At 59.2% G+C, this 114,998-nt stretch carries 110 protein-coding genes, 3 tRNA genes and 1 riboswitch (2 of these 114 running past the window's edge); of the genes, 38 read left to right on the top strand and 75 right to left on the bottom strand.

All coding sequences use genetic code 11. The features are described 5' to 3' along the window. From pseB to gmhA, 11 genes are all read right to left on the bottom strand, one after another. Positions 1–978, bottom strand: the 5' portion of a protein-coding gene (pseB, locus tag OU694_RS05905) for a UDP-N-acetylglucosamine 4,6-dehydratase (inverting) (protein WP_308910055.1). It extends 60 nt beyond the left edge of the window; 978 of the gene's 1,038 nt are visible here — the first part of the coding sequence; it begins with the start codon at positions 976–978; its stop codon lies off the left edge, out of view. A 44-nt stretch (positions 979–1,022) separates the two neighbouring features. Beyond that, positions 1,023–1,799, bottom strand: coding sequence for a class I SAM-dependent methyltransferase (locus OU694_RS05910; RefSeq protein ID WP_308910056.1), 777 nt, complete (start codon positions 1,797–1,799; stop codon positions 1,023–1,025). Between the two features lie 37 nt (positions 1,800–1,836). Then, entirely contained in the window at positions 1,837–2,880 is a 1,044-nt protein-coding gene (locus OU694_RS05915) for a hypothetical protein (protein ID WP_308910057.1), read from the bottom strand. A gap of 42 nt (positions 2,881–2,922) precedes the next feature. Then, positions 2,923–3,954 (bottom strand): GHMP family kinase ATP-binding protein, encoded by a 1,032-nt coding sequence (locus tag OU694_RS05920; RefSeq protein ID WP_308910058.1) that lies wholly within the window; start codon positions 3,952–3,954, stop codon positions 2,923–2,925. Positions 3,955–3,969: 15 nt separating this feature from the next. After that, positions 3,970–4,986: a GDP-mannose 4,6-dehydratase gene (locus OU694_RS05925; RefSeq protein ID WP_373460261.1), complete on the bottom strand. Its 1,017-nt coding sequence runs from the start codon at positions 4,984–4,986 to the stop codon at positions 3,970–3,972. Continuing rightward, complete coding sequence (locus tag OU694_RS05930) at positions 4,977–6,260, bottom strand: DegT/DnrJ/EryC1/StrS family aminotransferase (RefSeq protein ID WP_308910060.1); 1,284 nt, start codon at positions 6,258–6,260, stop codon at positions 4,977–4,979. The genes OU694_RS05925 and OU694_RS05930 overlap by 10 nt, the downstream gene beginning before the upstream one ends. A 15-nt stretch (positions 6,261–6,275) precedes the next feature. Further along, positions 6,276–7,322, bottom strand: a complete 1,047-nt coding sequence (locus OU694_RS05935; RefSeq protein ID WP_308910061.1) for an alpha-ketoacid dehydrogenase subunit beta — start codon at positions 7,320–7,322, stop codon at positions 6,276–6,278. Continuing rightward, positions 7,315–8,265 (bottom strand): thiamine pyrophosphate-dependent dehydrogenase E1 component subunit alpha, encoded by a 951-nt coding sequence (locus OU694_RS05940; protein ID WP_308910062.1) that lies wholly within the window; start codon positions 8,263–8,265, stop codon positions 7,315–7,317. The genes OU694_RS05935 and OU694_RS05940 overlap by 8 nt, the downstream gene beginning before the upstream one ends. A 64-nt stretch (positions 8,266–8,329) precedes the next feature. Next, positions 8,330–9,295 carry a GDP-L-fucose synthase family protein gene (locus OU694_RS05945; RefSeq protein WP_308910063.1) on the bottom strand — a complete coding sequence of 322 codons (966 nt, stop codon included), beginning with the start codon at positions 9,293–9,295 and terminating at the stop codon, positions 8,330–8,332. Beyond that, positions 9,295–10,479, bottom strand: coding sequence for an HAD-IIIA family hydrolase (locus OU694_RS05950; protein ID WP_308910064.1), 1,185 nt, complete (start codon positions 10,477–10,479; stop codon positions 9,295–9,297). The genes OU694_RS05945 and OU694_RS05950 overlap by 1 nt, the downstream gene beginning before the upstream one ends. Further along, positions 10,476–11,045 carry a D-sedoheptulose 7-phosphate isomerase gene (gmhA, locus tag OU694_RS05955; protein WP_308910065.1) on the bottom strand — a complete coding sequence of 190 codons (570 nt, stop codon included), beginning with the start codon at positions 11,043–11,045 and terminating at the stop codon, positions 10,476–10,478. Before gmhA ends, OU694_RS05950 begins: the two co-directional genes overlap by 4 nt. A 157-nt stretch (positions 11,046–11,202) precedes the next feature. Here gmhA and OU694_RS05960 point away from each other — a divergent pair, with 157 nt between their 5' ends. Beyond that, positions 11,203–12,885 (top strand): hypothetical protein, encoded by a 1,683-nt coding sequence (locus OU694_RS05960; protein ID WP_308910066.1) that lies wholly within the window; start codon positions 11,203–11,205, stop codon positions 12,883–12,885. 41 nt (positions 12,886–12,926) lie between these two features. Here OU694_RS05960 and OU694_RS05965 read toward each other — a convergent pair whose 3' ends face one another. From OU694_RS05965 to OU694_RS06010, 10 genes are all read right to left on the bottom strand, one after another. After that, on the bottom strand, positions 12,927–13,904 hold the full coding sequence (locus OU694_RS05965; protein WP_308910067.1) for an NAD-dependent epimerase/dehydratase family protein: 978 nt from the start codon (positions 13,902–13,904) through the stop codon (positions 12,927–12,929). 20 nt (positions 13,905–13,924) lie between these two features. After that, on the bottom strand, positions 13,925–15,292 hold the full coding sequence (locus OU694_RS05970) for a hypothetical protein (RefSeq protein WP_308910068.1): 1,368 nt from the start codon (positions 15,290–15,292) through the stop codon (positions 13,925–13,927). Beyond that, the gene (locus tag OU694_RS05975) at positions 15,282–16,628 is read right to left on the bottom strand and encodes a nucleotide sugar dehydrogenase (RefSeq protein ID WP_308910069.1); all 1,347 of its coding nucleotides are present in this window, start codon (positions 16,626–16,628) and stop codon (positions 15,282–15,284) included. Before OU694_RS05975 ends, OU694_RS05970 begins: the two co-directional genes overlap by 11 nt. A 132-nt stretch (positions 16,629–16,760) precedes the next feature. Next, positions 16,761–17,588, bottom strand: a complete 828-nt coding sequence (locus tag OU694_RS05980; RefSeq protein WP_308910070.1) for a cytidylyltransferase domain-containing protein — start codon at positions 17,586–17,588, stop codon at positions 16,761–16,763. Then, the gene (locus OU694_RS05985) at positions 17,585–18,721 is read right to left on the bottom strand and encodes a glycosyltransferase family 2 protein (RefSeq protein ID WP_308910071.1); all 1,137 of its coding nucleotides are present in this window, start codon (positions 18,719–18,721) and stop codon (positions 17,585–17,587) included. Before OU694_RS05985 ends, OU694_RS05980 begins: the two co-directional genes overlap by 4 nt. Further along, entirely contained in the window at positions 18,715–19,380 is a 666-nt protein-coding gene (locus tag OU694_RS05990; RefSeq protein ID WP_308910072.1) for an HAD family hydrolase, read from the bottom strand. The genes OU694_RS05985 and OU694_RS05990 overlap by 7 nt, the downstream gene beginning before the upstream one ends. Continuing rightward, positions 19,380–20,297: a hypothetical protein gene (locus tag OU694_RS05995; protein ID WP_308910073.1), complete on the bottom strand. Its 918-nt coding sequence runs from the start codon at positions 20,295–20,297 to the stop codon at positions 19,380–19,382. Before OU694_RS05995 ends, OU694_RS05990 begins: the two co-directional genes overlap by 1 nt. Continuing rightward, positions 20,297–21,250, bottom strand: coding sequence for an ATP-grasp domain-containing protein (locus OU694_RS06000; protein WP_308910074.1), 954 nt, complete (start codon positions 21,248–21,250; stop codon positions 20,297–20,299). The genes OU694_RS05995 and OU694_RS06000 overlap by 1 nt, the downstream gene beginning before the upstream one ends. Next, entirely contained in the window at positions 21,247–22,275 is a 1,029-nt protein-coding gene (gene pseI, locus OU694_RS06005; RefSeq protein WP_308910075.1) for a pseudaminic acid synthase, read from the bottom strand. Before pseI ends, OU694_RS06000 begins: the two co-directional genes overlap by 4 nt. A 39-nt stretch (positions 22,276–22,314) precedes the next feature. Further along, positions 22,315–24,036 carry a tetratricopeptide repeat protein gene (locus OU694_RS06010; protein ID WP_308910076.1) on the bottom strand — a complete coding sequence of 574 codons (1,722 nt, stop codon included), beginning with the start codon at positions 24,034–24,036 and terminating at the stop codon, positions 22,315–22,317. Between the two features lie 171 nt (positions 24,037–24,207). Here OU694_RS06010 and flbT point away from each other — a divergent pair, with 171 nt between their 5' ends. The 8 genes from flbT (at position 24,208) to OU694_RS06050 (ending at position 31,132) form a co-directional block, all read left to right on the top strand. After that, positions 24,208–24,612 (top strand): flagellar biosynthesis repressor FlbT, encoded by a 405-nt coding sequence (gene flbT / locus OU694_RS06015; protein ID WP_308910077.1) that lies wholly within the window; start codon positions 24,208–24,210, stop codon positions 24,610–24,612. An 18-nt stretch (positions 24,613–24,630) separates the two neighbouring features. Beyond that, a complete protein-coding gene (gene flaF / locus OU694_RS06020) occupies positions 24,631–25,041 on the top strand; it encodes a flagellar biosynthesis regulator FlaF (RefSeq protein WP_308910078.1) in 411 nt (136 codons plus the stop codon). Between the two features lie 300 nt (positions 25,042–25,341). Next, on the top strand, positions 25,342–26,169 hold the full coding sequence (locus OU694_RS06025; RefSeq protein WP_308910079.1) for a flagellin: 828 nt from the start codon (positions 25,342–25,344) through the stop codon (positions 26,167–26,169). 248 nt (positions 26,170–26,417) lie between these two features. Next, on the top strand, positions 26,418–27,257 hold the full coding sequence (locus tag OU694_RS06030; protein WP_373460263.1) for a flagellin: 840 nt from the start codon (positions 26,418–26,420) through the stop codon (positions 27,255–27,257). A 269-nt stretch (positions 27,258–27,526) separates the two neighbouring features. Next, complete coding sequence (locus tag OU694_RS06035) at positions 27,527–28,354, top strand: flagellin (protein ID WP_308910081.1); 828 nt, start codon at positions 27,527–27,529, stop codon at positions 28,352–28,354. Between the two features lie 100 nt (positions 28,355–28,454). Next, on the top strand, positions 28,455–28,883 hold the full coding sequence (locus OU694_RS06040) for a flagellar protein FlaG (RefSeq protein ID WP_308910082.1): 429 nt from the start codon (positions 28,455–28,457) through the stop codon (positions 28,881–28,883). 212 nt (positions 28,884–29,095) lie between these two features. Then, positions 29,096–29,947 (top strand): AAA family ATPase, encoded by an 852-nt coding sequence (locus OU694_RS06045; RefSeq protein ID WP_308910083.1) that lies wholly within the window; start codon positions 29,096–29,098, stop codon positions 29,945–29,947. Positions 29,948–29,956: 9 nt separating this feature from the next. Further along, positions 29,957–31,132, top strand: coding sequence for a vWA domain-containing protein (locus OU694_RS06050; RefSeq protein ID WP_308910084.1), 1,176 nt, complete (start codon positions 29,957–29,959; stop codon positions 31,130–31,132). A gap of 2 nt (positions 31,133–31,134) precedes the next feature. Here OU694_RS06050 and OU694_RS06055 read toward each other — a convergent pair whose 3' ends face one another. The 4 genes from OU694_RS06055 to OU694_RS06070 all read right to left on the bottom strand — a co-directional run bounded on the left by OU694_RS06055 (position 31,135) and on the right by OU694_RS06070 (position 35,393). Further along, the gene (locus OU694_RS06055) at positions 31,135–32,319 is read right to left on the bottom strand and encodes a glycosyltransferase family protein (protein WP_308910085.1); all 1,185 of its coding nucleotides are present in this window, start codon (positions 32,317–32,319) and stop codon (positions 31,135–31,137) included. Between the two features lie 4 nt (positions 32,320–32,323). After that, positions 32,324–33,082, bottom strand: a complete 759-nt coding sequence (locus OU694_RS06060) for a glycosyltransferase family 2 protein (protein ID WP_308910086.1) — start codon at positions 33,080–33,082, stop codon at positions 32,324–32,326. 8 nt (positions 33,083–33,090) lie between these two features. Next, positions 33,091–34,749: a phosphotransferase gene (locus OU694_RS06065; protein ID WP_308910087.1), complete on the bottom strand. Its 1,659-nt coding sequence runs from the start codon at positions 34,747–34,749 to the stop codon at positions 33,091–33,093. A 149-nt stretch (positions 34,750–34,898) separates the two neighbouring features. Further along, positions 34,899–35,393 (bottom strand): energy transducer TonB, encoded by a 495-nt coding sequence (locus OU694_RS06070; RefSeq protein WP_308910088.1) that lies wholly within the window; start codon positions 35,391–35,393, stop codon positions 34,899–34,901. A 177-nt stretch (positions 35,394–35,570) separates the two neighbouring features. Here OU694_RS06070 and OU694_RS06075 point away from each other — a divergent pair, with 177 nt between their 5' ends. After that, positions 35,571–37,034: an alkaline phosphatase family protein gene (locus OU694_RS06075; protein ID WP_308910089.1), complete on the top strand. Its 1,464-nt coding sequence runs from the start codon at positions 35,571–35,573 to the stop codon at positions 37,032–37,034. A 71-nt stretch (positions 37,035–37,105) separates the two neighbouring features. Here OU694_RS06075 and OU694_RS06080 read toward each other — a convergent pair whose 3' ends face one another. The 4 genes from OU694_RS06080 to OU694_RS06095 all read right to left on the bottom strand — a co-directional run bounded on the left by OU694_RS06080 (position 37,106) and on the right by OU694_RS06095 (position 38,895). Beyond that, a complete protein-coding gene (locus OU694_RS06080; protein ID WP_308910090.1) occupies positions 37,106–37,609 on the bottom strand; it encodes an Hpt domain-containing protein in 504 nt (167 codons plus the stop codon). Then, positions 37,602–38,156, bottom strand: a complete 555-nt coding sequence (locus tag OU694_RS06085) for a response regulator (protein WP_289502592.1) — start codon at positions 38,154–38,156, stop codon at positions 37,602–37,604. The genes OU694_RS06080 and OU694_RS06085 overlap by 8 nt, the downstream gene beginning before the upstream one ends. Positions 38,157–38,260: 104 nt before the next feature. Beyond that, positions 38,261–38,617, bottom strand: a complete 357-nt coding sequence (locus OU694_RS06090; protein WP_308910091.1) for an Hpt domain-containing protein — start codon at positions 38,615–38,617, stop codon at positions 38,261–38,263. Further along, positions 38,614–38,895, bottom strand: coding sequence for a hypothetical protein (locus OU694_RS06095; protein ID WP_308910092.1), 282 nt, complete (start codon positions 38,893–38,895; stop codon positions 38,614–38,616). Before OU694_RS06095 ends, OU694_RS06090 begins: the two co-directional genes overlap by 4 nt. A gap of 166 nt (positions 38,896–39,061) precedes the next feature. Between OU694_RS06095 and OU694_RS06100 the strand changes: the two genes are divergently transcribed. The 4 genes from OU694_RS06100 to OU694_RS06115 are packed head-to-tail and all read left to right on the top strand — an operon-like array spanning position 39,062 to position 44,760. Further along, entirely contained in the window at positions 39,062–41,818 is a 2,757-nt protein-coding gene (locus OU694_RS06100) for a coiled-coil domain-containing protein (protein ID WP_308910093.1), read from the top strand. 5 nt (positions 41,819–41,823) lie between these two features. After that, positions 41,824–42,894 carry a TRAP transporter substrate-binding protein gene (locus tag OU694_RS06105; RefSeq protein WP_308910601.1) on the top strand — a complete coding sequence of 357 codons (1,071 nt, stop codon included), beginning with the start codon at positions 41,824–41,826 and terminating at the stop codon, positions 42,892–42,894. A gap of 7 nt (positions 42,895–42,901) precedes the next feature. Continuing rightward, the gene (locus OU694_RS06110) at positions 42,902–43,417 is read left to right on the top strand and encodes a TRAP transporter small permease subunit (protein ID WP_308910094.1); all 516 of its coding nucleotides are present in this window, start codon (positions 42,902–42,904) and stop codon (positions 43,415–43,417) included. Beyond that, a complete protein-coding gene (locus OU694_RS06115; RefSeq protein ID WP_308910095.1) occupies positions 43,417–44,760 on the top strand; it encodes a TRAP transporter large permease in 1,344 nt (447 codons plus the stop codon). Before OU694_RS06110 ends, OU694_RS06115 begins: the two co-directional genes overlap by 1 nt. 53 nt (positions 44,761–44,813) lie before the next feature. Here the strand turns inward: OU694_RS06115 and spbR are convergent, their stop codons facing one another. Beyond that, positions 44,814–45,941, bottom strand: a complete 1,128-nt coding sequence (gene spbR / locus OU694_RS06120; RefSeq protein WP_308910096.1) for a SpbR family protein — start codon at positions 45,939–45,941, stop codon at positions 44,814–44,816. 299 nt (positions 45,942–46,240) lie between these two features. Here spbR and OU694_RS06125 point away from each other — a divergent pair, with 299 nt between their 5' ends. From OU694_RS06125 to OU694_RS06135, 3 genes are all read left to right on the top strand, one after another. Then, on the top strand, positions 46,241–47,803 hold the full coding sequence (locus OU694_RS06125) for an alanine/glycine:cation symporter family protein (protein WP_308910097.1): 1,563 nt from the start codon (positions 46,241–46,243) through the stop codon (positions 47,801–47,803). Between the two features lie 179 nt (positions 47,804–47,982). Then, on the top strand, positions 47,983–48,372 hold the full coding sequence (locus tag OU694_RS06130; protein ID WP_308910098.1) for a c-type cytochrome: 390 nt from the start codon (positions 47,983–47,985) through the stop codon (positions 48,370–48,372). 61 nt (positions 48,373–48,433) lie between these two features. Beyond that, a complete protein-coding gene (locus OU694_RS06135) occupies positions 48,434–49,081 on the top strand; it encodes an MlaC/ttg2D family ABC transporter substrate-binding protein (protein ID WP_308910099.1) in 648 nt (215 codons plus the stop codon). 10 nt (positions 49,082–49,091) lie between these two features. On the opposite strand, the gene OU694_RS06140 is transcribed toward OU694_RS06135, so the two are convergent. Continuing rightward, a complete protein-coding gene (locus OU694_RS06140; RefSeq protein WP_308910100.1) occupies positions 49,092–49,670 on the bottom strand; it encodes a glycine cleavage system transcriptional repressor in 579 nt (192 codons plus the stop codon). Positions 49,671–49,765: 95 nt separating this feature from the next. On the opposite strand from OU694_RS06140, the gene OU694_RS06145 reads away from it, so the two are divergent. Continuing rightward, on the top strand, positions 49,766–49,987 hold the full coding sequence (locus OU694_RS06145) for a DUF4170 domain-containing protein (RefSeq protein ID WP_308910101.1): 222 nt from the start codon (positions 49,766–49,768) through the stop codon (positions 49,985–49,987). Between the two features lie 89 nt (positions 49,988–50,076). Here the strand turns inward: OU694_RS06145 and OU694_RS06150 are convergent, their stop codons facing one another. Continuing rightward, entirely contained in the window at positions 50,077–50,286 is a 210-nt protein-coding gene (locus OU694_RS06150) for a hypothetical protein (protein ID WP_308910102.1), read from the bottom strand. Between the two features lie 152 nt (positions 50,287–50,438). Here OU694_RS06150 and hspQ point away from each other — a divergent pair, with 152 nt between their 5' ends. Further along, the gene (gene hspQ / locus OU694_RS06155) at positions 50,439–50,783 is read left to right on the top strand and encodes a heat shock protein HspQ (RefSeq protein WP_289502605.1); all 345 of its coding nucleotides are present in this window, start codon (positions 50,439–50,441) and stop codon (positions 50,781–50,783) included. 58 nt (positions 50,784–50,841) lie between these two features. Here hspQ and OU694_RS06160 read toward each other — a convergent pair whose 3' ends face one another. The 8 genes from OU694_RS06160 to OU694_RS06195 all read right to left on the bottom strand — a co-directional run bounded on the left by OU694_RS06160 (position 50,842) and on the right by OU694_RS06195 (position 60,531). After that, the gene (locus OU694_RS06160) at positions 50,842–50,958 is read right to left on the bottom strand and encodes an aa3-type cytochrome c oxidase subunit IV (RefSeq protein ID WP_289502606.1); all 117 of its coding nucleotides are present in this window, start codon (positions 50,956–50,958) and stop codon (positions 50,842–50,844) included. 78 nt (positions 50,959–51,036) lie between these two features. After that, positions 51,037–52,023, bottom strand: coding sequence for a threonine ammonia-lyase (locus OU694_RS06165; RefSeq protein ID WP_308910103.1), 987 nt, complete (start codon positions 52,021–52,023; stop codon positions 51,037–51,039). A 4-nt stretch (positions 52,024–52,027) separates the two neighbouring features. Then, positions 52,028–52,273, bottom strand: coding sequence for a PGPGW domain-containing protein (locus OU694_RS06170; RefSeq protein ID WP_308910104.1), 246 nt, complete (start codon positions 52,271–52,273; stop codon positions 52,028–52,030). 15 nt (positions 52,274–52,288) lie between these two features. Next, the gene (gene aptA / locus OU694_RS06175; protein WP_308910105.1) at positions 52,289–53,617 is read right to left on the bottom strand and encodes an omega-aminotransferase AptA; all 1,329 of its coding nucleotides are present in this window, start codon (positions 53,615–53,617) and stop codon (positions 52,289–52,291) included. A gap of 104 nt (positions 53,618–53,721) precedes the next feature. Then, complete coding sequence (locus tag OU694_RS06180) at positions 53,722–56,085, bottom strand: TonB-dependent receptor (protein WP_308910106.1); 2,364 nt, start codon at positions 56,083–56,085, stop codon at positions 53,722–53,724. Between the two features lie 111 nt (positions 56,086–56,196). Continuing rightward, entirely contained in the window at positions 56,197–57,816 is a 1,620-nt protein-coding gene (locus OU694_RS06185; RefSeq protein WP_308910107.1) for a tetratricopeptide repeat-containing sulfotransferase family protein, read from the bottom strand. Between the two features lie 18 nt (positions 57,817–57,834). After that, entirely contained in the window at positions 57,835–59,151 is a 1,317-nt protein-coding gene (locus tag OU694_RS06190) for an NAD(P)/FAD-dependent oxidoreductase (RefSeq protein WP_373460265.1), read from the bottom strand. Positions 59,152–59,163: 12 nt separating this feature from the next. After that, positions 59,164–60,531, bottom strand: coding sequence for a glutamine synthetase family protein (locus OU694_RS06195; protein ID WP_308910109.1), 1,368 nt, complete (start codon positions 60,529–60,531; stop codon positions 59,164–59,166). Between the two features lie 349 nt (positions 60,532–60,880). Here OU694_RS06195 and OU694_RS06200 point away from each other — a divergent pair, with 349 nt between their 5' ends. The 6 genes from OU694_RS06200 to OU694_RS06225 all read left to right on the top strand — a co-directional run bounded on the left by OU694_RS06200 (position 60,881) and on the right by OU694_RS06225 (position 67,431). Beyond that, positions 60,881–62,170 (top strand): NAD(P)/FAD-dependent oxidoreductase, encoded by a 1,290-nt coding sequence (locus OU694_RS06200; RefSeq protein WP_308910110.1) that lies wholly within the window; start codon positions 60,881–60,883, stop codon positions 62,168–62,170. A 61-nt stretch (positions 62,171–62,231) separates the two neighbouring features. Next, positions 62,232–63,113, top strand: coding sequence for a hypothetical protein (locus OU694_RS06205; RefSeq protein ID WP_308910111.1), 882 nt, complete (start codon positions 62,232–62,234; stop codon positions 63,111–63,113). An 18-nt stretch (positions 63,114–63,131) separates the two neighbouring features. Continuing rightward, positions 63,132–63,893, top strand: a complete 762-nt coding sequence (locus tag OU694_RS06210) for a gamma-glutamyl-gamma-aminobutyrate hydrolase family protein (protein ID WP_308910112.1) — start codon at positions 63,132–63,134, stop codon at positions 63,891–63,893. A gap of 68 nt (positions 63,894–63,961) precedes the next feature. Then, a complete protein-coding gene (locus OU694_RS06215; protein WP_373460268.1) occupies positions 63,962–65,305 on the top strand; it encodes a glutamine synthetase family protein in 1,344 nt (447 codons plus the stop codon). Between the two features lie 143 nt (positions 65,306–65,448). After that, positions 65,449–66,201 (top strand): GntR family transcriptional regulator, encoded by a 753-nt coding sequence (locus tag OU694_RS06220; RefSeq protein WP_308910114.1) that lies wholly within the window; start codon positions 65,449–65,451, stop codon positions 66,199–66,201. Positions 66,202–66,312: 111 nt separating this feature from the next. Then, positions 66,313–67,431 (top strand): sensor histidine kinase, encoded by a 1,119-nt coding sequence (locus tag OU694_RS06225; protein WP_308910115.1) that lies wholly within the window; start codon positions 66,313–66,315, stop codon positions 67,429–67,431. A 45-nt stretch (positions 67,432–67,476) separates the two neighbouring features. Here the strand turns inward: OU694_RS06225 and OU694_RS06230 are convergent. From OU694_RS06230 to OU694_RS06250, 5 genes are all read right to left on the bottom strand, one after another. Continuing rightward, a tRNA-Glu gene (locus tag OU694_RS06230) sits at positions 67,477–67,552 on the bottom strand. A gap of 72 nt (positions 67,553–67,624) precedes the next feature. After that, the gene (recJ, locus tag OU694_RS06235; RefSeq protein ID WP_308910116.1) at positions 67,625–69,451 is read right to left on the bottom strand and encodes a single-stranded-DNA-specific exonuclease RecJ; all 1,827 of its coding nucleotides are present in this window, start codon (positions 69,449–69,451) and stop codon (positions 67,625–67,627) included. 20 nt (positions 69,452–69,471) lie between these two features. After that, positions 69,472–70,422: a class II fructose-bisphosphatase gene (glpX, locus tag OU694_RS06240; protein ID WP_308910117.1), complete on the bottom strand. Its 951-nt coding sequence runs from the start codon at positions 70,420–70,422 to the stop codon at positions 69,472–69,474. A gap of 39 nt (positions 70,423–70,461) precedes the next feature. Then, on the bottom strand, positions 70,462–71,763 hold the full coding sequence (locus OU694_RS06245; RefSeq protein WP_308910118.1) for a homoserine dehydrogenase: 1,302 nt from the start codon (positions 71,761–71,763) through the stop codon (positions 70,462–70,464). Positions 71,764–71,786: 23 nt separating this feature from the next. Continuing rightward, positions 71,787–73,013, bottom strand: a complete 1,227-nt coding sequence (locus OU694_RS06250) for an LL-diaminopimelate aminotransferase (RefSeq protein WP_308910119.1) — start codon at positions 73,011–73,013, stop codon at positions 71,787–71,789. A gap of 177 nt (positions 73,014–73,190) precedes the next feature. On the opposite strand from OU694_RS06250, the gene OU694_RS06255 reads away from it, so the two are divergent. Next, entirely contained in the window at positions 73,191–74,987 is a 1,797-nt protein-coding gene (locus OU694_RS06255; protein ID WP_308910120.1) for a PHA/PHB synthase family protein, read from the top strand. 53 nt (positions 74,988–75,040) lie between these two features. Here the strand turns inward: OU694_RS06255 and OU694_RS06260 are convergent, their stop codons facing one another. From OU694_RS06260 to yajC, 6 genes are all read right to left on the bottom strand, one after another. Beyond that, complete coding sequence (locus OU694_RS06260; protein WP_308910121.1) at positions 75,041–75,613, bottom strand: hypothetical protein; 573 nt, start codon at positions 75,611–75,613, stop codon at positions 75,041–75,043. Between the two features lie 130 nt (positions 75,614–75,743). After that, a complete protein-coding gene (locus OU694_RS06265; protein WP_308910122.1) occupies positions 75,744–76,760 on the bottom strand; it encodes a hypothetical protein in 1,017 nt (338 codons plus the stop codon). 123 nt (positions 76,761–76,883) lie between these two features. Further along, a complete protein-coding gene (locus OU694_RS06270; RefSeq protein WP_308910123.1) occupies positions 76,884–77,291 on the bottom strand; it encodes an Mth938-like domain-containing protein in 408 nt (135 codons plus the stop codon). Between the two features lie 10 nt (positions 77,292–77,301). Continuing rightward, positions 77,302–78,276 carry a protein translocase subunit SecF gene (gene secF, locus OU694_RS06275; RefSeq protein ID WP_308910124.1) on the bottom strand — a complete coding sequence of 325 codons (975 nt, stop codon included), beginning with the start codon at positions 78,274–78,276 and terminating at the stop codon, positions 77,302–77,304. A gap of 12 nt (positions 78,277–78,288) precedes the next feature. Continuing rightward, a complete protein-coding gene (secD, locus tag OU694_RS06280) occupies positions 78,289–79,890 on the bottom strand; it encodes a protein translocase subunit SecD (protein WP_308910125.1) in 1,602 nt (533 codons plus the stop codon). Positions 79,891–79,953: 63 nt separating this feature from the next. Next, complete coding sequence (gene yajC, locus OU694_RS06285; protein ID WP_308910126.1) at positions 79,954–80,289, bottom strand: preprotein translocase subunit YajC; 336 nt, start codon at positions 80,287–80,289, stop codon at positions 79,954–79,956. Between the two features lie 195 nt (positions 80,290–80,484). Here yajC and OU694_RS06290 point away from each other — a divergent pair, with 195 nt between their 5' ends. Next, positions 80,485–81,342: an ATP-binding protein gene (locus OU694_RS06290; RefSeq protein WP_308910127.1), complete on the top strand. Its 858-nt coding sequence runs from the start codon at positions 80,485–80,487 to the stop codon at positions 81,340–81,342. Positions 81,343–81,346: 4 nt separating this feature from the next. Here the strand turns inward: OU694_RS06290 and OU694_RS06295 are convergent, their stop codons facing one another. The 14 genes from OU694_RS06295 to OU694_RS06360 form a co-directional block, all read right to left on the bottom strand. Then, positions 81,347–82,465 carry a sensor histidine kinase gene (locus OU694_RS06295; protein ID WP_308910128.1) on the bottom strand — a complete coding sequence of 373 codons (1,119 nt, stop codon included), beginning with the start codon at positions 82,463–82,465 and terminating at the stop codon, positions 81,347–81,349. 60 nt (positions 82,466–82,525) lie between these two features. After that, positions 82,526–83,644 (bottom strand): peptidoglycan DD-metalloendopeptidase family protein, encoded by a 1,119-nt coding sequence (locus OU694_RS06300; protein ID WP_308910129.1) that lies wholly within the window; start codon positions 83,642–83,644, stop codon positions 82,526–82,528. Positions 83,645–83,692: 48 nt separating this feature from the next. Further along, entirely contained in the window at positions 83,693–84,475 is a 783-nt protein-coding gene (surE, locus tag OU694_RS06305) for a 5'/3'-nucleotidase SurE (protein WP_308910130.1), read from the bottom strand. After that, positions 84,472–85,746 (bottom strand): serine--tRNA ligase, encoded by a 1,275-nt coding sequence (gene serS, locus OU694_RS06310; RefSeq protein WP_308910131.1) that lies wholly within the window; start codon positions 85,744–85,746, stop codon positions 84,472–84,474. The genes surE and serS overlap by 4 nt, the downstream gene beginning before the upstream one ends. A 34-nt stretch (positions 85,747–85,780) precedes the next feature. Next, a complete protein-coding gene (gene tatC, locus OU694_RS06315) occupies positions 85,781–86,611 on the bottom strand; it encodes a twin-arginine translocase subunit TatC (RefSeq protein WP_308910132.1) in 831 nt (276 codons plus the stop codon). Then, positions 86,608–86,961, bottom strand: a complete 354-nt coding sequence (gene tatB, locus OU694_RS06320) for a Sec-independent protein translocase protein TatB (protein WP_308910133.1) — start codon at positions 86,959–86,961, stop codon at positions 86,608–86,610. The genes tatC and tatB overlap by 4 nt, the downstream gene beginning before the upstream one ends. A gap of 34 nt (positions 86,962–86,995) precedes the next feature. Then, positions 86,996–87,223, bottom strand: a complete 228-nt coding sequence (locus OU694_RS06325) for a twin-arginine translocase TatA/TatE family subunit (protein ID WP_308910134.1) — start codon at positions 87,221–87,223, stop codon at positions 86,996–86,998. A gap of 72 nt (positions 87,224–87,295) precedes the next feature. Beyond that, positions 87,296–88,015, bottom strand: a complete 720-nt coding sequence (gene scpB, locus OU694_RS06330; protein WP_308910135.1) for an SMC-Scp complex subunit ScpB — start codon at positions 88,013–88,015, stop codon at positions 87,296–87,298. 8 nt (positions 88,016–88,023) lie between these two features. After that, the gene (locus OU694_RS06335; RefSeq protein WP_308910136.1) at positions 88,024–88,842 is read right to left on the bottom strand and encodes a segregation and condensation protein A; all 819 of its coding nucleotides are present in this window, start codon (positions 88,840–88,842) and stop codon (positions 88,024–88,026) included. Beyond that, positions 88,839–89,489: a site-2 protease family protein gene (locus OU694_RS06340; protein ID WP_308910137.1), complete on the bottom strand. Its 651-nt coding sequence runs from the start codon at positions 89,487–89,489 to the stop codon at positions 88,839–88,841. Before OU694_RS06340 ends, OU694_RS06335 begins: the two co-directional genes overlap by 4 nt. A 5-nt stretch (positions 89,490–89,494) precedes the next feature. Continuing rightward, the gene (gene nagZ / locus OU694_RS06345) at positions 89,495–90,511 is read right to left on the bottom strand and encodes a beta-N-acetylhexosaminidase (RefSeq protein ID WP_308910138.1); all 1,017 of its coding nucleotides are present in this window, start codon (positions 90,509–90,511) and stop codon (positions 89,495–89,497) included. 10 nt (positions 90,512–90,521) lie between these two features. After that, on the bottom strand, positions 90,522–91,319 hold the full coding sequence (locus OU694_RS06350) for an SPOR domain-containing protein (protein WP_308910139.1): 798 nt from the start codon (positions 91,317–91,319) through the stop codon (positions 90,522–90,524). Position 91,320: 1 nt separating this feature from the next. Continuing rightward, positions 91,321–93,072, bottom strand: coding sequence for an arginine--tRNA ligase (argS, locus tag OU694_RS06355; protein ID WP_308910140.1), 1,752 nt, complete (start codon positions 93,070–93,072; stop codon positions 91,321–91,323). Then, entirely contained in the window at positions 93,069–94,280 is a 1,212-nt protein-coding gene (locus OU694_RS06360) for a deoxyguanosinetriphosphate triphosphohydrolase (protein WP_308910141.1), read from the bottom strand. Before OU694_RS06360 ends, argS begins: the two co-directional genes overlap by 4 nt. A 168-nt stretch (positions 94,281–94,448) precedes the next feature. Between OU694_RS06360 and OU694_RS06365 the strand changes: the two genes are divergently transcribed. From OU694_RS06365 to OU694_RS06380, 4 genes are all read left to right on the top strand, one after another. Further along, positions 94,449–94,985, top strand: coding sequence for a PAS domain-containing protein (locus tag OU694_RS06365; protein WP_308910142.1), 537 nt, complete (start codon positions 94,449–94,451; stop codon positions 94,983–94,985). Positions 94,986–95,065: 80 nt separating this feature from the next. Continuing rightward, positions 95,066–95,407, top strand: coding sequence for an iron-sulfur cluster insertion protein ErpA (gene erpA / locus OU694_RS06370; RefSeq protein WP_289502646.1), 342 nt, complete (start codon positions 95,066–95,068; stop codon positions 95,405–95,407). Between the two features lie 5 nt (positions 95,408–95,412). Then, positions 95,413–96,183, top strand: coding sequence for an exodeoxyribonuclease III (xth, locus tag OU694_RS06375; RefSeq protein WP_308910143.1), 771 nt, complete (start codon positions 95,413–95,415; stop codon positions 96,181–96,183). Positions 96,184–96,232: 49 nt separating this feature from the next. Further along, positions 96,233–96,414, top strand: a riboswitch (yybP-ykoY riboswitch). Positions 96,415–96,418: 4 nt separating this feature from the next. Then, positions 96,419–96,976: a TMEM165/GDT1 family protein gene (locus OU694_RS06380; protein ID WP_308910144.1), complete on the top strand. Its 558-nt coding sequence runs from the start codon at positions 96,419–96,421 to the stop codon at positions 96,974–96,976. A 6-nt stretch (positions 96,977–96,982) separates the two neighbouring features. Here OU694_RS06380 and panD read toward each other — a convergent pair whose 3' ends face one another. The 3 genes from panD to ilvD form a co-directional block, all read right to left on the bottom strand. Beyond that, on the bottom strand, positions 96,983–97,456 hold the full coding sequence (panD, locus tag OU694_RS06385; protein ID WP_289502649.1) for an aspartate 1-decarboxylase: 474 nt from the start codon (positions 97,454–97,456) through the stop codon (positions 96,983–96,985). Between the two features lie 84 nt (positions 97,457–97,540). Further along, on the bottom strand, positions 97,541–98,338 hold the full coding sequence (locus OU694_RS06390; RefSeq protein ID WP_308910145.1) for a hypothetical protein: 798 nt from the start codon (positions 98,336–98,338) through the stop codon (positions 97,541–97,543). Between the two features lie 66 nt (positions 98,339–98,404). Continuing rightward, positions 98,405–100,243 carry a dihydroxy-acid dehydratase gene (ilvD, locus tag OU694_RS06395; protein ID WP_308910146.1) on the bottom strand — a complete coding sequence of 613 codons (1,839 nt, stop codon included), beginning with the start codon at positions 100,241–100,243 and terminating at the stop codon, positions 98,405–98,407. A gap of 180 nt (positions 100,244–100,423) precedes the next feature. On the opposite strand from ilvD, the gene speB reads away from it, so the two are divergent. Beyond that, positions 100,424–101,329: an agmatinase gene (gene speB, locus OU694_RS06400; protein WP_308910147.1), complete on the top strand. Its 906-nt coding sequence runs from the start codon at positions 100,424–100,426 to the stop codon at positions 101,327–101,329. Here speB and OU694_RS06405 read toward each other — a convergent pair. The 6 genes from OU694_RS06405 to OU694_RS06430 all read right to left on the bottom strand — a co-directional run bounded on the left by OU694_RS06405 (position 101,315) and on the right by OU694_RS06430 (position 108,451). After that, positions 101,315–101,899 (bottom strand): PAS domain-containing protein, encoded by a 585-nt coding sequence (locus tag OU694_RS06405; protein ID WP_308910148.1) that lies wholly within the window; start codon positions 101,897–101,899, stop codon positions 101,315–101,317. The genes speB and OU694_RS06405 overlap by 15 nt on opposite strands. Positions 101,900–101,962: 63 nt before the next feature. Next, entirely contained in the window at positions 101,963–102,769 is an 807-nt protein-coding gene (locus OU694_RS06410) for a transporter substrate-binding domain-containing protein (protein ID WP_308910149.1), read from the bottom strand. A gap of 80 nt (positions 102,770–102,849) precedes the next feature. Next, on the bottom strand, positions 102,850–105,495 hold the full coding sequence (locus OU694_RS06415) for a valine--tRNA ligase (protein WP_308910150.1): 2,646 nt from the start codon (positions 105,493–105,495) through the stop codon (positions 102,850–102,852). A 110-nt stretch (positions 105,496–105,605) separates the two neighbouring features. Then, positions 105,606–106,133, bottom strand: a complete 528-nt coding sequence (locus OU694_RS06420) for a DUF2497 domain-containing protein (protein WP_308910151.1) — start codon at positions 106,131–106,133, stop codon at positions 105,606–105,608. 196 nt (positions 106,134–106,329) lie between these two features. Further along, positions 106,330–107,709, bottom strand: a complete 1,380-nt coding sequence (locus OU694_RS06425; RefSeq protein ID WP_308910152.1) for a TolC family outer membrane protein — start codon at positions 107,707–107,709, stop codon at positions 106,330–106,332. Positions 107,710–107,806: 97 nt separating this feature from the next. Then, on the bottom strand, positions 107,807–108,451 hold the full coding sequence (locus OU694_RS06430; protein ID WP_308910602.1) for a protein-L-isoaspartate O-methyltransferase family protein: 645 nt from the start codon (positions 108,449–108,451) through the stop codon (positions 107,807–107,809). A gap of 206 nt (positions 108,452–108,657) precedes the next feature. Here OU694_RS06430 and OU694_RS06435 point away from each other — a divergent pair. The 5 genes from OU694_RS06435 to OU694_RS06455 all read left to right on the top strand — a co-directional run bounded on the left by OU694_RS06435 (position 108,658) and on the right by OU694_RS06455 (position 113,818). Next, a tRNA-Cys gene (locus OU694_RS06435) sits at positions 108,658–108,731 on the top strand. Positions 108,732–108,955: 224 nt separating this feature from the next. Next, positions 108,956–109,030 (top strand) — tRNA-Asn (locus OU694_RS06440). A 226-nt stretch (positions 109,031–109,256) separates the two neighbouring features. Beyond that, positions 109,257–110,354: an OmpA family protein gene (locus OU694_RS06445; RefSeq protein WP_308910153.1), complete on the top strand. Its 1,098-nt coding sequence runs from the start codon at positions 109,257–109,259 to the stop codon at positions 110,352–110,354. Between the two features lie 211 nt (positions 110,355–110,565). Then, a complete protein-coding gene (locus OU694_RS06450) occupies positions 110,566–111,840 on the top strand; it encodes a hypothetical protein (protein ID WP_308910154.1) in 1,275 nt (424 codons plus the stop codon). A 1-nt stretch (position 111,841) separates the two neighbouring features. Beyond that, positions 111,842–113,818: a hypothetical protein gene (locus tag OU694_RS06455; RefSeq protein ID WP_308910155.1), complete on the top strand. Its 1,977-nt coding sequence runs from the start codon at positions 111,842–111,844 to the stop codon at positions 113,816–113,818. A gap of 1 nt (position 113,819) precedes the next feature. On the opposite strand, the gene OU694_RS06460 is transcribed toward OU694_RS06455, so the two are convergent. Beyond that, positions 113,820–114,335: a hypothetical protein gene (locus OU694_RS06460; protein ID WP_308910156.1), complete on the bottom strand. Its 516-nt coding sequence runs from the start codon at positions 114,333–114,335 to the stop codon at positions 113,820–113,822. A 200-nt stretch (positions 114,336–114,535) separates the two neighbouring features. On the opposite strand from OU694_RS06460, the gene OU694_RS06465 reads away from it, so the two are divergent. Continuing rightward, a protein-coding gene (locus OU694_RS06465; RefSeq protein ID WP_308910157.1) for a dicarboxylate/amino acid:cation symporter crosses the window boundary here: on the top strand, positions 114,536–114,998 show its 5' end (the start). The gene runs 848 nt beyond the window's last position; the window shows 463 of its 1,311 coding nt (coding positions 1–463); the start codon lies at positions 114,536–114,538; its stop codon lies off the right edge, out of view.

Raw genomic sequence — 114,998 nt, forward strand, 5'->3', positions numbered from 1 at the left:
GCGGTCGTTCTTGTCGCTCGCATATTCAAAATCGGGTGCAACCAGTGGCTGGCCTTCGGATGCGAAAGACTTGCGGTCCCAGAAGTTCCATTCCGGCTCGATCACGTAGCGGTCTTCAAGGTCGACCGTAGTGCGGGCATTATGCTCGGTGATCATCAGCTCGTGCAGCTTCTCGCCGGGGCGGATTCCCACGAGCTTCTTCTTGCAGCTCGGTGCCAATGCCTCGGCAAGATCGGTGATCCGCATTGAGGGGATTTTCGGCACGAAAATCTCGCCGCCCCGCATGATGGGCAAGCAGGAAAGCGTGAAAGCCACCGCCTGCTCGAGCGTGATCCAGAAGCGGGTCATATGGATGTCGGTGATCGGCAGTTCGGTGGCGCCGTCCGCCAGCAGTTTGCGGAAGAATGGGATAACACTGCCGCGCGAGCCCAGCACATTGCCGTAGCGCACCACAGCGAAGCGCGTACCCGTGCCTGCGGCGAGCGCGTTTGCCGCCACGAAAATCTTGTCCGACGCCAGCTTCGAGGCGCCGTAAAGGTTGATCGGGTTCACCGCCTTGTCGGTCGACAGCGCGATCACCTGCTTCACGTTCGAGCGGATCGCCGCCTGCACCACATTCTCGGCTCCGACCACGTTGGTGCGGATACATTCGAAGGGGTTGTATTCGGCAAGCGGTACCTGTTTCTGCGCGGCGGCATGAATGACCACATCCACCCCGCGAAACGCCATGATCAACCTGTCCACATCGCGGACATCACCGACGAAGAAACGAACCTTGCCCTGATCCCGCCTCGACAGGCTGTTCTGAAGCTCGAAATGGGCATTCTCGCCCCGCGCCAGAACGATCACCCGGCGCGGATTATGCTCGGCAAGAAGATGCCGCAGCATGGCCTTCCCGAACGACCCCGTACCCCCGGTGATCAGGATCGACTTGCCATTGACCTGTTCATTGAGGAGGCCTTTCATATCTGCAAGCATGCTTTTCAATCCCCTCACGTTACCAACAATCAGGCCGCAGTCATTTAAATCGGACGCGCCCTGACAAGTAGATGCCACCCCAACTGCCGTTCCAGCGCCCGAAACATTTCGTCAGGCATGCTCTCGAACCACGGCTGCCTGACATACTCATAGCGCTTATAGGGTTCAATTTGGTACGGGAAAATATGGTCTTGTCTGCAGTCAACGACATCAAACCCTGTCAGCAAGTCGCGCACTTCCTGTTCGGTGTAGGTATAAGCCACCGGACAACCGAACTGCGCTTCTGGCTGGTCCAGCCCTTCTTCAATCATCGCGGCCTTCCAGCTGTTGCGGGCATAGAGCATGATACGCAGCTCTCCGTCAGGCTTGATGAGCTTGCGAATTTCCGCAATGGCGCGCTCTGGCGAGGGGGTATGATGCAGAACCCCGAACGAGTAAACGAGATCGAACGTCTCTCCGCCGAGCAACTCACTCAACTGCTCTGCATTACCCTCCAGCAGGCGACCGTCCAGACCAAAGAGTTCAAAACGCTTCCGCGTTATATCCAGGCTTTCGGATGACAACTCAACAGCCGTATAATGTGCACCATTGCGGGCGAAGTTGACGGCATCGGTGCCAATTCCGCAGCCAATTTCCAGAACCCTCTTTCCTCTCCAGTCGGGAAAGCCGGCAAAGCCCGGGATATGAGGTTCGACGAAATATTTCCGCGCTTCGACCTGGTCAAAATACTCTTGTGTACCAACCTCGGCAGGCGAATGCCGGATATTGCATGGACGGCCATTCCAATACTGCCGAACTTCCTCAATTGTTACTTCCGTCATTCTTCACCCCCCAAAAAATCACACAAGTTCATACTATTCACAGTACTCTCTCGTCCAAAGACACATTGTTCAGACCCCAGCCCCGTCCGTTCAGGCAGACCTGCTTGCCACGCCAGTGCCAGTAAAGTGCAGGAACGACAAAGTTCCTCTCCATGGACGGGAAAACACCCGCCAGACCTTCAACCTTGCGCTGAGGCGCGTCTAGCAAGCCCCGAATGAGTGAATTCAGCTTCGCACTTTTCAGGGAACGATTGAGGTATCGCGCCAAGCTCATTCGCCACCCGGAAGTCAACAATGTCACTTTACGGCTTGTCATGCGATTATGTGCAATCTTGTACAGCCTGCAGTCATCAGGCATGAGAATTTCCCTTGCCCCACTTGCCACAGCGGCATGAAGCGCGAGACTGTCAATCTCTAGGCACGCAACGGAACAATTCTCCGGCACCCCTCGGATGCCATGCCAAATCTCGCGCCCCATAAGCATGAAATCGCCACAGGCATTGGTGTGCAAAGGCTTCAAGCCATAATATGCGGCCATTGCAGAGGAAAGCGTTCCGTGATGCTGCACAACCGCTGCAGCCAGCATTGCCTCCCGGTCCGCAGAGGTAGCTGCCGCAAGCCCAATGGTCTTCTCTGGATCAACATCGTATCGGTCCAGGCGATATACGGCGTCATCATTGAGTTCTTCCGTAGAAAGATATTGAAATACCCCATCACTCAAGAACACGTCGGAAGAGAGAGAGGTGATAAACCTGCCTCGCGCCCTCCTAAAACCTACATTCAAGGCGCGGCCAGGATGCATTTCCCTCTCAGCGGCCCCTCTGAAACCACGGTGGTTTGTTGAAGGCACAGTGATAATCCGCAAGCTAAAATTGGCACCAGAAGTGTAGCCTGCGAAGATTTCATGAAGCGCGGGCCTGTCAAACGGCGGGTTCCATTCTACCAAAATGTACTCAACGCATATACCAAACTTGCGAGCCTGCTCCTCGACCATTCCTACCGTGGAGCGCAAGCGATCTTCATAGCCTTCTACATAGCCATCGTTTCTTGCGAACCCAACAAAACTGATAAGAGGTGTCACTGGCACTATCCTATTTGGAGAGAGGGTAAAGGGTGGAAGTCACTATTCCTCATTCATCGCCCACACTCTTTCGTAATACTTCGCGTACTCTTGATCCTGATTTAGCAAAACCTTGGGCCCCTCCGCCTCAAATCGGACAGGTACCTGGACATGAGCAGAGAAATGCCGCGAAATTCTTTCCTTGTCGCCTTCCCTCAAAAACAGCATGAGAAAGCCACCACCACCCGCACCGAGGACCTTGCCACCGAGTGCGCCCTGATCGCGCGCTTCAGCGTACAAATCGTCGATCACCTTCAGACTCACTTTCTCGCTTAGCGATTTCTTGAGCTGCCAGTTTTGATGGAGCAACAGACCGAAATCATCAAGCGACCGGCCGTTGGCGAGAATTGAATGGGCCTCTCTTGTAAAATTTGTCATCTCGCGAAGGGCTGCTTCACGTGCCTTGAAGTTGGCAACCTGCGACTGGGCAATCATCGACGCCTCACGAGACTTGCCTGTGAAGATAAAAAGGAGCCGTTTCTCCAGCTCTTGCTTGCGGGCAGTCGTAAGGCTGACCTTGCTAATCGAAACAGACCCGTCCTGCGCTATACTGCCAAAGTTGAACCCGCCGAATGCCGCAGCAAACTGATCTTGGATACCAACAGTTTCGCCAAGGCGGTGCCGCTCAATCTCATACACCTCCTGAGCCAAGTCATACTGTGTGCTGTCATGCCCTGTCATGCAATTAAGAGCCGTCAGGAAAGCCACCCCGAACGTGGAACTGGACCCGAGACCTGCGCCATGGGGAAGATCGCCAAAATACACGACGTCGATGCCGGACCGAATATCACGTTTCTGCAACGCAGCTCGCACGAAAGGGTGCTTTATCTGCTCCAGAACGGACGTGTCTTCGAGTTCCCGCCAAACTATCCTGTACCGGAAACGGTCGGCCGAAGGTTTGCGACGCAGAACAATCGTAATGTGATGGTTGATTGTAGAGGACAGGAATACGCCGCCATTCTCCGAAAACCACTCCGGATAGTCGGTCCCCCCTCCGAAGAAGGAAACGCGATATGGTGCCCTTGCGACAATCATCTTGCGTTGCTCCCTCTAGCGGCTAAGAAACCCGTTCTCACTCGAAGCGACCCGAGATCGCCAGTATTCCAACAAATCCTGCATCGTTTTCTTGTACGGAATCTGCGGTTTCCAGCCGGTATGGGACGTGAACTTCCGGGTGTCAGGTACCTGAAGATCTGCATCGATCGGGCGCAGCCGTTCGGGGTCGATCTCAATCTGGATTTTATCTCTTTCCGGGGACATCGAGATAAGATCATCCAACAGCTCACCAATGGTGCAGGTGAAGGTGCCCCCAATGTTATAATATGCCCCGGCCACGGGCATCACCGTAACCAAAAGATAGTATGCGCGTACAGCGTCCCTGACATCGGCAATCGTCCGGAGGGACTGCAGGTTCCCGACTTTAACAACAGGCTCGATCAACCCCGCCTCGATCAGAGCGATCTGCTTTGCAAAGCTCGACTCGGCAAAAACATCCCCCCGCCGCGGCCCGGTATGGGTGAACATACGGGTGGTCATCACCGTCATCCCGTAGGCTTCCGCGTAATGCCGACCGATCATATCGGTTCCCGCCTTGGAAATGGCATAAGGGCTCGCTGGATGGAACGTGCACTCCTCGTTAATCGGCAACTTGTCCTGGGGAACGCGCCCGAATATCTCCGAAGACGCGCAAACATGGATAACGGCTTCCGGTGCGTGAAGTCTTAGAGCCTCAAGGACGCGAGAAGTGCCCTGAATATTGGTCTCGTAGGTATCAAGAGGTGAATCAAAGCTCGTTTTCGGATAGCTTTGCGCCGCAAGATGGAACACAAAATCAGGCTTCACCGCACGAATAACAGTGTCAATCGACTGGCTGTCCCTAAGGTCGCCATAGTGGCAAAAAAAGCGATCACGTCGATTGATGCGACCGATATGCCGTCCTAGGTTGTCAAGCGAACTGCGCCAGCGCAACATGCCATGAACTTCCCAGTCGGTATTATCAATGAGATAATCGGCCAAATGGGAGCCGACCATGCCGGTAACACCGGTAATGAGGGCTCTCATGACAATCTTCCCTTTTGCTGGCCCAAAATCCGGGAAAACTGTTCGAGCATATAATCGACCGCTTCGTCCGACAGACTTTGATGGCACGGGATCGCGAAGCCCCTATCCATGACAGCATCGGCACCTGTCAGCTTATCGGCTACCCGGTGGTCAAACTGTCTGGTACCCGGATGGCGCACCAGATTTCCCGCGATGACAGGCCGGGTCTCTACCCCCGCAGCATTTAGCTGCGCGCATAAATCATCACGTGTGATCGGCGCATTCGCATTCAGGAGAATCGGCATCCCGAACCAGCTGTGCTCGCCTCCGTCGGTCGTCTTTTGCGGCTGAAGAATGTCCATCCACCCAGAAAGACCCGCAATCAGCTTACGAGCCAGACGCTGACGCGCCTCGACAAAACCTTCCAGTTTTTTCAATTGTATCTGGCCCATCACCGCCTGCGGCTCTGTCAGGCGCATGTTATAGCCCTCACCGACAAAAATGAATCTCGGATCATATGTTGGCGCGGCCCTCTCCCACTTCTCCCGATCCTTCACTTGCCGGGTCCAGCCATGCGCTCTCAGAATTCGCATGATGTCCGCAATTTCAGGGTCGCCAGCGAGGCAAATCCCCCCCTCCAGCGTGGTCATGTGGTGTGAAAAGTAGAAACTAAAAGTTGAGATCAGGCCATCAGAGCCGACCGGGCGCCCCTTGTAACGCGCTCCCAGTGATTCGCAACAATCTTCCAGCAACAGCAATCCCTTGTCGCGGCAGATTGCCGAAATGGCATCCATGTCACACGGGTTCCCGTACACAGGAACGGCGAGAACTGCCCTCGTTTTTGCCCCGATAGCTGCTTCAACTGCAGCAGGATCCATATTCATCGTGACCGGATCACTGTCCACAAAAACGGGCTTCAATCCCCTTTGAATAATCGGCCAGAGAGACGTTGACCATGTCAGTGCTGGCAGAATAACCTCGTCTCCCGGCATGAGCCTCGCCTCAAAAAGCGGCGTTGTAACAGCTGACATCATCAACAGATTTGCGGAAGAACCCGAGTTATTGCTGACACCGTGCCCATATCCCAACCGTTGGCAGAACTCTTCCTCAAAACGCTCGACCTCACGCCCCATCGTGACCTGCGTACTCAGCATTTGGCGGGTAAAGGCTGTGATTTCCTCCGCCCCGAACGTCGGATGATGCAGGGCCACATGGGGAACCGCTGGATCAAACACCGGGCGCTCGTGCGCTTCCCAGTACTCGCTGATGGCATCCGCCACTTTTGCAAAGGTCTCTTCCATACACTTACACCAGTCCTAAAATGGCCCTTTGAACTCTTCAATTTCCCTAGCAACAGCCAATTCCCCGAGATCTGCGGGATCGCGACCACAGAGCTTCATGGCTTCCACAGCAACTGACCGTGGCGAAGGATAGAAAATGTCCTCTAGCGGGCGGGTGGTCGGACATGTGACAGGCGCATATCCCAACCTCTTTGCTCTCACATGCTCACCGAGCGGGCTCTCTTGCAGCCGAGCCAACAATTCGGCTCCCGCACCACATGTAACCCAACTGTTATCGACCACGACCAACCGCCCGGTTCGGGCAGCGGATTCAAGGACAGCGGCAGAGTCAAGCGGCGCAAGGGAAAGCAAATCAATCACCTCCGCATCAATTCCGCACGAGGCCAGCATACTTGCAGCCCGGAGGCAATCTACCACTGTGTAACTCACACCAACCAACGTTACGTGGCTGCCTTTGCGTAGAATTCGCGCCTTGCCAAACTCAATTTCAAATTCAGTGGCGGGCACAATACCCTGATTTCCATAGAGCAATCTATGTTCGACAATCAGCACGGGGGTATCGTCCCGAATGGCGGCGATCAGGCTCCCTTTCGCATCGTGCGGCGTGGTGGGTGCTAGCACCTTCAGGCCGGGCACATGCATAAAAAACGGATAGGGGGCCTGACTATGCTGCGGTCCTTGTCCCCAACTTCTGCCGATGCTGGCACGAACCACCATTGGGACAGAGACCTGCCCGGCGGACATGTAGGAATATTTTGCCGCCATATTCACGAGCTGGTTCATGCATAGCATCAAGAAATCCATCCGCTGGTGCACATGTACCGGACGCATACCAGCCAACGCAGCACCAACCGCGATGCCCGTCATAGCATCTTCGGCTATCGGCGTGTCGAAGTTGCGCGCCGCGCCAAACTTCTTGTGAAGCCCTAGCGTGCTACCATACTGACCTTTCTGATCGTCCACGCCCTGCCCCATCACGAAGACAGACTGGTCCCTCTCCATTTCCTGCTCAATGGCCTCGAGCAAAGCTGCGCCATAGCTAAGCATCCGTCCGTCAGACATAGTCGTGGCCCATTAACTCGTCACTCCCGGGAAATTCTCCAGTTTCGGCATATGCAATCGCGGCAGCCAGTTCTGCTTCGACCCTCTCATCAATCGCCATCACGTCGGCAGGGCTTAAAAGTGCAGCAAGCTTTACAACATCGTCACGGTTTCGGGCCCCGGTGCGTAACGCAATGTCGCGAAATCCTAAATCATGGTCGTCATCCGTTCCCACGTGATCGAACCAACGATATGTTGTCATTTCCAGCAGCTGCGGACCGTTGCCATTTCGGATCCCATCTGCGGCTTCGCTGACCAGTTTCCATACCTGCTGCGTGCCGGGACATTCATGGAAGCTCGCAGGGATGCCGAACCGCTCTGCCTTTTCCGAAATCGATCCCCCCGCCATTCTCTGGCGCTGTGTTGAGTAAATTGCGTATCCATTGTTCTCGCAGATGAAGAGAATGGGCAGCTTCTTCAACGCCGCAAAATTCAGGCTCTCCCAGAAAACCCCTTCGTCCGCCGCGCCATCTCCGTGAAAACAGACAACAATCCTCTCTTCGTTCCTCATCTTGCAGGCAAGGGCATAGCCGACAGCGTTGGGAATGGCGCTCGCCACGATCGCCGACGCAGGCATGAAGTTGACCTCCATATCCACAAGATGCATTGACCCGGCCTTGCCTCGAGCGTGACCGTTACTTTTGCCATACAGTTCTGCCCAGAAGGCCTTCAGGCTGCCGCCTCTGGCAAGATAATGAGCATGTCCGCGATAATTTGAAAACAGGACATCATTGTCATCAAGAGCCATGCAAGCGCCAACGGCGAGGTGCTCTTGTCCGATAGAAAGGTGTACCGGACTCTTGATGACGTCGAGACTGTAAATCTCGATGATCTTCTCTTCCGACCTGCGAATTGTCCGCAAAAGGTGATAGGCGCGTCTGATGTCAATTTCACCGCATTTCATGTATTCTGGCACCTATACCCACCTGTAAAGCTTCGACTTGCTTCTCTTCCGTCGCGCTGTCCGCTCACCGACCAAAGCGCTCGCAAAAATTTTCATAAGCATGTTTCAAGCCAGTCTCCAAACTATAGCGCCGCCGCCACCCCAAAGCGTCAAGGACGGTCGTGTCCAGTACCTTGCGTGGAGCACCGTCCGGCCGACTGTTGTCAAAGTGCCACCCACCTTCATAGCCGACAACTTCGGCCATCTTGAGGGAAAAATCCTTTATGCTGATCTCCTCACCAGAACCGATATTCACTGGTGCGTCGCCATGGTACCGTTCCGTCAGGAAAAGGATTGCGTCCGCCATGTCATCCACATGCATGAAATCGCGGGTCGGTTTGCCGGTGCCCCAGATTTCCACGGACCGGAAGCCCCGCATGCGAGCGTCATGGCATTTCAACATCAATGCCGCCGGCATATGAGCGCTCTCCAGATCGTAATTATCGTTTGGGCCGTATGCATTCGTCGGAATAACCGTAAAATAGTCAGCGCCGTGCTGCCGGTAATAGGATTGGCACAACTGCATTCCGGCCATCTTGGCGACTGCATATGCTTCATTCGTCGGCTCGAAAGCCCCGGAACATAGGGCTTCCTCTCGCATGGGCTGGATAGCATTTCGCGGGTACATGCAGGCGCTGCCAAGAAAACACAAGCGCTTGACCCCCGCGGCAAAACTGGCATGAATAACGTTTGCTGCTATCATCATGTTATCGTAGGCAAAATCGGCAGGGCTGGCCATATTGGCCGCAATACCACCGACCTTCGCGGCGGCGACTAGCACCACTTCCGGCCTAGTCTCGAATACCCATCGCTCAACATCGGCCTGCCGCGTCAGATCCAAATCAGATCGATTAACCGTCAACACAGTTGCTGCGCGTTCTTTGAGCCCCCTGACAAGCGCACTGCCGACCATTCCCTGATGCCCGGCAACCCAGACCCGACGTCCGGCAAGAGTGCCTCCACCCGGCGCCACCAAATCTCGCACAGTCATCACATCACCCGTTCACGCTCAAGAAACTCAAGCAGGTTCCCACCATCGAAACGCAACCCACGAATACCAAATGCCAAGCCGCACTCAACATCAGTCAATTTATCCCCAACGATCACGCTTCCTGCCAAATCCAAATCGAAAGCCGTGGACATTTGCTGCAGCATTCCTGTCCCCGGCTTTCTGCAATCACACGGCACGGCAAGGTGCGGAACTACTCCTTCCGGATGATGCGGGCAGAAGAAAAAGCCATCAATGTGCGCGCCTGCCTCATGCAATGCGGCCTGCATGGCAGCATGGAAACGATGCATGTCGTCCTGACGGTAGTGCCCTTTAGCAATCCCCGCCTGATTTGTGGCGACAAACACCCGCCTGTCGCCATCATTGATCTTGCGGATCGCGTCAACGGCTCCTGGAAGCCATTTCAGATCTTCGACCTTCCATGTGTAACCATGATCCTCGACCAGCGTATTATCGCGGTCAAAGATTACCGCCGGCTGCCGCAAACATCGATCAAGTTCCTCTCTCGCCCGCCTGAGCGTGTCCGGCAGGCCGATGTCTAGAAAATATCCGTCATAGCGAATACCTTTCACAAGACCGTCCTCGACCAAGCGTGGCAGGATATCGTTCTCAAGAGAGGCTGGCCCAGGAATCCGGGGGATGAGCAAGTCTCTTTCGCATGCGTATATGCCTGCATTGACGATCCCCTGCCCACTTTCCGTCTTTTCATCAAAGCGCTGGACCCAACCATTTTCAATCTGCACACGACCATATCGCCCGGCATCGGCAACATTTCGCAGCGCCATTGCGACAGCGACATGTCCGTCCAGTTCAGGAAACAGGCTGGCCAGATTGGACGCCAGTATTGAGTCACCATTCATGAGAAGAAATCTGGCATCAAGCCGGTCCGCAACCTGCCGCAAGCAGCCGCCGGTCCCTTGCGGCGTCTGCTCAACATGCAGGTCAATCCGCAGGGATGGACATGGGTTCACAAAATGATCGTCCACCCACGCAGCGTTGACCCCTCCCAACAGAAGAACTTCCCGAATGCCGATGGATTGCAATTGATGGAGCAACCTGTTGATGAAGGGCTCGCCATTGACGTCGACAAAGGGCTTCGGACGTCCTTCCGTCAGCTCACCAAGACGCGACCCTTGGCCACCGACTAGAATTACGGCTTGCCTCATTGCGAAAGTTCCTCAACCTGTGCACAAATCATGTGACCGATCATGATATGCAGCTCCTGGATATGGCTTGTTTCATCCGTAGGAGCTGAAATACATAGATCGGCAACCTCGGCCAACCGGCCACCGGCACTGCCGGTCATGCCAATCACCTTTAGCCCGACGTTCTTTGCGGCAAGAACACCTTCGATAATATTACGGCTATTTCCGCTGGTTGAAATCGCGATCAAAACGTCGCCGGCCCGTCCCAACGCTTCGATCTGTCGCGCAAAAACCCTGTCAAAGGAATAATCATTAGCCACTGCCGTCAAGATGGATGTATCGGTGGTTAACGCAATAGCAGGAAGAGCCTTACGCTCTGCCATGAACCGGCCAACCAGTTCGGCCGCCAGATGCTGCGCGTCTGCCGCAGATCCACCATTACCAATGAGCAAAATCTTCCCGGCTTCTTGAAAACAGTCAGAGACCATATGAATGGCGCGTTCAATGTGATCAAATTGCTCGGGCAATCGAGAAACTGCATCTTCCACACGCGAACAATATTTCTCCAGTTGCCCACGACATCCCATAGTCCGGCCCTCCCACACTTTCCATCAACAGATTCTGATGTTGCACAGCAATTTCAGAGCCAAATACCTGAAACCCCATCCGAACTGGCACAATTCTTGGAGCTTGAACAATGCCATGATGAGAGGCACAAGCATCAAATGCAATTGGAGAGTTGGAGTGAACCAGATGGCGCTGCCGGATCTTAATTCGTTGAAAAACATGGCGACCCTCGTCTTTCCAGAAAGATATCACCGGGTCAAGTTCACTGAGGCTTCAGCCGGTCGATTGGCAACCGCCGAAGCCAACAGATACTATCTTGATTTGGCGCACGCCATGACAAATTTATCTCGCGAGAATCTCGTGGGACCATGGACTCTTTCCGAGGAAAATGCTGACTCGGGTTCCCTGAATGCCGCTGCAAGCCTTCAAGCCCATCCCTCGTTGCCGCTATCAATTGTTACCATCACGCGCAATGATACCCATGTCGAACGGATGGAAGAACGTACCCAAGCGTTCATCGACGGTATACTTGATCTCGCTCAGTGCCTGGAACGCCCCACTGAGTTGATCATTGTTGAATGGAATCCACCGGATGACCGCCCACGGATGGCCCAGGCGTTCCGCTTTCCAAAGAAGCATGACTATGTGAGCATCCGGGTCGTGACCGTACCCTCAGACGTTCACCAGAAATTCAACATGGGAAGCACGCTCCCCTTGTATCAAATGATCGGCAAGAATGTCGGCATCCGGCGGGCCCGCGGTCGAATGATCGCCGTGACCAATATCGATGTTCTCTTCTCTAAGGCCCTCTTCAGCCAGATGTCAGACGAAACATTGGCCGCCGGATATCACTATCGGTCCGACCGTTGGGATGTTGACCGTAGTATCCTTGACCTCCAGTCGCCAGCTGAGCGAGCCGCTGCAGCCCCGGATCTCTGCCTGAATATCAACACGATACACGGGACGTTGCCCCCTTCAAAAGATGATCTGACGGCGCCCCAATTCCTTGAAGGGCCCTTCATTCCACTATTGCACATCATGGCCTGTGGCGACTTTCAGATGCTGCATCGAGATGACTGGGCAAGAGTACGCGGATACCCTGAACTTGATGCCTTTTCCATGCATCTGGACTCGCTGTTCGCGATCCAGTGCCATTACGCCGGCCTTATGGAACATATCTTCCCCAGGCACTTTTCTCATTATCACATTGATCACACTTTGGGCTCCCAGGTGAAGGATGGGTCCTATTTCACCCAAGAAAAACATGAGTTGAAGCATGTATCCCTGAACACCCTTGTAGCTGTTGCCGACAGTCTGCGAAACACCGAAAAAGCGATTGCCTTTAATGGCACTGACTGGGGAATGCCTTTCCGGGCGTTACAAGACGAGCGCCTGACGCTTGGCGCATGGGACTGTGATTCTTTGGCATACGCCGCACCTGCAAGCTCTGGAAATAGACTTAGTGCTTGCGCAATCGACCTGGTAAAACTCGAAGAATGGTCTGGCGCATACATAGCGCCAGCTACCAAGGATGTCCTGCAGATGGCAGCAACCTTCATAAGAACTGCCAGCGCTCAACGCCCTCTTTATATCTGGGGCGCCGGAGGACGGGGCCTCACCCTTGCCGCCTCGCTTTTTGAATGCAATGTTCAGGTGGTGGCTTTTGTGGACGGGGCGCAGGCTTCAGGCTTCACAGGAAGCCTGCATGGAATACCGGTTATTGCGGGCAGGGACTTTCTGAACAACATGTTGACGCCTGCGCCTTTCATTGTCATTGCATCCATGCATGCATTGCAGATAGAAGAAGGGCTACGGTCAGAAGGTCTGATTGAAGGCGAGGACTATATCATCGCGGTGTAAAAATTGACCACCCTGAGCTGGTGATAACTGTGCCTTAGTGCTCAAGTATTGCTAGAAGCGTTCCTTTTAAATTGCCGTTCTATCCATTCGTAGGTCTTGACGAGCCCTTGCTCCAGACGCGCTGACGGTGCCCAGCCAAGCTCGGCCTTGATTTTCCGATTATCAGAATTGCGGCCGCGCACCCCAAGTGGGCCCGGGATATGTTTCAGCGTCAGCTTCTTACCGGCTGCCTTCATGGCGATCTCCGCCAGCTGATTGATCGTCACCATCTCGTCGGAGCCGATATTGTAGGGCCCGGTCTTGTCGGACCGCGTCAGGCGGATCGTGCCCTCGACGCATTCATCGATATAAAGGAACGAGCGGGTCTGCAGGCCGTCGCCCCAGATTTCAATCTCGCCGCCATCGGGCGTTTCTGCGACCTTGCGGCAAATCGCCGCCGGCGCCTTTTCCTTACCACCCCGCCACGTGCCCTCGGGCCCGAAAATATTATGATACCGCGCGACCCGGCAATTCATGCCATAGTTCCGTGCATAGGCCAGATACAGCCGCTCACTGAAAAGCTTTTCCCATCCATATTCGCTATCCGGCGCAGCGGGATAGGCTGAGTCTTCCGCGCAATTAGGATTGTCCGGATCCTCCTGATTATAGGCCGGATACATGCAGGCCGAAGAACTGTAGAAAATGCGACTGATATTGCGTTTGTGGCAGCGGTCAAGGACGTTCAGGTTGATGGTCGCCGAGTTTTGCATAATGTCCGCATCATGCTCACCGGTGAAGATATAGCCGGCGCCCCCCATATCGGCTGCGAGCTGGTAAACTTCATCGAAACGGCGATCGATCACCTCGCGCACGACCTGCTGGTCGCGGAGGTCACCGATCAGGAAGTCATCGGCCTCGGTCGGCGCGAACTCCGGGAATTTGAGGTCCACTCCGCGCACCCAGAAGCCTTCACGCTTCAGACGCTTCACCAGATGACTGCCGATGAACCCACCGGCGCCGAGTACGAGTGCTGTCTTCATCGAACCCTTCCTTCTCAAAATCAGTACAGAATGTCACGCTCAGGCAGGAACCCCAACGCCTGATATTCCCGGCCAATTTCCGGCGCATGCATCGACGCCGCAATTATCAGATGCCGGCCTGGATTTGCGATTCCGCCAAACTCTTCAACACTGATGACCGGGACCTCTGGCGCCGTCGGTAGCCGTTTGCCTGCCGCACGGTCAACAAACATGTCCGGCGTTATTCCCCTGCGCTGCAGAAAATCAACAAGACGCATAGCAAGTCCACCAGTGCCCCTGATGCAAATCTCACGCCCTTGCCGCTTTGCCGCAATCAGCCTTTCGGCAAATCCCGCCATAACAAAATCCTGCAGCATTTCTGCCGCCTGAACTGGCGAGCCCTTGGAAAGCCCGGCAAACCCATCCCAGTCAAAAGCGTTTTTCCCATTGGCAGCCTCCAGGGACATGATCGGAAAATACCGCTCGACCCGCTCAAGAAGCGTATAGGCCGCATCGACCAGCGCCCGTTGTTCCATCCATGCCGAAGCTCCGGCGAGACGCACACAACCGGCAACAAATTCCCGTGCCGGGTCGCGTGCGCATTCCGTTGCCAGCCAGTCACGGGCTCCCAGATCCGCTACGATCAGTTCGCCATCCTTCAGGAGGTGCGTAACTGCCTCGTCAAGATTCATTGCTCGGCCATCCATCAGCTGCCTGTTGCGGACAGCATCATCGCCCTGAACCAGTTGATGCCAGCCGCCAACGGCATGATATCCGTGGATCGGGTGAAAAAGATTCATATCGGCTGACGCGTCGATCACATCCCCGCCGCTATCGCGCGCGCTCCAGACAAGCCAGTTGTCCCAGCCCATCCGGCCAACGGCAAAGGAGGGAATGTCGGTATAGATGTCTCGAGTGAACAGAAAAAGATCAACCGCGTTGCTGCGGTCCCAGCAACCATACTCCCGGTCAATTGCGCTCAAGTCAGCCCAGAAGTCTTTGCCTTCCTCACCAAGAGGCACGTCCAGAGGCAGATTGCGGCGACGAGCAGTAGCGAGACCACGCCACGCGTTATCCTCGTCACACAGGGCGCGAAAAGCTGCCAAGGCCCGCGCATCGAGAATGATATCGCCGTTGATATAGGCAAGATATGGCGCGGCGCTATGTTCCCGGGCCAGACCGAACATCGAGGACACCAGTGGCACACCTTTTTCACTACGTTCCACCACCGGCAAATGCCTGAACCCATAGGCTTCTGCCGCCGCCGCAACACCATCCTCGTCACCAAACAGGATTACATCCAGCCCAAGCGTCGCCCAACTCCGAAGCGCATTTTGCTGAAATGTAGCCGATTCACCTCGAAAGGGTTTGAAGGTCGAAAACAGGGTTAGCGGCAGATCAGATGGCATTTCGGTTCGTCCTGCCGCGCCCAAGCGAAACAAGGGTCACATTGTTCCCGAACTCGTTGCCGGAAAACATCCGCCAAGGGTCAACAATCGTCAGCCTCGATTGATCCGGCACCAAAGCAGGCAAGGTATTGAATACATCCCAAGGCGTAACAACAACAGCCAGATCGCACCCATTCAAGGCATCCGGCAATGTTTCCGCCCATGTCAGCCAGCCATCAACCGCCGCCCTCCCGTTTACAATGCCCGGATCGAAAGCCGTCACCTTGACGCCCTGGTCAACGAGCCGTTTTCCAAGCATCAAGCCTTGGCTGGCTTCTGTCACTGCTGTGAGGGGCTTGTAAGAGACACCAAGGATAGAAACCCGTGCACTATCGCCAACAAGGCCAAGGATGCAACGCTCAAGTCGCTCCACCTGATAGTCGTTCATGGCATCGGTCGCCCGGGCAAGGTCGCTACGCGCCCCCAGACTATCAGCAAGGGCTCCGAAGGCCCGATTGTCGCGCGGGAAACAGGGCCCGCCATAGCCTACCGCGCCCTTGAGATATTTCTTTCCGATCCTGCTGTCGGCCCCGACCGCGGTTGTCACGGTATCAACGTCGGCCCCGGGCAGCCGATCACAAATATCAGCAAGCATGTTTGCGTAGGTGATTTTGGTGGTGACAAAAGTGTTGACCGAAATCTTGCAGAGCTCAGCATTCACTGCGTTCATGCGCCTGAACACCGGCTCCTTGGCGCAGGTGTTCTTGTAGATTTCTTCAAGGCAGTCGCCGGACGCCGAGTCGCTCTCGCCGATCAGGATGAAATCGGGGTGCAGCATGTCGTGAATGACGCTGCCAAGTGCGATGAACTCGGGATTGTAACAAAGCCCGATTTCCTCACCGACCTTAAGACCAGTCGCCTTTTCCAGCCTCTGCCGGATCGGGCCGTCGGTTGCGCCCGGCATAACGGTGCTGGTGATCACGACCAGGTGTCTTGATTGCTTGGTTCGGATGGCGGGAGCCATTGATTCAATAGCGCTGAGAACATAGTCGAGCGAGAAAAAACCATCGGGCTTGCTCGGCGTCGGTACGATGATGAAGGAAACATCGCTGTTCGTGACGGCTGCCTCGATCTTTTCGGTCGCAGTTAGGCGCGCCCCAACCTCATCAATCATGTCCTGCAAGCCGGTCTCATTTACCGGCGCCACGCCCCGCTGAACAGCAGACACATAATCTCGATTGAGGTCGTAACCGATGACCTTGTAGCCACCGTTCGCCATGACAGCGGCGAGCGGAGCTCCCAGTTTGCCAAGACCTATGACAGATACACGGGGAAACTCAATGGCTTGTGAAGACATATCAACCTCAAACTCAAACTTGGGGTGGCTTGGCTCACGTCCAGCCTAGCACCGACCTATCGAAAATTCTTCAGGGAGAAAAGCAGCTCACCCGCACCGTCAAACATCAGTGCAAGAAGCATTCCATCCGAACTATCGCTGCCCATCAAAGCGCCACTCCACCGTTGCCTCACCAAAGCCACGCCCAACCTCGATGCCCTCGCTTCTGGCCCTGCTCATGATGGCTGCCGTGCTCTGCTTCCAGTCTTCGATCACGACCTTATTCTGCTGCAGCTTCGCGTGGTGCTGCAAGATAAACGCCTTCACTTCCAACCACGTCATGTCGTCAATTATGGGACCTGCAAGATTGAACAGAGTGTCGAAGAATGCGTGATCCTCTGGATAGTCGAGAACCAGCCTTATTTCTCCCTGCAGGGTGCGATACTCCTGCGGGCAAACGAGGTGCAACATCCTGTTTTCTTTTCTGTTCTTGATGCCAAGCGTTACGTGCTCGCGCTCCATACTCGATGATGTTTCCCTGAAAGCCCGCTTGAGTTCCGCCATCGTGAAGACCTCACAGTCAAGTCCATGAGGAAAGCCTGAAATGCCCCCAAATGCGTAACCTCCGTCCATCACCGCACCCAGAAGCTGACCGCACACATCGGGGTCTACAAGCGGGCAGTCGGAAGTAATGCGCATAACATAGTCTGCACCGGCTGCTTCCGCAGCGCTGTGATAGCGCGACAGAACATTCGCCTCATCGCCGCGGAATATGCTGGCGCCGACAGCGGTAGCTATATCAAACACGGGCTGCTCCTCATCTCGATCAACCCCGGCGCAAATGACCTCATCGATACCCGGGATGCGCAAGCAGCGCTTCAGACAGGATTCAAGCGCCGTTGTGTGGCCAATCGGTTTGAGTATCTTGTCTGGCAGCCGTGAGGAGCCACGCCGTGCCTGAACGATGCAAACAGCTTTCATGCCTCAGCACTTCCATAATCATGACGCGAAGCTTCGGCGCGGAGAGGCAAATACGTCCAGCGGGGCGACACACTATCGAGGTTATGCCGCGCATCCAGATATTCAGGCCAAAGTTTTAACGCCTCATTGAAATACCCGCTGCCGCTACGCCTGTTTTCCAAAGCAAGGACGCCAAGATTGTTCAGAACCTCGGGTCGCCTGGAAATCGTCAATGCGCTTTCTAGATATTCAGCAGCCTTGCCATGATTTCTTCGTCCATAGCTCGCTGTGCCGGCCATAAAATTCCAGAGAAATGCTCCGTCCGAACTCGCATCTACCCCCAAGCACTCGCCACAAAGCTGGTCCAACTCATGCCACTCTTCGAGACGGCAAAGCACGCAGGCCTTGATCCATGCAGCTTCGCTCTGCGGCAGCTTGCTTTTTTTGATAAAGGCGGTGAGCGCAGGAGCACCGACTGATTGAAGTGTTCTGCGAACACCTTGCAGCTGATTGTCGATGCGGCGCGACAGGCTTTCCGGATAACCATATTGCCGGTATGTCGTTTCTCTAGACAGGGCTATATTCATGTCCGCCAGCAGTGCCCGCATGAAGAAATGATAGTCCTCGGCATGCCGCATGGTTTCGTCATAATTCAGCACTTTTGCGACTTCAGTACGCGCCATGGGCCAGCCGATTGACGGGATATAGTTCCGCGCAAGCTGATGAGCCAGCCCGCCCGATGAGAACAGCTTCTCTGCGATCGGAAGATCACGTACATAGTTGCCGCTGAGGCCGTCATAGAGTTCCGCAGAATCGTACACAAGGTCAGCGCCTTGTCGCACATGGGCTAGCATGGATTCCGTACGCCCCGGCAAGGCCATATCGTCGGCATCCACTCCCATCAAAACCGGCAGGTTGCAGGCAGCAAGCGCAACGGTTCGCGCATGCCCCACCCCTTTATTCTCCGGCTGCTGTATCAGTGTCAGGTGCGGCAAATTCAGCGCCTCGACAACAGCTGCCGTATCATCCGTCGATCCGTCATCAACCACGATGATGCGACCAACCTGATCGGCCACCGAGCGGACCGCACGCTCGATAGTCCTCGCGGCATTATAGGCAGGGATCAGGGCGCATACGTCAGCTTGGGTTAGCATGCCTCTTGCTCCAGCATCGCCGTTATGGCAGTGACGTCGGCGATAGCCATGGCGGGCGATGCGGCACCCTTGAAACGGCCGGTTAGCACCCGCACGAACCGGCAGCCGAGCGCGCGGGCCGCCACTTCGTCATGGGCAGGATTGTCGCCAACGATCAGCGCATTTTCCGCAGACGCGCCGAGAAGAGCAAGCGCCTTAACATATCCTGCGGGATCGGGCTTTGGCGCACCCTCCTCCCAGCAATAGACAATAGTGTCGATCAACCCCTGCAGCCCCAGCGCCTGCACCTTGTTGCGCTGCATGAGCGGCAGGCCATCCGTGACGACGGCAACCGGATATCGCTCCCTCAATCGGCCCAGCATTGGAGCAACGCCAGGATAAAGGGTGATATCGGGCACATGCGCACGATATGCGGCCACGAGCCCGGATACTGTCACTTTTGTCGCAAGGGCAGGAAATGCTGTGAGCAACGCATCGAATGCGCCGTCCCTGCCCTGTGCTTCAAAACGACGAATGAGAAAAGCTGCAATCTCAGTGGGTGCAACACCCGCTTGCTCCGCATAGGTCGCACCCAGATGCCGGTAGCCGGAGCGGACATAATCCGCTTCTTCGTAGAGTGTATCGTCGAGATCAAGGAGGATGGCCCGATGCTGCTTCATCACACAGCCACCTCGGACGCCAATTCCATCAGCCGTTTTGCAACGCGCGCCGGCCCACCAGCAATGTGAGGACACTGGACCTTTGCAGCATGCCCCGCTGCAGCCGCGATGGCGGCGGCATTCAATTCCTGAAACACAGTCACGCCAAGCGCTTCCAGTGCCTTGATTTGCAACGCCTGATCCGCGGCCACCTTCACGGCAATCACCTTGCAGCCGCTAGCCAGGCCTTCGATAGCCATCTGACCTGCCCCGCATACAAGGATATCCGTACAGGCATAAAACCCTGCCATATCGTCGGGTGAAATCAGCTGGGTGATATCCGGACGCTCCGCCAGCAGATCTCGCATGGCTGGCACAAGCTTGCGTTGGCCAGCATCGAGCCACACTACGGCCCCCTTGAGGGCAGCAAGCACGGGCAGCGCCCAACTGCCGTCGTCCGCCCCGCCAAAGCAGACGGCAATGCGGTCTCGCTCGGTCTCACGAGCCACTTCAGCATAACGTGGGTCAATCAGGTTCCACTGCGGTCCTGCCAGCACTTCAGCGAAGGCGGCAGGATCATAGGTCAGTTCATGCCCATAAATGTTAGGATTGATGACAAGTCGGGCAGAACCCGCCTCAGGGTGACCCATGTCATCAATCAGCACCAGCTTCGATTTGACTGCGGCGAGCGCAGAAAGGTCCGCGGCCGCGAAATCCTTGCCGTCCAGAACTATCAGTGCAGCTGTCGCCACGGCATCAGCGAGCGAGCAAAAGCTGTCGTAAATCGCTGTAGCACTCGAGCGCACCGGGCTGTAACTCACGATCAAACTGACTGCTGCACCTTCCGCCTTTAGCGCAGTAGCGAGCACCCCCATGCGGCGCCAGTGGCCAAGGCCGTGGCGCGGGTCGTTCGTCACCAGAAAGGCAATGGGGCCCATCAGCCTGCTGCACCTTCGCGCACATAAAGGTCACTCATGAACCGGTAGGACGCGAGCCCCCAGCGGATCAGGCGAGGCTTCAGGGCCGCCGCATCACCTGCCGCCATCTGGATCAGCCGCTCGGGCGATGCGAGGCCTGCCTCGATGCTCAGCGACGAAACCCCACCGAAGCGGGGATTGACCTCAATGAAGGAAAAGTCCTCACCCTTTTTGTCATGCACAAAGGCTTGCACCACATTGTGCCCCTTAAGGCCAAGCCGGGCGCACAGGTCGAGCGACGCCTGCATCAGAGCAGGCAGCTCCACCGTACGGCTGTACGAGCTTTCCCCCGCCACAATCCGGCCGCGCACTCGGCTGACGGCCTGCAACGGCTCGCCATCCAGCGACATCAAAACGTCGATCGTATATTCGTCGTCAGCGCAGAAAGGCTGGACCAGCGCATCTGGATGATCGGCCATGAATGTTGCAAGCTCAGCCGCGTTATTGATCCGGGTTGCACTCCGGCTGCCTGCGCCAATCGATGCGCGTGCAAAAAGCGGGAAGCCGGCCCCCCTGCTCTCCACCACCGGCAGCACCGGAAACTTGTGCTCCGTGCAGAAGCGATAAAAGGCGCGTTTGTCGAGGCAGGTATCCAGTTCGGCAAGGGTTGGTAACGGCAGGATGACGCCGAGCTTGGCGAGCTCCGGCGCGAGCGCTGCCAGCACCTTCATCTCGCCGTCGCGGGTCGGGATCAGGAGCCGCACCCGTTCGCGCTTGCATTCTTCCAGGAGCTTCCTGCCAAAATCTGGGTCATCGCTCGCCGGCAGCGGGCAAAAGTCATCGGCTACAAAACGCGAAGCCACGTCATCCCGGATGTCGGCAGCGATCACCCGCCCGCCGCAGTCCATCAGCGCCTTCCGGAACGCCTTGACGAGCGGAACTTTATTCGCCGAACTGGTGATCAGGACATTCATTCCGTGCCGCCCTCGCCGCCTTTGACCATAGTCCAATCAAGCGGTGTTCCTGCCACAATATCGCGGGTCGCTGCCCGCCCCAAAATGCCTTCCAGATAGCGTGTGTGTAGCCCGCCTGAAGGGCGCACCGAGCGCAGGTTTCGGGCACTGAAGACCTCGCCCGCCTTCACATCCTCCGCGATATAAAGCGAGCGGCGGAAACGCAAACTGTCAGCTTCCGACGCCGTAGGGCCATAGTGCGGCGCGGTGCGGGCTTCGGCGACCTGACGGCAGGCTGTCACCATCGCTTTCATCTCGTCCGGCTCCAGCGAAAAGGCACTGTCAACGGCGCCGGCGGCCCGTGAATGACAGAAATGCTTCTCGATCACGGTCGCACCGAGTGCGGTTGCCGCAATCGGGATCGCGGTGCCGAGCGTGTGGTCGGAAATGCCGACGGGCAGACCAGTGCGCCTCGCAAGATCGGGAATGGTTTCCAGATGGCAATCGCTATAGGGCGTCGGATAACCGCTGATACAATGCAACAGCGTGATATCGCTCGCCCCCGCCCCCTTGGCTGTCTTCACGGCCTCATCGATTTCCGCAAGCGTTGCCATGCCCGTCGACATGATCATCGGCTTGCCGGTGGCGGCCACCCGCTCGATCAGCCCGATATCGACAAGCTCGCACGAGGCGATCTTGTAAAGCGGGCAGTCAAGGCTTTCGAGGAGGTCGACGGCGGTGAGGTCAAACGGCGCCGAAAAGGCAAGTATGCCGCGTTCGCGGGCGCGGGCGAAAAGGGCCGCATGCCACTCAAACGGCGTTTGCGCCTCTTCATAGAGATCATGCAGCCGACGGCCTTTCCACAGGCCTTCTTGCACCACGAAGGCGGGCGCATCGGAATCGAGGGTGATGGTGGCTGGCGAATAGGTCTGGAACTTGACGGCATTGGCTCCAGTTTCCGCCGCCAGATCAATCAGTTTCAGCGCCAGATCCAGCCGCCCCATGTGGTTGCCTGAAACTTCGGCGATGATGAAGGGGGAGTGCATAGAAAGCCTTGTCAATTTTGTCACTCGCCGCGCCCGCCCCTATTCTCCGTTTCGTAGCATATATAGAAACGGCTTGGCCGTCTCGATAACTCGCTCCCACGTTCTCGGAACCTCTATATCGTAACCGATGATCTTTCCCTTGGTACGATAAAATGGCGGTCGCCCATCTGCCGCGCCAAAAGACCACCAAGGCCGTCCGCCTACCAGCCAGATTGTTGGCACACCCGATGCCATAGCAAATTGCTGTGTCGCCGTGTTCGGCCCGATCACAGCATCCAGATTCGCCATCATCGCCAAATTGTCTTCGATACTTTCGCGCAGATTAACATCATCCCAGTGATGGATATTCAATCCGTTGACATTTTTGACAGCCTCAAGCTCTTGTGCAACGTCCCCGTATTGCAGGTTGATGAGATGAGTATCCGCATCGGCAAATGCGCTCAGCAAATCTGCTGTGAAATAACTGTGAGCCCGGGTAACTGCCATGTTGCCACTTCGCCACGAAACACCAATTTTTCGGCCGGGGCCAAGCGCTTCAAAACGCTCTTTCCACTTATGAACAAGGTCAGACCTTGGCACAAGAAGCGCCCCCTTCCTGTCAGGTATCTTCTCAACTGTAGGCCAGATGTACTGCAGCACAGATGCCGCCGGAACATAACAATCGACAGAGACCTCCCCGTTCCTGACCAGCTTCATCAACTCCGGGGATGAACGATAATGATAGCCCATCCTTAGCTCCGCTGAATAGTGAACGACCAGAGCGTCAGGGAAACTTCGTTTGTAAATGTCGATCAGTCGTCGATCACAGGAAACGATTACCTTTCCAGCCCTGCCAATTAGCTCCGGTAAAACTTGGGCAAACAGAATCTCGTCGCCAATCCCCTGCTCTGCTGCCACATAAATCGTTTTCCCCGCTAGCGGCTCACCTTTCCAGACAGGAAAATCATGCAAAAACACCACGCCTTGGCCGCCGCCGCGACTGGGCTTCAAACGATACTCATAATGCTTCCAACCCTGTTCAAGATTACCCATCATGAGATAATCGATAGCGAGACCCAGATGTGATTCAGTATACTCGGGGGAAGCTTTCAGCGCCTGCTGATAGGCATAGATGCGCTCCTCTGGGTGATCCTGTGCGTAACATGCCGCGAGGTTCGACCATGCCTTGGAGTTCGCGGGGTTAACGCGGACCGCTTCTTCATAGAAGGGAAGCGCCTCGCTCCCGCCCCTACTATACTGAACCGCTGTTCCGAGCACATTCCAAAGGCCGGATTCCGTTGGAAAAAGCGGTATGATTTCCTGGCAGAATTCGATCACTTCATCCAGTCGCTCCTGCGAATACATGGCTGAGGCCAGGTTCACATAGGAAATCGGCGCAGAGGGATCGAGCATGATGGCCTGCCGCCACACCTTTTCGGCGATATCGTGCATGCCCATATTGGTGGCGAGCGAACCCATCACTTGGCAAACGCCCACACTCGGCTTTGCCCGGGCGACGGTCTGTTCGAGCATTTTCAGCGCCAGATCGCGTGCACCGAGGCGCACCAGAACATCAGACACAACCGTCATCAGGTCGATATTGTCAGGGTCCGTGTCCAGGGCCTTGTTGAAAAGCTCAAGTGCCGTCGGCCAGTCTTCTCGCTCGTAGGCAGCCTTGCCTTCCTGCAGGAGCCGAAGATGCTGCCGACTGCCGGCAGCCGCACCCTTTTTCAACCCCTTGGTCTTGCCGACCTTCTGCCGCGCCACCTTCGACTTTGCCATCCCATACTCCGTTTCGAAACACACCGCCGGGCGAGCCACCGCCCACTTGGCACATTTATAGCAATAATCTTGCCAGCCATGCCAGCGCGCGACATCCTGATTTGCGCTCAACCCTTTTGATGCTAAAAGGAAAAGCGCATCAAACAAAGCACAAGCTGCGGGAGGAATATAATGGCGCTGAAATTGTCGCTGCGTCCTGAGGAAAAGCTGGTCATCAATGGCGCCGTCATCGCCAACGGTGACCGCCGCGCCAACCTCATCGTCCATAACAAGGCGTCGATCCTGCGTGAAAAGGACATCATGCAGCAGGAAGAGGCAAACACGCCCGCCCGCCGCATCTATTTCCCGATCATGCTGATGTATATGGATCCCGCCAGCTCGACCCAATATTATGACGAGTTCGTCCTCAGGATGACCGAATTCATGGGAGCGGTTTCGACCCCCGAGGTGCTCGATATGTGCGTCGAAGTTAGTAAAGCGGTAATGGATCGCAACTATTATAAGGCGCTCGTACAATGCAAAAAACTGCTGAAATTCGAAGCAGAACGGCTGAATCTAAGCTATAGTGACGAGTAGAAGGAACCCTAAGGCCAGATGTCATACCAGGCTTACCAGAAAACCCAGGCATCCGCCGAGAAGCCCAGCCAGACAGAATACCGCCTGTTTGCCGAGGTGACCCGGTCCCTTATGGATGTCAGGGAGCTGACGCCACCAGACACCAAGCTCGCGGCGGCCCTCGATTGGAACCGCCGTCTGTGGTCCGTTCTCGCCACCGATTGCGGCGCCGAAGGCAACCAGTTGCCGCAGCAACTGCGCGCCGCGATCATCTCCCTTTCCATCTGGGTTTCCAAACACTCGTCGCTCGTCATGCGCGGCCGTGAAAAAGTCGACGATCTGATCAATATCAATCGCACGATCATGGAAGGCCTGGCAGCCCAGGCGGCCCATGCCCCGACGCCTGCGACTCCCCCCGCACAACCGACGCCGACATCTCACAACGTTTGAGGCTTCTCCGGGCCGGCATTAGCCTATCCCGGCAAAATATTCCGCATTTTAATCAAAGTTGATCGGCATTTTCTGCCCAATAGGCATTTTCTGCCCATATTTTTGTTAACATTTTCACCGCCGGCGCGCCCTTCCAACAGCTCGTTATCTCCAATCTGACTGCCGGTTTGATGCCGCGCGAAAATGGTTAACAAACGCTCTGGCACGCGGATTGCTTAGGGTTATTCGAGCGCAGAAGTGCTCAGTGAGCAAAATGCTCACAGGTAAAAACCGAACTTATCTCAGAATGGAGATTGTAAAATGGCGTTTTCCGTCAATACCAATGCGGGCGCATTCGCCGCCCTGCAAAACCTCAATGTCACCACCAAAAAGCTGAACACCACGCAGACCCAGATCAACACGGGCCTGAAGGTCGGCTCTTCCAAAGACAATGCTGCTATCTTCGCTATCGCGCAGAAACTGCGTGGTAACGTGGCTGGCCTCAATGCCGTTAAGGGCTCGCTCGACCGCGCTCTCTCGACCCTTGACGTTGCCATATCGGCTGGTGAAGCCGTGTCTGACCTTCTCATCGAGATGAAAGAGAAGGCCGTGGCCGCCAAGGACCCGGGCCTCGACAGCTCCAGCCGGACGTCGCTCAATGACGACTTCGCCCAGCTGCGCGATCAGATCACCTCGATCGTCAACAACGCCACCTTCAACGGCACCAACGCCGTGAAAGCCGGCGGTGACGCAATTGTTGCTATCACCGATGAAACCGGTACCTCGGACAACCAGATCACCGTTGCAGCACAGGATCTGTCGCTGCAGGGCCTCGGTCTGGATTCGGATACGGTCATCAGTGGCACGACCGAAGCCAGCTCGGCCGTGGATCTGATTGAATCGGCTATTGATACCGTCAACACTTCCCTGTCGACCCTCGGTGCAGGCTCGAAGCGTCTGGAACTCCAGAAAGACTTCACGACCAAACTTTCGGACGCCATCGAGGTCGGTATCGGCAACCTTGTGGACGCGGATCTCGCCAAAACAAGTGCCCAGTTGCAGTCGTTGCAGGTCAAGCAGCAGCTCGGGCTGCAGGCATTGTCGATTGCCAACCAGGCTCCGTCGACCGTGCTGGGTCTCTTCCAGTAAGCGACTTCTCACCTGCAACAAGTTTCCAAAGGGGCCCTTCGAGGCCCCTTTTCGTTTGCCCCATGAAGCTCTCAAATCACGGCAACTTTCGCCCCGTCGACAGGCAATTCCTGCCGCGCCCCGGCGCCTGAATCCGAACACAATCCAAATATATCAATATTATCAATTGATTAGCACTGGCACGCCCATTGCTGACTGTCTCCTTCGAGCAAAAGGCTCTTATCAGCTTTCCAGAATGGAGAACGGCCATGACTTTCTCAGTCAACACGAATGAAGGTGCCCTGAAGGCGCTGCAGAACCTGAACAAGACGAACATGAAGCTTCAAACGGTGCAAACACAGATCAACACCGGCCTCAAGGTGGCTTCGACCAAGGACAATGCCGCAACGTGGGCAATCGCCCAGATCCTGCGCGCAGATGTCTCGGGTCTCAATGCCGCACGAGGATCGATCGATCGCGCCCTTTCCACGCTTGATGTTGCCGTTTCGGCGGGCGAAGCAGTGTCGGACCTGCTGATTGAAATGAAAGAGAAAGCGGTCGCGGCCAAAGACCCCGGCATTGACAGTGCCAGCCGTACGGCACTGAACAATGATTTCGTCCAACTGCGCGATCAAATCCAGGCGATCGTGCGGACGGCCGAATTCAACGGCATCAATGCGGTCGGGGGGCCGTCTCCAGCTGCCATCACAGCCATCACGGACTCGACTGGCTCTTCTGACAATCAGATCACCGTCGCCGCCCAGGACATGTCCCTTGGCGGCACGATCGTTACCGTAGCATCCGATGCCACCATGACCTCGGCAGCGGAAGCATCATCCACGTTGAACCTGATCGAGGCTTCCCTCGATAACGTCAACGCGGCCCTGTCGCGCCTCGGTGCCGGCGCCAAGCGTCTCGAACTCCAGAAGGCCTTTACGGCCAAACTGTCGGACGCGCTTGAAGTCGGCATCGGCAACCTGGTGGATGCCGACATGGCAAAAGCCAGTGCAACGCTACAGGCGGTACAGGTCAAACAGCAGCTTGGTCTTCAGGCATTGTCCATTGCCAACCAGGCGCCGGGCTCGATCATTTCGTTGTTCCAAGGCTAAAACGCCTGCCGGTCGGGCCGAGGCCCGACCGGCACAAATTGCCGATTGATGGGCATTTATGTCCTCAAATTCAGAAAGTCGGCAATTTTTGCCCATAGAAATGCCTTCCGAAGTAGTCGCGGTATTTCCACTTTTATCCATTGAAAACACCGGCTTAGGGCTTCCTTTGCCGGCGTATCCATTTGGCATATGACTTGCTTATATCTCAGCGGGATAAAATATCCCTGGGCAAGAAAGCCCAACAACAACTCCAAAATGGAGAAAGCAAAATGGCTTTTTCGGTAAACACCAATGGCGGCGCCTTCCTGGCTCTGCAAAACCTCAATAAGACTTCGTCGAGCCTTGAGACGACCCAGGGCCGCATCAACACCGGCCTCAAAGTAGGCTCTTCCAAAGACAATGCTGCCATCTTCTCTATCGCGCAGAAACTGCGTGGTAACGTGGCTGGCCTCAATGCCGTTAAGGGCTCGCTCGACCGCGCCCTTTCGACCCTTGACGTTGCCATCTCGGCTGGTGAAGCCGTGTCTGACCTTCTCATCGAGATGAAAGAGAAGGCCGTGGCCGCCAAGGACCCGGGTCTCGACGCTGACAGCCGGACGTCGCTCAACGACGACTTCGCCCAGCTCCGCGACCAGATCACCTCGATCGTCAACAACGCCGAGTTCAACGGCACCAACGCCGTGAAATCGGGTGGTGACAGCATCTCGGCGATCACCGACGAAACCGGTACCTCGGACAACCAGATCACCGTTGCCGCACAAGACCTGTCGCTGACCGGCCTTGGTCTGGCTTCCGACACCTCGATCAGTGCTGCCGCTGATGCAAGCTCGGCAGTAGACCTGATTGAATCGGCCATCGACACCGTGAACACCGCCCTGTCGACCCTCGGTGCGGGTTCGAAGCGTCTGGAACTCCAGAAAGACTTCACGACCAAACTGTCGGATGCGATCGAAGTCGGTATCGGTAACCTGGTGGATGCGGATCTCGCCAAAGAGTCGGCGAACTTGCAGGCCCTGCAGGTCAAGCAGCAGCTTGGTCTCCAGGCACTGTCGATCGCCAACCAGGCTCCGTCGACCGTACTGGGCCTCTTCCAGTAACAGGAACTCGGGCGAGCCGGTACGCCGGCTCGCCCCCTTCCTGGAGGCACAGATAATGGTTAAACGGAGAGGAGATCGATTGAGCGGTTGGAGCTAAACGATGACAACAATTGACAGCATCGTTGGCGGTAACCAAGGTCAGACCCTGCGAACCGCCGACAAAAAGGCAGGAGGATCTGAGGGCACCGAACGATTCGCCCCGCCCGTAAACTCGGGCGAGACGGACAGTGCAGTTTCCCAGTTCGTTCAGCGACTTGATACAAAGGAAGCCGAAAGCGCCGAAGAGGCTGAAAAGAAGGATCCCCTTCAGAAAGCCAGCAAAACGCTCGAAAGCTTCATTCCGGATGAGGAGTTCATTCCGAACACCCGCCTCCGGATCAACCGTGACGACACGACCGGTCTGTTTGTTTACCAGAGCGTAGACAATGATTCCGGTGAAGTGCGCCGGCAGTTTCCGGCAGAAGATATCCTTAAGTTCCTTTCCTACTATCGGGAACTTGAAGGACTGGCTGTCGACGATAAAGCCTGATTGCATTGCCGACTTTCCGGCAAGCCGTATTTCGGCGATGCAATCGAGCCTGATGTTCCGATTATCCTGGCCACCCGGACCTGATGGGGTGCTGCCGGGTTTTTGCGTTATTGGCCTTTTACCTATTCATATTTGACGGCTTGAATTCGTGCCTGCTGCAGCCTAATCCTTGTAGATAGGAAGGTACCCTAACAACAGGACGGACAAGACGCATGAAATTCACCGGCACCGATACCTATGTGGCGACGGACGACCTGAAGATCGCCGTCAACGCAGCCGCAACCCTGAAACGCCCCCTGCTGATCAAGGGCGAGCCCGGAACAGGCAAGACGGTGCTGGCAGAGGAAGTAGCACGGTCATTCGATACCGAACTGATCGAATGGCACATCAAATCCACCACCAAGGCGCAGCAGGGCCTCTATGAATATGATGCAGTTTCGCGCCTGCGCGACAGCCAGCTCGGCGACGAGCGGGTGAAGGATATCCGCAACTATATCAAGCGCGGCAAGCTTTGGGAGGCCTTCACGGCCGGCGGCACACCTGTTCTCCTCATCGACGAGATCGACAAGGCAGATATCGAGTTCCCGAACGACCTGCTCCTCGAGCTCGACCGGATGGAATTCCATGTCTATGAAACCGGCGAAACAGTGAAGGCGAAGGAACGCCCCATCGTCATCATCACCTCGAACAACGAGAAGGAATTGCCCGACGCTTTCCTGCGCCGTTGCTTCTTCCACTATATCAAATTCCCTGAACGCGAGACGATGCTTGATATCGTCGCTGTCCATTATCCGAATATCCAGAAAGACCTGGTGCGCGAGGCGCTGAATATCTTCTATGACATGCGTGAAGTGCCTGGCCTCAAGAAGAAGCCTTCGACAAGCGAGCTTCTGGACTGGCTGAAGCTCCTGATGGCGGAAGAACTGCCGCTCGAGGTGCTGCAGTCACGCGACCCGAACAAGCTGGTGCCGCCGCTGCATGGCGCGCTTTTGAAAAACGAACAGGACGTGCATCTGTTCGAGCGTCTCGCCTTCATGAACCGCAGGCAGCAGCAGAAAGGCTGACGAACGCCGATGTTCATCGATTTCTTCTATGCGCTGAGGGACGCCCGCCTGCCGGTCAGCATCAAGGAGTATCTGACCCTCCTTGAAGCGCTGAAAGCCGGCTGCGCGAGCTACAAGGTGGATGACTTCTACTATCTCTCGCGCGCCGCCTTCATCAAGGACGAGAAGAATCTGGACAAGTTCGATCGTGTCTTCGCCAAGGTCTTCGAAGGCATCGAATTCATCGCCGATGACCCGTCCGCCGACATCCCCGAGGAATGGCTTCGTAAAATGGCGGAGCTGTACCTGACGCCCGAGGAAATGGCAGAGATCGAAGCCCTTGGTGACTGGGACGAGATCATGGAGACGCTGAAAAAGCGGCTGGAGGAACAGAAGGAACGCCACGAAGGCGGCAACAAATGGATCGGCACGGGCGGGAAAAGCCCCTTCGGCGCCTATGGCTACAATCCGGCCGGTGTGCGGATCGGCCAGAAGGAAGGCCGCCACGGCCGCGCCATAAAGGTATGGGACAAGCGCGAATACCGGAACCTTGATGACAGCGTGGAGCTTGGCACCCGCAACATCAAGGTAGCCCTCAGGAAACTGCGCCAGTTCGCCCGCACGGGCGAGCCCGAAGTACTGGATATCGACAACACGATCCGCGCCACCGCCCATAAGGGTTATCTGGACCTGAAGATGATCCCCGAGCGGCACAATGCCGTCAAGGTCCTGATATTCTTCGATATCGGCGGCTCAATGGACAGCCACATCCGGGTCTGCGAGGAGCTATTCTCGGCCGCCCGCACCGAATTCAAGCATCTGGAATTCTTCTATTTCCACAATTGCCTCTACGAGCGTGTGTGGAAAGACAACCGCCGCCGCCACAACGAATATCTCTCGACCATGGACGTGCTGCATACCTACCCTCACGATTACAAGGTGATCTTCGTGGGCGATGCCTCGATGAGCCCCTATGAAATCCTCTACCCCGGCGGATCGGTGGAGCACTGGAACGAGGAATCGGGCGAGGTCTGGATGCGGCGGCTGCTGGACGTTTATTCCAAAGCCATCTGGCTCAATCCCATCCCGGAAACGCACTGGGGTTACAGTCAGTCGACCGAAATCATGAAAAACCTGATGGAAGGCCGCATGTTCCCTCTGACCATCGCCGGTATCGATGGCGCTATCAAGGAACTGAAGCGCTAGGGTTAGGCCCCGACCTTCATCCCTTCGGCAATCTTCAGGATTTCCTGCAAGCGGTTCTGCCAGCTGTTTTCGGCTTCGGTCTTCGCACGGCCTGCCGCAGCAATGGCATGCATCTTCTCAGGGCTCGCCAGCAATTCTTCCGCCTTCACCGCAACAGTATTCGTCGGCACCCATTCAAAAAGTGCGATATCGCTGCCATCCGTAAAGTGTGCCTGATACCAGCTTGATACGTCGGACAACACCGCGGCACCCGCCATCTGGGCCGCGAACACACGCTCGTGGGCGCCCGCCACGAAGTTGGTGTTGGTGTTCAGCACAATGCGGGTGCGCTTCAGGTTTTCAAGGGTTTCCTCAAACGTTCCCTCCCCGCCATAGGTGAAGCTTTTGAAACGGTAGAGATGCTTTTCCCATCCCTTGCCATAAAGATGCACCGGTGCCCCGGCCTTGGCGAGGGCGACAAGCGCCTCCCAGCGTCGTGTCGAATGAACTTGTGCCGACAGAAGGAAGGAAAAGGTCAGGAGCTTGTTGTAAACTTGGCGATCCACATCCCCATAGATCGAAATCATCGCCGCCTCGAGCGCACCTTCGACCGGCATCATATTATGCGCCATGGCGATATCGAAAGTGGCGTCCAGCAGCTTTCCGACCGGCGTGCCATTGTGCTGCGCCCAGCGCTTCGCCTTGTGATCGTGCCATGTACCGGTGAACAGCATAGGGATATCGCGGCGCGCCATGAATTCATCGGCACTTGCGTCAACCGGCGGTGGGGTCTTCACGTTGCCGCCGGGCGGGATCAGCGCCAATGCACCCGCCTTGCCAGGCATCATCATCTCAACCCACCTGACGTGACTGCCATCCAGGAAAGTCAGGATCTGATCCTTGGTTGCCGCCGCAACGCGCGGCTGCTGGGCCGCCGGATGATCGACAAACATCACACAGTGGGGGCAACCAGCCACCTCAGCCATCGACTTGCCCTCAAACCGCAGATCACCCCCGATGTTCTGGGTCAGAATCAACGCATTGTCACCGCCGAGCAGGCCCCAGAAACCCGCTTTCACGCCCTCGTCCGTCAGATCGAGCACCACCGGCTTATAGCCCAGCGCCGATGCTGCTTCCGCCGCCTGGTCGATATGCAGCCGCAGCGATCCATACTGGGATTGGCCCTTTAGGAAGATGATCTGTTTCATGGACTTAAGTTTTTCCCTTGATCTGCAGGTCCTGGATAACGGCGGGCGGCTCGCGCCCCGCTTCGAAGCTCACGTCGGCTGGCACGCCAAGGCACCGTACGGCATCAAGCGGCAAATCATCAATGAAGACATCGTGCCCCTGTGCGATCAGCCAGTTGTAAACGGGCGCCACATAGGTTTCGCCTTTCTCGGTTGCACCGCCCCCGTAAGTGCCGGCAACCGCAGCCTTGAACAGGTGGAAGGACGCAAAATAGTAAAGACCGATCGTTGCATGATCCGATATCCGGGTCTTTTCGCGCACTTCCAAAGCCTTGCCGGTGGCGTCCGCCTTCACAAAGCTCCAGCTTTCGCCAGCGGCTGGAAAACAGGGTATCCACCCCTGCCCGCGCACCCTTGACGGGTCAAGCGATGCGGGTTCGGTGAAGGTATCGATATTATAGATCAGGACAGGCTGGTCCGTCTCCTGATGCGGGGCGGTAAGAAGTGCACTGTCGGCCTGCCCCCTGGTTGGTGCATCAAGTTCCACAAGGATGGGCGCTGGCACACCAATCGCTGTTGCACGGGCCAAAATCCAGTCACCAGCACCGTCGGCTCGCCGCACGATAAAAACTGTGCGAGTGACATACGGAAAGAAGCGCGACAAGGAAACAAGCGACCAGTCGAACAGCGGCACGCCGTGCACCGGAATCTGGTATTTGGGCACATCATAGCCCGCATCGCGGAAGCGGTTGCCGAACCCGGCCATGGTGATGATGATCTGCATGCGCCCCCCTACTTGAAATATGGGGCAGCCAGAAGCAATCCCCGCGCCAGCAGGGCCTTCTGGGCTTCCGGCCGGTCGCCATGCAGCGGCAGCATGGAAAGGAACAGAAGGGCCTCAATGAGCCTCACCTGACGCATATAATCATCGGGGAACCGCGCCAGCCAGCCTGCGAACAGGTCTTTCACCACCTGCTGGCTGCGGCTGATCGCCGGCGTAAGGGTTATATCATCGCCTTCCTCGCTGAAACGATACAGTCCCGCGATGATATGGTCATAGTCGCCCTCGATACTGTGGCACAGCTTGGCGAGATCGTATCGAGGATCACCAGTCAATGACTGCTGCCCGAAGCTGCCACGGGGATCGATCAGCCGGACGATCCCGTGACGCGGGTCAAACAGGATGTTCGACAGGCAGAAATCACCGTGGATGATCGAGAAATAGGCGGCAATCAGCAGGTCGTTCGCTTCCACAACAGCGGCCAGTTCCCGCCGCACACGAGCAAGTCCCGGGCACGCCACACCATTGATTAGCACCCCCTCGCCGGCCATCGCGCCGAAGCGGGATAGATCGCCAAGCGCATCAAGCCGGTCGAGTGTCTTGGCGAGATACATGTCTGTCAGGTCATCAGCCATCTCGGCGTCGCTCAGGTCCGGGCGGCGCTTGCCCATCAGCACCAGCGTTTTATCAAGGGCATGGATCACGCGCTGCCAGAAGGCAGGCGCCACATCACCGAACAGGTAAAGGTCATTAAGCGCTGGGTAGCTGTAGTATTCCATCGCGACACTCGGCCGCGTGGCTTTCATGTCCGCTTCGAAAATCCGGGGTGCCAGAAACTGCAGGTCCGCCGGCAGGTCGCTGTACCAGGCGATTTCGCGGCGAAACTTTTCGGCGTTCGCGCTTGATTTCACCAAGATGCCGCGCGTTTCATCCAGCGCCACATCGTTAAACTCGCGCGCCCCGAAGCCCAGCCGTCGCCGCGTGGCATAATAGGTATCCAGATGCCCGAAATCATACCAGTCCTTCGGCTGCACCAGCGCACGGGATGATGCAGGCTGCCCGTTGAACCAGGCGATGAAGGCCCGGTAGAAGGGATCAAGCGCCTGCCCCGCCGGCAACCTGAGTTCGTCTGCCAGGTGCCTGAAGAAGCCATGCACGTCACCGATCCGGAAAACACCGCAAAAGGCAAGCGCGTCGCCGTGCCACGCGCTGTCCTCAAACTTCTCGGTCACCTTCACGATGCGGCCTTCGTCATCGGAAGCCAGCTGGGTCCAGCGGAAGGGATCAGCCACCCGGTCAACAAAGCAGATATTCGGCACTTCGGGATTGTCGGTCAGGAGCGTATCCGAGAAAGCGACAATCATGTCGCTCACATCGTCCGGCACCTGCTCCATCAGCACGGAGATCGTCTCGCCAAGGCTTGATGTTTCACCAACATCGACAAGGTCAACGCCGTCGTATCCCATCAGGTCGGCATAGGCCCTGATCCGCTCGCCCCCTTCATGGATGCCAACAAGCACCCGGTAGCCGCGATCCAGATACAGGCGGACGATATAATCGAAGGCGGGCCGTCCACCGACCGGCAACATGGCGGCAGGCATCGGGCCGAATTCGACCTGCAGCTCCAGCGGCGCAAGCTTCGCAGCCGGGATCAGCGCCACTTTCGTCACGCTGTTGTGCTCCGCTTTTCCTGAAAGATCATAGACTTGCCCCTGCGATCACCCGCTTTGGCAAGCTTAGCGCCCGCTTATCCCTGCGCCAAGGCCGAAAAGCAAAAGGGCCGCATCAAGCGGCCCTTTCCAAATGGATTGGAGTTTGATCAGCGGCCGACAGCCGTATCCAGGATCTGGATGCTGGCGCGCGCACCCGCCGGGGCAGCGTCTGCCAGTTCTTCGCCGGTCACCGTGCCCTGACGTTCACGCATACGGAGTTCGCCGTAAGACGAGACAAGCGCATATTCAAGCTTCAGGGCAAAGCTCATCTCGTCACCAGCGTAGCTCGCCGGAATCGCCGGAAAGTCGGCGCGTTTCGCCACCCGCTTTGCCGCTGCATTGAACACCGACTGGCGCGACTTCTTGATAAAGCCGGTATCCACCACCTCGCCGTCGCGGTTGATGGTGACCCGCATGACCGCCGCACCGCTCAGATTATCGCGGATCGCGCGGGCCGGGTAAACCATCACGTCATCGACTGCCTCGGCCGCACCGCCGGCCCAGCCTTTGAGAGCCGCCTTGTCGGTTGCCATGGCATTCGTGCCAAAGGCCCCGGACACGAGCGCTGCCGCGAGCGCCCCTTTGATGATCAGTTTATTCATTTCGTTTCTCCTCGCTTCTTGAAGCCGCCACTGCCGGGCGGTAGGGTCACGCTATCAAGCCAGGGCCGCATCCGACCATCGCAGGCGACGAACCGTTCATCGCCTGCGACTTGTCGCTAAACCTTCAATCGAAGGATTTATGCTGGGCGCCTGAATTTGTGGCAAAGGGAGAACAGAATGCCAAAATCGAGAAACTGGCTGGCCGGAGTCGCACTCCTTGCCATGAGCAGTGCTGCAGTAGCGGCAGACTCGCCAAAGGGCGACGGCACGGCCGAGGAATGGTTCAAGGCAGGCGCCGACGCGATTGCCGAACGCGCGGCAGCACCCGTCAACAAGGGCCGTGCCAAGAATGTGATCCTCTTTGTCGGCGACGGCATGGGCATTTCCACCATCACGGCAGGCCGTATCCTTGAAGGCCAGATGCGCGGCGAGCCGGGCGAGGAAAACAAGCTGAGCTTCGAAAAGTTTCCCTACACGGCGCTTGTGAAAACCTACAATGTGGACGCACAGGTGCCTGATTCCGCCGGCACTGCCTCGGCCCTCAACACCGGTATCAAGACCCGCATTGGTGCGATCAACACCCTGCCCGGCCAGGAAGTCGGTGTCTGCAAGGGCTCGCTTGACGGTGCGCCCAAAACGCTTGCCATGTATGCGGAAGAAGCTGGGCTTTCGACCGGTATTGTGACTACGACACGCCTCAGCCACGCCACACCGGCAGCCGTTTATGCCCATGCCGCCGAGCGCGACTGGGAAGCGGACGCAAACCTGCCTGATGAAGCCAAGGCCAACGGCTGCCCCGATATCGCCGTGCAGATGGTCGGTGACCTTGGCGGCGACGGGCTTGAAGTGGCCCTCGGCGGCGGGCGCCGCAATTATGTGCCTGAAGCCAAGGGTGGCAAGCGCCTCGATGGCCGGGATCTCACCGCGGAATGGGTGAAGGATCGTGCCGATGCCCGCTATGTGACAAGCCTTGAGGAACTGAAGTCCGTCGACCCGAAGAAAACCAAACATCTTCTTGGTTTCTTCAACGACAGCGACATGAATTTCGAGGCTGATCGCACAACGGAACCGAGCCTCGCTGACATGACCGAAGCAGCAATCCGTCAGCTTTCAACCAACAAGAAGGGCTATTATCTGATGGTGGAAGGTGCGCGGATCGACCATGCCCACCATGGCGGCAATGCCTACCGCGCCCTGCACGACGTGGTTGCCTTGTCGGCCGCTGTGAAGCGCGCGAGCGAACTGGTGGACCTGAAAGATACGCTGATCCTGGTGACCGCCGACCATAGCCATGTTTTCACCATGGCGGGCTATCCCTCGCGCGGTAACCCGATCTTCGGCCTCGCCCAGTTCCACGGCGAACCGGACCTTGACGAGGAAGGTCGTCCCTATACAACGCTTGGCTACCAGAACGGCCCGGGGGCAGTGAACGGCGACCGTCCGGTACTGACACAGGAACAGGTGCTGGACCCGAACTTCCGCCAGCAATCGCTGGTTCACACCAGAAGCGAAACCCACGGCGGCGAGGATGTTGCCCTGTTCGCCACCGGCCCGCGCGCCTATCTGGCGAGCGGCACGATGGAGCAGAATGCGGTCTTCCATCTGATGCGGCATGCGCTGGACCTGAAGGTCAAGCGCTGAACCCGCCTGAAACACAAAACCCCCGCCAGATTGTCCGGCGGGGGTTTTCGTTTGTCCGGGGCCGCGATGCCTCAGACCGAATATTTGGCAATGGCCTCGTTCAGGCCCTCGGTCAGGCTTTTGCCGATATCGCCGCCTGAACCGGCGACCCGGCCGCGGATCACGGCACGCATCGCATCGATATGGGCTTTCACCAGCTCCACGACCGCATCTTCAATATCGCCCTTGATCTGGGTGAAACCATAAAGCGAGTCCGAAAAGGCAGTGATCAGCGGATAGCCGAAGGTGCCGCCCTGCCCCTTCATATCGTGGGCGATACGGGCGATTTCCTCGAAACATTCCTTGCGGCTTTCGGGCGTATCAACGCAGCGCCCATGCTGTTCCTGCATCTTGCCGACAAGACCCGACACCCAGTCCGGATAGTCTTCCGACATTTTGGAAAGCGCCTTTTCGGCTTCCTCCATGGCTTCTGCCGAAAGCGTCACCTTGCCGGTAGGATTGAGACCAGCCGTCTTTTCCTTCAGCCGATTCTTGAAGCGGTAGAAACGCACAATAACGGGTTTGCCATTAGCCACGGATAATCTCCACGCCTTCACTCTTGTCGGTCAGTACCCGGCGGTCACGGCCGTCGGGCATCTGGATCGCCTGCCGACGCCTGTCCGGGCCGAAATAATCCTTCGTGTGCACGAACTGGCGGGGCCGTTCGATGATCGACACCAGCTTTTCGCCGACACTTTTCACTGTAAATGGCTTGGCGAGCATTTCAGTCACGCCCATTTCACGCGCCTGCATCACCCTGTCGGGCTCGGTATAGCTTGTGATCATCACAAACGGCACGAAACGATCCGGGCTATCCTTGTGGCGGCGCACCCAGCGCAGGAACATCATGCCGTCGATCGGATGCATATCCCAGTTGGAGACGATGATATCGATCTGCTGGCAGCCGACCTTCATCGGCTCGTTCTTCACCCGTTGCAGGAAAGTGATGGCGTCACCACCATGTTCCACCGCGTAAACATTGCCAACCCCAAGCACCTTGAGCGAATTGGCAATGAGCGAGCGAATGAAAGGACTGTCGTCCACCAGAAGCACGCTCACCCTGTCGAAATCGTAATTGCTCATGAATCCGCCCTGAAATTCAATCTTGTATGCTGCAGCATAATTTTAATGTCATCTAATCCTTAACCCTGTTCGTGGTCAATCGTCACGTCAGGGTCAAACCGGCATCAGGCCGCCACAACGGCGCGAATTTCGGCAAGCAGCGCATCAAGACGTGCGGCGAGTTCCGACAGGCAGGCGGCGCGGTCGGCATCGCTCCGCTCCGGCATCTCGGTTTCCGCGCGCTCTGCTTCCACCGCCAGCCGCCATGCACCGATACCCCGCGCTGCCCCTTTCAGCTTGTGGGCATGGGCTTTCCAGTCGGCCAGCGGGGCCGCCTTTAGCGTTTCGAGATAGTTTGGCGCGTTCGCGACGAAAATCCCGAGGATTTCGGCTTCAAGATCCTCATCTCCGCCGGTGAAGCCCGCGAGATGTGCCCTGTCCAGGATCACGCTTTCATCCCAATTGCTGCGCGCTGTCGTCACGTGCGGCTTTTCCTTCCCATATCCGACACGGCACGGCGGCCTGCATCGGTCAGCTTGCACACAAGCCAGTCCGGCTTGATCGGGTTCCTGTACCAGGGTTCGCACCAGCCTTCGCGCAGGCAGGCTTTAACAGTGGCATCTTTCACCCGCAGCCCGCCACCATCGAAAAGCGGCAGCTTGCCGCCCGGCTCACCAAGGCCGCGCTTCAGGTAAGCCGCCTGCACCGCTGTCGGGCGGCGGGAGATGGTTTCTGTTTCAGCCCCTTTTGTCAGCCCCACGGTCGTTCCCCAAAAGTCCTTTCCATGGAAGGCCATACTATAGCCACGGATATTCGCCATGCATAGGGTTCAGGCAATTGACCTCGCCCCGGAAATACGAAAGTCTAGGGGGAGTGGGGACAGCCCTGCCCACCAGGCACAAGGGCGTGACGATCAAGGCAAAGTGATGAAAGCCGAACTGGAACTCTCGAAATCCGCGAAAGAGCAAGAACCGGAAGGCGACCGGCGCGCTGAAAGGCGTCCGCTTTCGCGCCGTTACTGGCCGGTGGTCGGCGCCACGTTTGTCTCGCTACTGTGGATCGGGGCCTGCGCTTATCTCGGGGTATCCGGCCAGCTTGGCACATTCGACTCGCTGACTGTTGCGACCATCGCGTCCTACCTTGCCGGTGCCATCACGCCGCTCGCGCTGATCTGGCTCATTGCCCTCGCCTTCCAGCGTACCGACCCGCTCATTGAGCACCGGCTGGATATGTCCCGAACACTCGATCAGGCATTGGCCCCCGTTGAAATGGCGGAACGGCGACTGGTTGAACTGAACCAGAAGCTGAAGAAGGAACTTTCCAGCATCGATGCTGTCGCCGATCTGGCCGCCGACCGGCTGGGGCATCTTGAAGGCCGGTTCCAGGAGCAGATCGCAGCAATCTTTTCAGCGACTGCAGATGCCGAAGCCCGCACCGTTTCAATCCGCGATTCCCTGACCCGCGAACGCGCCGAGATCAACACACTGACTGCCGCCCTCGAAGACAGGCTCGCGGCCCTTGAAAGCCGCGTTTCGGACATGGGCACAAAGATCGGTGCGGCCACCGACGACACCCGCGCCGTCATCGCCGAAAGCGAGGCCTCGGTAACCCGCAGCCTTGGTGCCCTTGGCGGCGCTGGCGAAGCCTTTGAGGCACGCCTCGCCCGCGTGCAGCAGGATATCGAGACACAGGCCGACCGGATTGCAAACGATGCCGCCTCCATTGAAGGTCGGCTGGATGCCGTTACCGGCAATCTCGGCGATCATATGGTCCGGCTGGACGACACACTCGGCACCATCGAAGGTCGGGCAAACGATATCGGCGGCCGCATGTCCGATCAGGCAACCGCCCTGCGCGACCTTGCCTGCGAAGCCGCCTCCGAATCGGAACGAATCGAATCGACGCTCAAGGCGCATGTCGAGGAAGTGCAGCGCACCGCCGAAGCCGCCCTGGCCCGTACCAGCGAAATCGGTGCCGAATATTCAGCCCACGCCACATCCATGTCCGCGCATATCGTGGAGACCGTGGAACGTGCGCGTGGCATGCTTGATGAAGCGAACAAGGCGCTTGATGCCCACTGCCAGGAAGCGCTCGCCACCAGTGCCGAGCTTCATGCCCGCACCATGGCACAGACCGAAGCGACAAGCGAAGCCGTGCGCACCAGCAGTGCCGAGCTTGACCGGCTTCTGGATGAAGGCCTCGCCCGTGCCCGCGCAACACTTGAAGAAACCGCAGCCGGCATCACCGAACAAAGCCGCATGGCCGTGGCAGCCGCCGAGGAGACCGCCGCGCGCACGCTGCAGCATATCCGCCAGATGCGCGCGAACGTCGAGGACCAGATGGCCGAGCTTGCCTCCACGGGTGCTGCAGCAGGCCGGGCGCTTGGCGAAGTGGTGGAAGAGATCGGCGACCAGTCGAAAACACTTGTTGAAAACGCCCGAGCCACCGGCGAAAGCCTCTCGGAAGTGCATGCGGGCATGAGCGAACAGAGCGAGGCGCTTGCCGCCGCCCTCAATGACACCCGCCAGAAACTGGTGCGACTGGAGGCCGACCTGCTCGCACAGCGCGACACCCTCGCCACCGTATCCGACGAAGCCGCAGCGCGCGTGATCGACGCCACCGAACGCTTCGCCAGCCGCAGCGAAGCCCTGCGCGAAGCCGCCCAGGATATCCGCGCCGACCTTGTCGCGCAGGCCGATGACATGGGCAAGGCAACCGAGCATCTGGGCAGCCTTGGCACCGCCACGCACAACAAGCTGATGGAAGCCGCCGAAGCGCTCGGCACCGAGGCGAACAGCATCCGTAACGAACTGGCGCAGTCGAGCAAGGCGCTGGGCACTGCTGCAACCGCCTTCTCGGGTGAACGCGCCCGTATCCGCGAGGAAGTCGAGGGCATTGTCGCGCGCATCAACGATGCCTCCGGCCAGCTTGGCCGCGAGGCCGGACGTCTGGTTGAAGACACCGACGCCATGACAAGCCGGATCGAGGAAGCAGGCCAGACGCTGAAGGACGAAAGCGAAACCGCGCGCCTGCGCCTCCGCGATGCGGTTGAGGATACGAACCGCGAACTGACCGCCAGCATCGAGGAAATTGGCCGCCACGCCAGCGAAAAGATCACCTATCTGCAATCCGACATGCAGGCGACACTCGCCAAGGTGCTGGACGACTATCAGGCAACCGCCACGCAGGCCGAGAAGGAAAGCGCCCTTCTCGCCATGCGCATGGGCCGGGAAGCCGAGAAGATGGCGAAGATCGCCGCCGAATTCGGTGCCAAGACTGCCGAGATCGACAGCCGTATCGGCGAGGCCACCAAGAACGAATTCGCCCGAACCGCCCAGCTCCTTATCGAAAGCCTGCAGTCGCTGTCGATCGATATCCACAAGGCGCTGGCCCATGACGTGCCGGACGATGTTTGGGAGGCTTATCTGGGCGGCGACCGGTCCATCTTCATGCGCCGCACCATCAAGATGGGGGACCGCGCTGCGCGGAGCGCCATTGCCGACCGTTTCGCCAAGGACCGCGAGTTCAAGGAAGCCGTCTCGCGCTTCTGCCGCGATTTCGAAAGCCTGATGGAACGCGTGATGCCGGGCGACCGTGGCAGCGCCATGTCGGTGTCGCTGATCTCGTCCGAGATGGGCAGGCTTTATCTCCTCCTCGGCCAGTCGCTCAAGAAGTTCGGTTGACGCCCATGCGCCCTGCCCTTGCTGCTGCCCTGTCGCTCGCCCTGATGCTGCCTGCCTGCGGCAAAGCGCCCGAAACTGCAAAAACGGAAGAAGCCGCCCCGGCGCGCCAGATCAGCTGGCGCATGTCCAGCACTTATCCCTCAACGCTCCTCATCCTTGGCACCATGGGCAAAAGGATCACGAGCGAGGTGGCGGCTGTGTCCGGCGGCGCCATTGATATCCGCTTCTTCGAGCCCGGCGTGCTGGCCCCGCCGTTTGAAACCTTCGATGCCGTCAGCTACGGCGCCATTGAGGCCGGCTGGTCCACAAGCGGTTACTGGGCCGGAAAGGTGCCGGCGCTGCAGTTGTTCTCCTCCGTTCCCTTCGGGCCTTCGGCGCCTGAGTATCTTGCCTGGTTCGACTATGGCGGCGGGCGGCCCTTGTTCGAGAAAATTTACCACCAGCACAATATCCACGGCATCATCTGTGGCATGAGCCCGCCTGAAGCATCCGGCTGGTTCAAGGATGAAATCCGTACGCTGGATGATTTCAAGGGTAAGAAGATCCGCTTCTTCGGCCTTGGCGGCAAGGTGCTGGAGGAAGTCGGCGCGTCACCGCAACTGCTGGCGGGCGGCGAGATCTATCAGGCGCTGGAGCTTGGCACCATCGACGGCACCGAATATTCGGTGCCAGCCGTGGACGAGAAGATGGGCCTTCAGGAAATCGCCCAGCATTATTATTTCCCCGGCTGGCACCAGCAATCCACCTTCTTTGAACTGATCATCAATCTGGACACATGGAACAGCCTTACAAAGACGGAACAGACCCAGATTGAAGCCGCCTGCTCCGCCAACATCCGCTACGGCCTTTCGGAAGGCGAAGCCCTGCAGGCAGCGGCGCTCAAACGCATCGCCGATGCCGGCGTCACCCTGCACACATGGTCGCCCGAAGTGCTCGCCGGTCTGAAGGCTGCATGGGAAAAGGTGGCGGCTGACATGGTGGCAAATGACCCTGAATTTGCCGAGGTCTGGGCCTCCATGACCAGTTTCCGCGCTGCCTACAAGGAATGGGCAGATCGCGGCTACCTGAAAGACTGACGCGGCCATGAGGGGGCTTGAACGGCTGGCGGGGGAACTGGAGCGGATCGTCGCCTTCTTCGGACGGAGTGCAGCCTGGCTCCTGCTCGCCCTGATGGGGGTCATCGTTGCTGACGTGACCCTGCGGCACTGGTTCGTCATCGGATCCACCAAGCTGCAGGAACTGGAATGGCACCTGCACGGGGCCCTGTTCCTGTTAACTATGGCATGGGCCTATAGCCGCAACGCCCATGTGCGGATCGAACTCGTCAGCGAGCGGCTTTCCCTGCGGGCGCGTGCGATCATCGAGCTTGCAGGCATCACCTTGCTGCTGATCCCCTATGTGGCCGCCATCCTGTGGTTCGGCAGCGATTATCTGGCCTACAGCTTCGCCTTCAATGAAGGTTCGGCCTCTGCCACCGGCCTGCCGTGGCGCTGGATCATCAAGGCAATCCTTGTTTTCGGCTTCGCACTTCTGGGGCTCTCCGCCATCGCCCGCGCCTGCCGCGCTATCCTGACGCTGCGGAAGGGAGGCGCCGGCTGATGGCTGAATATCTCGCCCTTCTGATGTTCGCGGCCCTCGTGCCGCTGTTGTTCACCGGATTCCCGGTTGCCTTCGTGCTTGGCGGCGTGGGCCTCGCCTTCTGGGGCATCGCAGTGGTGCTGGGCCTTGAGAACGGGCAGAGCTTCTTTCTCGTCGTCTCCCGCATCTTCGGCGGCGTGGTGGACAAGCCCCTGCTGGTGGCTGTTCCGATGTTCATCTTCATGGGGCAGATGCTGGAGAAAAGCGGGGTAGCCCGGGATCTTCTGACCATGCTGCAACGCCTGACACGGCGCATTCCAGGTGGACTGGCGCTTTCGGTGACGCTTCTCGGCACCATCCTCGCGGCCACCACCGGCATCATCGGGGCAAGTGTGGTGATGATGACACTGCTTGCCTTACCGGTGATGCTGGAACATGGCTACAACCGCCCCCTCGCCACCGGCACGATTGCGGCCTCGGGCACGCTTGGCATCCTCCTGCCGCCCTCGATCATGCTTGTGGTGATGGCCGATCTTCTGTCGGTCTCCGCCGGCGGCCTGTTCATGGCGGCAGTCGGGCCGGGACTCCTGCTAGCAGCGCTTTACGCACTTTATATCCTCGTGCGCACCTGGCTCAATCCGTCGCTTGCCCCCTCACTCGGAGACAGCGATGCCGTACCCATCACAGTGGCTGAGGTCACCCGCTGCCTGCTGCCGCCGCTCGGCCTCATGCTCGCCGTCCTGGGTGCCATCTTCGCAGGATTTGCCACCCCGACTGAAGCCAGCGGCATCGGCGCGTTCGGCGCTCTGCTCCTTGCCCTGTTTAAAGGCCGTCTTTCCTTCCCCACGCTCAGGGAAGTGGTGGAGGAAACCGCCCTCACCTCTGCCATGCTTTTCGGCCTGTTTGTCGGCGCCACCGCCTTTTCCTATGTCTTCGCGCTTCTCGAGGGGCATCATCTGATCCTCTCCGCACTAGAAGCCACCGGCGCCGGACCATGGCACTTGATTGCCGTTCTGATGCTTGCCGTTTTCTTCCTCGGCTTCTTTTTCGACTGGATCGAGATCACGCTGATCATCCTGCCGGTTTTCGCACCCGTCATCGCAGGGCTCGATTTCGGCAGCCATGTACCGGCAGGGCTCGTTTCCGTCTGGTTTGCCATCCTGATGGCGGTCAATCTGCAGACAAGCTTCCTGACCCCGCCCTTCGGCTTCGCGCTTTTCTATCTGAAAGGGGCAGCACCGGCGGGGGTAGCACTCACCGACATCTATCGCGGCATCCTGCCGTTCGTATTGCTACAGATACTGGGGCTTGGGGCCATCATCCTATGGCCCGAAATCGCACTGTGGCTGGTGCCGGCCCGCTGAAATGAAAAAGGCGCCACACCGGGCGCCTTCCTCAATCGAAACAGCATTGCCGATCAGGCGACAGCACCGGTCGGCGATTCGATCTTGTGCAACTTGCCAATCAGGTAATCGAGATTCTCGGTGTCCCAGCTGTCCTCGACAGCCGTCAGCACGCGCTCGATCATCAATTGCTTGAAACGTTCGCGGTCATCGCCACCGGTGGTGACCATCTCGTCCGCCACCTCGAGCGCAGCGCGCGCAACGGGCAGGAACTGGATCGGCATCTTGGCGGCTTCAAACAGACGCTTCAGGCCCATGTCGCCCTTGTCGTGCACAAGTTGATAGGCGTTGGCTGCGGGAATGCCGACGATGCGGGCAAGGGCGGCCTCGAAGAAGGTAGTGTCGCCCATGAACAGCGCCCGCAGGATAAGGGTCGAGGTCAGGCGCTTGTTCTTGTAAAGCTGATCGACAAGCTGCAGCACATTCTGCGCCTGCTGGCCGCCTTCAAGAAGCGAAACGGTCGCCTTCTCGCGGCTTTCCAGAAGGAGGTCGCTCGCCATCGAGGCTGAAATCTCGTGGTGCGACATGATATGTTCGCGCAGCTTTTCGGAAACCAGCGTCACCAGACGCTCGGCCACGCCGATCGGCAGTTCGCCGCGCTGAGCAAGCGGCGCATTGATCTTTTCGTTCGCACCAAACTTGTCGATCACATGGCCGTAAGTCGCTTCCGAAATCTGGGCGCCTTCGTTGGCAACAAGGGTTGCCACAACATTCTCGTTGTCAGTGCGGGCCAGTGCGTCAGCAACGGTTGCCGACACAGTGGCACGGCTTGCAACAGCTTTCTGTGCGCCCTCGCCCGACGACTGAACAATGGCCAGGAGGTCTTCGTCCGTCAGCACCGACGAGCTTTCGATGAAGGGCAGCGCCACCTCGTCCACATCGCGGGCGAGCGTCGCAGCCACATCATGTGGCACATCGGGGTTTTCCTTGAGGCTTTCGGAAAGCGCGGCGCGAACACGCACGGCTGCATCCTTCAGCATCACGCGGAAGATGTCTTCGGCAATCGCGCGCTCGCCTTCAGACAGCGCCGACGAACTGAAGGTCGCCGCCACCTTGGCTGCCGCATCGGCACGGTTGTCGGTATTCGGATCCTGCAGAAGCTTTGCGACATCCGCGCTGGACAAGGTTTTGTTATCTGCCACCGTGCTTTTCCCGTTCTATCTGCCTGACATATACCGGATAACCGGTCCGTCACCTGCAAGCTAGGCGAAACTGTTTAACCGGGCGTTAATCGCGGCCCAGCGCAAGGATATCACCCTCTTCCCGGCCGGTCGGCAACTCCTTCATCAAATATGGCAGAAATGTGCCATCTTTCCGTTGAGCCGCCCGGACATACCGGCTATCGTGCCAGCAATTTTAACCGGACAGCGTATCTGTCCCAAGAACAATCTTCATGGGCACTCACAAACTGACGGCTCATGGTACGGGGAAAATCAGACACATGATCATTCGATTGCTGGCTGCTATTGGCGCCCTTGTGGGCCTGAGCCAAGCGGCTTTCGCGCAGGAAGCAGCAGAACGAACCTTCTCGCAGACCGTCAATGACGCGATCTCGCCGATTACCGATTTCGTTGCCAACGAGATCATCTTCTTCAAAATCCCGCTGAGCGCTTTCATCGACGGCGCACCGGACGTTCCCTTCCTCATCGTGTGGCTGCTCTCGGGCGGCATTTTCTTCACCTTCTATATGGGCTTCATCAACTTTCGCGGTTTTGCCCAGTCGCTCCGGATCGTTTCCGGTCGGTATGACAACCCGGCGGACCCTGGTGAAGTTACCCACTTTCAGGCCCTGACAGCAGCCCTTTCCGCAACCGTCGGCCTTGGCAACATTGCCGGCGTGGCGCTTGCCATCACGCTTGGCGGGCCCGGTGCCACCTTCTGGATGATCCTTGCCGGCCTCTTCGGCATGACCAGCAAGTTTGTGGAAGTGACCCTCGGCCACAAATACCGCCAGATCGACGAAAACGGCGTGGTGGCCGGTGGCCCCATGCATTATCTGTCGAAAGGCCTCGCTGCCCGCAACTGGCCCAAGGCAGGCCGTGTGGTCGCCGTGATTTTCGCCATGATCTGCATCGGCGGCGCCTTCGGTGCCGGCAACATGTTCCAGGCAAACCAGGCAACCGCCCAGCTTGCGAACGTGGCGGCAGACCTGACCGGCGGCGTGGAAAGCATCTTCTTCGGCCGCCCGTGGATCTTCGGCATCATCTATGCGGCAGGCCTCGCGCTTGTGATCGTCGGCGGTATTCGCGGCATTACCCGCGTCACCGAATTTCTGGTACCCATCATGGCGGGGATCTATGTGATCGCCGCCCTTTTCATTATCGGCGCCAATATCGAGCATCTGCCGGATGCATTCGTCGCCATCTTCAAAGGTGCCTTCACCGGTGACGGCGTTGCCGGCGGTATCCTAGGCGTGATGTATATGGGTCTCCGCCGCGCCACCTTCTCGAACGAAGCTGGCCTTGGCACTGCCTCGATCGCCCACGCCGCAGCCAAGACGAAAGAACCGGTTGCCGAAGGCCTTGTTGCCCTTCTTGAGCCCTTTGTGGATACCGTCATCATCTGCACCATGACCGCACTCGTGATCATCATCACAGACATGCACATCCATGGCGCCGGGCTTGACGGGATCGCGCTGACGTCCGCGGCTTTCGACAGCTTCATTGACGGCTTCCGTTATGTACTGACGATCGCTGTGCCGCTCTTCGCCTTCTCGACCACCATCACCTACTATTACTACGGTGAACGGGCGCTCCACTTCCTGACCGGCGGCAACAAGGGCAACACGGTCCATGTCTACAAGGTCATGTATCTGGCCGCCATCGTTGTCGGCTCGGCCATGCAGCTGACCGCCGTGATGGATTTTGCCGATGCCATGCTGCTCGCCCTCGGCTTCCCGAACCTTGTTGGCGTGTTCATCATGCGCCGTGAAGTGAAGGCGATGCTGGCCGACTATCTGGCGCGGCTCAAAGCCGGCGAAATCAAGCCCTTCACAGGGAAATGATCGGACCCCGGCGCGGCAATTCGCCGCGCCGGGGTTGCGTCCGGTTCAGCGCCGGTTCATCATGAAAGTTGAAAATGGCGGTCCATGGCCGCCTTTTTCATGTTCGGCAGACGGAATTCCGCCAGCCATCCGCCAGACCGCCCCCAGTGCGGGGCAAATGACTTCAAGGATTTGATCCCATGCTGAAATCCCTCATCAATGCGACTGTCGCCACCCTTATTGCCGCCTCGGCGCTCAGCGCCAGCGCACAAGCCGCAGGTGACCCGGCCAAGGGCAAGATGATTTTCAACCGTTGCAAGGCCTGCCACACGCTGACCGCAGCCGAACGCCTGAAGATGGGCCCGTCGCTTGCCGGCGTTTTCGGCCGCAAGGCAGGCACCTCGGAAGGCTATAAATATTCGCCGGCCATGGCCGAAGCCGATGTTGTTTGGAGCGCTGATACGCTCGACCAGTATCTGACTGACCCCAAGGGCTTCATCCCCAAGAACAAGATGATCTTCCCCGGCCTGAAGAAAGAACAGGACCGCGCGGACGTGATCGCCTATCTCGAACAGGCGACAAAAGAATAATAAGCGGTTATAGTCGGCGCGCTAATAAGAACCGGCTAACCGTCGATGCGAGGAAAAACAAATGCTTGAACGACTTTACAAACAGGCCCTTGCGGCTGTTTGTACGCTTTTCATTCTGGGCGCGGGCACGGCCCATGCCCAGGATACCGCTGTGGCCGATCCCCAAGGGGCCGTGGCATTCATCGAATCCGTGGCTGACGACACCAAGGCTGTCTGGAGCGATGCAACGCTCTCGGACGCTGATCGCACCACCGCCTTCCGCAAGATTTTCCAGAAAGCTGCCGATATAGACCTCTTGGCAAAAGGCATGCTCGGCCGCCATTACCGCAGCGCTACGCCAGACCAGCGCTCGGCCTATATGGTGGCGATGACCGACTATATCATCGGTGAATTCGACAAGCGCATGCAGCAGATCGGCTTCAAGGATGTGGAAATCGTCGGGACCACGCCGGCTTCCGGCAAGGGCGGCCATCTGTTTGTCCGCACCAAGGTCGACCGTTCGGAAGGCGCGCCGATCCTTGCCGACTGGCGGGTCCGCAAGAAGGATGGCAACTTCCAGATCGTCAATCTGGAAGTCGAAGGCATCAATCTGCTGATCACCAACCGTGAGCAATTCTCGGCGCGTATCGCTGAAATCGGGCTGGACGGCCTGATTGCCGAACTCAAGGCTACCTACAGCACGGCTTCCGCCGCGCCTGTCGGCAACTGAGCAATCTTTCCTATTCCGTCGCGGCCACGGTCGCGGCGGATACGGGCTCCATCACACACAATAGCCGCAAGCTGCCCGCTGTGTTGTAAAGCGCGCTTTCAAGCGCTGTCGCCCGGGATGCCGGCACATTCACCGCAAATCGTGTCCTGTAATCGAAACCTGCTTCGGTTTCGATCCGGCGACTGTTCATCCTGACGATATTGGCATCATAGTCGACAAGAACTTCGCTGATACGCGCCACAAGGCCCGGCCTGTCGCCGCCTTTCACTTCGATCACGTGGGTGATGGTCCCACTGTCGTCGCGGGTGAGGTTGAAGGGGAAGCTCGTGACCGCGATCCGCGCACCCTCCAACAGTTCGAGCGCTGCCAGCCCTTCCTGCACCTCTTCCGGGGTGGTAAGAGTGGCAAATTCAGCCACACAGCTGAATTCGAAGCCCTGCCCCAGCACCGCATAGGCGCTGTCGGCAAGGTTTGCACCGATCTCGAAAAGATAGCTCGACACAGCCGAAACAACACCGACCCGGTCGCGCCCGATGATCGAAATAAGGAGATTACTGGAGACCCGTTCCTGACCTTGTGCGTTGCTCATGTTCTTGCCTGCTTGAAAAAAATTGATGCCGCGCCACAATGGATTTGGTACACAGGCGCCGCGCTCCACAATCATTTTCATTAGGGACATAGCCCATGTCTGACAAGCAACTTCTTCACCTCGTCTTCGGCGGTCCGGTTTCGGACCCGCAGACGCTTGATTTCACCGATTTGAGCAAGCTCGAGATCGTCGGCATCTTCGGCTCCTACCAGGAAGCCGAAAGCGCATGGCGCAGCGTCAGCCAGGCCAATGTAGACGACGCCATGACCCGCTATGTGGTCGTGCACCTGCACAAGCTGCTGACACCCGAGATCTGAGAGCGTCAGCTTTCGCCCTTCGCCAATTGAGGAAAGCCCCGCAGGCATTGATGCTTGCGGGGCTTTTTGTGCGGAGCGCTATCGGGGGGTCAGCGCGTCGACGCGGGGGCTGCAAAATGGGCGTCAAGGCCATCGGCAATCGCTTCGCCTTCAAGGTCGTAAGCGCCAAGATGGCCATGGAGATAGGTCATGGCTTCCTCGCGGCTGCCAAACTGGCGGCGGGAAAGCTCCAACTGGGCAATCCGGCGGATGCCTTCAATATCGATCGGGGAATAGTACATCGTCCCTTGGTCTTTCATTTCTTCTTCTGTGATTCATATATTTCAGCCATCCTAACGGGGCTCGCCGGACGAAATCGTGACAGTTAGATGACGATTTGGTGACAAGGGCCGATGGTTGACATTCGGCTCGCGCGCACCTATCTCACGGCGCAGAAGGAGTAACGAGGACCATGACAACGAACCCGCCCATCACCCGGAACGCGCTTTTCACGATCGGTCAGGTCGTGAAGCATCGCGTGTTTCCGTTCCGTGGCGTGATCTTTGATGTGGACCCGGAATTCGCCAACACGGAAGAATGGTGGGAATCGATCCCGGCCGAAATCCGGCCCGAGAAAGGCCAGCCGTTCTACCACCTGCTCGCGGAAAATGGCGAGCAGTCGTACGAAGCCTATGTTTCGCAACAGAACCTGGTGCCGGACGACAGCGGCGAGCCGGTTGATCACCCCGATGTGCCCGACATGTTCGGCGAATATCTCGGTGATCGCTACCGCATCAAGGAAAGCCAGCGGCATTGAGACAAAGAAAAAGGCGGCCAGATCGGCCGCCTTTTCTCATACCGGGTATCTGAATTCCTCAGGCGAGGAAAATCTTCATCAGCACGAGGACCGCGACAATCGCGACGGTCGAACGAACGGCTACCTTGATGAAGCCATTGTAGGTGGTTTCCTGTTCTTTAACGTCCATCGACATGATCATCTCCCAAAGTATGCGAGGCCGCAGCCCGTTGTTTTTTTGCTCTATAACCGATTGTGACAGTCGGGCCAAGTCTCAAACCGCAGTGCCGCCGAGGCAGGCTGACAGAAGTTTCGGGTCGATATTGCCACCCGAAAGCACGATCACGCTGGTCCGCCCCTTGGTCTCGACGCGTCCGTCCAGAAGGGCGGCAAGCGACACGACACCGCCGGGTTCGGTCGTCAGTTTCAGTGTCTCCGCCGCATAAGCCACGGCATCCGCCGCCTCACGGTCGGACACTGTCAGCCCCTTCACGCCGAAAGCCTGCAGGACCGCGAAGGTCAGCGGCCCCGGCGCCTCCGAAAGGAGCGCGTCGCAGATCGACTTCACCGAGATATCGGCATGCTGGCGCTCACCGCTTTCCAGAGAACGCTTGGTGTCGTCATAGGTCGCGGGTTCGACCACATAGCGGGCAGCCTCCGGAAATTCGCGCCCGAGCACGGTATAGAGCCCCGAAGCGAGGCCACCGCCGCCGCAGCCGGTGAGGATCTGGTCGGGGACAACGCCGATCGCCTTCAGGTCTTCCGCGATCTCAAGCCCGATAGTGCCCTGCCCGGCCATGATATAGGGGTCGTTGAAGGACGGCACGACGATGGCGCCTTCCTTCTCGCTGATTTCGGCAGCGATCGCTTCACGGCTTTCACTGTACCGATCAAACAGCCTGACAATTGCACCGTACCCCTTCGTGTTCCGCACCTTGATCTCTGGCGCGTCCTGCGGCATCACGATGGTCGCCTTCACGCCCAGCATGCGCGCAGCAAGCGCCACGCCCTGCGCATGGTTGCCGCTTGAGAAGGCCACAACACCGCGCTTCTTTTCCGCGTCCGTCAGCTGTGAAATACGGTTATAGGCACCACGAAACTTGAAGGCACCGGCGTGCTGCAGGCATTCGGGCTTGATGAAAACACGCCCGCCAAGGCGTTCATTGAGGGCAAGATTTTCAAGAAGCGGGGTGCGGACCGCGATCCCCCTGATCCGCCCGGCAGCGGCAACAATATCCTCGTAGCTGATCGCGAGTGTCATGGTCTTATTTATCCTTTTTCCGGCGCGGGCGATGCTTGTGCCACCAGCGCAAAAGCCTGACTTCCATGCGGCGGCGGAACCGGCGCACGGCGGGATAATCCACGGAAAGGATCACGAGGCCAAGAGGGATCATCCAGAAACCGAGAACCGGCAGGAATCCGAGGAGGCCGCCAATGACCAGAAGGACGCCTACGATGAGGCGTCCCAGCTGGTTGTTCGGTATAGTTTTCTTTATTTTCTGGCGGATCATCTCCCGCCCCTTCGGTCAGTCCACCGCTGCAAGCGTCTCGGCGAACAGGTTGAAGATGCGGTCGATATGCGCCTTGTCGGAAACAAGCGGCGGCGCAATGGCGATATGATCGCCCGAGAGGCGCACCTTCAGGCCCATTTCGAAGGCTTTCAGGAACACATCGTTTGCTCGTGCACCCGGCACACCGTCGCGGTGGGCGATGGTGAAGGCGCTCATGAAGCCGAGGTTGCGGATATCGGTCACATGCTTCGAGGCCTTCAGGCTGTGCGCAGCCGCGCCGAAGTGCGGCTCAAGGGTACGGACATTCTCGTAAACGCCCTCTTCCTTGAAGACCTTCTGGGTGGCAAGGGCAGCCGCAACCGCGAGCGGATGCGCCGAATAGGTATAGCCGTGGAACAGCTCGACCCCACCCTTCGTTTCATCCATGAAGGTGTCGTAGATGCGCTTCTGAACGATCACGGCGCCCATCGGCACCGTGCCATTGTTGATCGCCTTGGCGGTGGTGATGATGTCGGGCTCCACCTTGAAACGCTCGGCCGCACTCGCGTAGCCGAGCCGTCCGAAGGCCGTGATCACCTCGTCGAAAATCAGCAGAATGCCATGCTTTGCCGTGATCTCGCGCAGGCGTTCCAGGTAGCCCACCGGCGGGACGAACACGCCGGCCGAACCCACAACCGGCTCCACGATCACGGCTGCGATTGTGGATGCGTCATGCAGCTTCACGAGATTTTCGAGCTCGTCGGCGTAAGCTGCACCCGTTTCGGGCTGGCCGTTCGTGAAGGCCATGGTGGCTGGATCATAGGGGAACGGCATATGGTCCACACCCGGCAGCAACGAGCCGAAGAATTTGCGGTTGTTGACCATGCCACCGACCGAAATGCCGCCGAAGCCCACGCCGTGATAGCCGTTGAAGCGGCCGATCAGGCGGGTGCGCGAAGCGTCGCCCCGCAGGCGGTGGTAGGCAATGGCGATCTTGAGCGCGGTATCGACCGATTCAGAACCCGAGTTCGTGAAGAAAACATGGTCCAGCGAGCCCGGCATCACGTCCGCCACCACATTGGCGAGCTCGAACGCAGGCCGGTGGCCAAAGCCGAAAGCCGTGGAATAGTCAAGCTTGCCCGCCTGTTCGCGGATCGCTTCGGTAACCTTCGGATGGCCGTGCCCAAGCGCCGAACACCAGAGGCCAGACGAGCCGTCAATCACCTGACGGCCATCGTCCGTGGTGAAATAGAGGCCCGCAGCGCTTTCCAGAAGGCGCGGTTTGGCCTTGAAGGCCTTGTTGGGCGTGAACGGCATCCAGTAGGCCTGCAGTTCATCGTTCCGAAGCGGATTGGAGGAGGTCATGAAACACCTGATGCTTTGGCGAAAACGGCTCTTCGTCCGTCGCCTCTGGACTCTGATTTTTGTGGGTCCGGGGCGGCCGCAGCCGCCCCGCCCGTAAGGCTATATCATTCTTCGCCGAAATTGATGGTCAGCTTCACACCCACGGTGCGCGGGCGGCTGATGCCGAAGCCGTGCGCCGGGAACAGCCCATCGGCCGAGCCTTCGCTGGTACCATCGAAATATTTGGCGTTGAACACGTTTTCCATATAGGCCGTGACCGACCAGCCTTCGTTGCTGGTCCAGCCAAGTCGGGCTGCCACGTCCGTCCAGCCGCCGTTGACGCCGGACGGCGTATTGTCGAGGCCGCCGTAGGTCTTGCTTTGCGTGCGGAAATCGACCGACCCCGTGATTTCGCCCGCATCACCAATCGGCTGGTGGTAGGCCAGCACGCCGGCGAGCGTCCATTTGGGCGAACCCGGCAGGCGCGAGCCATCAGGCCCGATCACCACTTCGGTGCCGTCCGGATAGGTGTAAACCGCGCCGGTCACTTCGTTGGTGTTGTAGGAACCCGAGACGAACATATCGAGGTTTTCGCTGAGGATTGCCTGTACAGTGGCTTCCGCGCCCCAAGCCTTCACCTTGCCCACGTTCACGATCTTGGTACCTGCATCGAAGAAGTTCAGCTGCAAGTCCGTGTAGCGATAGTGATAGACGTTACCATTGAGGCGGACACGACTGTCGAAAAGGTCGCCCTTGAAGCCAACCTCATAGGAGGTCACCTGCTCGGGATCGAACGAGTTCGGCGTGGCACCAGGCGTTGCGACGAGGTTTTCGTCAACACCATCCGGGAATTCGTCCGTCGGGTTCAGGTTCACGGCAAACGAGCCAAAGCCGCCCGACTTGTAGCCTTTGGTGAGGCTGGCATAGATCATCCAGTCGTCATTCGGGCGGTAGCGTGCGATAAAGCGCGGGGTGAACTTGTCCCACGATTTGCTGTCGTAGACGAAGCCATCGGTCGTCAGGCCGAACATCCAGTAGGGCCCGAGGCCGGTTTCGACCGGCAGCACGTTGATGCCAAAGTCTTTCGTATCCTTGGTGTAGCGGATACCTGCACCGACATCAAACTTCTCGCTGAACTCGTAGGTCGCCTCGAAATAGGCACCCCAACCCGAATATTCACCGTCGACCATGTTGGCTTCAACCTGGCCTTCGGGGTTATATTCATAGTCCTCGCCATAGTAATATTGCGACATTTCCTGACAGGTCATGCCGTAATAGACGCCGCAAAGGACATCTTCACCAAGGGCGTTGCGGAACAGGACGTCGAGCTTTTCCTTATAATAGGAAACACCGCCGTACCACGACAGTGGGCCTTCGGTCTGGCCTACAAGGCGCAGTTCCTGCTCGAAATAGTCGCCCGACTGGGTCTGGGCGTAGTCGTTGTAGCGGAACGGCGCGCCGTCGAAGTCTTCGGCATAATCATAGTCATGATCCTTGTAGCCGGTGATTGACTGCAGGCTTGCGAACCCTAGGTCGAAATTGATGTGCGCCTCAAGCGAGAGAACCTCGCCGATATCATAGTTGCCAAGGCCTTGGTCGGCATCCACATCGCGGATATCGCCGCGCGGGGTCACGGGGCCTTCAAGCACGTCTTCAAGTGCATCGAGGATGCCGAGCGCGTTGTTGGCGCGGTAAACCGAGCCGCTTTGCTCGCGATCTTCATACTCGAGGATGAAGGTGCTGTCCCAGCTTTCGCCGCGCACGCCGACACTCGCCCGCAGCGCATCCTTGTTATGCCAAACCTGCTTGCGGGCTTCCGGGTCGAACTGGTTGTCGACATAGCCGTCTTCTTCGCTGTGATAAGCGGCAAGACGCACGGCGACCTTGTCATTGATGCCATAGTTGAAGGCGGCCTCGCCTTCAAGAATGCCACGCTGGCCGACACCCATTTCCATATAGCCGGACGTCTGGTCGTATTTGGGCTTGTTGGTATAAAGGCTGACAGCGCCCGAAATGGCGTTCCGGCCAAACAGGAAGCCCTGCGGCCCGCGCAGCACTTCGGCGCGTTCCATATCGAACATCGAGGTCACGACCACGCCGTTCCGGCCTTGGTAGAGGCCGTTCTTGAAGAAGCCGACCGACGGGTCGCCGCCGACGCCGAAGTCGTTCGTCGAGATACCGCGGATGTTGATATAGTCGATGAAGCTGTCCTTGCTGTCGCCCGCAAAGCCCGGGGTGAACTTCACCAGGTCCTTCACGTCGTCCAGATTGACGCGCTTCTGGAAAGCCGCGTCGAAGGCTGCAACGGCGAGCGGTACATCCTGCACCGATTCAGCGCGTTTCTGGGCTTCAACGAGGATTTCCTCGATCACCATCCCGTTGTTGTCGCCCGATTCCTGGGCAAAAGCCTGCCCGGCACCAGCCAGCAGCGCCGCGAACGACGCACCGGTCGTCAGCCAAGGCCGCTTTTTCTTTGTCGTGACTGCCATTCTGTTTCTCCCTGACAATTCGATTTGCACATTTTTCCAGACTCAAACGCAATCGTGGTGGCCGTTCAAGGCACAAATGCCAAGCGGACACCGTTTTTGGGCAAGGGGTTGTCAGACGGCAACACCTTGGGCCAGCAGTTCATTCCGCATCGCGGAAAGCTTGTCTTCATAGCGGCGCCAGCGGCCGACCGAACGCGTATGGGCGGGTTCCCGCACCTGCGCCGCGCTCGCCGTCGTCACGGCGCCGTCATTGTTGAAAAAGTCGAGGCATGCGTCATCCCACGCAAGGCCGAGGGCTGCAATCAGACGGCGGGTTTCCGCCTCCGTATCCGTCACCAGTTTTTCGTATTCGATCTCGATCAGCCGGCCGCCCATAAGGGCACGCCAGTCTTCCATCAGCTTCAGGTACCGGGCATGGTGCCGGGCCATTTCGCGCTGATTGTAGGAATGAGGATAGGCTTCGGCAAAAAGCTGCTTGTAGCTCGCGAAGCAGCTGTCCATCGGGTCGCGCCGCACATGCACGATCTTCGCTTTTGGCAGCGCCGCGGCGATGAGCGGTGCGTAAAGATAGTTCACCGGCATTTTGTCGATGAAATGCGGCCGCGTGCCGCGTACCGGCTTCGTTGCCTCGATATAGGCATGGCCGACAAGAGCAGCGTCCATCGCGGCAACTGCTTCCAAGACCTCAGCGCTCATCGGCAGCGGGGTTGAAAGGCCGGAAAGCCGCTTCATGGACATGGCAAACTGCTGCAGCTCGCCCGCAGCCTCAACATCGCCGTGCGCCGCAATGATCCGCTCCACGAGCGTGGTACCGGTGCGAGGCTGGCCGACGATAAAGATCGGCGCGTCTGCTGCAGGCGCCTTGCCCTTCTGTGCGGCGAGCCACTCAGCGGTGAATGCTGATTTGAGCGCCGCAAACAGCTGTACTTCTGCCGCTTCGTCATAATCCGTTGCAGCGCGTTTGGCGGCGGCACCGGCCTCGAAGGCTTCGAATGCGGCGTCCCAGTCTTCAAGGTCTTCCAGTTCCTTGCCAGTGGCATAAAGAAGGAAGCTCTGGGACAGCGGCGTATAACCGCGCGAGCCCAGATATTCAGCCATCTCCGCGATATGCTTGCGGTCCTTCGCCTTGGAGAGGCCAGCAACCATCCAGTGGGCGCGGGGCATGTCGGGATGCGCTTTCAGCACGATATCAAGCGCCGCCCGTGCCTCGTCAAATCGGCCAAGGAACAGAAGTGCATTGGCACGATTGAAGGCAAATTGCGGATGACCGGGTTCTTTCGCGGCCGCCTTGTCGAACCAGCGAAGCGCCTCAGCCTGATCACCAAGCGCGCTGAACACCCCGCCGATCGTATCCATCACGATGGGCATGCCGGGCGACAGTGCCACAGCGCGCTCAAGCGCGGTCTCAGAGTTTCCATACTGGCCGAGCATGGCATAAAGCCGGGCGAGCTGCGCCCAGCCCGCCGCATCACGCTCGTCAAGCCCGACGACCGATTTGAAAGCCCTGACCGCCGTTGCCGTATCCCGGCTTTCAGATGCGATGAGGCCGACGAGAAAATGCGCTTCCTTGAGACGCGGCGCGTGGGTGAGCACTTCACGGGCGGCGGCACCCGCCTCACCCAGCTTGCGGGATGCGAACGCCTGATAGCCGCGCTTCAACAGAGCCGCCAGCCGGGCCTTGTCTGGCCCGCCTGCCCTCACGATCGTCTCTGTCTCACCTGCGTTCATCATCCCCCCGGATTGTCCCGCCTAGAATGCCCAGTCCCTGAAACGATACCATGCCATACCGATTGCCTGCAGCGGATGCTTGAACATGCGCCCGCCGGGGAACGGCAAATGCTTCACCGAGGCCATGATGTCAAACCGTTTCGGGTCCCCGCCGATGGCTTCGGCAATGATCTTGGCCGACATATGCGTCGGCGCCACGCCGTGGCCCGAATAGGCCTGCGCGTACCAGATATTCTTGTCGAGCTTGCCAACCTGCGGGATACGGTTGAGGCCGATCCCCAGATACCCACCCCACGAATACTCGACGCGGATGTCTTTCAGCTCCGGGAACACCTTTTCCATCGCCGGACGGATCGATTGCTCGAGGTCATGCGGATGCAGGCCGGAATAGTTGGCGCGGCCACCGAAAAGGATGCGCCGGTCCGGGCTCATCCGGAAATAATCGAGCGCCCAGCGCTGGTCGCAGGCAGCGAAGCGCGCCGGCATCAGTTTCTTGGCCAGATCTTCCGATAGCCGCTCGGTTGCCAGGATATAGCTGCCGGTCGGCAGGCAGCGCGCCGCCAGCGACGGCACCAGCTCGCCCATATAGGCATTGCCCCCGAGGATCACATGATCGCACACGACCTTGCCGCCTGTCGCCGTGACAACCGGCTTGTCGCCATAGGCGATGTGGGTGACTTCGGCCCCTTCAAAGATACGCGCACCAAGCTTTTCGGCCGCCCGCGCCTCACCGCGCACAAGGTTCAGGGGATGCACCTGCCCCCAGCCCATATTGACCCGGCCACCGACATAGCGGTCGGAGCCGATGTATTTCTTCACGTCGGCCGCGCTCACCATATATTGTTCATGCGGATAGCCATGGGCTTTCAGGACTTCCATCCCTTCGGCCAGCTCGTCCATCTCGCGCTGTTTCATGGCAGCATCGAAATAGCCCCATTCAAGATCGCAATCGATCTTATATTTGGCGACCCAGTCCTTGATGATGTCGACGCATTCGACACCCATGTCGAACACGGCCTGAGCGTTAGCCTTGCCAAAGGTTTTTTCCATCATCGGCGCGTCGGTCATTTCCTGCCCGTAGCCGCCGATCACCTGACCGCCGTTGCGGCCCGAGGCGCCCCAGCCGATCAGGTTTTGCTCCAGCAGCACGACAGATGCTCCGCGTTCGGCCAGATGTAGGGCCGCCGCCACACCGGTGAACCCACCGCCGACAATGCAGACGTCGGCTGTAACCTCCCCTTCAAGGCGCGCGAAAGGTGCCTTGTCCTTCAGGGTTGCGGCATAGTAGGAGGCCGGAAAACGGTCGCTATGAACTCGATCGGTCAAACGCATGGAAATAACGGTCTTTCTTCAGACAATCCTCAGATAATGGCGATAGTCGGCGGAGCTGACGGCCCGGTGGAACGCCAGTTCCTCGGAGCCGCGCACCTGCACATAGAGATCGACGAAATCCTCGCCCAGATATTCCTTCATCACCTCGGCCTCCATCAGCCGGTCGAGCGCGATGCGCCAGCGGTTCGGCAGGACATTCTCGAAAACGACAGCATCGAATTCGCCACGTTTCGGGCCGGGATCGAGCTGGTGTTCAAGCCCGAAATGGGCTCCCGCAAGGATCGCCGCCAGCATCAGATAGGGACAGGCATCGGCGCCGCACACCCGGTGCTCGAACCGCCGGTCCTTGCCCGATGCCATTGGCAGGCGCACCGACAGAAGCCGGTTGTTCTCGCCCCAGTTCGGTACCACGGGCGCGAAGAAATCCGGGTCGAAACGGCGATAGCTGTTGGCGTTCGGGGCAAACAGCGCTGTTGCTTCCGGCATGGTTTCCAAGAGCCCGCCAACCGCATGTTTCAGCCGGTCCTCGCCGCCCTTGCCATCGAAAATATTGTTGCCATCCTTATCGAGGATCGACACGTGGGCATGCATGCCATTGCCGGCCTCATCAACAAGGGGCTTGGCCATGAAGCTCGCCAGCAGGCCGTGCTTGAAAGCCACCCCCTTGATGATCCGCTTCAGCATCATGGCATAGTCGCACATGCGCATCGGGTCTTCGATATGCAGGAGGTTGGCTTCGAACTGGCTGGAGCCATATTCGGTGACGATACCGGTGATCGGCAGGCCCTGCTCCTTGCAGACATCTTCCATCTCGTTGAGGATTTCCTCGTAATCATAGAGGACGTCCATATTGTAGATATTGCCGCCCTCGGCCTTCGGGAAATCATTCAGCGGCGACATCGGCACCGGCGGCACCGAGCTTGCCTCGAACAGATAGAATTCAAACTCCAGCGCCACGACAGGCGTCAGGCCGGCAGCGCGATAGCGGGCAAGCACCCGGTTCAGCACCGAGCGCGGATCCATGAAAAAGGGGCCACTTTCAGCGTCCATCATGGTCAGCATGATCTGGGCCGTCGGATGCTTGGTCCAGGGCACGCGCACCAGCGAACCCGGCACCGGCATACAGACCCGGTCGGGGTCAGTGCCATATTCCTCGCTCACCGTATCGGCGGCGGCACCGTTGAAGGTGAGGAACGGCGTAGTGATCGGGAAAAGCGTGCCTTCCTTCGGCAGTTTCTTCAGTGCCTCGATCGGCAATTGCTTGCCGCGAAAAAGCCCGTTCATATCAGGCAGCAGCACCTCGATCACTTCCGTGTCGGGGTGACGGGCGAGGAAGGCCTCGACCTCTTGCTCCAATGTAAGCTTCGCATCCTTCGGCATCGTCATATACTCTATGTTAAGCGCACAGGCGGGCTGGCACGAACGCCGACCGGCATGCCATGAATTGGCAGGAACCGGCTGCCCGGAGAACGACCCGGAGACGGGCCACAATCGGTGCGGAATGGCGCAATGTGATCACAAGAATGCAACAGAGTCAATGGCATCAAATCGCCGATTCGGCTGATTGCCGAGCGTTCCCCAGCATAACGCGGCCTGCCGAGCATGCAGCGACGCTTTTCTTGCACGCCCGATCCAGCTTGACGCAATCGGCAATTTGTGATCACATTTTATCGAGGCGCGACCCTGAGTCGCTTCCGCCAGTCAATGCTACCCCAAGCTACCTGGAATAAGAATCATGACCAGAAAACCCATCGAGCATACGGGCTCCTATTATGCTGCCACGGCGAACCCCACGCCGGTACGCCCTTCCCTGCAGGCAGACATCACGGCCGACGTGTGCGTGGTCGGCGCCGGCTATTCCGGCATCGTCACCGCCCTGACATTGGCTGAACTTGGCTACAAGGTCGTCGTCCTTGAGAATGCCAAGGTCGGCTGGGGTGCTTCCGGGCGCAACGGCGGCCAGATCATCAACGGCTACAGCCGCGAAATCGAATATATCGAGGACCGCGTCGACCCGAGCCAAGCCCGCATGATGGCTGACCTCGCCCTCGAAGGTGGCAACGTGATCCGCGAGAATGTGGCCAAATACAATATCCACTGCGACCTGAAGCACGGTTCGGTGCTGGCAGCCTATACCCAGAAGCAAATCCGTCATCTGGATGAAACCATCAAGGCATGGGCGGAACGCGGCCGTGGTGGGCTTGAGCTTCTGGACAAGCAAGGCATCCGCGAGCAGGTCGGCACCGACATTTATGCTGGCGGCTGGATCGACCATAACGGCGGCCATATTCATCCGTTGAATCTTTGCCTTGGCGAAGCGGCAGCAGCGGAAAGCCTCGGCACCGTTATCTATGAACAAACGAATGTGACGCGCGTCGATCACAATGCAGCCAAGCCGGTCGTTTACTGCGAAGGCGGCAGTGTGACGGCGACCTATGTGGTGCTTGCCGGCAATGCCTATCTCGGCAAGACCGTGCCGGAACTGGCGCCGAAGGTGCTGCCGGCCTCGACCCAAATCATCGTGACCGAACCGCTCGGTGACCTTGCCGACGAATTGCTCCCCAATGGGTACTGCGTGGAGGACTGCAACTATGTCCTCGATTATTTCCGCCTGACGGCCGACAAGCGGCTGCTTTTCGGTGGCGGCACGGTTTACGGCGGGCAGGATATCGCCGACGTCGAAAACGCCCTTCGCCCCAACATGGAGAAGATTTTCCCCATGCTGAAGGACAAGAAGGTCGAATTCGGCTGGCAGGGTAACATCGCCCTCACCTGGATCCGCCTGCCCCATGTGGGCCGGCTCGGCAAGTCCACCTTCTTCACTCAGGGCTATTCGGGCCACGGGGTGACAAGTTCACACATGATGGGCCGTGTGCTCGCACACGCCATTCATGGCCAGGCAACCGCCTTCGATGCCTTCGCGGGCATTCCGGCGCGCAGTTTCCCCGGAGGCCAGCTCCTCAGCGTTCCGCTGTCGACCATCGGCTGCTGGTATTATTCGATGCGAGACAAACTAGGAATCTGACGCCCGGATGGCATAGACTTCTGATCCGGGCAATTCGGCCCGGTTCCAATGGGATAATGGGATGGGGCACAAGAACACACTGTGGGGCGTGAAGAAGGAACGGCTGTTCCAGGGTTTCAAATATCTGGTTTACAGCCTCATTCTCGTAAACTTCTTCTACTTCCTTCGGGAAGACTATCTGGCTTCGACCCACACCTACCGGGACGGCTTCAACTGGACGCAACTGGCTGAAGCCTTCTCGCAGTCGACAGATACTCTCGCATGGTGGGTCCTCCTGATGCTTTTCGAGCTTCAGACATGGACCCTGAATGACGAGAAGCTGGACCGGATAAAAGGCATGATCAGCGCCGTGGGCGCTGTTGCCTATGCCTTCATCATCATCGCCTTCCTCGGCTATATGGAACGCATGATGATGACCTACGGTTTCTCGGCCTCCAGCTTCACCGATGCCTGCTCGGCTGTCGGTCAGGTCCTGTCGGTCGCGATGGATCTGGATGACTATGTCGACCTGACCGCCGCCAACTGCGCATCTTTCGAAGGAACGCGCTGGTTTGTGAACGAAACGGTCGGCATGATGGTAAATGACGAGGTGCTGACCCGCATGCACCGGCTGTCGGCCACGGATGTCCTGAATGCAGGCGCGTGGCTTCTTATCGTCGTGGTGCTGGAAGTGGATGTCTGGCTGACGCTGAAACGCGAACTGACAGACCTTTTCTACCGCATCAACACCGCCGTGAAGATGGTCCTTTACGGCACCCTCATTGTCTGCTGCCTTTACTGGGCCGGCATGGGGGATCTGGTCGGTTTCTGGGACGCCTTCGTCTGGATTCTCGCCTTCTTCCTGATCGAACTGAACCTGTTCAAATGGCAGGAAGAAGAGGAAGCAGACATGGAACGCGAAGCCATCGAAGACGCGATCGCCAAGACCGGTGACAGTTTCTAAGAGAATTTGAGGACGAAAATGACATCGAAACCCGTCGTCGCCATCGTATGCGATACCTCGAAATCGGGGCCGCATATCTATCATTCGGTCGGCGACAAATATATCCAGGCGCTGCGCCGCTGTGCCGACGTTACGCCCGTGCTGATCCCGTCGCTGGAAGTGCCGGTGCCAGCGGAGGAGATTTTCTCCTTCGCTGACGGCCTTCTGGCCACCGGTGGCTACAGCAATATCCAGCGTCATTATTACGGCGATGCACCTGCCCCCGAAGGCGAGAACGAAGACCCGCACCGCGACAAGAACACCCTGCCCCTGATCCGGCAGGCGATTGCCATGGGCATCCCGATGCTTGGCATCTGTCGTGGCCTGCAGGAGCTGAACGTCACGATGGGCGGCACGCTATACCCCCGTCTCCACGAAATCGACGGCCGCTTCGATCACCGCGAGGACAAGGAGGCCCCTGTCGATGTGCAGTATGGCCCGGCGCACAGCGTGAGCGTGCGTGAAGGCGGCCTGTTGCACACGATCACAGGCGCCGACGAGTTCATGGTGAACACGGTGCACGGGCAAGGTATCCGCGACCTTGCGCCCGGCCTAGTGGTCGAGGCTTTGGCGGACGACGACACGATCGAAGCCGTTTCCGTTGAAAAGGCCCGCGCCTTTGCCCTGGCGGTGCAGTGGCACCCTGAATGGAAGGCGTGGGAGAATGAACAATCGACCCGTATTTTCCGCGCGTTCGGCGAGGCTGTGCGCGCCCATTACCAGTCCCGAGTGAGCAAATAACCTGAAGAGAAAGGACAGGGCCCGGCAAGCGGGCACTGCAAAGGTGTTTCATGTACGACCCGAAGCGTATTGAAGAGCTAGACAGCTGGCTCAGGAGCGAGGGCATCGACGATATCGAATGCATGGTGGCGGATCTTGCCGGCATTGCACGGGGCAAGGCCATGCCGCGGACCAAGTTCATCGAGGGCTTGAAGAAACGCGACATGAAGATGCCGGAAACGCTCTTCGGCCTCACCATCCACGGCGACTATGCCCTCAACGATTATCTCAGGGAGACCGAGCAGGATGTGATCCTGCTGCCGGACCTCGACACCATCTGCAAGACGCCGTGGCAGTCGGAGCCGACAGCCGGGGTGATCTGCGACTGCATCTATGAAAACGGCCAGGCTGTTGAATTCTCGCCGCGCCAGATCATGCGCCGCGTGCTCGATCTTTACCGGAACGAAGGCTGGCAGCCGATTGTGGCGCCGGAGTTTGAATTTTACCTGATCGACCGGCAGGAAAATGTGGAAAGCAACCCGATCCCGCCGCGCGGCCGTTCGGGCCAGCGGGACACGGGCTCGTCGCCTTTCTCCATCGACAGCCTTGATGAATTCCCCGCCTTTTTTGATGATATCTACGACGCCTGCGAAGCCCAGGGAGTGGAGATCGACACGCTCATCCACGAGGCGGGGCCGGCCCAGTATGAATTCAACGTGATCCACGGCGATCCGCTGAATGTGGCCGACCAGTCGTTCCTCTTCAAACGGATCGGCCGTCAAGTCGCCATCCGTCACAATATGTTCTGCACCTTCATGGCGCGCCCCTATCCCGATACCTTCGGCAGCGCGATGCATATCCACCAGTCGGTGCAGGATCTCGAAACCGGCCTGAATATCTTCGCAAGCGCTGATGACACCGACAGCGAACTGTTCCATGCGCATATCGCCGGCATGCAGAAATACCTACCAGCTGCCATGCCCTTCATCGCGCCCTATGTGAACAGCTACCGCCGCTTCGGCACCGGGCTTTCAGCGCCCACGAACACCCACTGGAGCCGAGAGAACCGCTCGGTCGGCCTGCGCGTACCCTCGGGCCCGCGTGAAGCGCGCCGGGTGGAGAACCGCATCGCCGGGTCGGATGTGAACCCCTATCTTGCCATTGCCGCTTCGCTCGCTTGCGGCTACCTCGGCATGAAGGAAGGCCTGTCGCCCTCGCCGGAATTCAAGGGTTCAGCCTATGAAGCCCGCGGCCGCGCGCTGCCCGAACATTATCTCGAGGGCCTGCATAACCTCCGGGACTGCAAGCCACTCGCCAAGGTGCTGGGCGAAGCCTTCGTTGCGACCTATATCCAGGCGAAGGAAATGGAATACGAAAGCTTCGGTACCGTGCTTTCCCCGTGGGAAAACAAGTATCTGCTGCTGTCGGTCTAAAAAGCACACTTGAGGCGGGCGCCACGACGGGCGCCCGCCTCAAGTCTGCGACAAGTCCTTGCACGCCATTGAAAAATACCCCAACCTGACAAGGATCAGGGCCCTTCTTTGACCGGAACCTGCCGGCGTGGAGCAACGAGAACGTGACCGAAAAGGCCACACTGCGGTTCGACCAACTGACCCGCGAGGACGGCGAAACCGCGCAGGAGTGGGTTTATCGCGCCCTGCGCTTTGCCGTAATGGCTGGTCAGGTATGGCCGGGTCTTGCGCTCACCATAAGGGGCGTGGCGACACTTCTGGGGGTCAGCCCCATGCCGGTGCGCGAGGCGCTCAGGCGCCTGACATCGGAAGGCGCACTGGAATTGAAATCCAACCGCCGGATCGAAGTACCGACCATGACACCGGCGCGCCTCGCCGAGCTTCTGGAACTCAGGATCGTGCTTGAAACCCACGCCGCCGTGCGCGCACTGCCCTATGTGGATGAAACACGGCTCGCTGAACTCAAGCGGCTGGACCATGAACAGGACCTGGCGTTCGAACATTACGACGCCGAAGCCATCATCCTTGGCAACCTGCGTTTTCACCGCATGCTTTATACCGCACACCCGCACCCTGTGACGATGCCGATGATCGAACGCGTGTGGCTGCAGATGGGTCCGTTGCACCGGCTGGCACTGGCGCATCTGGAGCGCACCTATGTGGTCGACCGTCACGTGGAGATCATGCAGGCAATTGAGGAGCGCAACCCCTTCGGGCTCAAATTCGCGCTTGAGGCGGACATCCGCGAAGGCGCCGGCTATGTGACCCAGACCGAGCTTCTGGAGCAATATGCCCGCGGCGAAGCCCCGCTCAACCTGCCCCAGCAGGATTTCATCCGCACCCTCGGCCGCCACTGAAAAGCAGCCATAAATGCCCGTCCCGGTTTAGATTTGTTTCAATCCGGCGTGGGTGATATAGTCATGATTGTGTAACTGTTTTCACTAAGCTTCATGGTTGCAGGGGGTCCGATGGACAATGCCGCAAACCTGTTGCATTTTGCCCTTCTGCCCCTCCTGTTGAGCGGCATCCTTCCCACCTACCTGATTGTCAAGCACCGTCGGCACGGCAGCAATGACCCGGGCTTTCCCTGGCTAGTAGCCGGCAGCATGCTTCTTTGCCTTTATGCCCTGCTGCATTATCTGCATGAAACGGGCATTGTACCGCACGCTCATGCCCTGCCCGCCGGGATCACTATCCAAAATGATGATGTTGCTATCACAGTGGCGGTGCTCGCCAGCCTCGGCTTCCTGCGCGGCTTTGTCGTGTGGCTGCCTGCTGTGCAGTCTCTGAGCGAGGAGATTGCCTATCGGCAGATGGTGGAAGATGAATTGCAGGCTCTGACGATGGAGCTTTCCGACACGGCTGTAAGGGCCGAGGAAGCAATGCAGTCGAAGGCTGAATTCCTGGCCGCTATGAGCCACGAGGTGCGCACCCCGCTGAATGCCGTCATCGGCTATGCCCAGATGCTGCAGCAAGGCTATTTCGGCAAGATCGAGGGCGACAAGAACCGGGAATATGTTGGCCTCATCATCGAAGGCGCCACGCAGCTACTCGGCACCCTCACCGATATCCTTGAACTGTCGAAGCTCGAATCCGGCCGCTTTGAGCCTCGCAACGAGGAAGTCGACATGGTGAAGCTCGTGGAAGGCAGTGTCACCTTCCTGCATCCGATGCTGAACGAAAGCGAGCATTATATGAGCCTGCAACTCGAAGAAGGCACGCTCTGGACCGACCCGCGCCTGTTGCGCCTGATCCTGATCCATCTTGTCTCGAATGCTGCCAAATTCACGCCGCGCGGCGGACGGCTGCTCCTTGAGGGGCATCCGACCAACGATGGCTACCTGATCCGCATCACGGATACCGGTATCGGCATGACATCGGAAGAAATGGCCCGCGCGCTCGAGCCCTTCACGCAACTGCAGATGCAATATGCGCGCGGTTACAAGGGGGCCGGGCTCGGCCTGCCGCTGGTGCAGCGCTATGCCCGCATCCTCGGCGCCGAATTCACGCTGCAGTCCCGCAAGGGCGTGGGCACCGTCGCCCAGATCGAGGTGCCGGTCAGCAAGCAGTCCCAGCAGGCCGCCTGAGGCGGACCCAACAAAAAAGCCCGCCGGAACGGCAGGCTTTTTGAGTGGTGATCCCTACGGGACTCGAACCCGTGTTTTCGCCGTGAAAGGGCGACGTCCTAGACCGCTAGACGAAGGGACCACGATCATTCGCTGTGACGCGGGGGCCTAGATACTCACCCCACTCTGATCGGTCAACATCTTTTTCAAAAATTCAGTGCGCGGCGTGGGAAGCGCCTGCCTCGGCCACGTCGTCCAGCATGATTTCCGCCTTGGGAGTGCCGGACCATGTATCAATTTTCAGCTTGCCGGCGATGTGGAAATCGCGCCCGACACCGGCAAGCAGCAGTTGCCCCATGGGCTCATCCGCCACGCGGAAGGCCATGGCCTTGATCGAGCCACCGTCGCGCCCCTTGAAGATGGCCCGTACATGCGTCTCACCTACCCTGTCGACCTTTACGAGCGCCACGGGGCCGATAGCGAAGCGCGGCGCCGGATTGCCGGTCCCGAAGGGGCCGACGGCCTCGATCCGCTCGATCAGTTCCGGCGTGGCACCGGAGAGCGCCACGACGCCATCGATCTTCAGCGCCTTTGCAGCCTCGGCCGCCGTCACATGAGGACGCAGGAGGTGCTTCAGGAAGCCCTGCAGCTCATCAAGCCGTGGCGGCGCTACGCTGAGGCCTGCCGCCATCGCGTGACCGCCCCCTTTGAGGATGATACCAGCCTGCGCGGCTTCAATCACCGCGGCCCCGAGGTCCACGCCGGGGATCGAACGGCCCGACCCCTTGGCTTCGCCCTCTTCCACCGCGAAAACGAGTGCAGGGACGCCGTAGCGGTCCTTCAGGCGGCTGGCGACGATGCCGATGACCCCGGCGTGCCAGCCTTCCCCCGCAGCGAATACAAGCCCGTCTGGCGTGCCACCAGCGCCCAGAAGGCTTTCCACCTGATCGATGGCGGCTTCCAGCACCTCGGCCTCGATGGCGCGGCGTTCTTCGTTGTAGCGGTCCAGTTCCTCGGCGATGCGGCGGGCTTCAACCGGGTCATCTGTCGTCAGGAGGCGGGCACCAAGCGAGGACTGCCCTACCCGGCCGCCCGCATTCACCCGGGGACCAAGGATGAAGCCGGCGTGATAGGTGCCGGGGGCTTCGGACACACGCCCGACATCCGCAAGGGCCGCGAGCCCCACCGTGCGGCGCTGCGCCATCACCTTCAGGCCCTGCGCCACCAGCGCACGATTGACGCCGGTCAGCGGCACCACGTCGCACACGGTGCCAAGCGCCACGATATCGAGAAGCGCCATCAGGTCAGGCTCGCGCCCACCGTTAGCAAAGTATCCACCGGCCCTGAGCGCACGATTGAGCGCCACGACAAGCATGAAGGTCACACCAACCGCCGCCAGTTGGCCAAGGCCGCTGTCATCATCCAGCCGGTTCGGGTTCACCACGGCCACGGCTTCAGGCAGTGTCGGCTCGGCCTTGTGATGATCCACCACGATCACCTCGAGCCCCAGCCGTTTGGCATGGGCGAGCGGCTCGTAGCTGAGCGTGCCGCAATCAACCGTGACCACAAGGTCGATACCCTCGCACCGCAGTGTTTCCATCGCCGCGGCGTTGGGGCCATAGCCTTCACTCATCCGGTCCGGGATATAGATCCGGAGCGGCACACCGATGGCCGCCATATAGCGGTGCAGGAGGGCCGAGGACGTGGCCCCGTCCACATCATAGTCACCGAACACGGCGATGCGCTCGCCAGCCTGAATGGCAGTCGCCAGCCGCGCTACGGCCTTGTCCATATCGGTGATGGTGGACGGATCAGGCAGGCTGTCGCGGAGCGAGGGATTGAGGAAGCTCTCCACCTCATCCGGGTCTACCCCTCGCCCGGCGAGCATTTCGCCAACGACGAGCGGCAGGCTATGACGTTCGGCGATCATCGCACCCATGCGCTTGGACGCGCTGCGGGCAATCCACGCCCGGCCTGAAACAGACTGGCGGACGCCGAGGACAGCGTCCGCCAGTTCAATGGATTGGGAAGTCTGGCTCACGCCCTGCCCCTCTGCCGCCTTCAAGCGACGTGTTGTGCCTTCACACGGCGCACCGTCTTGCTTTTCGAGCGCATCACAATCGTTTCCGTGGTGATATAGCCATCAATCGTGCGATGCACGCCCTCAAGGAGCGAACCGTCGGTCACGCCGGTCGCCGCAAAGATCACATCGCCCGAGGCCATGTCTTCCATGTTATATTTGCGATCAAGATCCGTGATGCCCCATTTGCGGGCACGGGCGCGCTCGTCATCGTTGCGGAACAGCAAGCGGCCTTGCATCTGGCCACCGATGCAGCGCAGGGCAGCCGCTGCCAGCACACCTTCGGGCGCGCCGCCGGCCCCCATATACATATCCACCCCGCCCGAACGGTCTGTAGTATTGATCACACCCGCAACGTCGCCGTCGCCGATCAGCTTCACGCCGCAGCCGATCTCGCGCAGTTCCTTGATCAGCTGGGTGTGACGCGGACGATCGAGCACACAAACCATCATCTCGGAGATTTTCTTGCCACGCGCCTTGGCAACGGCCGTCACGTTTTCGGATACCGATTTGTCGAGGTCGATGATGCCATCAGGCAGACCGCCACCCACGGCGATCTTGTCCATGTAAACGTCCGGCGCGTTCAGAAGCCCACCTTCTTCCGCCACCGCAATCACGGCAAGCGCGTTCTGCTGGGCGCGAGCACAGATGGTGGTGCCTTCGAGCGGGTCAAGCGCGATATCGACGCGCGGGCCGCCGGTGCCGACCTTTTCACCGATATAAAGCATCGGCGCTTCGTCGCGCTCGCCCTCGCCGATCACGATGACGCCTTCGATGGGCATTTCGTTGAGAACCGAACGCATGGCCTCAACCGCCGCGGCGTCTGCCGCTTTCTCGTCGCCCCGGCCATTGAGGGCACTGGCGGCGATAGCAGCGGCTTCGGTGACACGCACCATTTCAAGGACGAGCGTACGGCTGAGGTCTTTAGACATTCGGGTTCCCCTACATTGGTTCTATGGTCGAGGTATGGTTCAGACTTCCTCGATCCTGAGCATTGTGGGGCTCTCTAACACACAATCCAGACCAGTGAAACGCTTGAGTGTCGCCTTGATGGCCGCTTCATTGGTCTTATGAGTGGTGAGCACCACATAGACCCCGCCGCCGGCGGCCTGGCCGCGCTGCAACAGGCTCTGGATCGAAACACCTTCGCGGCCAAGGGCCGCCGTGATGTCCGCCATCACGCCGGGCCGATCCTCGACCCGCAAACGGATATAATAGGTGCCCTCGTGCGCGTCCGCCGGGATGGCTTTCGCCTTCTTCAGGCTGCCCGCCGGAATGCCGAACGTTGGACCGCCGCAGCCGCGCGCCACATCCACAAGATCGGCGACAACCGCCGAAGCCGTCGGCCCTTCGCCTGCACCTGCGCCCTCGTATACCGTGCGGCCGACGAAATCAGCATGCACGACAACGGCGTTGGTACCGCCCATGACCTGCGCGAGCGGCGCGGCAAGCGGGACAAGTGCGGGGTAAACGCGGGTCTCGACACCCGCGTCCATCTGGCGGGCAACACCCAGAAGCTTGATGCGGAAGCCAAGTTCGGCGGCATAATCGATATCGACGGGCGCGATGGTGCGGATGCCTTCGATGGCCAGATTACCCATGTCGGGCTCGGTGCCGAAGGCGAGCGAGGCAAGGATCGCCGTTTTGTGTGCCGTATCAATGCCGTCGATATCAAAGCTCGGGTCAGCCTCGGCGTAGCCGATGCGCTGGGCGTCCGCCAGCACTTCGCCAAAGGGCAGCCCTTCGCGTTCCATCCGCGTCAGGATATAGTTGCAGGTGCCATTGAGGATGCCATGCACGCCGGTGATGGCGTTGGCAGCAAGCCCTTCGCGCAGCGACTTGATGATCGGAATGCCACCGGCCACGGCTGCCTCGAACCGGAGCGAGGCGCCTTTCTCCTCGGCGAGTGTGGCCAGCTCCTTGCCGTGATGCGCGATCAGTGCCTTGTTGGCGGTAACGAAGCTTTTGCCGCGCTTCAGTGTTTCGCGCGCCAGCGCCAGTGCCGGGCCGTCCGAACCGCCGATCAGTTCGACAACGACATCGACATCATCACGCACGGCGAGATCAACCGCATTGTCGCACCAGGCCAGCGCAGAAAGGTCCACGCCGCGATCCCTGTTCCGGTCGCGCGCCGACACAGCTACAAGCTCAAGCCGGGCGCCACCGCGCGCGGCGAGCAGGTCGCCATGGGCGGCGAGGATCTTGACAACCCCGACGCCCACTGTGCCAAGGCCCGCGACCCCGATCTTTATCGGTTTATCTTTTTCTTTCATGATAATAGTCTCTTTTCTTCAACTCAATTCTTCGAAACTTGGGCGGCTGTCCAGTCAGCGATGATGCTGTCCTTGTTCGCCATGAATTTCTTGATATTGCGGATGGCCTGCCGCAGGCGGTGCTCGTTTTCCACAAGGGCGATCCGCACGAATCCTTCCCCATATTCGCCGAAGCCGACGCCCGGCGCCACCGCCACCTTGGCATGCTGCAGAAGAAGTTTGGCAAACTCCATCGAACCCATCTCGCGGAAATCTTCCGGCAGCGGCGCCCAGGCGAACATTGTGGCCTTCGGGCTCGGCACATCCCAGCCGGCAGCGGCAAGGCCGCTAATCAGCACATCGCGGCGCGCTTTATAGGTACGGCGGTTTTCCTCGATGCAGTCCTGCGGGCCATTGAGGGCAGCCGTGGCCGCCACCTGCACTGGCGTGAAGGCACCGTAGTCGAGATAGCTTTTGACACGGGTCAGCGCGCTGATCAGTGTCTTGTTGCCAACCGCGAAACCGACGCGCCAGCCCGCCATCGAATAGGTCTTGGACATGGAAGTAAATTCAACGGCGCAGTCCCATGCCTTGTCGATCTGCAGGATCGAGGGCGGCGGCACGTCGTCAAAATAAATCTCGGCATAGGCCAGGTCCGACAGGATCCAGATGCCGCGCGCATGGCAGAAGTCCACGACTTCACGGTAAAAATCGAGATCGACAACCTCCGCCGTCGGGTTTGACGGATAATTGAGGATCACGGCGCTTGGCGTCGGCACGCTGTGCTGCACAGCGCGGGAAAGCTCGCGCATGAAATTGGCGCCCGGTGCCATCGGCAGGTGGCGCACCGATGCCCCGGCAATCATGAAACCATAGGGGTGGATCGGATAGGACGGGTTCGGCGAAATGATCACATCACCCGGTGCCGTGATGGCTTGTGCGAGGTTGGCGAGCCCCTCTTTCGAACCCATCGTCACAATGGCCTCGGTTTCGGGGTCCACGTCCACGCTGAAGCGCCGCTTGTAATAGGCGGCAAGCGCCTTCCGGAGGCCCGGAATACCTTTCGAAATCGAATAGCCGTGGGTCGTCGGATTATCGACCGTCTCTTTCAGCTTATCCACGATATGCTGGGGCGTGGGCAGATCGGGATTGCCCATGCCAAGATCAATAATATCTTCGCCACGCGCTCGCGCCGCCGCCTTCATCTGATTCACTTCAGCGAACAGATAAGGAGGAAGACGGCGGATACGGTAGAAGTCGTTGCTGCTCATGGCGAAAAATGTTCCAATTGGTTGGGTGGATGCCGATACGGCAGTGAAACTGTCGTTTCACCGGCCTACATCTAAGGGAATTGTATTGCGCACGCAATCTTCGTAATCATTTGCGATGCATTTTGTAATAGTCTTGCGCGAACCTGAAGGTTCGTCAGTCATTGCGGGGGGCAGATCATGACCGATTCTGAGGGGACCAAGGGGACAGGCATGCCGGATATGGAGGCATACGCGGCCTTTGTGTCGGATGCTGCCGGCAAGTCGCAGCAAATGATCGAGGAATTCCTCGAATCCCAGCCAAGCGAAGTGCGCTCGGCGCTCGATCCCATGAACCTGACGCCGGCGATTCTGGACCTCACCCGCAAGATGGTGGCAGACCCCAACGCCTTCATGCGCAACCAGATCTCCTTCTTCGAGGACTATCTGAAGCTCGTCGATGCCTCGGCGCGGCGCATGGCGGGGATAGAAGCCATGCCGGTGATCGAGCCGGCCAAGGGCGACAAGCGCTTCAAGGCAGCGGGCTGGAGTGAACAGGCCCCCTTCGATTTCATCAAGCAGAGCTATCTTCTCGCCTCGCGCTATATCATGCAGATGGTCGGCAGCGTTCACGGGCTCGACCCTAAAGAAGCCAAAAAGGTCGAGTTTTTCACCAAGCAGATGGTCGATGCAGCGAGCCCCTCGAATTTCCTGCTGACCAACCCCGAAGCCATCCAAGCGACCATCGAATCGAAGGGCGAAAATCTGGTGCGCGGCATGCAGCATCTCTTGGAGGACTTCCAACGCAACCAAGGCATGCCGCTTGTGAAGATGGTGGACGACAGCAAGTTCGCTGTCGGCGAAAACCTCGCCACCACGCCAGGCAAGGTGGTGTTCCGCAACCGCCTGTTCGAGCTCATTCAGTATAGCCCGACCACGAAGGATGTGTACGCGACACCCATCGTGATCTTCCCGCCGTGGATCAACAAATATTACATCCTCGATCTCAGCCCCGAAAAAAGCTTCGTGGCGTGGGCAGTGGCGCAGGGCTTTACCGTCTTCATCGTATCGTGGGTGAACCCCGATGCGTCCTACGCCGACTGCGATATCGCGACCTACATCAAGGAAGGTTTTCTCGAAGCGATCACCGTGGTGCAGGAAATCACCGGTGAGCCCTCGGTGCATACCGTGGGTTACTGCGTGGCCGGGACGATCCTTTCCATGGTGCTGGCCTACCTCCATGCCGAGGGCCGCGAGGGTATCGTCAAATCTGCCACCTTCTTCACCGCACAGGTTGATTTCTCGGAAGCCGGGGACCTTTCAGTCTTCATCGATGATGAACAGCTGGCGGTTATCGACCGGATGATGGCCGAAAAGGGCTATCTCGACAAACGAGCCATGGCGCTGACCTTCAACATGCTGCGATCGAACGACCTGATCTGGTCCTATGTTGTGAACAATTACCTGATGGGCCGCGAGCCGATGGCCTTTGACCTGCTTTACTGGAACTGCGACAGCACCAACCTGCCCCGCGCCTTCCACAAGCAGTATCTGAACTGGATGTACAAGAATAACGCATTGGTCGAACCCGGCGCCCTCGAGATCATGAGCCAGCCGATCGATCTGACGAGTGTGGAGACGCCCTGTTACATTCAGGCGGGCCGCGAGGATCATATCGCCCCGCCTCGTTCGGTCTTCAAAATCACCGATCACTTCCAGGGGCCGATGCGCTTTGTGCTGGCGGGATCCGGCCATATCGCTGGCGTCGTCAACCCGCCTGCCGCCCATAAATATCAGTATTGGACCAATGATAACCGCTACAAGGGCTTCGATGCCTTCCTTGAAGGCGCCGCCGAAACGCCCGGCAGCTGGTGGCCCGACTGGGCGGCATGGCTCGGCACACGCTCCGGCAAGAAGGTACCCGCGCGCGAACCCGGCAAAGGCCCGCACAAGGCGCTGGAGGATGCACCGGGCAGCTATGTGAAGGTCAAAAGCTGAAATACAAAAGGCGCCGGAAACGGCGCCTTTCTTCAAGGGAAGCGGGGGGAAGTTTATTCCTCGAAGTCGGCTTCGGCCTTGGCAGATTCCACATCCCGCATGGCAATCGCTTCATCGTAAAGTGCGCGCAGCTCGATATTCACGGCGCGCATTTCCTCGATCCGGGCCAGCCGCTCGGATACCGCCGCGATGGCCTCGGCGCGACCATGCTTCCAGTTTTCCATCGCAGCTTCACGCGACATGGTTTTCACAACATTGCGAAGGGCTTCGGCTTCGATGGCGAGAACATCGACCACATTTCGGTCGAACACTGTGCTGCTCTCGACAAGCCTTTCAGCGACCTTGCGAGTCATTTCAAGCCGCATCAGAGTGGACGTCGCCACGGCCTTCTGGCACGCCGCCGTTGCCTCAGGCGCCTTCGCTGGTGCAGGAGCCACATGTGGAACGGGCGCAATTGCTGGCTCAAGCCGCTTGTAGCTCGTATCGCTCACCGCGCCCTTGCCGCCCAGTTCCCGCACGATCGACCCAAGGCTATCAAGCGACGCTGGCTCCCCGGCGAGCGCAATGCCCCCGGCAAGTGTTGCGACGGATAGTCCGGCGATGGCGAAACCCACGCGGCGTTTCATCGATAGTCCCCTTGCACAATGCACAGCCCGTTAACCATGCGTGGCACCATCATGCGTCAAATAAGCAACAAGGGCAAGCGATCCGCCGCCTGCCCTTACGAAAGATTATCAATTTCAGGTGAGCGCGCTGTCAGGCGGTGACGCCAGCGTCCGGGCTTTCGGGGGCCTCGGGTGCTTCATCAGCCTCCGGGGTCTCTGGGGCCTCCGGCGCCGCAGGGGTTTCAGCAGCCGGGTTGGTCTGCGGCGCGGCACTCACAGCTGGCGCATCGGGCGCTTTGGGGGCAGCTGGTGCAGCACCCGGTTGCGCAGCCTTGCGACGAGCCAGTTGCTCCTCCAGCCGTTCGCGGGTGCGCTTCAGGTCTGCTTCGGCGCGTTTCAGCGCTTCAAGATGGCGTTCCTCGTCAACCTGCAACTGGAAAGCATTTTCCTTCAGCCGTTTGATATGCAGTTCGCGCACTTCACCATCAAGATCGACCTTCAGTTCAATGTCCTTGAGGGCATCGTTCACATTCTCGCGCGCCCGGCCCAGCACCACGACAAGTTCGTCGCGCATGTTGTCAAGGTCGCTCTGGTGTACCTCGATCTCGCGCAGAGCTTCGGAAAGTGAGCGCTGATAATGCTCTTCGGCTTCGGCGATATGTTCATTCACTTCGGCTTCCGACTGGTTACGCAAGCTTTCGCGCGCTGCCAGAAGGCTCTGCCGGGCCGACGCAAGTGCCGAGCGGTCGATGGCACGCATGTCGGTGGCGTCGCGGGCATCGAGGTCGGCAAGGGCGCGCTCTATATCTTCAAGTGCGCGCGACCGACCTTCCATCACTGCAGCCCGGATATCGGCCGGCCAGTTTTCGCTGCGGGCGGAGATATGACTGGAAATGGCCTTGCCGGATTCAGCGGTGGCTTTGGCAGCTTCCTTCACCGCCTTCACGGATTCCTTCGCTGCTTCGGCTTCGGCCTTGCGGGCGGCAGCTTCAGCTTTCTCGGCCTCGCGCTCAGCTTCGGCGGCTGCAGCCTCGGCGGCATCTGCAGCCTGCTCGGCCGCTCGTGTATCATCGTCAGTTGCAGCAAACGCCCACGCGGGGGTGGCAAGCGCGCTTCCGGTCAGGAGAAGGGCTGCGATGCCCGCCAGTTTCCTCGCCTTGATTGTCATTCTATCGGTCCTCCAACAGGCCATGCTATGGCATTGCCCCCATGACGCTATCCTGCAACGAGCGGCGCCTGCTGCAAAGTCTTTTGGCGATGAATGGAAAGTCCCTTGCGACAGACCGCCGGATCAATCGACCGGCAGCAGGAGCGCCGCAACCCGGCGTTCCTCAAGGAGCAGGACATTGTAGGTGCGGGCAGCCGCCCCGGTATCCATGATGTCATGCCCGATCCCGGCAGCGTCGAGCTTTGCCCGGAGGGCCGAGGGCACCAGCGACATGCGGGCACCGGTGCCGATCAGTACAAGGTCGATCTTTGGATCAGCATTCAAGGCTTTCCCGAAGTCGGCAAGCGTGAGAGAGGCGATATCTGTCGCCTCAATCGGATAGACCCCCCCCGGCAGGACAATGACGCCCCCCTCGAAACGGCGCCCCATCAGGCGGAAGCCACCCTCCCCGTAGCCTTCCACCAGCAGCACATCATCGGGATGCTGCTGGTCAAGGAAGACGCCGGAGCCCTGGATGCTTTTGCCTGCCACCTCGCCGTCCTCAGTTCGCGAACGGATCGACCGAACGGGACTTGTCCACCGTCGGGTCGTTATCCTGCACGTCGTTGAACATGTGCTCGCGGTCCAGCTTCATCAGCGTCAGGAGCGGCGACGCCACGAAGATCGAGCTGTAGGTACCCACAAAAATGCCCCAGATCATCGCAGCGGTGAAACCACGGATCACTTCGCCCCCGAAGATATAGAGGCCAAGCAGCGCCAGCAGTGTGGTGAAGCTTGTCATCGTCGTGCGGCTGAGTGTCTGGTTCAGCGAGAAGTCGATAAGCTCGGGCACCTCCATCTTGCGGAACTTGCGGATATTCTCTCGGATACGGTCGTAGACGACCACAGTATCGTTGAGCGAATAGCCGACAATGGTCAGGAGCGCCGCAATGACCGACAGGTTGAATTCGAGCTGTGTGATTGCGAAGAAGCCGATGGTCAGGATCACGTCGTGGAACAGCGCGATCACGGCGCCAAGGCCGAACTGCCATTCGAAACGGAACCAGATGTAAATCAGCACGGCGGCAAGCGCGACCGAGATGGCGATGATGCCATCGCGCTTCAGCTCGCCCGAAACCTTCGGCCCGATCACGTTCTCCTGCCGGAAGCTCACGTCCGGCACGGTCTTTTCAAGCGTGGCGCGAACGAGATCAAGCGCTGCTTTCTGGGCCGCATCATCGCCGGGCTGGCGTTCAACGCGGATCAGCGCTTCGCTCGGGCGGCCATATTCCTGCACGGAAACGTCGCCGAGGCCGAGATCCGAGAGAGAGCCGCGAACGTGGCCGATATCGATGGCGCTGTCATTCGTGGTGCCGATTTCAACGGCAAGGCCGCCTTCGAAGTCGATGCCATAGTTGAGGCCGACGCTGAAGAAGAGCGCGATGGAAGCCACAATGCCGAGGATCGAAAGCCCGTAGCAGAACTTGCGCGCCGCCATGAAGCCGATTTTGGTGTTATCCGGAATAAGCCGAAGCATGGTGGTTCTTCCTCAGATATTGATTTTTTCGGGCCGGGCGCGATTGAGCCAGGTCGTCAGGATAAGGCGCGTCAGCACAACGGCCGAGAAGACGGACGTGATGATGCCGATACCAAGCGTCACGGCAAAACCCTGCACAGGGCCGGAGCCGAGGAAGTATAGCACAAAGGCCGCGATGAAGGTTGTGATGTTGGCATCAATCACCGTGGACATGGCCTGGCCATAGCCTTCGCTGAGCGCCGCGAACGGCTTGCGTCCGGCCATCTGTTCTTCACGGATCCGCTCGAAAATGATCACGTTGGCGTCGACCGCCATACCGATGGTCAGCACGATGCCGGCGATACCGGGCAGCGTGAGTGTCGCCTGAAAGAGGCTGAGCGCACCAAGGATCAGGAGAACGTTGGTGAAAAGCGCGATGTTCGAAATGATGCCGAACCAGCCGTAACCGAAGAACATATAGGCCACAACAGCAAGGAAACCGATCACCGCTGCGACTTCGCCGGCAGCAATCGAGTCAGCACCGAGATCCGGGCCGACAGTCCGTTGTTCCATCACTTCAAGCGGCACGGGCAGCGCACCGGCTTTCAGGAGGGTTGCCAGTTCCTGCGCTTCCTCGACCCCGCCGATCCCGGTGATCTGGCCGGAGCCGCCAAGGATCGCAGTGATGATGCGCGGGGCGCTGATGATTTCGTTATCGAGCACGATGGCGAACGGGCGGCCCACATTCTCGCGGGTATGGTTGCCAAAGCGGCGCGCGCCCGAGGTGTTGAAGGCAAAAGCCACGGCCGGCTGGCCGTTCTGGTCGAACGCCGCCTTGGCATCGACAAGATCGTCCCCCGAAACGATGGCGCGTTTCTCGATGACCATCTCGCCACCACCACGCACCGGCAGCACCTTTTCGCTGGACCGGATGCGGCCGCGGGCGATGTCATCGGGCGAGATATTGGTATTCACGTCATGGAAGCTGAGCTTTGCGGCCGTCGAAATCACGCTCAGCAGGCGCTGCGGGTCGCTTTCGCCCGGCACCTGCAGGACAATGCGGTTGTCGCCTTGCGGCTGCAGGGTGATTTCACGGGTACCATCGGGATCCACACGCTTGCGAACCACTTCAAGCGCCCGCGAGATTGCATCGCGCGCCTGCATGCTGATGCCTTCGTCAGTCAGCGTCAGGGTGAATTTGCGGCCTTCGCGCTCGATGGCAACTTCCTGAACGGTCGCCCCCATCATGCCGCCAAGGCCGGCGCTTGCCTGCGTCAGCGGCAACAGTGCAACACGGGCCTTCTCGATCATCGCCTCATCCGATACCGAGAAGATGACCGAGCGGCCTTCGATCCGCACACCGGTAAAGTTGATGTCTTTTTCGTTGCGACGAATGTCGCGCACCTGCCCCGCCAGATTCTCAAGACGGCCTTCGATAATGTCGTCCGTCTTGGCTTCGAGAAGGAGATGGACGCCGCCGCGCAGGTCAAGCCCCAGATTGAGCGTTTTGGAGGGCAGGAAATCGGGCAGTTCGGCCCTTTGCTGCTCGGACAGGAAATTCGGGAGCGCGGCAGTGAAACCAAACAGGCAAACGCCCAGGATCAGCAGCAGCTTCCAGCGCGGATAAGTCGACATGGCGGGGTCCTCTCGTCACGGGGGCACCAGCGGGACCAGCCCTGCCAGTGCCCGGCCGGACTGTTACTCTTCGGTCTTGGCAGGTTCACCCTTGGCGCGGACTTCGCTGAGGGTGCTTTTCACGACGCGGACCTTGACGCCTTCGCCGATCTCGACCTCGATCTCGTTATCGTCTTTTACACGCACGACCTTGCCGATGAGGCCGCCGGCGGTCACGACGGTGTCGCCGCGCTTCACGTTGGCAACCATCTCGCGGTGTTGCTTCATGCGCTTTGACTGCGGACGCAGCACGAGGAACCAGAAAATCACCACGATCAGGATGAGCGGCAGGAAGCTCTCGATAAGGCCGGGCTGCTGGGCAGCGGTGGCGGCATCGGCGAAGGCCGGAGTGGAAAACATCGGATAGTCCCCTTGAATAAAGAATGGCGGACGGGCAACCGGCCCCTCCACGGTATTTTGCCTTGGTCCCGGACTATAGCCACCCTGCCCCCGATTGCAACAGACGAGGCGGCGTTTGCCCTTGACGTCTCGCTTCGGGCGACAAGCCATGCTAAGACCTGCCACGAGAGATAAGAACGCGCGTGAGAGATACAAGTGCAAGACAATGATATCAAGCTAATCAGCGTCCTTGAACGCATCGCCAACGCCCTTGAAGGTCGTCCGGAAGCACCCGCTGCCCCGGCGCTTGATCCGTCAGTGAATGCTTATGTTTATGAAGCCGAACGCCATGCCCTTCAGCCGGTGCGGCACGTATCCGCCCCGCCGCTTGCACTTGTTCTGGGCGTCGACCGGCCACGCGATGCGCTTCTTGAAAATACCCGCCGCTTTGCGCGCGGCGCGGCGGCCAACAATGCACTTCTCTGGGGTGCGCGCGGCATGGGCAAAAGCACGCTCGTGAAGGCCGTGCATCAGGCGGTCTTGCCGGAATCCCCCCTGTCGCTTGTTGAAATCCACCGCGAAGATATCGCCGCCCTTCCCGCCCTTCTCACCATCCTGAAGGCTGCTGACGGGCGTTTCATCATTTTCTGCGATGATCTGTCCTTCGACCAGCCAGACAGGGATTTCAAGGCGTTGAAGTCCGTTCTTGAAGGCGGCCTTGAAGGCAGGCCCGACAATGTGATTTTTTATGCGACATCGAACCGCCGTCATCTGCTGCCGCGCCAGATGATGGATCAGGAGGCCGCAACCGGCATTCACCCGACCGAAGCGATGGATGAGACGATTGCCCTGTCCGACCGTTTCGGCCTTTGGCTCGGCTTCTATCCCTGCGATCAGGACATCTATCTCGGGATCGTGCGGGGGTATCTCGCGCACTTCGGGCTTGATACCAGCGGCGACTGGATGGCGGCTGCCCTTGAATGGTCAAAAACCCGGGGCAACCGGTCAGGCCGCACGGCGTGGCAGTTCGTCACCGCATGGGCCGGCGAAGCGGGCAAATCGGTCGCTTTCTAGGTTGTCAGAGGAAAAGTTCCTGATATTTGCGGTCGCTGTTTTCACGGACCGGGATGGCGACCGTGACGGTCGTTCCCTTGCCGGGCTCGGATGCCATCGCAAAATCACCGCCAAGGAGCCGCACAAAGCGGTCAACAATCGTGAGGCCGAGCCCTGCCCCGTCATGCTGGCGCGCATAGGCGCTGTCCACCCGTACAAAGGGCTCGAGCACGCGGGATAGCTGGTCTTCGGTCATCCCGATGCCGGTATCGATCACCCTGTAAGTCAGCTTATCGTTCGCGAAGGCCGCCTCGAGGCGCACATCGCCCCCGTCCGGCGTATATTTGGCCGCGTTCGACAAAAGGTTGATGAGAATCTGACGGATCAGGCGGCTGTCACTCTCGACGCGGACTTCCGATATTTCAGACGTAAGCCCGATCGACTTTTCAGCGCACATGCCGGCGACATAGGCGAGGCAATCGCGCGCATGCGGCGCCACATCGAAGGGCTCTTCCTTCACATCGATCTTGCCGGCCTCAAGCTTGGCGATATCGAGGATCTCGTTGATAAGGGTCAGGAGATGCGAACTGCTTGTGTGGATAACCTTCAGATATTCTTCGCGCTTCTGGTCGTCCACAGCCCCGGCTCGCCCGAGCAGCATTTCCGTGAAGCCCATGACCGCATTGAGCGGGGTTCTGAGTTCGTGGCTCATCGTCGCCAGAAATTCCGATTTCGCCTGGTTCGCCTCCTCCGCCTTCACGGCCAAGCGCTGGGTTTCCGCGAACAGGGCCCTCAATTCCTCTTCCGCCCGCTCGCGGCGCTCCACCTCGTGCGACACGCGGCGGATGGCCGGCAGCCAGCGCGCCAGCCCAAGGCCGATCAGCAGCACCCCCGGCGCATAGATGATCGGCAGGATGCTCGGCCCCAGCCGATCACGATCAAAAATCGTCTGGAAGTAAGGCGTCATGGCCGGCACTTCTTCGAGATAATCGAAGATGCCGGCTCCGAAGATGATGCAGCTGCCAATCAGGATATAATTGAAGCCACGATCCACACTGCCAAGCCGCCTCGCGCTCAGGATCAGCGTCGCACACACGATGCCGATGCATACGAGCATCAGCAATGTCGCATTGATGAATTCCATATCCGCCGCATTTCCTTCCTCGGATACAATTGCTTGTAATAGAGGAAGGTTGACAAGCAGTTACCAGACCGCGATGTCAGTCGGTCCAGCGTCCGCCCGCTGGCGTTCAAGGAAGCGCAACGGATCGAGCGCCTGTCGGCCCTGCCGGATCTCGAAATGGAGTTGCGGTTCGCGCACACCGCCCGTGTTGCCGACGCGGGCAACCACCTGCCCGCGCGTCACCTTCTGCCCCTGCCGCACCAGTAACCGCTCGTTATGCGCATAGGCCGTGATCCAGCCTCCCGCATGCTTCACCAGAAGCAGGTTGCCATAGCCCACCAGCGCGTTCGAGGCGTAAACCACCACGCCGTCTTCTGCCGCTTTGACCGGGGTCCCGGCGGGAGCAAGGATATTGATGCCGTCATTATGCTGGCCGCTGCCGGTCGGGCCGTAGCGCGCGACGATGGTGCCGGTGAGCGGCCAGGTGAAGGTTGAACTGCGGCGCGGCGGCGGCGCAGCCGTCACGCGGCCCACGACCTCGGTTTCGCGGCGCCGCTCGGCATAGGTGCCACCCCCGTCCGGCCACGGCACGGTTGATGGTACTGCAGGCGTCACCGCCTCGGCTTCCGCGCCGCCCGGCAGGCTCAGGCGCTGGCCGATGGCCAGATTATAGGGCGGGCGAACATTGTTCAGCGCCATCAGGTCGGCAAGGTTGACGCCGTAAGCGCGGGAGATGCTGTAGCCGGTATCCCCCTTGGCAACCACATGGACCTGCACATTCGGCACCCGTATCTCCTGCCCCACCGTCAGCCGGTAGGGCGGTGCCAGTCGGTTCGCACTGATCAGGTCGCGCACCGGCACACCGGTGCGGCGCGAAATCGCATACAGCGTGTCGCCGGGGCCGACCTTTTCGATCCCGCTTGAAGGCAGCGGCGTGGATGTGACCGGCACCGGCGCTGCCCCTGCATCCACCGGCTCATAAGGTGCGGCGTAGCGCGACGGAACTTGCGCCGGCTTGAATTTCGGATAAGGCACCGGCACCGGCGAATTGCGGATGTCGTAAACCGGCTTGATGTCCTCAGGCCGTGTATAACTGCCGCCACTGCCGAAACAGGCGGCAAGGGGCAAGGCAAGCGCAAGCCCCACAAGCCCGCGCCACGCCTGAATTTTTCCAATTGAAGCGCCAAGCCGCACGATCATGATCCGAAAATACCGGCTCCCTCCCCCCGCTTCAAGCAGTACGGAGGATTACTTGCAGAAGTCGCAGGTAATCGCCTCGGAAAGAGCCGCGCGGGTGGCATGGTGGGTGAGGTCAAGATGCAGCGGCGTGACCGAGATGCAGCCGTCGCGCACTGAATTCAGGTCCGATTCCTGCCCCGGCACACCAATCTCCCGGCCAAGTCCGAACCAGTAATAGCGGAAACCGCGCGGGTCGATCCGTTCCTCAACATTGGAGGAACCCATTTCGCGGCGGCCTTGTGCGGTGATCTTGATACCCTTCACCTCGCCAGCCGGCATCGCCGGGAAATTGACATTCATCAGCACGCCTGCGGGCCATCCGGCCGCCAGCAGCTTTTCAAGGACTACAGGTGCGTGAGTTTCCGCCGTTTCCCAAGGGGCAGACCGGTCGAGATCGACACACTGGCTGAAAGCAACCGAGGGAATGCCGGCAAGCGTGCCTTCGATGGCCACGGAAACCGTGCCGGAATAGGTCACGTCTTCCGCCAGATTGCCGCCCCGGTTGACCCCGGAAAGGATCAGTGTCGGTTTGTGGTCGATCATCAGCTTGTTGACGGCCATCATCACGCAGTCAGTCGGCGTACCATCAATGGCGTAGCGCTTGTCGGCGAGCTTGCGCACGCGCAAGGGTTTGGTGATGGTCAGCGAGTGGCCGGCGCCCGATTGCTCGGCTTCCGGCGCAATCACCCACACGTCATCTGAAAACTTGCGAGCAACCCGCTCAAGCACGGCAAGGCCGGTGGCATTGATGCCATCGTCATTGGAAACGAGGATGCGTTCTACCCGGCTCATGCTGAAATGACCTCGATCCCGCCCATATAGGGGCGCAGGGCCTCGGGTACCGTGATCGAGCCGTCTTCATTCTGATAGTTTTCCATCACGGCGATCAGCGTGCGGCCGACGGCAAGGCCCGAACCGTTCAGTGTATGCACGAAACGGGTCTGCTTCTCGCCTTTCGGGCGGCAGCGCATCTTCATGCGGCGTGCCTGGAATTCACCGCACGTGGAGCAGGACGAAATTTCGCGATACTGGTTTTGCCCCGGCAGCCAGACCTCAAGGTCATAGGTGCGCTCGGCTGCGAAGCCGATATCACCCGAGCAAAGCTTCATGGTGCGGAACGGCAGGCCAAGGCGCTTCAGGATTTCCTCGGCGCAGCGGGTCATCCGCTCGTGTTCCTCGTCCGCCTGTTCCGGAGTCGTCACCGATACCATCTCGACCTTCTCGAACTGGTGCTGGCGGATCATGCCGCGCGTGTCGCGCCCGGCCGAGCCGGCCTCGGCGCGGAAACACTGGGTCAGCGTGGTGAAGCGCAGCGGCAGGTCTTCTTCGGCGAGGATTTCATCGGCATGGATGTTCGTCAGCGTCACTTCAGAGGTCGGGATCAGATAGTGATCGCCGGCCTTGAAGAGGTCATCCTCAAACTTCGGCAGCTGGCCGGTGCCCATCAGCGCAGTGTCTTTCACAAGCGCCGGTGTCAGCATCTCGGTATAGCCATGCTCGTTGACATGCAGGTCCAGCATGAACTGGCCAAGCGCGCGTTCAAGCCGGGCGAGCTTGCCCTTGAGGACCACGAAGCGCGAGCCGGAAAGCTTGGCGGCGCGTTCGAAATCCATCATGCCCAGCGCTTCGCCAAGATCAAAATGTTCCTTCGGCTGGAAGCTGAAGTCGCGCGGTGTGCCATGGCGGCGGACTTCCACGTTGCCGCTTTCGTCCGGGCCTTCGGGCACGTCATCCCGCACCATGTTCGGCAGCGCCATCAGGATGCTGTCGAGGCCGCCCGTGAGATCGCGTTCCATTTCCTCAAGCTCGGCGAGACGCCCCTTGAGGCCAGCGACCTCGTCCATCAGCGCCTGCGCCTTTGCCTCGTCCTTGTCGGCCTTGGCACGGCCGATCAGCTTCGAAGCTTCATTGCGGCGGGCCTGCGCCTCCTGCGCTTCCGTCATCACCGCCCGGCGGGCGCTATCGATCGACAGGATTTCCCCGGAACGGGCCTCGGCACCCCGTTTGGCAAGGGCGCGGTCAAAGGCTTCGGGATTGTCGCGGATGAGCTTCAGGTCGAACATGGGATATCTTTCATTCCGGATCAGTCGGGGCCGATTACTCGGGCGTGGTCACGCGCTTCTTCTCGGACGCGCGGATCATCAGGATGGATAGCTCATACAAAAGCAGCATCGGTATGCCAAGGGCGATCTGGCTGATCGGATCCGGCGGCGTCAGGATTGCCGCCATGAAAAAGACGACAACGATGGCATAGCGACGCTTCTCGCGGAGCGTATCGGCGGAGATCAGCCCGGCCCGGCCCATCAGCGTGAGCGCGACAGGCATCAGGAAGGCAAAGCCGAAGGCAAACACCATCTGCATGATTAGCGACAGATATTCGCTGACCCGCGTTTCCGCCGCGATCTGCACGGCGCCGTTGCCGCCGGCTTCCTCGTAGCTCAGGAGAAACTGCCACGCCCAAGGCACCACCATGAAATAGGCGAGGCATGCGCCCATGGCAAATAGGATCGGGGTCGCGAACAGGAAAGGCGCGAAGGCGCTGCGCTCGTTTTTGTATAGGCCCGGCGCCACGAACTTCCATATCTGGATCGCCAAGATCGGGAAAGTGACGATGAAGGCGGCATAGAGCGCAACCTTGATATCGACCACGAATTTTTCCATGAGGCCGGTATAGATCATCCGCACCCCTTCCTTGCCCACCTGTGCATCCACATAGGGTTTGGCGAGAATCTGGAAAATATCGGCCGAGAAATAGAGCGCGACGAGGAAGGCGAGCAGGAGCCCGATGACCACCTTGATAAGCCGCGAGCGCAGCTCCTTCAGATGCTCCAGAAGCGGGGCCTTGGATGCCGAAACCTCGTCCTCGTCGTCCTCAATCAGGTCCGGCGGAGCGATATGGGCGGCGTAATCATCGGGGCGCATCGTCATGCCGGCTTGTCCCCGGCTTTGGGTGCCTCGGCTGCTGCCTCAGCAGGCTGTTCAGGGGTTTTCTCCCCCGTCTCGCGGGCGCGGTTCGCCATGATATGGTCGGTGACTTCCTCGGGGCTCATGCCGGGCTTCAGGCCTTCGCGCTTGCGCTCGTCACGGAAGGGGTCGGTCTCGCGCTCCACTTCATCGGCCAGATGCTCAATGCCCCGGCGGATTTCATAGCTCAGATCGCGGGCCTTGCGGACCATGCCACCAACACTGCGCAGCAGGCGTGGCAAGTCCTTGGGGCCGACCACGATAAGCGCGACCACCGCCAGCACCAGAAGTTCCATGGCGCCAATGTCAAACATGAAAGGCCCCTGCCCTTAAAGACTTCGGTCAGGATCAGGCGTCGGCCTTGTCGCCGGTCTTTTCCGGCTTCGGCGTGGCTTCGGTGTCGCTTTTGTCTTCAACCGACTTCAGGTCCGGCGTGTCCGAGGCGTCCTTCAGACCCTTGCGGAAACTGGTGATACCCTTGGCAACATCGCCCATCAGCTCGGAAATCTTGCCGCGGCCGAACAACAGCACGATCAGCAGCACTACGAGTGCAATTTGCATCCAACCCGGAAACATCGTCTTTTCTCCTTCTGTCCCTTAACCTTCAAGGTAAGGGGCAATCCCACGATCTTCAATCACCGTCTCCGCTCAGGTGAGCGGTTCGGTCTCATAATCCATTTCTTCCTCGTAGCCGGCGGCGCGGCGAAGCGCCACGCCTGCCTTGCGCTCCGAGGCCGCAATCGCATCTTCAAGGTCGATCTGGCGGTCGTCGTCTCGGTCCTTGGTATCTGCCGCATCCGCCATCTTGTGGAAGGCATGATCGACGGTATCCAGAAGGCCTGCCGCCTTCAGGTCGGCAATGCCCGGCAGATCTTTCAGGCTGTCGATTCCGAAATGCACAAGGAAATCCTCACTCGTGCCAAAGGTGACGGGGCGACCGGGCGTTCTGCGGCGGCCCGCCACGCGCACCCAGCCTGCTTCCATCAGCACATCCAGCGTGCCCTTGGAAATGCCGACACCCCGGATATCCTCAATCTCCGCGCGCGTCACCGGCTGGTGATAGGCGATGATGGCAAGTGTTTCGACCGCCGCGCGGGAAAGCTTGCGGGGCTCTTCCACCTCGCGCCGCAAAAGGAAGGCAAGGTCCTCAGCGGTGCGGAACATGAATTTGCCTGCAACCTTCACAAGGTTGACGCCGGCATTCTTATAGTCGCGGATCAGTTCGGCCACGTGAGTTTCGACCGAAGCGCCCTCGGGCAGCCGTTCGGCGATTTCATCCAGCGACAGCGGTCGGTCGCTCGCGAACAGGATCGCCTCGACCATGCGCCGATGCTCGCTCATGCGGCCTTCGTCCAGTTCGTCTTCCATTCCCGTCCTCAATTCCCCCCGGCGCTGCTGTCACGCTCGCGCTGGCGCACATACAGGGGACCGAATGTCTCCATCTGCCGGATTTCAGCCACCCCCTGCCGGGCAAGCTCGAGGCTCGCCACAAACATGGAGGCCAGCGCCGACCGCGCATAGCGGCTGTCCTTCAGCCCGTCCGGCAGGAAGGTTGCCAACTGTGACCAGCTATATACATCGCCAATCAGGCCTGACAAGCGTTCCAGTGCATCTTCAAGCGCCATTACCGGGCGGCGCTCGATCCGCAGTTCCGTCACCATGCTGCGTTCGCGCACGCTGCCATAAGCGCGCAGAAGTTCGTAATAGGTCAGGTCATACTGGCCGAGCTTCAGAAGTTTCAGCCCTTCGGGCGCGCCGCGCAGGAAGACATCCCGCCCTGCCCGGTTGCGGGACATGAGCTGCGCCCCTGCCTCACGCATCGCTTCCAGCCGCTGCAGGCGCAACTGCAGGCGCAGCGCCAGTTCCTCAGCGGAGGGCTCGTCCTCATTCTCTTCCTTCGGCAGCAACAGCCGGGATTTAAGGTAAGCAAGCCAGGCCGCCATCACCAGATAGTCGGCCGCCAGCTCGAGCTTCAGCCTTTTGGCGGCCTGCACGAATTCGAGATACTGTTCGACCAGCGCCAGGATCGAAATCTGGGTCAGATCCACCTTCTGGGTGCGGGCAAGGGTCAGGAGAACATCGAGCGGCCCTTCGAAACCTTCCACCTGCAGGACAAGCGCATCGGTATCGCCGTCCGGCACAGCCGCCCAGACGGGCGCGTCATCGGCTTCGAAAGTGTCGCCCTTGTCGCTCATACCGGGACGCCGACGAGATAGGCGATCAGGCTGAACATCAGACTTGAGGGCACCATGATCACCGAGGGTGCCAGAATGATGACCCCCATCAGGATAATGAAGCCGAAGGGCGCGATGCTGCGATATCTCTGCGCAGCCTCATGCGGCAGGAACTGCTCCACGATCCCGGCACCATCAAGCGGCGGAATGGGCAGCAGGTTGAACACCATGAACAGGCAGTTGATATAGATGCCGAACACCATGGTGTTGACGATCCAGCTATCCGGACCGGCGTCAAACATCAGGGCGAAGCGTACCATATAGGCGCAGAAAACCGCGACCACGACATTGCCCATGGGGCCGGCGAGCGCCACCAGCACCAGATCCCGCCGCAGCTTCCGGAAGGGGCGCGGGTCGATCATCACCGGCTTGGCGTAACCGATCAGGAACGGCAGATTCGCAAGCACCGCGATGATCGGGATCACCACCGTGCCGAAGGGATCGATATGATTAAGCGGGTTGAGCGACAGCCGCCCCTCGGCGATCTGCGACTTGTCCCCCAGATAATAGGCTGCAAAGGCGTGCCCGGCTTCATGCAGGGTGACGGCCAGCAAAAAAGGCAGGGCCATCAGGCTCAGATAGTGGATACTCGAGGCGAGATCGGGCAAACAATTTACTCCGGCTTGTAACGGGCCATCAGGTCGCGGTAACGCTTTTCAAGATCGGCCCTGTCCACACCCTGCCGGGCAGAGACTTCCTCGATCAAGGTGGCGAGCCTCTCCTCGAGTTTCAATGAGGCACGCGGCACAGCGGCGGCGATGGTCTTCATTTCCGCCAGATTACCGTTGCAGTGAAGCGCAATGTCGCACCCGGCGGCCAGCGCATCGGCGGCACGCTTCTCGATCGGGCCTTCAAGCGCATTCATCGAAAGATCGTCCGAGAACAGGATGCCCTGGAAGCCGATCTTCATGCGGATGATCCGGCCGATCACCACTTTCGAAAGCGTGGCCGGCCGTGCGGGATCAATCGTCTGATAGATGATATGCGCCGTCATCGCGAGCGGCGCGTCATGCAACGCCACGAAGGGGGCAAAATCGGTTTTCGAGAGATCATCAAGCGACGCACTCACGCGCGGCAAGCCAAGATGACTGTCCACGAGCGATCGGCCGTGGCCAGGGATGTGCTTGAGCACACCCAGCACGCCGCCATCCGCCATAGATTCCAGCGCGATGCGCCCAAGGGCGCCCACAAGCTGCGGGTCATGCGCAAAGGCGCGGTCGCCGATCACCTTGTCAGCACCGCGCTGCGGCACATCAAGGACCGGCAGGCAGTTCACATTGATGCCAAGCTGCACAAGATCGTCGGCGATGAGGCGGCAATTGAGCCGGAGTGCGCTGGCACCAAGCGTGGCGTCCTGCCGTGCCATGCGGCCAAAGGTTTCCATCGACGGGTAAGCGCGCCAATGAGGTTCCCTCAAGCGCTGCACCCTGCCCCCTTCCTGATCGATCAGGACCGGCACATGCTTGCGACCCGTGGTTTTCTTCAATGCCGTGACAAGCGTGCGCACCTCATCGGGTGTTCCCACATTGCGGGCGAACAGGATGAAGCCCGCAGGCTTCACCTCGCTGAAAAAGGCAGCTTCTTCGTCGCTGAGGGTTGTACCCGCGCAGCCGAAGACGACCGGGATCATCCTCGCCGCCTCACGGGTTCACCACGATGCAGGCCTGGGATTTGGACCGCAGGGCAAGGCAAATCTGGTCGGCTGTCGCGCGGTCCTCGATGGGGCCGAAACGCAAGCGATAAAGCGCCCGCTCGCCAGCCTGCACCCGTTCATACTGCGGGACAAGGCCACCGAGCTCACCGCCGAATTTCTGCTTCAGCATCTTGGCCGCCCCTTCCGCACCAGGTTCGCTGCCATAGGCACCAAGCTGGACCCGGTATTTACCGGCGAACGATGTCTCCGCACGTTCTTCGGGCAAGGCCGCTGCAGGCGCGGGCGTTTCTGCCGAAGGCTCTGTGGCCTGCTCGCTTGCAGTTTGAGCGGGTTCGGTCACCGCCGGCGTAGACGTATCGCGGTCGGTCGCACCCGGCGCATAGCCTTCCTCGCCTGGCTCGCCTTCAAGCGCTTCTTCAGGCAGCGCTTCCATCGGCTGCTCGGCCGGCTGGCCGAGCGCGACATCTTCGCGGGTCTCGATCCCGGCCGCCTTGTCGAAGACCTGCTTGTCCTGATGATCGACCTTCATGCCGCCGGCATCTTCCGGGCGCACCTTCATCGGTTCGCCCGGTGCACTCACATGCATCGGTTCGCCGTCTGGCTGGCCTTCGTAAAGCACGACAATCGCTGCAATGAACAGAATCACCAGAAGGATTGCCCCACCTGCAACAATCATCATCGTGCGGCGGTTGCCGAAAAGGCCTTCTTCATATTCTTCCTCGGGCACCGGTTGCAGCCAGGGTGGCGTTTCCCGGTCATTCTGCCCATAAGGATTGTCGCTCATATCACCGCATTTCCTCAACCGGTGTGACACCGAGAACGGCAAGGCCGCTCGCGATCACGAGCGCTGCCGCACGAATGAGGGCAAGGCGGGCCGCCGTCAGGGCTGCGTCCCCCTCGATCACGAACCTGAGGCTCGTGTCTTCATTGCCCCTGTTCCAGAAGGTATGAAACTCGGACGCAAGATCATAGAGGAAAAATGCAATCCGATGCGGCTCGTGCGCTTCAGCCGCCGCTTCCACAAGGCGCGGCCATGCCGCCACCGAACCGATCAGGGCAAGTTCGGCCGGGTTATTGAGCAGCGACAGATCGGCATCCGCAAGCGATGCATCGTCCAGTGCGAGGTCGGGGAAAACTTCAGACGCTTTCCGGAGTACCGAGAAGACCCGTGCATGGGCATATTGCACATAGAAAACCGGGTTGTCCTTGGATTGCTCCATCACCTTCGCAAAGTCGAAATCGAGGGGTGCGTCATTCTTGCGGGTCAGCATGATGAAGCGGGTCACGTCGCGGCCTACTTCATCCACCACTTCACGAAGTGTCACGAAGTTACCGGCACGCTTGGACATTTTCACCGGCTCACCATCGCGGAACAGGCGCACGAGCTGGCACAGCTTGACATCAAGCTCGGCGTCATCATCAAGCGCCTTCACGGCCGCCTGCATGCGCTTCACATAGCCGCCGTGGTCAGCGCCCAGAACATCGATCATGTCCTTGAAGCCGCGATTGATTTTGTCGAGGTGATAGGCGATGTCCGCCGCAAAATAGGTATATTCGCCGGTCGATTTCTGCAGCGGGCGATCGACGTCGTCGCCAAAGGCGGTGGCGCGGAACAGGGTCTGTTCACGCGGCTCCCAGTCTTCCGGCGTTTTGCCTTTCGGGGCTTCCAGCACACCCTGATACATATGCCCGCGCTTGGTGAGTAAAGCGACCGTCTCCGGGATACGGCCGCTTTCATGCAGCGAACGTTCGGAGAAGAAGACATCATGCTCCACACCCAGCACCTTCAGATCCTCGCGGATCAGGTCCATCATGGCGTTCGACGCATCGATCTTGAAAAGCTTCAGCCAGACATCTTCCGGTGCGTCCAGATACTCGTCGCCGTATTTGTCCTTCAGCATCTGGCCGACCGGCACCAGATAGTCGCCGGGATACAGCCCTTCCGGAATCTCCCCGATATCGCGGCCAAAGGCTTCCTGATACCGCAGGTGCGCGGAGCGGGCGAGCGTGTCGACCTGGCTGCCGGCATCATTGATATAATATTCCTTGGCGACCTTGTAGCCCGCCTTCGCAAGCAGGTTTGCCAGCGCGTCGCCGAACACAGCCCCGCGCACGTGGCCCACATGCATCGGCCCCGTCGGGTTCGCTGACACATATTCCACGTTGACCGCACGACCAGCACCGAGCGTGCCGTCACCGAAGGCCGTGCCCGACTTCAGGATCGTCGCCACCTGCCCTTGCCAAACGGAAGGCGCGAGCCGCCAGTTGATGAAACCGGGGCCTGCGATATCAACACCCTCAACGCCCTTGGCCGTGCCCAGAAGCGGCGCCAGCATGTCGGCGATATCGCGCGGCTTCATGCCGGCCTGCCTTGAGAGCACAAGGGCCGCATTCGTCGCCATGTCGCCGTGGCTTGCGTCTCGCGGCGGCTCCACCGTCACGGCGGTGCAGTCAAGGCCGCCCGGCAGGCGGCCTTCCTCTGCGAGGCCATTCAGCAGGTTGACGATAAGCTGGCGATATTCGGCAAAAATGTTCATTGCGTTACCCGGGAGAGGTCAAAAAGCTTGGCATGTTCGCCAAAGGCGAACCGGTCGGTCATGCCAGCGATGAAATCGGCCACCACACGGGCGGTGTCGGCCGTGCGGGCGCCGCTTGTGCGCGCGCTCCATTCGGTCGGCAGGCATTCCGGTTCGCTGATATAAAGTTGGAACAGGTCTGTCACAACCCTTTTCGCCTTGCTGGTGACGCGATTGACCAGATAGTGGCGGTACATCCGCTCAAAGAGGAATTCCTTCAGCGTCTTCACTGCCCGGCCCATTTCGGGGCCGAAGGAAATGGTCGGCTGCCCGGCATTCCGGATATCGTCCGGCGACTGCGGGTTCAGCGCATCCAGCCGCTTACGGCTTTCGATTGTCAGGTCAGCCACCATGCGGTTGATCAAGCGGCGGACAAGCTCATGGATCAGGATATCCTTCGGCGCGTTCGGATAGGTCCATTTCACTTCGTCAATGAGCTGCGCCAGCACCGGGATCGGCTTCAGTTCATCAAGATCGAAAAGGTTGGCGCGCAGGCCATCATCAAGATCGTGGCTCGAATAGGCGATATCATCGGCAAGGGCAGCGATCTGCGCCTCGGCGCTTGCATAGGTATGCAGCTCCAGATCCATCGTCGGCAGAAATTCACGCAGGCCAAACGGCAGCGACGCGGGCGGGCTTTTCGGATCGATGGCTTTATCAAGGAGCGGGCCATTGTGCTTGGCGAGGCCCTCGAGCGTTTCCCAGGTCAGGTTGAGACCATCGAAGGAAGCGTAGCGATGCTCCAGCTTCGTCAGCAGGCGCAGGGTCTGCGCGTTGTGATCGAAGCCATCATATTCCTTCATGCATTCGTTCAGCACTGCCTCGCCGGCATGACCGAACGGCGGGTGCCCCAGATCGTGCGCCAGTGCCAGTGCTTCGCCCAGATCCTCATTCAGATGCATTTCCCGGCACACGGAACGGGCGATCTGCGCAGTTTCCAGCGAATGGGTCAGGCGCGTCCGGTAATGGTCGCCCTCGTGATACACGAAAACCTGCGTCTTGTGCTTCAGGCGGCGGAAGCTCGAAGAATGGATCACGCGGTCGCGGTCGCGCTGGTAGGGGCTGCGAGTCGGGCTTTCCGGCTCCTTGACGAGACGCCCCCTGCTGTTGTCCGTGCGGCAGGCGTAAGGGGCGAGAAGGTCGTCATAGCTGGGCAGCGCGAGCGTCATTGATGTCTCCGGGCAAGGGGCGTGGTTGGATGGGAGGCACCTTATCCGGGAGGCAAAAACACGGCAACCGATTATCTGTCGGACCTCTCACCGACTTCACGAAAATATTAACAAAGCATTAATTCACACCTTGAAGGTTAAAGACATTTTAACTATGCTTTAACAATCATGATCACGGCGGCTACCATACTCGGCCATGATGCCAATTCCCTGACGGCAGCTTTTCAGGACAATCTGCTTAGCCACTGGAACGAGATCCGCAACGGGCACCGCTTCCCCCTGCGTCGTGCCTTCCGCCCGCAAACAGCCTCCCGTCACCTCCCCCGTGTGGCGATGGTGAGCATCGATGCGGACAGGGCCTTCCACACCCGTGTTGTTGGCAGCGACATCGTGGAACGGCTGCATCTCGACACCAGTACCGACCCGTTGATTGAAGCAAGCGACCTGCATACTCGCGATCTTATGATCGAACTGTTGCGCACGGCGCGTGATGCTGCGATGCCAATCTATCTGGAAGGTGTGTTCTCCCCCGCCGCTTTCCACAGCATCGCCTTCACTGCGCTCGTGCTGCCCTTTTCAATGAACGAGAGCGGCGAAAGCCTTGATGTGCTTATGCTGGCGTTCGACTTTTCCCGCCCCCATACGGTTGACTTTACAACCTACGAACGCCGCGCTGACGACACTTCTTTCGGCGCCGCCATTTGACCCTGAGCCCCGGACGCCTTACATAAGGGCAAAGCACCCGCAGGACAGGTTCCATGCGGGCCGGTTACAAGGACAGCGTCATGGCACAACAGCAAGCCCCCGTCTCCATCAGCGAACGCGCCGCGAAGCGCGTGGCCCAGATCATTGCCGCAGAAGGCAAGCCGGACCTGAAGTTCCGCCTGTCGGTATCAGGTGGCGGCTGCAGCGGCTTCCAGTACGGGTTCGATCTGGTATCGGATGCCGCCCCCGATGACGTGAAAGTGGAACGCGACGGTGTGACGATGCTGGTCGACAGCATGTCGCTTCTTTATGTGATCGGCTCGGAAGTCGATTATGTGGAAGACCTTGTCGGCGCTTCCTTCCAGGTGAAAAACCCCAATGCCACCGCCTCGTGCGGCTGCGGCACCTCGTTCGCGGTCTGACCCGTATGCGGATCGCGACGTTCAACATCAACGGGGTGAAGGCGCGCCTGCCCCGTCTTCTCGGATGGATTGAAACCTTCTCGCCCGATGTAGCCTGCCTGCAGGAGATCAAAAGCATCGACGAGAATTTCCCGCGGCTCGAGATCGAAGCCCTTGGCTACAAGGTCGAAACCCACGGACAGAAGGGCTTCAACGGAGTTGCCATTCTCTCGAAGCATGAGATATCCGATGTGAAGCGCGGCCTGCCGGGCGATGATAGCGACGAACAGGCCCGCTATATCGAAGGCACCGTGAAAGGCGTCCGCATCGCGTCGATTTATCTGCCGAACGGCAACCCGCAGCCGGGGCCGAAATTCGACTATAAGCTCGCCTGGATGGACCGGCTGATCGCGCACGCAAAGGAACTGCTTGCCGCCGAGATGCCACTGGTGCTCGCCGGTGACTATAATGTGATCCCGGAAGATATCGATTGCCACAACCCGGCCGCCTGGGCTGACGATGCGTTGACACAGCCCGAAAGCCGGCAGCGGCTGCGCACGCTGATCAACCTCGGCCTCACCGACGCGCTTCGCCAGATCAAGCCATCGGGCCCTGCCTACACCTTTTGGGATTATCAGGCGGGCGCATGGCAAAAAGATCACGGTATCCGGATCGATCACCTGCTTCTGTCTGCCGAAGCCGCCGACCGGCTGGAAGATTGCGCGGTGGACCGCGGTCCCCGCGGGCTTGACACGCCGAGCGATCACACGCCCGTATGGATCAAGCTCCGCGACTGATCCGGGTCCCGGTTCAGTCTTGCCAAACGCTAGACTCGCCGCTATGGTCCGCCCCGTCATTGGGGAGTAGCCGCCCTCCGTTTGAGAGGGGGATGCGTCAACAAACTTGAGCCTGCGGGTTCATGGCGTATCCGGCAATTGCTTGGCGAGACCTTTGGCTTCACCGCTGTCCCAGGGGCTGGGCGGAGCGGCGAGCCATTGGTCATTCTGCCGTCCGGCCCTTGATGGACTTTTCATGGAAGCTTTTCTCGTTTCAACCGGCGTAGTGGCCATCGCTGAAATCGGCGACAAGACGCAGCTGCTGGCGCTTTTCCTCGCTGCCCGGTTCCGTGCTCCCCTGCCCATCATTATGGGCATCCTTGTCGCGACGCTCGCGAACCACGGGCTTGCCGCATGGGCCGGGCTGCTGGTCGCCGACTGGCTGAGCGGTGATACGCTGCGCTGGATTCTCGGCCTGTCGTTCCTCGCGATGGCCGCATGGATGCTGGTGCCCGACAAGCTGGATGACGATGCACCGGCAAACGCCCGTTTCGGGCCGTTCCTCGCCACCCTCATCGCCTTCTTCCTTGTGGAAATCGGCGACAAGACGCAGGTCGCGACCGTGGCACTCTCGGCGCGGTTTCAGGATCTGCCGCTGGTCACTGCCGGCACCACGCTTGGCATGATGCTCGCCAATGTGCCCGCCGTGCTGATTGGCGATGCAGCGGCAACCAAAATCCCGCTGAAACTGGTGCACGGGATTGCCGCAGTGATCTTCGCCACCCTCGGGATTGTGGCGCTAGTGGCCTTCTAGGCCTTGTCAGGCGTCAACCGGCTCGTATTTCTCACCGAGCCGGTTACCCGCTGGCGCGCCAAGGGTTTCGAGGGAAGGCGTGACATATTCATCAATGCTGACGATGCGGTTGGCGGCGTCTACATGCACGGCGCGGCTGACGCGACCCGGCAGATCACGGGCCGGCACCTGCTCGTACCCCATGATGATGGCGAGATCGCCCTTCGAGAAATGATGGGCCGCGGCACCGTTCAGGCAAATATCGCCGCCGCCTTCCGGCCCTTCGATCACATAGGTAGTGAGCCGCGCGCCGTTGGTGATGTTCACCACATCCACCGCCGTGTGCGGCAGGATGCCGGATGCGCGCAGGAGTGCGGGGTCAACCGTGATCGAGCCCACGTAATGGAGCTCGGCGCCCGTCACCGTCACACGGTGCAGCTTGCCATACATGAAAGCGCGGGTCGCGCCATCGAGCGTGGGGCCAAGAGACTTCGCGGACATGGGACTTCACTCCTGTTCGAACATCGAACAGCGTGATGCCCCACCCGCATCCGAAGGTCAAGGCCCTGCCCGCAAGCCTTTGTGTCAGTTGACAGCCGGCTCCTCGCCGCGCGCCGCGATGCACATCCGGTAGCGCACCCCGTGGGCGATGGCGATGGCCGCCATCATCGGAAAGGCCAGCACAACATTCAGCACAATCGACACAAGGGGCAGCCCAACCGCGATCAGCGCAAAGATCGGGATGATGACCACAAGCTCGATCAGCATCAATGCCACGGCAAAATCCACCGTGTGGGGATGCTCGAGCCCTTCGCGATCATCCCCAAGCGCGGTGCCGGTCAGGTTCGCCGAGAAGAAGGAGTAAACGAAGCAGGCCACAAGGATGCTGATCACCTGCAGCGTCATCTGCCCTAGGGTGAAGCTGGCCGACAGGAAAGCGAGGAAACCTTCAACGCTGGAGATATCCTCGGCCGTCGGCTGCAGCCTTTCGCCACCAAGGCCCATCATGCTGAGCCCGGCCGTGATCACCAGTGTGATGATGCCGATGATGATAACGATAAGGATGAATTTCACGAGATTGACGAGGGCCGCCGACAGGAACTTGCCGACCGACGCCGGAAATGCCCGCCCGGTGCCGAAAGCCGCAAGCCGGACCCAATAGTTGAAGGCGGCACTCATCGACATACCGATCAGCAGGATCATGGCGACCGCTTTCAGGAACATGGCAAAGCCGGACGTGCCTATATTCTTCGCTGTGCCAAAGCCGAAGCCGATCACAATGGCGACAAGGCACAGGGCAAAGCCCACACCATAGGTGCGGATCCAGTGTTTCCACGTCAAAGCCCAGGATGCGCCAAACACCCCCAGAATTGAAAACTGCATGAATTTCCCCCTGATCGAATGTGAACAGAGGGAAACCTTAACTAAAGCTGAGTGCAACTCAAGCGTTTAGAGCTGGCGTACCGCTCCTTTGGCAGCGGATGTCGTCAGCTTCGCGTAAGCCCTGAGCGCGGTCGAGACCTTGCGGGCGCGCGGCTTGGCGGGTTTCCAGGCGTCGTCGCCTTTGGCTTCCATCGCCGCGCGGCGGGTGGCGAGGACATTGTCGCCCACCTTCAGCTCAATCGTGCGGTTCGGGATATCGATCTCGATCAGGTCGCCGTTCTCGACAAGGCCGATCAGGCCGCCCTCTTCCGCTTCGGGGCTAACGTGACCGATGGAAAGGCCCGAGGTGCCGCCAGAGAAGCGGCCGTCGGTGAGAAGCGCGCACGCCTTGCCGAGGCCCATCGATTTCAGATAGCTCGTCGGATACAGCATTTCCTGCATGCCGGGGCCGCCGCGAGGGCCTTCATAGCGGATGACGACCACGTCGCCTTCCTTCACCTCGCCGCCAAGAATGCCTTCAACGGCTGCGTCCTGGCTTTCATAGACGCGTGCCGAGCCCTTGAACTTCAGGATACTGTCGTCCACGCCTGCCGTTTTCACGATGCAGCCTTCTTCGGCAAGATTGCCAAAGAGGACTGCGAGGCCGCCATCCTGACTGTAGGCATGTTCTTTCGCACGAATGCATCCAGCCACACGGTCCATATCGAGCGTGTCGTACCGCTTCGACTGGCTGAAGGCCACCTGCGTGGGCACGCCGCCCGGTGCGGCGCGGTAAAAGCGGTGCACGTCGGCGTCCGTCGTCTGGGTGATATCGAACTGGTCGATGGCCTCGCCAAGCGTGCGAGTATGCACGGTGCTGCAATCACGATGAATGAGCCCGGCGCGGTCCAGCTCGCCAAGGATCGCAAAAATGCCGCCGGCGCGGTGCACGTCTTGAATATGGTATTTCTGCGTGGCAGGCGCCACCTTGCACAGGTTCGGTACGCGGCGCGACAGCCGGTCGATATCCGCCATGGTGAAATCGATGCCGCCCTCATAGGCCGCCGCCAGAATATGCAGCACGGTATTCGTCGAGCCGCCCATGGCAATATCGAGCGTCATGGCATTCTCGAACGCCTTGAAGTTGGCGACATTGCGCGGCAGGACACTTTCATCTCCCTGCAGATAATAGCGTTTCGTGAGGTCCACGACGCGGCGGGCCGCCGACAGGAACAGTTCCTTGCGGTCAGCATGGGTAGCCAGCGTGGTGCCGTTGCCGGGGAGAGACAGTCCGAGGGCTTCCGTCAGACAGTTCATGCTGTTGGCGGTAAACATGCCGCTGCACGATCCGCACGTGGGGCATGCCGAACGCTCGACAACCGCGACTTCCTCGTCCGAAACCTTCGGGTTCGCAGCATCGACCATCGCATCGACGAGATCGAGCTTGCGGTGGGTGCCGTCATAGTCGGCTTCGCCTGCTTCCATCGGCCCGCCGGAGACGAACACCGCCGGGATATTGAGGCGCAGCGCGGCCATCAGCATACCGGGGGTGATCTTGTCGCAGTTCGAGATGCAGACAAGCGCATCGGCGCAGTGGGCGTTCGCCATATATTCAACGCTGTCGGCGATGATTTCGCGGCTCGGCAGGCTATAGAGCATGCCGTCATGCCCCATGGCGATGCCATCATCCACCGCAATCGTGTTGAATTCCTTGGCAACACCGCCGGCGGCCTCGATCTCGCGCGCGACCAGTTGGCCAAGATCCTTCAGATGCACATGGCCCGGCACAAACTGGGTGAAGCTGTTGACGACGGCGACGATCGGCTTCCGGAAATCCTCATCCTTCATGCCGGTGGCACGCCAAAGGGCGCGGGCACCCGCCATGTTGCGGCCGTGGGTCGAGGTTTTGGAACGATAGTCGGGCATTGCCTACTCCGGTAACAGCGGATGAATCGCGGCGGACTTTAGCCGCGCACCCCGCCCCTGTCGATAAGAAATGAAAAGATTAGGTATCAACTTTTGATTTTTTATTGCGCCTGATTGATTTGCGTCCCGCCGCGCGCGCCAGTATGTATGGGCCGTGTTTTCAATGGTGGAGCAAGACCAATGTCCCAAGGCATGATGGAGCCCTATGGCGGCCATATTTCCTACCTGCGTTTCCCGGTGTGCGAAACCGCCGAAGGGCTGGACCTTGCCATCATGGGTGTACCGTTTGACCTGAATACCACCGGCCGCGCCGGTGCGCGCTTCGGGCCGCGTGGCATCCGTGAAATGTCGCTCACCATGGCCGAGTTCCCCTGGGGTGTGTGGCCGTGGGGCTATCACCTGCGTGACAAGTTCAAGGTTGGCGACATTGGCGACGTGATGGGTTTCACCGCCTACACGGAGCGCATGATGCCGGCGGTCGAGGCCGCTGCCGACAAGGTGCTGGCAACCGGCGCCTCGCTCCTGACGCTTGGCGGCGACCATTCGATCACCTATCCGCTCCTGAAGGCCCATGCCCGCAAACATGGCCCGTTGGCGCTTATCCATTTCGATGCGCATAGCGATACCTGGATCGACGACGACATCAACCATGGCACCATGTTCCATCATGCGATCAAGGACGGCACCATTGTGCCTGAAAACTCGATCCAGCTCGGCATGCGCACCCCGAACCCGGACGAGCAAGGCATGCTTGTGCTCGATGGCCTTGAGTGCCTCAAGACCCCGGCCGCGGAGATGGCGAAACGCATCCGCGAGCGCGTCGGCAACCGTCCAGCTTACCTTACCTTCGATATCGATTTCCTTGATCCGGCCTACGCACCCGCGACCGGCACGCCTGTGGTCGGTGGCCCCAACGTGGCCTATGCCCGCGATGTGCTGCGCGCCCTTGTCGGCATGAATATCGTTGGCGGCGATCAGGTGGAGGTCGCCCCGCACTATGAAGGGGCAGCCCAGATCACGGCGCTTGCCGGCGCCACCATTGCTGCCGATATCCTTTACCTGATCGGCGCTTCACGGCTCCGCTAAAGCATCCGCCAGCACACCGACAGCGGCCGGCACACCATAACCCAGATCGAAGAAGCGGTAACCCAACAATGACCCTTCTTCGATCTGCAGCGTAGCTACATCCAGAACCGGGTTCCGGATACCGTCTTCGCGTTCCATCTCGATGCCATAGATGCCCCTGTTGCGTGCGCCGTCAGCGCCGCTCAGGGGCAGCGTCATCACATGGACAAGCCAGGCCTCGCCGGTTGCCGTCGGGAAGCGCCGCGTCGAAACCATCCCGCACGGCTGTTCAACAACCGCCAGAAAAGCGGCAGGCGGCAGGAAAAGACCGGTTCCCTGATATTTTCGGATCACAGCGACGGCCTTGCCGGCGATTTCTTCCCCGAACAGGTCACGAAAGAAGGTGCCAGCCAGCCGGCTGAAAACCCGGCCTTCCCCATCGATCTCGATCAGGCTGACATAGGGCAGCAGCTGCTTGATGGCTTTCGGATCGACCTGATCCTTGCGCGGAACCGGGTCACCCGACTGAGCACGCCAGTGTTCCCATTGCTTGCGCAAAGGCTCAAATGTACCTGAAGGGATAACATGCATATTCACCCCCAGCGACCCCCGTCGTAATTCATCATATCATGACAGGGCCAAGGTTAGAACGGCTCAATCCCTGTTGCCGGGGTCTTCGGCCCCTTTGCCAAGAATGCGGCGCCACTGGCCATCCTCGACGGCTTTGTCGATCTCGCTATCCACCAGATCAAGGAGAGCGGTGCGTGTGCCGCCCTGCCAGCAGGCTATCTGCTCGTAGATATCGCCAATCCCGAATTCAGGATGAGCTACCACATCCTGTTCGCCGTGCTGCGCTTCATATTGCGCAAGATCGAGCCCGTAAACGGCCACCGCGTCCACCCTGCCCTTGCCTAGAAGCGCCAATGCCGCCTGCAGGCTGTCCATCACCATCAATTGAGCCCGGCCGCTGATCACTGGCTCGGAAGAGACAATGGAATAGGCCCCGGACTCGGCCGCAATACTGAGCCCGCGCAAAGCCTCCAGCGAGCCCGGCGGCGTGCGACCCGCATGGACGAAGAATTTGATACGCAGCCGGTTGATCGGCTTTGAATAGCGCACGCCTGAAAGGTCCGGCGAACCATAGGGTTCGTAGTTGAAGCCCTCATTGGCGATATAGAGGCAGGACTGCGGATCCTTCAGGAAACTGCGAACCGCGCGCCGGTACGGCATGATCTGGAGATTTAGATCCTTCTGCAGATTGCGCGTCAGATATTTGAGAAGCCGCACATAGGGGCTGTCATCGGACGCGTCGAGAAGTTCCTCGACCCGCGTGGCATAGATGCGCACCGGGCCGCGCTCCTCGATTTCTTCGGCAAAGGCACCCGGATCGGCAGAAAGGGACACTGAACCGCAAACGACCGCAAGCCACACGAAAACAGGAAACAGGACTGATCGGCGCATAAAGGAGCTGCGCTTTTCAATCCGATCTGTTTCCTGTGGCCCACACTTCCCGAGCAATATTGTGGCCCTTTCCCGGAGGTTCAGCCCAAACGGCTGAGGGCGGCATCCAGCTTTTCAGCCTGGCTTTCAAGGTCTGCGAGCTGTGCCTTCGCTTCCTCTATCACATGTGCGGGTGCCTTGGCCACGAATCCCTGATTCGACAGGCGGCCGGAAAGCGCACCGGCTTCCTTGCGAACCTTTTCCAATGCCTTGGCAAGACGCGCTTTTTCGGCCTCAATATCCATCAGGTCAGCCAGCGGTAGATAGACAGTTGCCTCATCCACCACAAGCTGGGCAGCGCCCTTCGATTCGGCAGTAGCCGCCGCTTCGGCCTTTTCAAGCCGGGCCATGCGGCAGAGCATATCCTGCCAGCGATCGATCCGCGCTTGCGTTTCGCTTGAAGCGCCAACCACAAGGGCGGTTGCCTTGGCGTTTGCTGGCACGTTCATCTCGGCGCGCGTCGAGCGGACAGCGCTGATGAAGCGGATCACCCAGTTCACGTCGTCACCTGCCGCTGCGTCGACCGTATCGATCTTCGGCCAGCTGGCGGCGATCAGGTCGTGTTTACGGCCGTCCTTGAGGCCGTGCCACAGCTCTTCCGTGATGAAGGGCATGAAGGGATGCAGAAGTACCAGAATCTGGTCCAGCACCCAGCCAGCAACGGCACGCGTCTCTTCCTTCTGCGCTTCGTCCTCGCCCCAGAAGACCGGCTTGATCAGTTCAAGATACCAGTCGCAGAAGGTGCCCCAGACGAAGTGGTAGATGGCATCCGCCGCATCGTTGAAGCGGAAAGCTTCAAGCGCGCTCGTCACGCCCTCGGCGGCTTTCGCCACCTCACCGATGATCCATTTCGACAAGATCAGATCGGCCTTCGGCGGTGCCACGCTGTCGGACCCGCCAATGCCGTTCATTTCGCAGAAACGTGCCGCGTTCCAAAGCTTGGTGCCGAAGTTCCTATAGCCTTCAACGCGCTTCTCGGCGAGCTTGATATCCCGGCCCTGTGCTTCCATCGCGGCAAGCGTGAAGCGCAGCGCATCGGCGCCGTAGGTATCGATGAATTTCAGGGGGTCGATCACGTTCCCCTTGGATTTCGACATCTTCTGGCCGTGCTCGTCGCGTACCAGCGCGTGGATGTAGACATTCCTGAACGGCACATCGCCCATGAAATAGAGGCCGGACATCATCATCCGGGCGACCCAGAAGAAGATGATATCGAAGCCCGTCACCAGCGTGGCGTTCGGATAATATTTCTTCACGGTCGCTTCGTCTTCGGGCCAACCGAGGGTCGAATAGGGCCACATGGCCGACGAGAACCAGGTGTCGAGCACGTCCTTGTCGCGTTCCAGCACTACATTGTCGCCGAACTTGGCCTTGGCGGCTGCCATGGCTTCCTCTTCCGTTTCCTCAACGAAAACGGTGCCATCGGGCGCGTACCATGCGGGGATGCGATGGCCCCACCACAGCTGGCGCGACACGCACCAGGGCTGGATGTTGCGCATCCATTCGAAATAAGTCTTTTCCCAGTTTTTGGGGATGAAGTTGGTGCGCCCCTGCTCCACCGCTTCAATGGCGGGTTTGGCGAGCGTTGCCGCATCCACATACCATTGCTCGGTCAGCCAGGGCTCGATCACCACGCCGCCACGATCGCCATAGGGTACCATATGGCGGTGAGGTTCGACCTTCACAAGGAAACCGGCGGCGTCCATATCGGCCACGATAGCCTTGCGCGCCACATAGCGGTCCATGCCCCGGTATTTTTCCGGTGCATTCTCGTTCACGGCTGCTTCTGCCGTGAAGATGTTGATCATCGGCAGGTCATGGCGCTTGCCGACTTCGAAGTCGTTGAAATCGTGGGCCGGGGTGATTTTCAGCGCGCCGGTGCCCTGCTCCGGGTCGGCATGTTCGTCACCCACGATCGGGATCAGGCGGCCAACCAGCGGCAGCTTCACCATCTTGCCGATCAGATGCTTGTAGCGCTCGTCCTCCGGGTTCACCGCAACGGCGGTGTCGCCCAGCATGGTCTCGGGCCGCGTGGTGGCGATTTCGATGAAAACGCCGTCCTCGCCGTCCACCGGATAGCGGAAGTGCCAGAAGTTGCCGTCAACTTCCTTCTGCTCCACCTCGAGGTCCGAAATCGCGGTTTTCAGCTTCGGGTCCCAGTTCACAAGGCGCTGGTCCTTGTAAAGGAGGCCGTCCTTGTAAAGCTTCACGAATTTCCTGATCACAGCTGCCGAGCGCGGCTCATCCATGGTGAAGGCCTCGCGCGACCAGTCGCACGACGCACCCAAACGGCGGAGCTGGCGGGTGATCGTGCCGCCGGATTCCTCTTTCCATTTCCAGACGCGCTCAAGAAATGCCTCGCGGCCCATTTCCTGCCGCGTCGTCTTGCCTTCGGCGTCCAGCTGGCGCTCGACAACCATTTGCGTTGCGATACCGGCATGGTCGGTACCCGGCTGCCACAGCACGTCCTTGCCACGCAGGCGCTCGAACCGCACGAGAACATCCTGAAGCGTGTTATCCAGCGCATGGCCCATATGCAGGCTGCCCGTCACGTTCGGCGGCGGCATCACGATCACATAGGGCTCGGCATCCGGCTTCTGCCCACAGGCGAAGGCGCCGTTCGTTTCCCAATGCTGATACCATTTCGCCTCGATATCGCCGGGGCTGTAGGTCTTTTCCATGGCCATGACTGAAAGGTCCTGAATCAAATGAATATGTGGCCCGAAATCGGGCGAAGGCTTCTTTTAGGGGGAAGGCGGCAGGGCGTCAACGCCAACACCGCCGGATTTCGGCTGAATTACTTGCGGCGCGCGATACGGGCAACTTCACGCTCGACGGCATCCTGCACGATCTGCGGCAGGTTCTCGTCAAGCCAGGACTGCAGCATCGGCTTCAGCATGCTGCGGACAAGGCCTTCAAGCGTATTCTGGTCGCCTTCATAGCCCGACACCATCAGGTGCGAAAGGTGCGCAAAGCTCTGCGCCGTACGGGTTTCTACCGGTGGCGAAACGATTCCGTCAGAATCAGCGAATTCGGTGAGTTCCAGAATGTCGTCAGCGGGCTCCCGCTCGCGTGCCGGTTCATAGGCAGGCTCGGGCTCATATTCTGGTTCTGGTTCTGGTTCTGGTTCCGGCTCGGGTTCCGGTTCAAAAACAGGTTCGGGCTCCGGCTCCGGTTCCGGCTCGAACGCCGGCGCCTCTTCAGGCTCAGGTTCAGGCTCCGGCGCAACGGCAGGTGCAGCGGCCTCATCCGACTCATCGGAGATAATCCGGCGAATGGACGCCAGAATTTCTTCCATTGTCGGCTCGTCGTCAGATGCAATCACGCTAAATGCCAGCCCGTGTTAACCACTCCCTCATGAACAGGTACCGCCTCCCTCTCGGAGTGTCAATAAATCTTAAGAGATGAAAGGCAGTTATGGTGCATTCCATGACTTTTTCGTCACAGCTCCCGACGCCTTTCCAGTTCCCCAAAGAAAAGGGCCCCGAAGGGCCCTTGAATTCGTGCGTTTCAATTGATGCTTACCAACCAATCATCTGGTTTTTCACATCGTCATAATGTTCTTCCGGATCGTAGGCATCAACCTCGAGCCCGAGCGTGGCGGAATTGAGCGTGCCGACGGCAGCCAAAAGATTGTAGGCCGCAACAAATTCGTCACGCTGCGCACGGATGAGGTTGGCGCGGGCGTCCAGCAGTTCCTGCTCGGCGTTCAGCACATCAAGCGTGGTGCGCGAGCCGACGGCCGCTTCCTGGCGAACACCTTCAAGCGCGATCTCGTTGGCACGAACCTGCGCCTCGGTCGATGCAATCTGGCCCCGCGCCGCGCGCAGGCGGTCCCAGGTCACAAGCGCTGTTTCCTGAGCGGAGCGTTCCGCTTCCACAATCTGCACCATGCGCTGGCTGCGCACTTCCTTGGCCCGACGGATGTCAGCCCATTCGCCGCCACCTTGATAAAGAGGAACGGTCAGCTGGAAGCCGAAGGACCGGTTGGTCCGTTCCGAATCTTCCGTCACAAGGCCACCGCCAATAGCGCTGCTACCTTCAGTCTTTTCCCAACTTGCCTGCGCCCCGAGACGCGGCAGCAGGCCGCCTTTGGTGATGTTGACGCCATGGCGGGCAGCCTGCTCGCTATAGCGGGCAGCAATCACAACCGGCGCGTCCGTCATTGCAGTCTGGATAGAATCTTCAAGCGAAGCAGGTAGTGTCGGCAACCCGCCGGGGGTTTCAAGCCCTGCAGGGGCCCGGCCGATCACACGCTGGTAAGCGCCACGGCTGGCAGCCAGCTGGGCTTCAGCGGCCAGAAGTTGCGATTTCGCCCCTTCAAGGCGGGCTTCAGACTGGGCAACGTCGGTGCGAGTGATCTCGCCGACGCGGAAACGGTCGCGGCTGGCTTCCAGCTGGCGTTCCAGTACCTGCACCTGATTCTTGTTGAGTTCGACCACGGACTGATCGCGCACCACATCCATATAGGCCGCAATGCCCTGCAGCAGGACCTGTTGCTCGGTATCTTGCAACTGGGCACGCGCCACCATGACCTCGGCCTTGGCCTGCTTTACAGCATTCAGGTCACGCAAGCCGTTGAAGATCGAAAGCTGCGCTTCCGCACCATAACTGGTGCTATCGAATTTGGTTACTTCGTCGGGGCCAATCGGAGCCGTCGTGTCGGGCTCCTTGATATCGCCCTTGCCGTATGTCGCGGTGCCATTGATGCTCGGCAGGAAAGCTGCCTTGGCACCGGGCACGGTGTTATCGATTGCCCGCACGGCAGCACGCTGTGCTTGCAGGGTCGGGTTGGAGGCGTAAGCAGCCTCGAGCGCTTCCTTGAGCGTCTCGGCGCTGGCGGCCCCGGCGCCACCCAGAACGGTGGCAATCGCCAGAAGCGATACGATGGTTTTTTTCATTATGTTCCCTCCTTGAGGTTCCTCGCTGTTTATTAAAAGGCAGGTTTCTGTCCCGCCCGTTGAAAGAAAGGCGGCCATCCCCGCCCTTCAAACCCTCTTAAAATACAAATCCTGCCGGTTTTGCAAAGCCCGGAATGGGCGGCACGTTGGCGTCGAAAAGGTCGCGGGCGGCAAACTGGCCGTCTTCGCGGGTCACGATATGGGCACGGCCCACCCCGTCCTTCTCGCGCACGCACACAAGTCGGCCACCATCGGCAAGCTGTTTCAGCAGCGCTTGCGGGATTTCCTCCACCAGGCCACCGACGAAAATCACATCGAACGGCCCCTGCTTCGCAACGCCTTCGGCATGCGCGCCCTGCACCACGGCAGTATTGATGATTTCAAGCTCGCCAAGCTTCTTCTCGGCTGCAGCAGCAAGCTTCTTGTCTTCTTCCAAAGCCACGACCGCCTCGGCAAGCCCTGCGATGACAGCGGCGCTATAGCCCGTGGCGCCGCCGATATCGAGCACCACGTCGCTCGGCTGGATGTCAGCCGCCGTCAGCAGGCGGGCAAACACCATCGGCTCCATCAGATAACGGCCTTCGCCAATGGCAATATCCTCGTCGACATAGGCGACAGAACGCTTTGCCTTGGGCACGAAATGCTCACGCGGGACGTTGCGAATGGCCGCGATCAGGCGTTCGTCATTCACTTCATTGGGGCGGAGCTGGCAGTCGATCATATGGCTGCGGGCGACGGTCATGTCAGTCACGGGCGCTAATCCCTTAATTGATAGGCGAGTTACTCGTGCGCTCTATATAAATATACCGGCGCCGTGTGACAACGCGTTTCCTGCATCAGGAGGATGTCGTGGCTCGATTTTCCGGGACAAGTGTGCCTTTCCTCCCTCGCCACTTCGCGCTTGACCACCGGTGAGCACGCCTCTATACGGTTCCCCACACCACGTGAGGCGCGATGGCGGAGTGGTGACGCAGCGGATTGCAAATCCGTGTACACCGGTTCGATTCCGGTTCGCGCCTCCAACTTTTTCCATCATTACATTCGCTTGGCGCCCCTTCCATCGAAGCGCGGCCAGTCCCGCCTTTTGCCTTGCAGGGCACCGCGATTGCCATCGGCCCAAACCTCATTTTTGGCAGAAATCTGCGGCTTTGAAAAAAGCTGCACAAAAATGTAAAATGGGGGTTGGCAGGGCAGTTTTTTTGAGTATAAAGGGCGCCACTTGCGGCGATAAGCCGCCGGTTACTGATCCCCAGTAGCTCAGTGGTAGAGCAAGCGGCTGTTAACCGCTCGGTCGCTGGTTCGAGTCCGGCCTGGGGAGCCAATCAGGGAAAGCCCGGTTCTTCGGAACCGGGCTTTTTCCGTAAATGCGCCTTGAAATTGCGCGCCACACGCGTGATTTTTGCAACAGTCCCCGTTTATGTATTAAGATAGTGTTGCAGAATTGCCGCTTTCTGCCTTGTGAGTGCCGCATTTCATGGTTAACTCGTCTGGCGGGACAGCCCAGCATTGATCGGGCTGCCGTCACATCCTTTCAGGGAGATCATCTCATGCGCTTTGCCCATTTCCCCACCCTTCTGGCAGGGCTTTCCATGGCCGCGATTGCGGCTACCACTGCAACAGCTGACGAAGGCGTCTATGCCGGCCTCGAGCTCGGCGGCAGCATCGCTGGCGAAAACGAATACAAAACCCCCAACAGCGGGATGCGTATTTCGGACGAGAAGAATATCGGTTTCGTGACCGGTGCGTTCGTCGGCTATGACGACGGCGACAAGTGGCGTACCGAATTCAGCTATTCCTACCGCCGTAACACGCTCGAATCGTTCGACATCCTGAACCCCGGCGCGATCCCCTTCGGGACCAACACACGCGACGGCGGCTACCAGCGCTCGCATGCGCTGATGATCGGCGCGAAATACAATGTCGCCACCTTCGGTGACTGGAAAACCTACGTGGGCGCCGGTATCGGCCTCGCCCGCCTAGAGCTTGATGCCTATCATATCGGCAAAATCAACGTGATCGACGAGTCCGATTGGGAAGTCGCCGGTCAGATGAGCGCCGAAATGGTGAAGCCGATTTCCGACGACATGGAATTCAGCGCCGGCTACCGCTACTTCCGTTCGGCCAAGGCTGACTTCGCTTCCGTGGACGGCCCGGCAAGCTTCGGCTTCTCGGCCCACGAAGCTTTCGCCCGCCTGACTTGGAAGTTTGGCAAGAAAGCCGAGCCGAAGCCCGAGCCCATGCCCGCACCGGCCCCGATGCCCGAGCCGAAGCCCGAGCCTGCTCCTGCGCCGGCACCTGAACCGGCACCGCTGCCGGGTCCGTTCATGGTCTTCTTCGACTGGGATCAGGCAACCATCCGTGGCGACGCCGAGCCGATCATCGCTGCTGCTGCCAAGGCCTTCCTTGAGCGCGGTGCTGTCGAGATCATCTCGAACGGCCACGCCGATACGTCGGGTGCCCTCACCTATAACGACAAGCTGTCGCTGAAGCGCGCCGAAGCCGTGAAAAACGCCCTCGTCGCCCGTGGTGTACCGGCAGACAAGATCGACGTGAAATATTTCGGCGAACGCGCCCTGCTCGTTCAGACCGCCGACAATGTCCGCGAGCCGCAAAACCGCCGCGTGGAAATTGTCCTCGGTGAATAAGCCGACGTCATAGCGAACAAGAAAAGGCCGGGATTTCCCCGGCCTTTTTGATTTTGCGCGCCCCCACACCTATGAAAATTCATAGTGGTACAGGCCTTTGTATAGCATGTAACATCCAAGGTGCGTTGCAGCGGAGCGATTATCGGCCGGTCGTCACCATTTGTCCGGCACTCCGTCTGCCGGTGAAGAATGCAGCATCGGAGCGCCCTGCATGATGTTTTTCTGGAAGTATTCTGGGCCGCCCCTGGCCCTTTTCCTGTCAGCCACCATCGTCACGCCCATGCCGGCACTGGCGCAATCTGCGCAGAAGCCGTTGCCGACCTTTGGTGCGACACATCAGGGTATGTCCGACAATCTGACCATCCTCAACGAGACGCCCATCCCGGCACCGCGTCAGGACGCAGCATCGAGCCCGTTTCTCGATATCCAGTGGGAAAGCCCGCTGGTGCAATCCATGCTCGACCGCCCGATTGGCGTTTGCCAGGCCGACAAGGACCCGAATGTCCAGCCGGTTGAGGACGTGCGCGAAGCCAAGCTTTCGAGCACGCAAACAGCCGGCCCCAGCCTTTTGCGGGCTATCTTCTATATGGCCTATGACTATTATGGGATGGGCCTCAATCACTATTTCATGCTGCGGCATGATGTGATGTTCGACCGCGCGAAAGTCGCCGCCGCGAAAAAGGCCGTCAACTACAAGGACCCGCCCTTCGCGCCGGAAAAGACCCAGTCTGTCCTTTATCCAAAGGACGCGATCACGCTGCTACCCGATCCGAAGAGCAAAAACACTGTCGAAATTCCCGAAGTCGTCCCGTCAAAAAACGGTGGGCCACCCGAATGGAGCAGCTTCGGCACCCGCGTCGATTTCCGCCACACGATCATCGACCCGTTTGACCTATCCATGGTGGCGGACACGCTGGATGGGTTTGTGCTGCGACAGCTTGCAACGCCGGACAAGGCCAAGTCCGTGACAGCCCCGATTGTCGTGAATGACATACATGGTGCTTACCGTTTTGGATATTACCGGCTCCGGTCGGGTCAGAATGTACCGGTCGGGCTTCGGCATCTCACACGCTACTCATACCCCGGCGTTGCCTATGTATGCGACCGCAGCAGTTTTGCCGCCTGCGACCGGCGCGGCGAGAGCGGAAATCCGGCACCACTGACAGACCATGCACATTATTCCCAGACAGGCATCAACATGGTCCTCGAATATAGTTTCTGGCCTTCCAGAACCCAGATCAGCTTCCCGCCCCCTTCCGTGCTGCGGCTGGATACGCCGATGATCTGCGCCCAGTGGCGCTGGGCGCAGGAACGCAAGCATGCAGGGCAGGAAACCGAAGCCGACAGGCTTCTCGAGGCCCTCATGAAACGCGCGAAGGTCGACGACCGTAGGGTTACCGTGAAGCAGAACGCCAAATATCCCGGCGTGGCCTTCCATGAGGTGCCGACCGACGATTTCTGGATCATTCCAGGAAGGGGGCTTTGACATGCTGAAACATCTTTTCAGAAGTGCGGCTATCATTGTGGCGCTCGTCGCTATTCCCGGCGTTGCGAGCGCAGCAAGCGGCATCAGCGCATCAAAGGCCCGCGATCTCGATAAGATTTACAATATCCGCTACGAAGACCTGAAACCTTCGGACCAGAAGAAGGTGGATGCGGCAGTTGCCATCTGGACCGACAAGCAGCTTGCCGCCTTCCGCGCCCAGCTTGCAGCCACACCGTGCCTGATGCCCTATGTGAACCAGCCTTCCCGGCAGCTGTACGGCGACCCCGCGCCCACCCCGAAAGGCGAGGCTTGCGACCCCGGCAGGCGGACCCTCGGGGCCTTTCATTATGCCAAGTCCACCGAAGGCTATGAGATAATCTCCTATTCAAAGGGATACCGCACCGGAAACCGCCGCTTCATCAAGAAGAAGGATACCCGTAACCCCGATTGGCCTGGCAACTTCTCCGCCGTTTTGAAAGCTGTGGAAGCGCGCCTCGCGCCGCTCGCCAAACAGAGCTTCGATAACTATTCACCCTATGGCGGCCAGTTCAGTGCCACCATGCGTCACTATGCGTTCAATTCCAGAACCAGCATCAAGGGGACAGAGTTTCTGCTGCGCGACGGGCGCACCGTTCTTGGCGTGCAGAGCCGGGCCTACAAGAGCGACCGTCACTGCACACGAGGTGAATGTGGTGGCGGCGACAACTACAGCCACACGATTGCCTTCTATGTCTTCGATGTGCGGCGGGTGCCGATCATGAGCTATTGGGCTCGTTCGATCGACACAAGCCTAAGCGACGAGCGCAACTTCAGCGCCTTTTTCGATGCACCCTATCATCACTATCTGCGCCAGTGGGAAGGCGTGTCGATCACAAACGGCACGCCAAAGCGCGACGGCGGCAGCCCGTTGCTGATCGGCCGGCGTGCCGACCCGAGACTGCTGGACCCTGCTTACGCGAAAACGCTTACCCTTGAGCCGGAACTTGAGCAGCTTGGACGCCATCTGGCCCGGATTCGCTGGATGCGGATCAAATTCATCAACGACAATATGACCCGGCGCGGCAATCAGGCCGCTTCCCAAGCCAATGCGACGGCCGACCGGCTGAATGCCAGCATCGCGCGCGACTGGCGGCGCGATCAGGCTGAATGGCGGGCCAGCATGGGGATTGGCGAAAACGATAGCTCCATCGCCGCCGGTATCATTGCGGGGATCAACAATGCCGCCCAGCAACAGGCTTTCTGGAATGCGCGCGCCGCCGAAGCGCAGTCACGCTATTTCTTGGCACAACATGGCTGTCAGGCCGGTTATTGCGCCAGTGGCGGCGGCCACGGCCGACATCACGGCGACCGCGACAGGGATCGCGACGACGATAGACGTGGCCACGACCGTGATCACGACCGTAGCCGCAGCGAAGATCGCAGCGATGGAAACACCGCCAGCCAGCAAAAGGCATCGGGTTCCTCATCGACCGGTAGCGGTTCAGGCGCCGGCAATAGTGCCCGGCTGACACAGGAGCGCGGTGCCGCCCCTGCGCCCGTAGCTGGCTCGTCCTCCGCTGCGCCTTCCAAACCATCTGCTGCAGAACAGGCCCCAACCATGCGAACCGAGCTTGTCGGTACCGAAGCAGCTTTCGGCGGCACAAAGGCTATGGCCTGCGCAGCTGCGAAACGGCTGCCGCCGAAACGTGGCACGCCCGGCAACAGCAGCCTGCAGTTCACGGGCAAAATCATGGAAGAATGCGGCTGTCAGGACAGCACACGAGGCATCAACGAAAATATCGCCCGCAACCGGCGCATCATCGCTAAACGCCAGGAAGAACTGGCCAACACGCAGAATGATGCCTACCGCAAGCAGGCAGAACTCAGCATCCAGCATGCCGAGGGTGAAATCGCCGAGCTTGAGGAACAGCTTCGCACAAAGGCGTGGCGGTGCACCGCCACGCATGAGGCGAAGGTTTCATCGTCACACGTGAGGTAGGTCAGCGCCCGGTCGGTGCCGTCGCGCTTGCCACGGCGGTGGCCGGGCAAGCCTTGCCAATGCGCTGGTAGCTGACGGGCATGAGATCGACGAGCGGCAGGGCTTCGCGGGCCGCGCCACCTTCAAGAGTAGCAATCTTCAGCATCTCGCCGCAGAAATCAGCGACTTCCCAGCTGCCAAGCGAAATCAGGTTGGCCTGCGCCACCAGATAGCTATCGATCGTGGTGCGGCCGTCGCGCTTCAGGTACGTGCTGAGGGTGCGGTAATTTTCCGTGAATTCGGCGCGGTGATTGGTCACGAAGCCATTATAGAAGTCAGCGAGCGCCTTGGTGTGCGAATGGCGGCATTGCAGAGCGGCCACCATGAACTGGGTCTGCACAAAGCGGATCTTGTCGGCGCGTTCCTCATGGGGGTTCAGGCATGCCTGCCCGCCCGCCATCACCGGTGCTGCCGTCATCATGGCTGCCACCGCCGTCGCCAACGCGGCTTTCGCCGCCCGATACGCAAACTGTTTCATGGAATTCGCCCCTGCCTGAGCCTTATTGCTGCCTGAAAGCAAGCCTGCCCTTAGAGTGTTAATGATATCTTAAGGGGACAATTAACAGCAAGTTCGAACTGACGACCCGATGAGTTTCGGCAGATTCTTCGGCGCCCACCTTGCCAAATCGCCAAAAATCCGTAGGGTCGCCCGATAACAAACATACGGGGGAATATGAAGTGACAGCCACAGAACCGACGGTACAGACCGGCGAGCCGATGCATCGCCAGCTCTGGTTCCGCGTGCTGGCAGGGCTTGTGCTTGGCGGGCTTGTCGGCACAATGATGGGGCCGGACCTTGGCCTGATGGATCAGGGGATCGCCGTGCAGATTGGCGAATGGCTTGCCCTGCCCGGCCGATTGTTCCTGACGCTCCTCAAATTCATCGTCATTCCGCTTGTGATTTCGAGTGTGATGCTCGGTATCTGCGACGGCAACGATATCCGCGCCATCCGCACGCTCGGGAGCGGCCTTGTCTATTTCGTCATCACCACGACGATTGCCATCGTGATCGGCTTCACCCTGACCGGTCTCATCGAGCCGGGCTCGCAGATCGACAGCAGCCAGCTTGGCGCGGTCGTCAAGCCCGACATCGTGGCGCCAAACGTCGGCGGCAGCTCGATCCCGGCTACCATTGTGGCCG

This window comes from Pseudokordiimonas caeni (genome assembly GCF_026719705.1).
Classification (GTDB): Bacteria; Pseudomonadota; Alphaproteobacteria; order Sphingomonadales; family Kordiimonadaceae; genus Gimibacter; species Gimibacter caeni.

Excerpts from the sequence above, each read along its gene's own strand:
- argS (WP_308910140.1), bottom strand. The coding sequence starts at position 93,072 with ATGAACATTTTTGCCGAATATCGCCAGCTTATCGTCAACCTGCTGAAT.
- OU694_RS06170 (WP_308910104.1), bottom strand. The coding sequence starts at position 52,273 with ATGATCCGCCAGAAAATAAAGAAAACTATACCGAACAACCAGCTGGGA.
- OU694_RS05985 (WP_308910071.1), bottom strand. The coding sequence starts at position 18,721 with ATGCTAACCCAAGCTGACGTATGCGCCCTGATCCCTGCCTATAATGCC.
- OU694_RS06040 (WP_308910082.1), top strand. The coding sequence starts at position 28,455 with ATGACAACAATTGACAGCATCGTTGGCGGTAACCAAGGTCAGACCCTG.
- OU694_RS06035 (WP_308910081.1), top strand. The coding sequence starts at position 27,527 with ATGGCTTTTTCGGTAAACACCAATGGCGGCGCCTTCCTGGCTCTGCAA.
- OU694_RS06210 (WP_308910112.1), top strand. The coding sequence starts at position 63,132 with ATGACATCGAAACCCGTCGTCGCCATCGTATGCGATACCTCGAAATCG.
- OU694_RS05995 (WP_308910073.1), bottom strand. The coding sequence starts at position 20,297 with ATGGGCCCCATTGCCTTTCTGGTGACGAACGACCCGCGCCACGGCCTT.
- OU694_RS05980 (WP_308910070.1), bottom strand. The coding sequence starts at position 17,588 with ATGAAAGCTGTTTGCATCGTTCAGGCACGGCGTGGCTCCTCACGGCTG.
- yajC (WP_308910126.1), bottom strand. The coding sequence starts at position 80,289 with ATGTTTTCCACTCCGGCCTTCGCCGATGCCGCCACCGCTGCCCAGCAG.
- OU694_RS06205 (WP_308910111.1), top strand. The coding sequence starts at position 62,232 with ATGGGGCACAAGAACACACTGTGGGGCGTGAAGAAGGAACGGCTGTTC.
- OU694_RS06410 (WP_308910149.1), bottom strand. The coding sequence starts at position 102,769 with ATGCGCCGATCAGTCCTGTTTCCTGTTTTCGTGTGGCTTGCGGTCGTT.
- OU694_RS06195 (WP_308910109.1), bottom strand. The coding sequence starts at position 60,531 with ATGACGATGCCGAAGGATGCGAAGCTTACATTGGAGCAAGAGGTCGAG.
- erpA (WP_289502646.1), top strand. The coding sequence starts at position 95,066 with ATGGCACAACAGCAAGCCCCCGTCTCCATCAGCGAACGCGCCGCGAAG.
- flbT (WP_308910077.1), top strand. The coding sequence starts at position 24,208 with ATGGCGCTGAAATTGTCGCTGCGTCCTGAGGAAAAGCTGGTCATCAAT.
- OU694_RS06365 (WP_308910142.1), top strand. The coding sequence starts at position 94,449 with ATGATCACGGCGGCTACCATACTCGGCCATGATGCCAATTCCCTGACG.
- OU694_RS06445 (WP_308910153.1), top strand. The coding sequence starts at position 109,257 with ATGCGCTTTGCCCATTTCCCCACCCTTCTGGCAGGGCTTTCCATGGCC.
- OU694_RS05945 (WP_308910063.1), bottom strand. The coding sequence starts at position 9,295 with ATGACTGTGCGAGATTTGGTGGCGCCGGGTGGAGGCACTCTTGCCGGA.
- OU694_RS06000 (WP_308910074.1), bottom strand. The coding sequence starts at position 21,250 with ATGAATGTCCTGATCACCAGTTCGGCGAATAAAGTTCCGCTCGTCAAG.
- OU694_RS06070 (WP_308910088.1), bottom strand. The coding sequence starts at position 35,393 with ATGAATAAACTGATCATCAAAGGGGCGCTCGCGGCAGCGCTCGTGTCC.
- OU694_RS06200 (WP_308910110.1), top strand. The coding sequence starts at position 60,881 with ATGACCAGAAAACCCATCGAGCATACGGGCTCCTATTATGCTGCCACG.
- nagZ (WP_308910138.1), bottom strand. The coding sequence starts at position 90,511 with ATGATCCCGGTCGTCTTCGGCTGCGCGGGTACAACCCTCAGCGACGAA.
- gmhA (WP_308910065.1), bottom strand. The coding sequence starts at position 11,045 with ATGGGATGTCGTGGGCAACTGGAGAAATATTGTTCGCGTGTGGAAGAT.
- OU694_RS06350 (WP_308910139.1), bottom strand. The coding sequence starts at position 91,319 with ATGAGCGACAATCCTTATGGGCAGAATGACCGGGAAACGCCACCCTGG.
- secD (WP_308910125.1), bottom strand. The coding sequence starts at position 79,890 with ATGTCGACTTATCCGCGCTGGAAGCTGCTGCTGATCCTGGGCGTTTGC.
- OU694_RS06180 (WP_308910106.1), bottom strand. The coding sequence starts at position 56,085 with ATGGCAGTCACGACAAAGAAAAAGCGGCCTTGGCTGACGACCGGTGCG.
- OU694_RS06105 (WP_308910601.1), top strand. The coding sequence starts at position 41,824 with ATGCGCCCTGCCCTTGCTGCTGCCCTGTCGCTCGCCCTGATGCTGCCT.
- OU694_RS06165 (WP_308910103.1), bottom strand. The coding sequence starts at position 52,023 with ATGACACTCGCGATCAGCTACGAGGATATTGTTGCCGCTGCCGGGCGG.
- OU694_RS06425 (WP_308910152.1), bottom strand. The coding sequence starts at position 107,709 with ATGAAAAAAACCATCGTATCGCTTCTGGCGATTGCCACCGTTCTGGGT.
- tatC (WP_308910132.1), bottom strand. The coding sequence starts at position 86,611 with ATGACGATGCGCCCCGATGATTACGCCGCCCATATCGCTCCGCCGGAC.
- OU694_RS06335 (WP_308910136.1), bottom strand. The coding sequence starts at position 88,842 with ATGAGCGACAAGGGCGACACTTTCGAAGCCGATGACGCGCCCGTCTGG.
- OU694_RS05910 (WP_308910056.1), bottom strand. The coding sequence starts at position 1,799 with ATGACGGAAGTAACAATTGAGGAAGTTCGGCAGTATTGGAATGGCCGT.
- ilvD (WP_308910146.1), bottom strand. The coding sequence starts at position 100,243 with ATGCCCGACTATCGTTCCAAAACCTCGACCCACGGCCGCAACATGGCG.
- OU694_RS05975 (WP_308910069.1), bottom strand. The coding sequence starts at position 16,628 with ATGTCTTCACAAGCCATTGAGTTTCCCCGTGTATCTGTCATAGGTCTT.
- OU694_RS06415 (WP_308910150.1), bottom strand. The coding sequence starts at position 105,495 with ATGGCCATGGAAAAGACCTACAGCCCCGGCGATATCGAGGCGAAATGG.
- speB (WP_308910147.1), top strand. The coding sequence starts at position 100,424 with ATGTCCCAAGGCATGATGGAGCCCTATGGCGGCCATATTTCCTACCTG.
- OU694_RS06050 (WP_308910084.1), top strand. The coding sequence starts at position 29,957 with ATGTTCATCGATTTCTTCTATGCGCTGAGGGACGCCCGCCTGCCGGTC.
- secF (WP_308910124.1), bottom strand. The coding sequence starts at position 78,276 with ATGCTTCGGCTTATTCCGGATAACACCAAAATCGGCTTCATGGCGGCG.
- OU694_RS06380 (WP_308910144.1), top strand. The coding sequence starts at position 96,419 with ATGGAAGCTTTTCTCGTTTCAACCGGCGTAGTGGCCATCGCTGAAATC.
- OU694_RS05930 (WP_308910060.1), bottom strand. The coding sequence starts at position 6,260 with ATGGAAGAGACCTTTGCAAAAGTGGCGGATGCCATCAGCGAGTACTGG.
- hspQ (WP_289502605.1), top strand. The coding sequence starts at position 50,439 with ATGACAACGAACCCGCCCATCACCCGGAACGCGCTTTTCACGATCGGT.
- glpX (WP_308910117.1), bottom strand. The coding sequence starts at position 70,422 with ATGTCTAAAGACCTCAGCCGTACGCTCGTCCTTGAAATGGTGCGTGTC.
- OU694_RS06075 (WP_308910089.1), top strand. The coding sequence starts at position 35,571 with ATGCCAAAATCGAGAAACTGGCTGGCCGGAGTCGCACTCCTTGCCATG.
- OU694_RS06185 (WP_308910107.1), bottom strand. The coding sequence starts at position 57,816 with ATGATGAACGCAGGTGAGACAGAGACGATCGTGAGGGCAGGCGGGCCA.
- OU694_RS06455 (WP_308910155.1), top strand. The coding sequence starts at position 111,842 with ATGCTGAAACATCTTTTCAGAAGTGCGGCTATCATTGTGGCGCTCGTC.
- OU694_RS06140 (WP_308910100.1), bottom strand. The coding sequence starts at position 49,670 with ATGAGCAACGCACAAGGTCAGGAACGGGTCTCCAGTAATCTCCTTATT.
- OU694_RS06405 (WP_308910148.1), bottom strand. The coding sequence starts at position 101,899 with ATGCATGTTATCCCTTCAGGTACATTTGAGCCTTTGCGCAAGCAATGG.
- OU694_RS06260 (WP_308910121.1), bottom strand. The coding sequence starts at position 75,613 with ATGAAACGCCGCGTGGGTTTCGCCATCGCCGGACTATCCGTCGCAACA.
- OU694_RS06135 (WP_308910099.1), top strand. The coding sequence starts at position 48,434 with ATGCTTGAACGACTTTACAAACAGGCCCTTGCGGCTGTTTGTACGCTT.
- OU694_RS06010 (WP_308910076.1), bottom strand. The coding sequence starts at position 24,036 with ATGGCAAAGTCGAAGGTGGCGCGGCAGAAGGTCGGCAAGACCAAGGGG.
- serS (WP_308910131.1), bottom strand. The coding sequence starts at position 85,746 with ATGTTCGACCTGAAGCTCATCCGCGACAATCCCGAAGCCTTTGACCGC.
- OU694_RS06450 (WP_308910154.1), top strand. The coding sequence starts at position 110,566 with ATGATGTTTTTCTGGAAGTATTCTGGGCCGCCCCTGGCCCTTTTCCTG.
- surE (WP_308910130.1), bottom strand. The coding sequence starts at position 84,475 with ATGAGCCGGGTAGAACGCATCCTCGTTTCCAATGACGATGGCATCAAT.
- tatB (WP_308910133.1), bottom strand. The coding sequence starts at position 86,961 with ATGTTTGACATTGGCGCCATGGAACTTCTGGTGCTGGCGGTGGTCGCG.
- OU694_RS06245 (WP_308910118.1), bottom strand. The coding sequence starts at position 71,763 with ATGAAAGAAAAAGATAAACCGATAAAGATCGGGGTCGCGGGCCTTGGC.
- OU694_RS06115 (WP_308910095.1), top strand. The coding sequence starts at position 43,417 with ATGGCTGAATATCTCGCCCTTCTGATGTTCGCGGCCCTCGTGCCGCTG.
- OU694_RS06030 (WP_373460263.1), top strand. The coding sequence starts at position 26,418 with ATGACTTTCTCAGTCAACACGAATGAAGGTGCCCTGAAGGCGCTGCAG.
- OU694_RS05990 (WP_308910072.1), bottom strand. The coding sequence starts at position 19,380 with ATGAAGCAGCATCGGGCCATCCTCCTTGATCTCGACGATACACTCTAC.
- OU694_RS06045 (WP_308910083.1), top strand. The coding sequence starts at position 29,096 with ATGAAATTCACCGGCACCGATACCTATGTGGCGACGGACGACCTGAAG.
- OU694_RS06360 (WP_308910141.1), bottom strand. The coding sequence starts at position 94,280 with ATGACGCTCGCGCTGCCCAGCTATGACGACCTTCTCGCCCCTTACGCC.
- OU694_RS05920 (WP_308910058.1), bottom strand. The coding sequence starts at position 3,954 with ATGATTGTCGCAAGGGCACCATATCGCGTTTCCTTCTTCGGAGGGGGG.
- xth (WP_308910143.1), top strand. The coding sequence starts at position 95,413 with ATGCGGATCGCGACGTTCAACATCAACGGGGTGAAGGCGCGCCTGCCC.
- OU694_RS05950 (WP_308910064.1), bottom strand. The coding sequence starts at position 10,479 with ATGAGGCAAGCCGTAATTCTAGTCGGTGGCCAAGGGTCGCGTCTTGGT.
- OU694_RS06225 (WP_308910115.1), top strand. The coding sequence starts at position 66,313 with ATGGACAATGCCGCAAACCTGTTGCATTTTGCCCTTCTGCCCCTCCTG.
- OU694_RS06250 (WP_308910119.1), bottom strand. The coding sequence starts at position 73,013 with ATGAGCAGCAACGACTTCTACCGTATCCGCCGTCTTCCTCCTTATCTG.
- OU694_RS06390 (WP_308910145.1), bottom strand. The coding sequence starts at position 98,338 with ATGCAGTTTTCAATTCTGGGGGTGTTTGGCGCATCCTGGGCTTTGACG.
- OU694_RS06150 (WP_308910102.1), bottom strand. The coding sequence starts at position 50,286 with ATGAAAGACCAAGGGACGATGTACTATTCCCCGATCGATATTGAAGGC.
- OU694_RS05970 (WP_308910068.1), bottom strand. The coding sequence starts at position 15,292 with ATGCCATCTGATCTGCCGCTAACCCTGTTTTCGACCTTCAAACCCTTT.
- OU694_RS06055 (WP_308910085.1), bottom strand. The coding sequence starts at position 32,319 with ATGAAACAGATCATCTTCCTAAAGGGCCAATCCCAGTATGGATCGCTG.
- OU694_RS06430 (WP_308910602.1), bottom strand. The coding sequence starts at position 108,451 with ATGACCGTCGCCCGCAGCCATATGATCGACTGCCAGCTCCGCCCCAAT.
- aptA (WP_308910105.1), bottom strand. The coding sequence starts at position 53,617 with ATGACCTCCTCCAATCCGCTTCGGAACGATGAACTGCAGGCCTACTGG.
- OU694_RS06100 (WP_308910093.1), top strand. The coding sequence starts at position 39,062 with ATGAAAGCCGAACTGGAACTCTCGAAATCCGCGAAAGAGCAAGAACCG.
- OU694_RS06265 (WP_308910122.1), bottom strand. The coding sequence starts at position 76,760 with ATGACAATCAAGGCGAGGAAACTGGCGGGCATCGCAGCCCTTCTCCTG.
- OU694_RS06125 (WP_308910097.1), top strand. The coding sequence starts at position 46,241 with ATGATCATTCGATTGCTGGCTGCTATTGGCGCCCTTGTGGGCCTGAGC.
- OU694_RS06460 (WP_308910156.1), bottom strand. The coding sequence starts at position 114,335 with ATGAAACAGTTTGCGTATCGGGCGGCGAAAGCCGCGTTGGCGACGGCG.
- pseI (WP_308910075.1), bottom strand. The coding sequence starts at position 22,275 with ATGCACTCCCCCTTCATCATCGCCGAAGTTTCAGGCAACCACATGGGG.
- OU694_RS06085 (WP_289502592.1), bottom strand. The coding sequence starts at position 38,156 with ATGAGCAATTACGATTTCGACAGGGTGAGCGTGCTTCTGGTGGACGAC.
- OU694_RS05935 (WP_308910061.1), bottom strand. The coding sequence starts at position 7,322 with ATGTCTGACGGACGGATGCTTAGCTATGGCGCAGCTTTGCTCGAGGCC.
- OU694_RS06060 (WP_308910086.1), bottom strand. The coding sequence starts at position 33,082 with ATGCAGATCATCATCACCATGGCCGGGTTCGGCAACCGCTTCCGCGAT.
- OU694_RS06145 (WP_308910101.1), top strand. The coding sequence starts at position 49,766 with ATGTCTGACAAGCAACTTCTTCACCTCGTCTTCGGCGGTCCGGTTTCG.
- OU694_RS05940 (WP_308910062.1), bottom strand. The coding sequence starts at position 8,265 with ATGAAATGCGGTGAAATTGACATCAGACGCGCCTATCACCTTTTGCGG.
- OU694_RS06110 (WP_308910094.1), top strand. The coding sequence starts at position 42,902 with ATGAGGGGGCTTGAACGGCTGGCGGGGGAACTGGAGCGGATCGTCGCC.
- OU694_RS06325 (WP_308910134.1), bottom strand. The coding sequence starts at position 87,223 with ATGTTTCCGGGTTGGATGCAAATTGCACTCGTAGTGCTGCTGATCGTG.
- OU694_RS06130 (WP_308910098.1), top strand. The coding sequence starts at position 47,983 with ATGCTGAAATCCCTCATCAATGCGACTGTCGCCACCCTTATTGCCGCC.
- flaF (WP_308910078.1), top strand. The coding sequence starts at position 24,631 with ATGTCATACCAGGCTTACCAGAAAACCCAGGCATCCGCCGAGAAGCCC.
- OU694_RS06025 (WP_308910079.1), top strand. The coding sequence starts at position 25,342 with ATGGCGTTTTCCGTCAATACCAATGCGGGCGCATTCGCCGCCCTGCAA.
- panD (WP_289502649.1), bottom strand. The coding sequence starts at position 97,456 with ATGTCCGCGAAGTCTCTTGGCCCCACGCTCGATGGCGCGACCCGCGCT.
- OU694_RS06295 (WP_308910128.1), bottom strand. The coding sequence starts at position 82,465 with ATGGAATTCATCAATGCGACATTGCTGATGCTCGTATGCATCGGCATC.
- scpB (WP_308910135.1), bottom strand. The coding sequence starts at position 88,015 with ATGGAAGACGAACTGGACGAAGGCCGCATGAGCGAGCATCGGCGCATG.
- OU694_RS05965 (WP_308910067.1), bottom strand. The coding sequence starts at position 13,904 with ATGAAGACAGCACTCGTACTCGGCGCCGGTGGGTTCATCGGCAGTCAT.
- OU694_RS06255 (WP_308910120.1), top strand. The coding sequence starts at position 73,191 with ATGACCGATTCTGAGGGGACCAAGGGGACAGGCATGCCGGATATGGAG.
- OU694_RS06160 (WP_289502606.1), bottom strand. The coding sequence starts at position 50,958 with ATGTCGATGGACGTTAAAGAACAGGAAACCACCTACAATGGCTTCATC.
- OU694_RS06300 (WP_308910129.1), bottom strand. The coding sequence starts at position 83,644 with ATGATCGTGCGGCTTGGCGCTTCAATTGGAAAAATTCAGGCGTGGCGC.